The sequence below is a fragment of the Mesorhizobium sp. P2_E6 genome (assembly GCF_056403835.1).
The window spans coordinates 1-115,343 of sequence record NZ_JBFUEQ010000011.1 but is presented as its reverse complement, the minus strand read 5'-3'; the positions used below and the strand labels follow the sequence as shown (position 1 = coordinate 115,343).

87 protein-coding genes and 3 pseudogenes (1 of these 90 running past the window's edge) are annotated in these 115,343 nt (G+C 61.3%); 55 read left to right on the top strand and 35 right to left on the bottom strand.

The window, feature by feature from the left end; genetic code table 11:
• From AC1D08_RS25395 to AC1D08_RS25345, 11 genes are all read left to right on the top strand, one after another.
• On the top strand, positions 1-1,095 hold the 3' portion of the coding sequence (locus AC1D08_RS25395) for an alpha/beta hydrolase family protein (RefSeq protein ID WP_457155044.1). 483 nt of this gene lie to the left of the window's left edge; 1,095 of the gene's 1,578 nt are visible here — the last part of the coding sequence; its start codon lies off the left edge, out of view; its stop codon occupies positions 1,093-1,095.
• Between the two features lie 430 nt (positions 1,096-1,525).
• Positions 1,526-1,936 (top strand): hypothetical protein, encoded by a 411-nt coding sequence (locus AC1D08_RS25390; protein ID WP_477424327.1) that lies wholly within the window; start codon positions 1,526-1,528, stop codon positions 1,934-1,936.
• Between the two features lie 24 nt (positions 1,937-1,960).
• Positions 1,961-6,568: a non-ribosomal peptide synthetase gene (locus AC1D08_RS25385; protein WP_477424325.1), complete on the top strand. Its 4,608-nt coding sequence runs from the start codon at positions 1,961-1,963 to the stop codon at positions 6,566-6,568.
• Positions 6,565-9,801 carry an amino acid adenylation domain-containing protein gene (locus tag AC1D08_RS25380; protein WP_457151203.1) on the top strand — a complete coding sequence of 1,079 codons (3,237 nt, stop codon included), beginning with the start codon at positions 6,565-6,567 and terminating at the stop codon, positions 9,799-9,801. Before AC1D08_RS25385 ends, AC1D08_RS25380 begins: the two co-directional genes overlap by 4 nt.
• Complete coding sequence (locus AC1D08_RS25375; protein WP_457151204.1) at positions 9,798-13,148, top strand: amino acid adenylation domain-containing protein; 3,351 nt, start codon at positions 9,798-9,800, stop codon at positions 13,146-13,148. The genes AC1D08_RS25380 and AC1D08_RS25375 overlap by 4 nt, the downstream gene beginning before the upstream one ends.
• Entirely contained in the window at positions 13,139-14,041 is a 903-nt protein-coding gene (locus AC1D08_RS25370) for a hypothetical protein (RefSeq protein ID WP_457151205.1), read from the top strand. The genes AC1D08_RS25375 and AC1D08_RS25370 overlap by 10 nt, the downstream gene beginning before the upstream one ends.
• Entirely contained in the window at positions 14,041-14,388 is a 348-nt protein-coding gene (locus AC1D08_RS25365; RefSeq protein ID WP_457151206.1) for a hypothetical protein, read from the top strand. Before AC1D08_RS25370 ends, AC1D08_RS25365 begins: the two co-directional genes overlap by 1 nt.
• The gene (locus AC1D08_RS25360; protein ID WP_457151207.1) at positions 14,385-14,807 is read left to right on the top strand and encodes a hypothetical protein; all 423 of its coding nucleotides are present in this window, start codon (positions 14,385-14,387) and stop codon (positions 14,805-14,807) included. The genes AC1D08_RS25365 and AC1D08_RS25360 overlap by 4 nt, the downstream gene beginning before the upstream one ends.
• Entirely contained in the window at positions 14,800-15,495 is a 696-nt protein-coding gene (locus AC1D08_RS25355; RefSeq protein ID WP_457151208.1) for a 4'-phosphopantetheinyl transferase family protein, read from the top strand. Before AC1D08_RS25360 ends, AC1D08_RS25355 begins: the two co-directional genes overlap by 8 nt.
• A 120-nt stretch (positions 15,496-15,615) precedes the next feature.
• Positions 15,616-16,164 (top strand): glutathione peroxidase, encoded by a 549-nt coding sequence (locus AC1D08_RS25350; protein WP_457151209.1) that lies wholly within the window; start codon positions 15,616-15,618, stop codon positions 16,162-16,164.
• Between the two features lie 118 nt (positions 16,165-16,282).
• On the top strand, positions 16,283-17,083 hold the full coding sequence (locus tag AC1D08_RS25345) for an SDR family oxidoreductase (protein ID WP_457151210.1): 801 nt from the start codon (positions 16,283-16,285) through the stop codon (positions 17,081-17,083).
• 41 nt (positions 17,084-17,124) lie between these two features.
• Here AC1D08_RS25345 and AC1D08_RS25340 read toward each other — a convergent pair whose 3' ends face one another.
• The 3 genes from AC1D08_RS25340 to AC1D08_RS25330 form a co-directional block, all read right to left on the bottom strand.
• Positions 17,125-17,820 carry an SDR family NAD(P)-dependent oxidoreductase gene (locus AC1D08_RS25340; RefSeq protein ID WP_457151211.1) on the bottom strand — a complete coding sequence of 232 codons (696 nt, stop codon included), beginning with the start codon at positions 17,818-17,820 and terminating at the stop codon, positions 17,125-17,127.
• 41 nt (positions 17,821-17,861) lie between these two features.
• A complete protein-coding gene (locus AC1D08_RS25335) occupies positions 17,862-18,584 on the bottom strand; it encodes a glutathione binding-like protein (protein ID WP_457151212.1) in 723 nt (240 codons plus the stop codon).
• Between the two features lie 261 nt (positions 18,585-18,845).
• Positions 18,846-19,286 (bottom strand): Lrp/AsnC family transcriptional regulator, encoded by a 441-nt coding sequence (locus tag AC1D08_RS25330; RefSeq protein ID WP_095080404.1) that lies wholly within the window; start codon positions 19,284-19,286, stop codon positions 18,846-18,848.
• A 132-nt stretch (positions 19,287-19,418) separates the two neighbouring features.
• On the opposite strand from AC1D08_RS25330, the gene rocF reads away from it, so the two are divergent.
• The 11 genes from rocF to AC1D08_RS25275 all read left to right on the top strand — a co-directional run bounded on the left by rocF (position 19,419) and on the right by AC1D08_RS25275 (position 43,669).
• Positions 19,419-20,351 carry an arginase gene (rocF, locus tag AC1D08_RS25325; protein WP_457151213.1) on the top strand — a complete coding sequence of 311 codons (933 nt, stop codon included), beginning with the start codon at positions 19,419-19,421 and terminating at the stop codon, positions 20,349-20,351.
• 2 nt (positions 20,352-20,353) lie between these two features.
• Positions 20,354-21,409 (top strand): ornithine cyclodeaminase, encoded by a 1,056-nt coding sequence (locus AC1D08_RS25320; RefSeq protein WP_457151214.1) that lies wholly within the window; start codon positions 20,354-20,356, stop codon positions 21,407-21,409.
• Positions 21,410-21,780: 371 nt separating this feature from the next.
• Entirely contained in the window at positions 21,781-22,911 is a 1,131-nt protein-coding gene (locus AC1D08_RS25315) for a hypothetical protein (RefSeq protein WP_457155036.1), read from the top strand.
• Positions 22,908-24,236 (top strand): hypothetical protein, encoded by a 1,329-nt coding sequence (locus tag AC1D08_RS25310; protein ID WP_477424321.1) that lies wholly within the window; start codon positions 22,908-22,910, stop codon positions 24,234-24,236. The genes AC1D08_RS25315 and AC1D08_RS25310 overlap by 4 nt, the downstream gene beginning before the upstream one ends.
• Entirely contained in the window at positions 24,233-28,081 is a 3,849-nt protein-coding gene (locus tag AC1D08_RS25305) for a coiled-coil domain-containing protein (protein WP_477424319.1), read from the top strand. Before AC1D08_RS25310 ends, AC1D08_RS25305 begins: the two co-directional genes overlap by 4 nt.
• The gene (locus tag AC1D08_RS25300) at positions 28,078-29,418 is read left to right on the top strand and encodes a hypothetical protein (protein WP_457152428.1); all 1,341 of its coding nucleotides are present in this window, start codon (positions 28,078-28,080) and stop codon (positions 29,416-29,418) included. The genes AC1D08_RS25305 and AC1D08_RS25300 overlap by 4 nt, the downstream gene beginning before the upstream one ends.
• A gap of 11 nt (positions 29,419-29,429) precedes the next feature.
• A complete protein-coding gene (locus AC1D08_RS25295) occupies positions 29,430-31,463 on the top strand; it encodes a hypothetical protein (protein WP_457152427.1) in 2,034 nt (677 codons plus the stop codon).
• A gap of 20 nt (positions 31,464-31,483) precedes the next feature.
• The gene (locus AC1D08_RS25290; protein WP_477424316.1) at positions 31,484-33,604 is read left to right on the top strand and encodes an RICIN domain-containing protein; all 2,121 of its coding nucleotides are present in this window, start codon (positions 31,484-31,486) and stop codon (positions 33,602-33,604) included.
• A gap of 64 nt (positions 33,605-33,668) precedes the next feature.
• Positions 33,669-36,503, top strand: a complete 2,835-nt coding sequence (locus AC1D08_RS25285) for a leucine-rich repeat domain-containing protein (RefSeq protein WP_477225644.1) — start codon at positions 33,669-33,671, stop codon at positions 36,501-36,503.
• A 23-nt stretch (positions 36,504-36,526) separates the two neighbouring features.
• Positions 36,527-42,982 (top strand): RHS repeat-associated core domain-containing protein, encoded by a 6,456-nt coding sequence (locus tag AC1D08_RS25280; RefSeq protein ID WP_477225643.1) that lies wholly within the window; start codon positions 36,527-36,529, stop codon positions 42,980-42,982.
• Positions 42,983-43,018: 36 nt separating this feature from the next.
• Positions 43,019-43,669 (top strand): hypothetical protein, encoded by a 651-nt coding sequence (locus AC1D08_RS25275; RefSeq protein WP_457155228.1) that lies wholly within the window; start codon positions 43,019-43,021, stop codon positions 43,667-43,669.
• A gap of 230 nt (positions 43,670-43,899) precedes the next feature.
• Here AC1D08_RS25275 and AC1D08_RS25270 read toward each other — a convergent pair whose 3' ends face one another.
• The 3 genes from AC1D08_RS25270 to AC1D08_RS25260 form a co-directional block, all read right to left on the bottom strand.
• Positions 43,900-44,454: an Lcl domain-containing protein gene (locus AC1D08_RS25270; RefSeq protein ID WP_457155227.1), complete on the bottom strand. Its 555-nt coding sequence runs from the start codon at positions 44,452-44,454 to the stop codon at positions 43,900-43,902.
• Positions 44,455-44,779: 325 nt separating this feature from the next.
• On the bottom strand, positions 44,780-45,940 hold the full coding sequence (locus AC1D08_RS25265; protein WP_477225642.1) for an acyltransferase family protein: 1,161 nt from the start codon (positions 45,938-45,940) through the stop codon (positions 44,780-44,782).
• Positions 45,941-45,951: 11 nt separating this feature from the next.
• Positions 45,952-46,746, bottom strand: coding sequence for a class I SAM-dependent methyltransferase (locus tag AC1D08_RS25260; RefSeq protein ID WP_477424315.1), 795 nt, complete (start codon positions 46,744-46,746; stop codon positions 45,952-45,954).
• Between the two features lie 364 nt (positions 46,747-47,110).
• Between AC1D08_RS25260 and AC1D08_RS25255 the strand changes: the two genes are divergently transcribed.
• The 3 genes from AC1D08_RS25255 to AC1D08_RS25245 are packed head-to-tail and all read left to right on the top strand — an operon-like array spanning position 47,111 to position 52,415.
• The gene (locus AC1D08_RS25255; protein WP_477225640.1) at positions 47,111-48,124 is read left to right on the top strand and encodes an NAD-dependent epimerase/dehydratase family protein; all 1,014 of its coding nucleotides are present in this window, start codon (positions 47,111-47,113) and stop codon (positions 48,122-48,124) included.
• 20 nt (positions 48,125-48,144) lie between these two features.
• Positions 48,145-49,611, top strand: a complete 1,467-nt coding sequence (locus AC1D08_RS25250; RefSeq protein WP_477424313.1) for a class I SAM-dependent methyltransferase — start codon at positions 48,145-48,147, stop codon at positions 49,609-49,611.
• A 17-nt stretch (positions 49,612-49,628) separates the two neighbouring features.
• Positions 49,629-52,415: a rhamnan synthesis F family protein gene (locus AC1D08_RS25245; RefSeq protein WP_477225638.1), complete on the top strand. Its 2,787-nt coding sequence runs from the start codon at positions 49,629-49,631 to the stop codon at positions 52,413-52,415.
• Between the two features lie 14 nt (positions 52,416-52,429).
• On the opposite strand, the gene AC1D08_RS25240 is transcribed toward AC1D08_RS25245, so the two are convergent.
• On the bottom strand, positions 52,430-53,920 hold the full coding sequence (locus AC1D08_RS25240) for an alginate O-acetyltransferase AlgX-related protein (RefSeq protein ID WP_477225637.1): 1,491 nt from the start codon (positions 53,918-53,920) through the stop codon (positions 52,430-52,432).
• Between the two features lie 2 nt (positions 53,921-53,922).
• Complete coding sequence (locus AC1D08_RS25235; protein WP_477225636.1) at positions 53,923-55,359, bottom strand: MBOAT family O-acyltransferase; 1,437 nt, start codon at positions 55,357-55,359, stop codon at positions 53,923-53,925.
• Positions 55,360-55,801: 442 nt separating this feature from the next.
• On the opposite strand from AC1D08_RS25235, the gene AC1D08_RS25230 reads away from it, so the two are divergent.
• Positions 55,802-56,494: a class I SAM-dependent methyltransferase gene (locus AC1D08_RS25230; RefSeq protein ID WP_457155292.1), complete on the top strand. Its 693-nt coding sequence runs from the start codon at positions 55,802-55,804 to the stop codon at positions 56,492-56,494.
• Positions 56,495-56,554: 60 nt separating this feature from the next.
• Here the strand turns inward: AC1D08_RS25230 and AC1D08_RS25225 are convergent, their stop codons facing one another.
• The gene (locus tag AC1D08_RS25225) at positions 56,555-57,346 is read right to left on the bottom strand and encodes a class I SAM-dependent methyltransferase (protein ID WP_477225634.1); all 792 of its coding nucleotides are present in this window, start codon (positions 57,344-57,346) and stop codon (positions 56,555-56,557) included.
• 142 nt (positions 57,347-57,488) lie between these two features.
• On the opposite strand from AC1D08_RS25225, the gene AC1D08_RS25220 reads away from it, so the two are divergent.
• Positions 57,489-58,586 (top strand): hypothetical protein, encoded by a 1,098-nt coding sequence (locus AC1D08_RS25220; protein ID WP_477344985.1) that lies wholly within the window; start codon positions 57,489-57,491, stop codon positions 58,584-58,586.
• Positions 58,587-58,747: 161 nt separating this feature from the next.
• On the opposite strand, the gene AC1D08_RS25215 is transcribed toward AC1D08_RS25220, so the two are convergent.
• Together AC1D08_RS25215 and AC1D08_RS25210 are read right to left on the bottom strand one after the other, a co-directional pair.
• Entirely contained in the window at positions 58,748-59,785 is a 1,038-nt protein-coding gene (locus tag AC1D08_RS25215; protein ID WP_457152414.1) for an alpha/beta fold hydrolase, read from the bottom strand.
• 128 nt (positions 59,786-59,913) lie between these two features.
• A pseudogene (locus AC1D08_RS25210) lies at positions 59,914-60,048 on the bottom strand (short-chain dehydrogenase/reductase); the annotation flags it as partial.
• A 494-nt stretch (positions 60,049-60,542) separates the two neighbouring features.
• Here AC1D08_RS25210 and AC1D08_RS25205 point away from each other — a divergent pair.
• From AC1D08_RS25205 to AC1D08_RS25165, 9 genes are all read left to right on the top strand, one after another.
• Positions 60,543-61,490: an NUDIX hydrolase gene (locus tag AC1D08_RS25205; protein WP_457152406.1), complete on the top strand. Its 948-nt coding sequence runs from the start codon at positions 60,543-60,545 to the stop codon at positions 61,488-61,490.
• Positions 61,491-61,558: 68 nt separating this feature from the next.
• A complete protein-coding gene (gene nadA / locus AC1D08_RS25200) occupies positions 61,559-62,521 on the top strand; it encodes a quinolinate synthase NadA (RefSeq protein ID WP_457152407.1) in 963 nt (320 codons plus the stop codon).
• A complete protein-coding gene (locus AC1D08_RS25195; RefSeq protein WP_457152408.1) occupies positions 62,518-64,059 on the top strand; it encodes an L-aspartate oxidase in 1,542 nt (513 codons plus the stop codon). Before nadA ends, AC1D08_RS25195 begins: the two co-directional genes overlap by 4 nt.
• On the top strand, positions 64,059-64,913 hold the full coding sequence (gene nadC, locus AC1D08_RS25190) for a carboxylating nicotinate-nucleotide diphosphorylase (RefSeq protein WP_457152415.1): 855 nt from the start codon (positions 64,059-64,061) through the stop codon (positions 64,911-64,913). The genes AC1D08_RS25195 and nadC overlap by 1 nt, the downstream gene beginning before the upstream one ends.
• 123 nt (positions 64,914-65,036) lie before the next feature.
• Positions 65,037-66,011 carry a biotin synthase BioB gene (gene bioB, locus AC1D08_RS25185; protein ID WP_457152409.1) on the top strand — a complete coding sequence of 325 codons (975 nt, stop codon included), beginning with the start codon at positions 65,037-65,039 and terminating at the stop codon, positions 66,009-66,011.
• Positions 66,008-67,147 (top strand): 8-amino-7-oxononanoate synthase, encoded by a 1,140-nt coding sequence (locus AC1D08_RS25180; protein ID WP_457152410.1) that lies wholly within the window; start codon positions 66,008-66,010, stop codon positions 67,145-67,147. The genes bioB and AC1D08_RS25180 overlap by 4 nt, the downstream gene beginning before the upstream one ends.
• Positions 67,144-67,779 carry a dethiobiotin synthase gene (gene bioD, locus AC1D08_RS25175; RefSeq protein WP_477424309.1) on the top strand — a complete coding sequence of 212 codons (636 nt, stop codon included), beginning with the start codon at positions 67,144-67,146 and terminating at the stop codon, positions 67,777-67,779. The genes AC1D08_RS25180 and bioD overlap by 4 nt, the downstream gene beginning before the upstream one ends.
• Positions 67,779-69,044, top strand: a complete 1,266-nt coding sequence (locus AC1D08_RS25170; protein WP_477424307.1) for an adenosylmethionine--8-amino-7-oxononanoate transaminase — start codon at positions 67,779-67,781, stop codon at positions 69,042-69,044. The genes bioD and AC1D08_RS25170 overlap by 1 nt, the downstream gene beginning before the upstream one ends.
• Positions 69,041-70,024 (top strand): beta-ketoacyl-ACP synthase III, encoded by a 984-nt coding sequence (locus AC1D08_RS25165; protein ID WP_457152413.1) that lies wholly within the window; start codon positions 69,041-69,043, stop codon positions 70,022-70,024. Before AC1D08_RS25170 ends, AC1D08_RS25165 begins: the two co-directional genes overlap by 4 nt.
• A gap of 154 nt (positions 70,025-70,178) precedes the next feature.
• Here AC1D08_RS25165 and AC1D08_RS25160 read toward each other — a convergent pair whose 3' ends face one another.
• The 8 genes from AC1D08_RS25160 to AC1D08_RS25125 form a co-directional block, all read right to left on the bottom strand.
• Positions 70,179-70,820, bottom strand: coding sequence for a hypothetical protein (locus AC1D08_RS25160; protein ID WP_477424305.1), 642 nt, complete (start codon positions 70,818-70,820; stop codon positions 70,179-70,181).
• A gap of 29 nt (positions 70,821-70,849) precedes the next feature.
• Positions 70,850-71,596 (bottom strand): CbtA family protein, encoded by a 747-nt coding sequence (locus AC1D08_RS25155; RefSeq protein WP_457154030.1) that lies wholly within the window; start codon positions 71,594-71,596, stop codon positions 70,850-70,852.
• Positions 71,597-71,611: 15 nt separating this feature from the next.
• The gene (locus tag AC1D08_RS25150) at positions 71,612-71,821 is read right to left on the bottom strand and encodes a CbtB domain-containing protein (protein ID WP_457154031.1); all 210 of its coding nucleotides are present in this window, start codon (positions 71,819-71,821) and stop codon (positions 71,612-71,614) included.
• A gap of 96 nt (positions 71,822-71,917) precedes the next feature.
• A complete protein-coding gene (locus tag AC1D08_RS25145; RefSeq protein ID WP_457154032.1) occupies positions 71,918-72,373 on the bottom strand; it encodes a nitrile hydratase accessory protein in 456 nt (151 codons plus the stop codon).
• Positions 72,374-72,420: 47 nt separating this feature from the next.
• Positions 72,421-72,774 (bottom strand): SH3-like domain-containing protein, encoded by a 354-nt coding sequence (locus AC1D08_RS25140; RefSeq protein ID WP_477398516.1) that lies wholly within the window; start codon positions 72,772-72,774, stop codon positions 72,421-72,423.
• The gene (locus AC1D08_RS25135; protein WP_269904301.1) at positions 72,771-73,085 is read right to left on the bottom strand and encodes an SH3-like domain-containing protein; all 315 of its coding nucleotides are present in this window, start codon (positions 73,083-73,085) and stop codon (positions 72,771-72,773) included. The genes AC1D08_RS25140 and AC1D08_RS25135 overlap by 4 nt, the downstream gene beginning before the upstream one ends.
• A gap of 22 nt (positions 73,086-73,107) precedes the next feature.
• Positions 73,108-73,722, bottom strand: coding sequence for a nitrile hydratase subunit alpha (gene nthA, locus AC1D08_RS25130; protein ID WP_457154034.1), 615 nt, complete (start codon positions 73,720-73,722; stop codon positions 73,108-73,110).
• Between the two features lie 54 nt (positions 73,723-73,776).
• Positions 73,777-74,307, bottom strand: coding sequence for a DUF1097 domain-containing protein (locus AC1D08_RS25125; RefSeq protein WP_477417611.1), 531 nt, complete (start codon positions 74,305-74,307; stop codon positions 73,777-73,779).
• A gap of 439 nt (positions 74,308-74,746) precedes the next feature.
• On the opposite strand from AC1D08_RS25125, the gene AC1D08_RS25120 reads away from it, so the two are divergent.
• The 4 genes from AC1D08_RS25120 (at position 74,747) to AC1D08_RS25105 (ending at position 78,311) form a co-directional block, all read left to right on the top strand.
• Complete coding sequence (locus AC1D08_RS25120; RefSeq protein ID WP_477424303.1) at positions 74,747-75,940, top strand: transporter substrate-binding domain-containing protein; 1,194 nt, start codon at positions 74,747-74,749, stop codon at positions 75,938-75,940.
• Complete coding sequence (locus tag AC1D08_RS25115; protein ID WP_477303341.1) at positions 75,937-76,551, top strand: ANTAR domain-containing response regulator; 615 nt, start codon at positions 75,937-75,939, stop codon at positions 76,549-76,551. Before AC1D08_RS25120 ends, AC1D08_RS25115 begins: the two co-directional genes overlap by 4 nt.
• A gap of 103 nt (positions 76,552-76,654) precedes the next feature.
• Positions 76,655-77,683 carry an acetamidase/formamidase family protein gene (locus AC1D08_RS25110; protein WP_477225615.1) on the top strand — a complete coding sequence of 343 codons (1,029 nt, stop codon included), beginning with the start codon at positions 76,655-76,657 and terminating at the stop codon, positions 77,681-77,683.
• A gap of 64 nt (positions 77,684-77,747) precedes the next feature.
• The gene (locus AC1D08_RS25105) at positions 77,748-78,311 is read left to right on the top strand and encodes a histidine phosphatase family protein (RefSeq protein ID WP_457153308.1); all 564 of its coding nucleotides are present in this window, start codon (positions 77,748-77,750) and stop codon (positions 78,309-78,311) included.
• A 320-nt stretch (positions 78,312-78,631) separates the two neighbouring features.
• Here the strand turns inward: AC1D08_RS25105 and AC1D08_RS25100 are convergent, their stop codons facing one another.
• On the bottom strand, positions 78,632-80,764 hold the full coding sequence (locus AC1D08_RS25100) for an adenylate/guanylate cyclase domain-containing protein (protein ID WP_457153312.1): 2,133 nt from the start codon (positions 80,762-80,764) through the stop codon (positions 78,632-78,634).
• Between the two features lie 370 nt (positions 80,765-81,134).
• Here AC1D08_RS25100 and AC1D08_RS25095 point away from each other — a divergent pair, with 370 nt between their 5' ends.
• Positions 81,135-82,901, top strand: a complete 1,767-nt coding sequence (locus tag AC1D08_RS25095) for an adenylate/guanylate cyclase domain-containing protein (protein ID WP_457153309.1) — start codon at positions 81,135-81,137, stop codon at positions 82,899-82,901.
• 124 nt (positions 82,902-83,025) lie between these two features.
• On the opposite strand, the gene AC1D08_RS25090 is transcribed toward AC1D08_RS25095, so the two are convergent.
• The 5 genes from AC1D08_RS25090 to AC1D08_RS25070 all read right to left on the bottom strand — a co-directional run bounded on the left by AC1D08_RS25090 (position 83,026) and on the right by AC1D08_RS25070 (position 91,979).
• The gene (locus tag AC1D08_RS25090; RefSeq protein WP_457153310.1) at positions 83,026-83,985 is read right to left on the bottom strand and encodes a DMT family transporter; all 960 of its coding nucleotides are present in this window, start codon (positions 83,983-83,985) and stop codon (positions 83,026-83,028) included.
• Between the two features lie 158 nt (positions 83,986-84,143).
• Complete coding sequence (locus tag AC1D08_RS25085) at positions 84,144-87,737, bottom strand: caspase family protein (RefSeq protein WP_477424301.1); 3,594 nt, start codon at positions 87,735-87,737, stop codon at positions 84,144-84,146.
• 202 nt (positions 87,738-87,939) lie between these two features.
• Entirely contained in the window at positions 87,940-88,689 is a 750-nt protein-coding gene (locus tag AC1D08_RS25080; RefSeq protein ID WP_457155300.1) for a lysozyme, read from the bottom strand.
• A gap of 26 nt (positions 88,690-88,715) precedes the next feature.
• A complete protein-coding gene (locus AC1D08_RS25075; protein ID WP_477424299.1) occupies positions 88,716-90,782 on the bottom strand; it encodes a caspase family protein in 2,067 nt (688 codons plus the stop codon).
• A gap of 54 nt (positions 90,783-90,836) precedes the next feature.
• On the bottom strand, positions 90,837-91,979 hold the full coding sequence (locus AC1D08_RS25070; protein ID WP_477424297.1) for a hypothetical protein: 1,143 nt from the start codon (positions 91,977-91,979) through the stop codon (positions 90,837-90,839).
• A gap of 524 nt (positions 91,980-92,503) precedes the next feature.
• Here AC1D08_RS25070 and AC1D08_RS25065 point away from each other — a divergent pair.
• Positions 92,504-93,409 carry a LysR family transcriptional regulator gene (locus tag AC1D08_RS25065; protein ID WP_457154632.1) on the top strand — a complete coding sequence of 302 codons (906 nt, stop codon included), beginning with the start codon at positions 92,504-92,506 and terminating at the stop codon, positions 93,407-93,409.
• On the opposite strand, the gene AC1D08_RS25060 is transcribed toward AC1D08_RS25065, so the two are convergent.
• From AC1D08_RS25060 to AC1D08_RS25045, 4 genes are all read right to left on the bottom strand, one after another.
• Positions 93,393-94,097 (bottom strand): peroxiredoxin-like family protein, encoded by a 705-nt coding sequence (locus tag AC1D08_RS25060; RefSeq protein WP_457154633.1) that lies wholly within the window; start codon positions 94,095-94,097, stop codon positions 93,393-93,395. The genes AC1D08_RS25065 and AC1D08_RS25060 overlap by 17 nt on opposite strands.
• A gap of 226 nt (positions 94,098-94,323) precedes the next feature.
• Positions 94,324-95,718, bottom strand: coding sequence for an NAD(P)/FAD-dependent oxidoreductase (locus AC1D08_RS25055; RefSeq protein WP_477424295.1), 1,395 nt, complete (start codon positions 95,716-95,718; stop codon positions 94,324-94,326).
• A 34-nt stretch (positions 95,719-95,752) separates the two neighbouring features.
• On the bottom strand, positions 95,753-96,910 hold the full coding sequence (locus AC1D08_RS25050; protein WP_477303319.1) for a patatin-like phospholipase family protein: 1,158 nt from the start codon (positions 96,908-96,910) through the stop codon (positions 95,753-95,755).
• A 26-nt stretch (positions 96,911-96,936) separates the two neighbouring features.
• Positions 96,937-97,719, bottom strand: a complete 783-nt coding sequence (locus tag AC1D08_RS25045; protein WP_457152713.1) for a 3-hydroxybutyrate dehydrogenase — start codon at positions 97,717-97,719, stop codon at positions 96,937-96,939.
• Positions 97,720-97,995: 276 nt separating this feature from the next.
• Between AC1D08_RS25045 and AC1D08_RS25040 the strand changes: the two genes are divergently transcribed.
• Complete coding sequence (locus tag AC1D08_RS25040) at positions 97,996-98,907, top strand: LysR family transcriptional regulator (RefSeq protein WP_095080328.1); 912 nt, start codon at positions 97,996-97,998, stop codon at positions 98,905-98,907.
• A gap of 65 nt (positions 98,908-98,972) precedes the next feature.
• Here AC1D08_RS25040 and AC1D08_RS25035 read toward each other — a convergent pair whose 3' ends face one another.
• From AC1D08_RS25035 to AC1D08_RS25015, 5 genes and pseudogenes are all read right to left on the bottom strand, one after another.
• On the bottom strand, positions 98,973-99,437 hold the full coding sequence (locus tag AC1D08_RS25035; RefSeq protein ID WP_457152712.1) for a DUF302 domain-containing protein: 465 nt from the start codon (positions 99,435-99,437) through the stop codon (positions 98,973-98,975).
• A 100-nt stretch (positions 99,438-99,537) separates the two neighbouring features.
• Positions 99,538-100,740, bottom strand: a complete 1,203-nt coding sequence (locus AC1D08_RS25030; protein ID WP_477303316.1) for an MFS transporter — start codon at positions 100,738-100,740, stop codon at positions 99,538-99,540.
• Between the two features lie 92 nt (positions 100,741-100,832).
• Positions 100,833-101,315: a cupin domain-containing protein gene (locus AC1D08_RS25025; RefSeq protein WP_095080322.1), complete on the bottom strand. Its 483-nt coding sequence runs from the start codon at positions 101,313-101,315 to the stop codon at positions 100,833-100,835.
• Positions 101,316-101,507: 192 nt separating this feature from the next.
• Positions 101,508-102,420: pseudogene (locus tag AC1D08_RS25020) on the bottom strand (LysR family transcriptional regulator).
• A 216-nt stretch (positions 102,421-102,636) separates the two neighbouring features.
• A complete protein-coding gene (locus AC1D08_RS25015; RefSeq protein WP_457152709.1) occupies positions 102,637-103,023 on the bottom strand; it encodes a hypothetical protein in 387 nt (128 codons plus the stop codon).
• 111 nt (positions 103,024-103,134) lie between these two features.
• Between AC1D08_RS25015 and AC1D08_RS25010 the strand changes: the two genes are divergently transcribed.
• The 10 genes from AC1D08_RS25010 to AC1D08_RS24965 all read left to right on the top strand — a co-directional run bounded on the left by AC1D08_RS25010 (position 103,135) and on the right by AC1D08_RS24965 (position 111,811).
• Complete coding sequence (locus AC1D08_RS25010) at positions 103,135-103,977, top strand: patatin-like phospholipase family protein (protein ID WP_457152708.1); 843 nt, start codon at positions 103,135-103,137, stop codon at positions 103,975-103,977.
• 239 nt (positions 103,978-104,216) lie between these two features.
• A complete protein-coding gene (locus AC1D08_RS25005) occupies positions 104,217-104,486 on the top strand; it encodes a BufA1 family periplasmic bufferin-type metallophore (RefSeq protein WP_095081018.1) in 270 nt (89 codons plus the stop codon).
• A gap of 42 nt (positions 104,487-104,528) precedes the next feature.
• Positions 104,529-105,554 (top strand): MNIO family bufferin maturase, encoded by a 1,026-nt coding sequence (gene bufB, locus AC1D08_RS25000; RefSeq protein ID WP_477225597.1) that lies wholly within the window; start codon positions 104,529-104,531, stop codon positions 105,552-105,554.
• Positions 105,541-106,326, top strand: coding sequence for an HvfC/BufC family peptide modification chaperone (locus AC1D08_RS24995; protein ID WP_457154912.1), 786 nt, complete (start codon positions 105,541-105,543; stop codon positions 106,324-106,326). Before bufB ends, AC1D08_RS24995 begins: the two co-directional genes overlap by 14 nt.
• Positions 106,327-106,337: 11 nt before the next feature.
• Positions 106,338-106,814, top strand: coding sequence for a DoxX family protein (locus AC1D08_RS24990; RefSeq protein ID WP_457154911.1), 477 nt, complete (start codon positions 106,338-106,340; stop codon positions 106,812-106,814).
• 27 nt (positions 106,815-106,841) lie between these two features.
• Positions 106,842-107,549: an NAD(P)H-dependent oxidoreductase gene (locus tag AC1D08_RS24985; protein ID WP_477424292.1), complete on the top strand. Its 708-nt coding sequence runs from the start codon at positions 106,842-106,844 to the stop codon at positions 107,547-107,549.
• A gap of 260 nt (positions 107,550-107,809) precedes the next feature.
• Positions 107,810-108,886 carry a class I SAM-dependent methyltransferase gene (locus tag AC1D08_RS24980; protein WP_477225593.1) on the top strand — a complete coding sequence of 359 codons (1,077 nt, stop codon included), beginning with the start codon at positions 107,810-107,812 and terminating at the stop codon, positions 108,884-108,886.
• A gap of 105 nt (positions 108,887-108,991) precedes the next feature.
• Positions 108,992-109,126 carry a hypothetical protein gene (locus AC1D08_RS24975; protein ID WP_457155254.1) on the top strand — a complete coding sequence of 45 codons (135 nt, stop codon included), beginning with the start codon at positions 108,992-108,994 and terminating at the stop codon, positions 109,124-109,126.
• Positions 109,127-109,732: 606 nt separating this feature from the next.
• Complete coding sequence (locus AC1D08_RS24970) at positions 109,733-110,083, top strand: hypothetical protein (RefSeq protein WP_457154508.1); 351 nt, start codon at positions 109,733-109,735, stop codon at positions 110,081-110,083.
• Between the two features lie 1,158 nt (positions 110,084-111,241).
• Positions 111,242-111,811: a helix-turn-helix transcriptional regulator gene (locus tag AC1D08_RS24965; protein WP_457154509.1), complete on the top strand. Its 570-nt coding sequence runs from the start codon at positions 111,242-111,244 to the stop codon at positions 111,809-111,811.
• Between the two features lie 54 nt (positions 111,812-111,865).
• On the opposite strand, the gene AC1D08_RS24960 is transcribed toward AC1D08_RS24965, so the two are convergent.
• Entirely contained in the window at positions 111,866-112,000 is a 135-nt protein-coding gene (locus tag AC1D08_RS24960) for a hypothetical protein (protein WP_457154510.1), read from the bottom strand.
• Positions 112,001-112,035: 35 nt separating this feature from the next.
• Here AC1D08_RS24960 and AC1D08_RS24955 point away from each other — a divergent pair.
• Together AC1D08_RS24955 and AC1D08_RS24950 are read left to right on the top strand one after the other, a co-directional pair.
• Positions 112,036-112,170, top strand: a pseudogene (locus AC1D08_RS24955) (FAD-dependent oxidoreductase); the annotation flags it as partial.
• A gap of 913 nt (positions 112,171-113,083) precedes the next feature.
• The coding region (locus AC1D08_RS24950; protein WP_477424289.1) for a beta strand repeat-containing protein at positions 113,084-115,343 on the top strand (2,260 nt) is incomplete at its 3' end.

Genomic DNA, 115,343 nt, shown 5'->3' with positions numbered 1-115,343 from the left:
ATACGGCTCAACATGAGCGCCAGTGGCGCCCTGGTCTCCGCCGTGGGAATGGACGAGAAGGGAACGCTTATCGGGCGGGCGGGCACGCCGGTGTTCCACGCGGCGCCGATTGAGACCCTTCGCGGCGCCGAGGAAAGCATCGAACCACCACCGCCTCCCCCTGGCATCGACCGCGAAGAAGTTACGATCGAAAGCGAGGATATCACGCTGCACAGCCTGTTCGTGCACGGACGCAAACCCGCCGGGCCTAGTCCGGCCTGCCTGTTCCTGAATGGATCGGGCTCCATCACCCGCTGGGGCGGTGCGCCCGGCATGCGCCTGAAGACACTCGAGACGATGGATGCGCTCGCGCAAGTCGGCGTAGCCAGCCTGGCGATAGATGCGCGCGGAGCAGGCAAAACCGGATTCGGCAAGGCCGACCGCCCCTTGGGCGCGACGCGGCTGGCCGATGCCGCCGCCGCCTGGCGCTGGCTCGCCGCGCGCGCCGACATCGATGCCCTGCATCTTTTCGCAGCCGGTCATAGCCTGGGCGCCCTTGTGATCCTGCAGCTGTTGTCGACCGACCCGGCCCTGGCGCCGGCCGGCCTGATCCTGCTTGCCCCCCCGGGCAGGCCGTTGCGCGATATCCTGATGGAACAGAATGCACGCGAGAGCGCACGCCTGCACGTGTCGGAAGAAGAGGCCGGCAAGCGAGACGCGGCACTACGGCAGTGGCTCGACCGGGAAGCAAGGACAGATGGCGCGGAACTGCGGCTCGGGGGCCTGAGACCGCTCACCGATCCGGCCGTTCTCGAAACCGATCCACGCGCAGCGGTTGGAGCCGTCCGCTGTCCGATGCTGATCTTGCACGGCGACAAAGACATTCAGACATCGGCAGACCGTGATGCCAAAGCGCTGCACCGCGCCGCCCGCAGCCACAATGTCCGCTCCACATACAAGGAAATCCACAACGCCGACCATCTATTCCGGCTCGAGCCCGAAATGTCGACGCCGGAGCGTTACCGCCAGGATCTGCCACCGAACCCGGAGTATCTCGCAGCCGTTGCTGGGTGGATTGCCGGACTTGCTGCCAGTGCACCCAAACCGCGACGTTGACGCCGATTGCGTCACGCTTTGCCAAATACATTCTGGCGATGCGTTCGACGATATATAGCAATTATCGGCACCTGACCTCGGTCATGGCGCTTATAGAAAATTTTTTGCAGTATTTCTTTCTATAACAATTTTATTTTAATAATACAGATTAAAATAAATCTGTTGACGATGGGCGTTGCAAACTTTAAGTTGCTTGTGCGGCGCAGATGCGAGCCGCTAGAGCGTAGTGAAGCCGTCCGATTTGGAGGCCGATCAGGAGTCTGTTTGTCTTGGAAGCGACAGACGAGACCGTTCGGCAACGCTACCTCCGACTAGTTTTTTCGGGAGGGCCGGCATGGTCCGACGTAGAAGTCGCGCGTCCGACGAAGTCGCTTCCAAGCGACGTTCTGCGCCTGAGCCGTCAGAGGGCCCACGATCGCGGGAGCTCGCCATGAGTGCTGAAAATGCCTATTCGAACTACTGCCTGAAAGGGTTTGAGGTGGCGCAGCAATATGCAGCGCGCGCGCAGGAACTCTACGGCCGCAGCCGCCAGCAGCTGGAAGAGGCCGAAGTCCCGGCCCGTGATCAACTCCAACAAATCATGGCCTCGTGGCAGCGGGCGTTGAGCGAGGCAGGCAACGGGGACGACGCGCAACAGCGCGCCGCGTCTGCTTGGCTCGATCACGCGCGCCAGTACGGGCAAGCGATGAGCAAGCATCAGAACAGCGTCGGGCAGACCATGAAGGACTTGGGCGAGCAGTTGGCGTCCGCATACGACGAAGCTCAGCAAAAGGCACGCGCGAATTTTTCGGACTACCTGGCCGACCTGCAGACACTGGCGAGCGGCAAATCCGACGAATGACATTGCTCTGTTTGGGGTCGGCATATGACGGCAATCCCCATATCCGGCAACATAAGTGCCGAACGTCGTTCGCTGCTCGGCAAATTGCTTGGCTCGGCCGGACTGCAGCCCCCCGCGTCAGATGATCCGCTACTGTCGCCCCGCAGTCACCCTGGCCCGGCAGCGCTTTCCTGGGCCCAGCAGCGCCTGTGGTTCATGCAGCGCCTCGCGCCGGCAAGCCCTTTCTACAATGTGCCTCTGAACTTGCCCTTGCGCGGCCCTCTCAACGTGGCGGCGCTCAAGCGCGCCCTTGATCACGTGGTTTCACGCCATGCCGCCCTGCGCACTGTGTTCACTGACATTGCAGGCGAGCCGATGCAGCAGGTGATGCCACCCGGCCCGGTGCCGATGCCGCTGCTCGACCTTATGCATCTTGAGCCGAAGGAGCGCGAGAAGGCTGCGCGCCGCGAGGCCGGCGAACAGGCGCGGCTGACGTTTGATCTGCGGCATGGGCCCATGGTGCACGCGCGTTTGCTGCGACTGTCGATGCACGAACACTGGCTCCTGCTGACCCTGCATCACATCGCCTGTGACGGCTGGTCCATGCAGATCCTGCTGCGCGAACTGGCTGCCGCCTATGGGGCCTTCGTCGCCAACCGGCCCTCCCCGCTGCAACCCCTGGCGATCCAGTATGCCGATTTCGCCGAATGGCAGCGCCAGTACTTCAGCGGCGAACGGCTGGAGACGGAGCTGTCCTATTGGCGCCGGCAGCTCGCCGATCTGCCGCAATTGGCGCTGGTGCCGGACCGACCGCGTCCGGACGAGCCGAGCTTCGAAGGTGATTTCGAGGAGCTGAGCATCGGGGCTCCTGTGCTCGTTTTGTTGAAACGGGTGGCAAGCGAAGAAGGCGCTACCCTGTTCATGGTGCTGTTGGCAGGTCTTGCCGCGTTGCTGCAACGCTACACCGGCGACGAGGACATCGCGATCGGCGCCCCGATCGCCAATCGTACGCGGCCCGAGGTCGAGGCGCTGATCGGTTTTTTCGTCAATACACTCGTGTTTCGCATCGACGTCAGCGGCAGACCGACCTTCCGCGAACTGGTGCGCCGTGTGCGGCAGACCGCGCTCGATGCCTACACACATCAGGACATGCCCTTCGAGAAATTGGTCGAAGCGCTTCAGCCCGAGCGCCAGCCTAATCGCAATCCGTTGTTTCAAATCGGGCTGGTGCTTCAGAACGCATGGAACATCGATAGCGGCAGTGCACTGCCGGCTCAGGATTCGGTGGTCTCCATCGAACGCGGAACCTCCATTTTCGATATCGCATTCCACCTGCATGAGCATGCCGGCGGGATTTCCGGAGGCATGGAATACAGCACCGCGTTATTCGATCCCGAGACGGCCGCGCGCATGGTCGGGCATTTCTGCTTCTTGCTGAACTCGGCGGCGGCAGACCCCGACCAGCCGATCGATACGATCGCGATGCTCGACGGGGACGAGCGGAACCGGTTCCGGCACGCGTCCGAGGGCAAAGCGGTCGCCTTCGACGAGACGCCGCTCTGCAAGCAATTCGAGCGCTTCGCAGCGAACGCACCTGAGCGTATCGCACTTGCCGGCCCCGCGGGCACCTTCACATATGGGGCGCTTGACCAGCAGGCTGAAGAACTCGCCGCCGGACTTGAGGAGGCCGGCGTTCGGCCAGGCGAACCGGTATTGCTGCTGCTCGATCGCTCCCCTGCGGCCGTGGTCGCGATACTCGCCGCGCTGAAGGCAGGCGCGGCGTTCGTGCCTCTCGATATCGATCTCCCGATCGAGCGCTTGCGCTATATTGCCGAGGACACCGGGGCGCGCCACGTCCTCACCGAGCCTGCGGCGTGGGGCCGTGTCGAGGGCGCGCTGTCGTTGCTCGAATGCCGGCCACTCTTCGTCAGCGCGATGGCGCGCGACGGCACCACGGCCCCGCGTTCAACTGAGCGCGCATCAGGTGATGTGGCCTACATCATCTACACATCAGGCTCGACGGGCCAGCCGAAGGGCGTGGTCATCGGGCAGCGTGGACTGGCCAATGTTCTGGCGGCCCAACGACGACTGCTCGATACGACGGCGGAAAGCCGTGTGCTGCAGTTCGCCTCGCTCAGCTTCGATGCCGCCGTATTCGAACTCGGCCTCGCCCTCGGCGTCGGCGCCACGCTGGTGATCCCGGGACCAGAGCAACGCATGCCCGGTCCCGGGCTCGCCCGGCTGATCGACGAGGCGCGCGTCACCCACGCGGTGTTGCCGCCTTCCGCGCTGTTTGCGTTCGATGCATCGGGGTTGCGAACTCTCACCACGCTGATGGTGGCAGGCGAAGCTTGTCCGGCCTCGATAGTGGCACAATGGGCGCCCGGCAGGCACTTCTTCAACCTGTACGGTCCCACGGAAACGACCATCTGGGCGACATGGGAGCGATGCGAGGATTTTTCGCGCGCGCCGACCATCGGCGTGCCGATCGACAATATGCGGGCCTTCGTCCTCGATGCGCACGGAGAGCCGGTGCCGATCGGCGTCCCAGGTGAGCTCTGCCTGGAAGGGATCGGACTGGCTCGGCAATATCTTGGCAGGCCGCAACTGACGGCCGAGCGGTTCGTCGAGCTGCGACTGGGCAATGGCCCTGTCGAACGAATCTATCGTACTGGCGACCGGGTGCGATTGCTTGCCGACGGGCGCATCGACTTCATCGGCCGCATCGATCGCCAGATCAAGCTTCGCGGTCACCGGATCGAACTCGGCGAAGTCGAGGCGGCATTGCAATCGCATCCCGAGATCGCCGAGGCGGCGGTCGCAGTGCGCGAGGTCGGCACTGGAGATGCGCGTCTTGTCGCATATGTGGTGCAGCGCGACGACCCATGCGTACCTGACGCGCAGTTCGAGAGCGCAGCTTCCGGCGAGCAGGTGGAACACTGGCACCGCATCTACGATGAAACCTACGGTACGATCGCGGAAGCTACCGACCCGGCATTCGTCATCGATGGCTGGAACAGCAGCTACACGGGCCTGCCGCTAGACGAGCGGACGATGCGAGAGTGGTTGGCAAGCACGGTTGAACGATTGAATTCGCTCGCAGCCGAGCAAGCCCTCGAAATTGGCTGCGGCACCGGTTTGCTGGCTTTTCGCCTGGCACCCAAGGCCCGGCGCTACGTGGCAACCGACATCTCGCAAGGCGCGCTTGACCATATGGCCAAGCATGCGGCCGGCACCGGGATCAAGGGTATCGAGTTCCGTCGTTGCGCTGCGCACGAGGTCGCGGCCCAATCGATGGATGCGGTGGACCTGGTGATCCTCAATTCGGTCGTGCAGTACTTCCCGAGCGAACGCTACCTGATCGACGTGATAGGCGCCGCGTTGTCAACGCTGGGTACCCGCGGCACCGTATTCATCGGTGATGTGCGGAGCCTGGCGCTGCTGGAGTGTTTCGCAGCCTCTGTGGAGTTGTACCGGGCCGAGTCCGACCTGCCGCTGGCCACCTTGCAGGAACGTGTGGCGCGCCGCCTGGGGTTGGAACAAGAGCTGGCGGTCGATTCCGAATTTTTCCTCGCGCTGGCAGCGGATTTCCCCGGCATCCGGGCCGTTGAAATCCTGGCCAAACCGTGCCGTGCCGATAATGAGCTGACGCTTTTCCGATATGACGTCATGCTCCATGTCGGCTGGTCGCCCGAGGTTGTGGAGGCGGGGGACACCTGTGACTGGGCGAGCGTGGGCAGCGCCGAAGCGCTGCTGCGGACGTTGCGGGCACTTGACGGGAAAACCCTGCTGGTCGCCGACATTCCAGGCCGAACCGTCGCGGCGGAGATGCACGCCGCCGCGGAGGTCATGGGCAGCGATGGATCGCGCTGCGTCGGTGATCTGCGCTCGAACGCAGGACAGTTGACCGTGCAGGGGCTTGACGCGGACCAGTTGCTCGCGTGCGCGACCGAAGCCGGCTGCAAGGTCGAGCTTCATGTTGCGGGACGCCACGCGACCGGTCACATCGACGCCGTGTTCAGTCCGCTCGCAATGAATCGGACGGGCCGCGGGCCAATCCCGAGGCGCACTCTTGGAGGCGGCGCCGCGCATCGCCGGCGCTGGACCAACAACCCGCTGCAATCCGCCTTCGCGCGAAAGATGGTACCGCAGGTCCGCGCCTTCCTTGCCCAGCGTTTGCCGGCCTACATGATCCCGGCGCGCTTCCTGCTGCTTGACGCGCTGCCCATGACGGTTAGCGGCAAGATCGACCGCCACCGCCTGCCGAAGATAGACGGCATGCGGCCTGAACTCGGAGCTGAGTACGTTGCCCCATCGACGGCTGCCGAATTGCGGCTCGCCGCCATCTGGGGCGAAATATTGCGGCTTGAGCAGGTAGGCATCAACGACAATTTCTTTGAGCTCGGCGGTGACTCCATCCTCGGCATCCAGGTCGTCAGCCGCGCGCGTGAGGCGGGGCTGTCGATCGAGCCGAACGACATCTTCGTCCACAAGACACTGGCCCTGCTCGCTCGCGCCGCGAAGCCGACCGAATCCGTTGAAGAGGACGTTGATGAAGAAGAGGACGTTGGGGGGTTCGCCCGTCATATCAAGGCGGAGGACCTGGTCACGTTGATGTCGCGCCTCAACCGTGGGCAGGGGGGCCAAGATTGAATACGAACAGCGTTGACGTTGAAGACTTCTGGCCACTGGCGCCGCTCCAGGCGGCGATGCTGGTCGCCAGTCTGCGTGCGCCGGAAAGCGGCGTCTTCATCCAGCAGGAGGTGATGTCGCTGCCGGAGCCCGTCGATGCGCACGCGTTCCAGGCGGCGTGGCACGAACTGCTTCGGCGCACGCCTGCACTGCGCACATCCTTCCACTGGCAAGACCTTGAGCAGCCGGTGCAAGTTGTTCACCGTCACGTCGCGCTGGCTTTCGAACAGCTCGACTGGCGACATCTCGACGCGGCCGCCTTCGAAGCTCAGCTGGCAGGGTACCTGGGGGACAGCCGCCGGGCGGGCTTCGTGCTCGATCGTCCACCGTTGATGCGGCTGGCGCTGATCCGCGGCCGTGCCGGACAAGTGAGATTTGTCTGGCAGTTTCATCACATCCTGCTCGACGGATGGAGTGCGCAACTGCTGGCAGCGGAGATGATCGAACATTATCGCGCGCTGGTCCGCAACGCGCCCTACCAGCCTCCGGTGCGACGCTCGCTACGCCACTACATCGACTGGCTGGCCACGCGCGACCTCGAAGCAGCGCGCGAATATTGGGCCGACGTGCTTCGTGGCTACGACGAGCCGGTGGAGATCGGCCTGCCGCGGCCCCCTGGCCGAGCGGCTCTTGCAGATGCAGACAACGAGGTCAGCGGCAACCTCGATGCAGGGGAATCGGAGCGGCTCAGGGCGTTCGCACGCCAGCACGGCCTGACGTTGAACACCGTACTGCAGGGTGCGTGGGCTTTGCTGCTCGGCCACTATACGGACCGCGACGATGTGGTTTTCGGTGCCGTCGTTTCCGGGCGACCGCCTGAGGTTCCTGGCATCGAGCAGATGATCGGTCTCTTCATCAACGCGGTCCCGGTGCGGGTGCGCGTGGATCCGCAGGCAGCACTGGTGCCATGGCTCAAGGATTTGCAGAGTGCGCAGGCACGCGGCTCGGCTTTCCACCACCTCGACAGCGCCGAACTGCAACGCTGCTGCGAGATCGCCCCTGATCGACCTCTGTTCGACACGCTGGTGGTGTTCGAGAATTTCCCGCAAGCGGCGGCCAAGCTCGAATCCACGACCGGCGGCGTCGACTTGGCGCGTGCCAATGTGCCGCTCAGCTTGCTCGCTGTTCCGGGTGATCGGCTGCAGCTCAAACTGCGGTTCGACCGTAGCCGTTTCCATGGCGATGACATGGGAGCTCTTATCGAGCATCTGCTCAACCTGCTGCGGGGCATATGCGCTGCGCCCTTTGCAACTCTGGCGACCTTTTCGCCGCTCTCCGATGCTGAACGCCGGCGGCTGATCGAAGAACCAAACGTCGGCGATGCCGATGCATGCGTGGATCTGGACCCGCTCGAATTGTTGCGGGGTCTGGCGCGCGACAAAGGCACGGCTCCGGCCTTCATCGCCGACGATCGTGTGCTCGACTTCGACACGTTGGAGCGCGCGTCGTCGCGGCTCGCACGACGGTTACGCGACCTGGGTGTGGATCGCGGCGTGCCGGTCGCCGTGTCTGCACCCCGATCGTTGGAGCAAGTTGTGGCCTTCTACGCCGTGCTGAAGGCGCACGGCGTCTATCTGCCGCTCGATCCGGGCTATCCCAGGCACCGCCTGGAACAGATGCTGGCGGACGCCAAGCCGGCCGTGCTGCTGGCAACCGGCCCAACGCCGCCGGACGGACCGGCAACCGTGATCGACATCGGCGACGTCCTCGAACCCTGCAGCGACGATGCGGCAAACGACGGACCGGTCTGTTGGCGGCGCGACGACCCCGCCTATATCGTCTTCACATCAGGCTCGACGGGCCGGCCGAAAGGAGTGCTGGTTCAATGGGGCCAGGTGTCGAACCGGCTCGCATGGATGTGGCAGGCCTATCCCTTCGCCGCCAACGAAATGGCCTGTCAGCGTACCGCGATCAACTTTGTCGATTCGCTGTGGGAGCTGTTGGGCGCCACGCTGCAAGGTGTGCCGACCACGATCGTTTCCGAGCAGATCGCAACGGATGCTTCCGCGTTGATCCGCCTGCTGGCATCGCGCGGCGTCACAAGGCTGTGGCTGGTGCCGTCGCTGCTTAAGATGATGCTCGAGGCGCAACCGGACCTCGGGCGGCACTTGCCGCACCTGCTGTTCTGGGTTTGCACCGGCGAGCCGCTCCCGGCAGACCTCTACCACCAGTTCCGACGACACCATGCGGAGGCGACGCTCTACAATCTTTACGGGACTTCGGAAATCTGGGACGCCACTTGGTTCGATCCCGATCAAGAGCCTCCCGTGCTGGGCGTCGTCCCGATCGGTCGACCGATCACCGGCGTGCGTGCCTATGTGCTCGACAGCAAGCTGCGCCCCGTTCCGCTTGATGTGGCGGGCGAGCTGTACATTGGCGGCGCAGGTGTCGCGCTTGGATATCTCGGGCCCACCGAACTGACGCGCGAGCGCTTTGTGGGCGACCCTTTTGCAGGCAGCAAGGCGGCACGAATGTATCGCACCGGGGACCTGGCCCGGGTGCAGCGCGACGGCTTGATTGTCTGCCTCGGCCGGCGCGACCAGCAGATCAAGTTGCGTGGCTTCCGGATCGAACCGGCTGAAGTCGAGGCGGTTCTTCGCCAAGCCCCCGAAGTCAGCGATGCCATGGTTGTGCTGCGGGAGGATCGCCTGGTTGCCTATGTCGCTGCGCCCGCATCAAGCTTCGGTGCCCGGCGATTGTTGGCCGGGTTGCGGGAACGGCTTCCGCACGCGTTCCTGCCGGCAGTCATCGTGCGTTTCGACGCGCTGCCGCTGACGCCCAACGGCAAGCGCGACAGACTGGCGCTGCCGCCGCCGGGAGAGCTGCCGGATACTGGCGATGCCAATCCAGTGCTGCCATTTGAAAAGGAGGTCCAGGCGTGTTTCGCGCAGGTGCTGCAGCTGCATCTGGTGACGCTTGACGCAGACTTCTTCCTCGATCTCGGCGGGCATTCGCTGGCGGCCTTGCGCGTCAGTTCACGACTGTCACGCCAACTCGGAACCGATGTGCCGGCGGGAGCCGTGTTTGACCACCCGTCTGTCCGCCAGCTTGCCGGTTGGATCGCGGAGCGCCAGGCCGCGACACCGGAAGCCAGCGACGACGAGCTGTTGGAGCTGTTGACGTCGCTGCCGGCGGCCGAGCGCGAGGCGCTGCTCGCCTCGCGAGAACCAGCTGAATCGAGAGGGGCGCCTTGAACAGTCTGCAAAACCGTATCACCGCAATGACCCCGGAGCAGAAGCGCTCGCTGCGCGAGCACCTCATTCGGGTTCGGCCGGCGCAGGAAATTCCCGTCCAGCCGCGCGACGGGCGCGACTTCCCGCTTTCACACTCGCAAGATCGCCTGTGGTTCCTCGACCAACTCGTTCCGGGCAATCCATTCTACAATATCTCGATTGCGCAGAGGCTGCCGTTTGTCCCGCTCCAGCGTTACCTGGAAAAGGCACTGTCGACGGTAGTCGCCCGCCATGAGGCGCTGCGCACCGTGTTCCCGCTCGTCCGAGGGCAGCCGGTGCAGCGCATTCTGCCTGCAACGACCATGCGATGCGAGATCGACGACCTCAGCTGCGAGCCGGATCCGGAGGCGCGCGCCGCGCAGATTGCCTCGGCTGCCAGCCAGCAGCCTTTCGACCTTGCCGAAGGCCCGCTTCTGCATTGTCGGCTGTTGGAGCTTTCTGCCGGTGAATCACTGCTGCTGCTCGTGATCCATCACATCGTCGCCGACGGATGGTCGCTGGAGAAATTGCTGGCCGAAATCGGCCAGGTCTATTCCGAGCTGTTGACCGGCCGGCTTCCGTCCCTGCCACCATTGCCGGTGCAGTATGCCGACTTTGCCGTCTGGCAACGCGAGGCAATGTCCGGTGAACGGATGGCTCAGCACCGCAAATACTGGGTGCAGCGGCTGGAGGGCATGCAGCAACTCGAGCTGCCCACGGACCATCCTCGTCCCGCCCGGCCAAGTTATCGCGGGGCGCGCGCACCGATCACCATCGACGCAGCCGCAACCGCGGCCGCCGAAGCACTGGCGCGCCGCCTGCACACCACACGCTTCACCGTGCTGTTTGCCGCTTTTGCCGCGCTGCTGCACCGGCTCGCGGGACAGGACGAGGTGACCATCGGCACTCCGATGGCGGCGCGTCCCTATTCCGAGCTCGAAGACGTCGTCGGCTTTTTTGCCAACACCGTGGTTTTGCGGCTGGATTTCAGCGGCAGCTGCAGCTTCGAGGAAGCGGTGGAGCGTACGCATGCGCGGCTGCGTGAGGCGCAGAACCACCAGGACCTGCCCTTCTCCATGGTGGTGGCGGCCCTTGCGCCCGAACAGGATCTGTCGCGCAACCCGCTGTTTCAAGTTTCGTTCCAGGTGCTCTCTTCCAGCCAGGTGCGCAGGACGATCACGGATGCCGCGCCGGCGTTCAACTTCGCGCGTGGCACTTCTGCCTTCGACCTTACCCTGCAGCTTACCGAAACGGCATCGTGCCTGATCGGCGAACTGGAATACGCTACCGATCTCTTTCAGCAGGCGAGCGCCGAACGACTGGTGGAGCGCTTCCTGCGACTACTTTGCGCGGCACTGGCCGATCCCGAAGCGTCGGTGGCGGATCTGCCGCTGATGGATGCCGCCGAACTGCGTCAGTTGGAAGCCTGGTCGCGAGGCCCTGTGATGCCGTCGGCCGAAACCGACCTGTGCGGGCTGTTCGAAGCACAAGCGCGTCTGAGCCCGGACGCAGTCGCCTGCCAGGCACCCGACGGACGCCTCAGTTATGCGGAGCTCGACGGCGGCGCCAACAGTCTCGCTCATCAACTCATCGCACACGGCGTGGAGCCCGGCGATTGCGTCGGGGTCGCGATCGAGCCGTGCACGTACCTGCCGATGGCACTGCTCGCCGTGCTCAAGGCCGGCGCTGCCTATGTGCCTCTGGGGTCTGAATTGCCAGTTCAGCGCGCCCGCGATATGCTCGTCGATGCAGGGGCGACGGTGCTTCTTGTCTCCAAGGGCACGGAATCCGACTTGCAAACGGGGCTCACCTCGATCGCGGTGGATCGCGAACCACCGCAATCCGGCGTAACGCCCCCGAAGGTGCGGCGCGACGCCGAGAGCCCGGCCTACATATTGTTCACTTCCGGTTCCACCGGACGGCCCAAGGGCGTCTCGGTGCCGCATCGTGCATTGCTCAACTACCTCCGCTGGTGCATGAGCGTCTATCCGGTGAACGATGGCGAAGGGGCACCGCTGTGCACTTCGATCACCGCCGACATGTCGGTCACCACGCTTTTCGTGCCGCTCTTGTGCGGCAAGACCGTGTTCTTGCTGCCAGCCGGGGGCGGCCTCGAAGCGCTCGAGGAAGCGCTTCACTCGGGCCGGCGCTACAGCTTTGTCAAATTGACCCCAAGCCACCTCGAAGGTTTGCGCCAGCTTGCGGCAGGGCGGGCGCCCGCCTGCGCAACCGGCTGTTTCATCGTTGGGGGCGAAGCCTTGCACGGCGAGACGCTGGAGCCCTGGCGCACGCACATGCCGGGATTGCTGATCGTCAATGAGTACGGGCCAACAGAAACCACGGTTGGTTGCTGCGCGCATTTTCTGCGCGCCGGCGACATTCGACCGGGCCCGGTGCCGATTGGCCGTCCAATCGCCCTCACGCGGTTGAATGTGTGTAACGGGTCCGGTGCGCCGGTCCCGGTCGGGGTGGTTGGCGAACTGCGAATTGGCGGCGCCGGCGTTGCGCTGGGCTATGTCGGTCAGGCCGGTCTCACCGCGGAGCGTTTCGTACGCGGACCGGACGGAGCCCTGGTCTACCGTTCAGGAGACCGAGTGCGGCACCGTCGTGATGGCACGCTCGAATACCTCGGCCGCGCCGACAATCAGATCAAGTTGCGTGGCCACCGTGTCGAGCCAGATGAGGTGGAGGCTGCATTGCGCACACACCCGGCGGTGGCCGAAGCGGCCGTGGTGCTGCATCACGCCGGGCCGGGTGATGACCGGCTGCATGCGGCATTGCTGCTTGCGCCGGGGTGCGACCTCGATCAGGCCGACTTGACCGGGACTTTTCGCAACCATCTCCAGGATAAACTGCCGCCGTTCATGATCCCGAGCGCCTTCAAGGTCGTCGAAGAGATCCCGCTCACCGCCAATGGCAAGGCAGACCGCGATCGTATCGCCGGGATGCTTGCCGGCGCCGCCCCGAGGCAGCGGCGGCACGCGACTCCGCAAACCGCCCTTGAAACATTGCTCGTCAGGTGCTTCTGCGACGTGTTGAAGGTCCCGGAAGCCGGCGCGACCGACGATTTCTTTGCCGATCTCGGAGGCCACTCGCTATTGGCTACGCGACTGGTTTCGCAACTGCGAGAGCTGCTGCAGATCGAGATTCCGCTGCGTCGAGTGTTCGAGGCCCGATGCGCACGCGAGCTTGCACGCGCGATTGCCCCTGACGATTCGGCGCGGCAGCGGTTGGAAGCGGCCGCAGCCATCGTGCTCCAGGTGCTTGAAATGAGCGATGCCGATGTACGCCAACAATTGCATGAGCAAGGAGATGGCGCATGCGTGTGATGCTAGATGTGTTCTCCGGTCGTCCCAACCCGACATGGCAGGTGCCGCCGGCTTTGGCCCAACATTTCAGGCAGCTGATGTCGCGCCAGGGAGGGCCGGCTTCTGCCACCCCGATGCCGGCGCTTGGCTATCGCGGCCTGCTTGTCGGGAGTGGTCCGGAAGACGCCGACGCGCCCGCAGCCTTTTATGTCGGCGTGCCACCGCCTGCGACAGTGGAGACCAGGGAGGAGCTCGTCTCCGCACGACGGGCGCCGCTGCCGGATTACGAGCGCGAGGCCGTTTTGGCGCTGTTGGAAAGCGCCCGACCGATCGTTGCGCGTACAGTGATCGATGAAGCAGCGCGCTGCGTCGAATGGCGGGGCGACGGGGTGGCACCACGTGCTGGCCGCAGCGCCGCGCTACGCGCCAGCCACGCGGACGCGGCCACAGCTGCCGAACAGCCGGAGGTCGGCCCGCCCTGTGAGCCGATCCTCGCCGCTTATAGCCCCTGGTTCTGGAACACAGCTTCCGTGCGCCTTCGCAACAATTGCTACAATTATGCCAGCAACTATGTTTCCAATTTCGTGGCGCAGCCCGGACGCAGGGTTGGCCGCCAGTATGACGAGTTCAGCTGCGAGGCGGTTGCGCGAGCTGCAATCGCCGATGGGTTCAGGGCCAACTGCGACGGCCCGGCGCGGCTGGCGGCGCTGGCTGTTTGGCCGGGACACGATTTCCATTGGTACCGCTCGCATGGCGCCTTCTGGGCCCACAAGCTGGGCATCTACAGTGCCCGCAATGTCGACAACCAGGGCCGCGTCATTGCCGGCGCACTGACGCCGGCGACGTGCGACCGCGGCCCCTACACACAATTTTGCAGCTATCTGTTCGTACCGCCGGGAGTGGAGGTCTTGTAGTGCGCGTGGTGTTGGACATGTTCTCTGGAAGGCCGAATCCTACGTTCGGGCTGGCACCCAATGAGGCCGCGGAACTGGCCGCCCGGGCGCGGGCGTTGTCGGTTCCAAGCGTCGCGCCGCCCGGGCCTCAGGCGGGCTGGCGCGGGTTCGTCGTCCTGGGCGACGGCCTGCCCGGTTCTGAACCGATCTTACTGCGGGTCAAGGAGAAGGTGGTCGAGATGCAAGGTGGCGCCTGGCAGGACAGCACCGGTATCGAGGCGTTGCTTGAGACGTCTGCGCGACGTCATGGCTATGGCGCGTTACTGGATGAAGCGCGCAAACGGACCAACTCTGGAGCTGTATCATGAACCCGGAGCAACAATCGCCTTGGCAATGGACCCATGACGGTCCCCAACTCGACTTCGCCCGCGCTTTCGCACGCTTTCGCGGCGTCCTCGAATCCGCCTGGACATCGCCAGAGGATGGCGCGGCCGTTGCCGAGACCTTCGCCCGCTGCGCCGAGGCGATGCAGGAGCCGCTCCAGGCCCCCGAGGCGGCGGAACGCATAGCTCAGTCATTTGCCACCTATCACGAGGCGCTGCGTGCGGCGACACTGACGCCGGAAGCGCGAAGGATGGTGCGGGAGGCACTGCACGAATACGTGGCCGACCTCATCAAGGCTTGGGCTGCGGTCCCGCCTGACAATTTGGCGGCTGCGGATCTTGTGGCGATCGCGCAAAGCATGAGCTGGATCGCCAATGTGGCGGTCGACATCGAAAATGCCTGAGCCGCCGGACGTCGGCAAGGTCGACTTGTGGCTGCTCGACGTGCGGCCGTGCATTGCGGCAGAAGCCGATGCGCTGGAGCTGCTCGACGATGAAGAACGCGGGCGCGCGGTGCGGCTGCGTTGCCCCCGGGCGCGGGCACAATTCGTGCGCACGCGAGCGGGATTGCGTCGCATCCTGGCGAGTTACCTGGCGGTGCAGCCACAGTCCGTCCCCTTTGCGTATGGCGCTCACGGCAAGCCTCGGTTGCCGTGCGAACGGTTGCGCTTCAATGTTTCGCATGCGGGTGGGGCGGCGCTTCTCGCATTTGCATCTGAGTGCGAGGTCGGCGTCGATCTGGAACGCATCGAGACCATCGATGCCGCCGAAATCCTGACGACATGGGCATCGCCACGCGACTATGCCGCCTGGAGAGCCTCCTCCCCCGGCGACCGCCTGGCCGCCCTCTACCGCGGCTGGGTGCGCAAGGAGGCGATACTCAAGGCGTGGGGTTGCGGATTTTCCGTGGCGCCTCAAGAGCTTGACGTACCCATGAGTGCGAGGGCCGGGGAACATATCGTCGTCGGTGCGGCCTTGCACCGTCCCAACTGCCGAGTTCTCGATGTGCCGGTAGGCAGTTCCTGGACTGCGGCGCTCGCAGTCGAAGGCGGGGCACCTTGTACGGCCTCGTTCATGGTCCAGCCTGCGTAAGACCGACCCGGCTGTCTCGAAAGATGCCCAGCAATTTGGTTCTGGAGAACAGCTTTCCTTGACGGGAGCGGCTAAGCGACCAATGTACGGAGGCCTTCTTGTCTGCAGGAACTTTTGCTTATGACCGCCTCGATCTACGATATTCCGTTCAGCCGCGCCGACGGCTCAACAACAAGCCTTCGTGCATATGCCGACAGCGTCCTTTTGATCGTCAACGTCGCCTCCAAATGCGGCTACACCAACCAGTATGATGGGCTGGAGGCGCTCTACGGGTCGTACCACGAGCGTGGCCTGGCGGTGCTCGGCTTTCCGGCCAATGACTTCGCCGGCCAGGAACCGGGCACCGACGCCGAAATCCAGGACTTCTGCCGGCTGACCTATGGTGTCGAATTCCCTGTGTTCGCCAAGATCGTGGTCAAGGGACCACAGAAGCATCCGCTCTATCAAGCGTTGATCGAGGCGCTGCCGAAGGCTGTCTTCCAACCGGGTAGCAAACTGGCTGCCCGGATGGCCGGGAAAGGTGCCGCTCCCGGACCCGACGAGGTGAGTTGGAACTTCGAGAAGTTTCTGGTCGACCGCAAGGGGAACGTTGTCGCCCGCTTTGGCTCCGACATCGAGCCGCAGGACGAGGCGATCGTCGGCCCTCTCCGCAAGCTCCTGGCGGTGTGACGCGAGATACAGCCTGCTGGGTGCGGCCCTTCCATGGCTGCGTGCTGCAAGGTTTTTGGCACCGCTGCGTTGCAGCTTCAGTGGTAATGCCACCCATCTAACGCGAGGAGAGTAGGCCATGGATCTGCAACTGGACGGAAAACGCGCCCTGGTCACCGGCGGCAGCAAGGGAATTGGTCGTGCCATCGCCCGGCAGTTGGCCCTGGAAGGCGTCGATCTCGTCATCGCCGCACGCAACGTTGCCGATGTGGACATTGCCGCGCGCGAACTGGCTGCGGAGACCGGACGCAAGATCGTCGGACTGACCGTCGACACACAGGACGACAGCTCGGTCAGAGCGCTGGTGGCCGCAACGGTCGCGGCGCTCGGCGGCCTCGACATTCTGGTCAACGCCGCGGCCAAACCGGGCGGGCAGGCACCGCCGCCGAAACTGGCCGAGATCACCGACGACCTGTTCTGGGATGACGTGAACGTCAAGGTGATGGGCTATCTTCGCATGGCGCGCGAGGCTGCTCCTCACATGGCTGCCGCAGGCTGGGGCCGAATTATCAACATAAGCGGCCTCGCAGCGCGCCAGACCGGCTCGATCATCGGCTCGATCCGCAATGTTGCCGTCTCTGCCCTGACCAAGAACCTTGCCGACGAATTGGGCCCCAAGGGGATCAACGTGACGGTGGTCCATCCTGGCCTGACCCGCACCGAAAAGACCGCTCCCCTGGTCGCCGCTCGCGCGGCTTCGGCAGGCGTTTCGCCCGAGGAGATCGAACAGCGTCTTGCCGCTGATGTCACGATCGGTCGCCTCGTCGATATGGCCGAGATCGCCAACGTCGTTGCATTCCTCGCTTCGCCGCGAAGCGTTGCCATCAACGGCGACGCGATCGCATGCGGCGGCGGGGTCAAGGGGCCGATACACTATTAGCCGGCAACGGCCGGCGGCTGTTGCAGTCGGCTACTTGTGCATCAAAAATTCTCCACCCAAGGCCGCAATTCAATCTCCCACGTCCAGGCGCTTCGATGCTGCTGATGGATCGCGAGATAGGCTTCGGCGATCGCGTCCGGCGAAAGCCAACGGTCGGGCGGGGTCGAGTCTGGCGACCGCCCCGGGTCACTGGATGCTATGCCGCCATCGATGACGAAATGCGCCACATGGATGTTCTTTGGCGCAAGCTCGCGCGCCATCGACTGCGCCAGCCCACGCAGACCAAACTTCGGCATTGCGAAACCGGCGGAATTGGCAAAGCCCTTGACGCTGGCCGTGGCTCCCGTGAACAGGATCGATCCGGCGCCCGCGGCCTGCAACCGACGTGCTGCTTGCTGACCGAACAGAAAGCCGCCATAGGCACCCACGAGCAGTGCTCTTTTCACCTCCTCCGGATCGAGATCGGCAATGCCGCCGCGCACGCGGCCGGCCGCATTGAAGATCGCAAGCGAGAGCGGGCCGATGCCATCCACCGCACGGAACAGGTTTTCCACCGATGCCGGGTCCGACACGTCGGTTGAGATCACCTCGGCCCCGGTCTCGGTGGCAAGCGCGTCGAGCTTCGCAACATTGCGCGCCGCCAGCACCAGCTTGAATCCTTGGCGGCTGAATACCCTCGCCAACGAGGCGCCAAGGCCGGATCCCACGCCTGCGATAACGGCAACTTTGCTTGTCATGGTTTTCTCCGGGGTTGCGCCTTTGTGATGGGGATAAGCCCTCAGTCAGGCAGATGAATAGCTCGCTGGTTGTAAAGGATCTTGCGGATGTGGGCCTGTTCCTCCGGCGTAAGCTTGCTCTGGTCGGTTGACAGGTCGGCGCCCACCGCCAGGCCACGCTGCACGCCCGGGCGGGCGCCGACCTCCTCGAACCAGCGTTTGAAATGCCTGAACTCATTGATGTCCTGGCCCTGTGCCTGCCAGTTGACGGTCCAAGGATAGCTGATGATATCGGCGATGGTGAAGTCTTCACCTGCAAGGTAGCGGCGATCGCGAAGTCGCATATTGAGGACGCCGTAGAGCCGGTTTGCTTCGTCGGTGAAGCGGCGCACCGCATAGGACTGGTCGCCTTCCCTGTCGCCCAGCCTGCGGAAATGACCCGCTTCGCCCAGCTTCGGCCCCTGGTTGGCCATCTGCCATATCACCCACTGCGCGACATCGTACTTGGTGCGCAGGTCCTGCGGCCAGAGCTTGCCGGTCTTCTCCGCAAGATAGAACAGGATCGCGCCGGACTCGAACACGCCGATGGGCGCGCCGCCGCCTTTCGGTTCGTTATCGACGATGGCCGGCATGCGGTGGTTGGGATTGAGCTTTAGGTATTCAGGCGTGAACTGGTCACCATGTGAGATGTCCACAGGCTTCAGTGCGTAAGGCGTGCCTGTCTCTTCCAGGAAGATCGAGATTTTTTTTCCGTTGGGCGTCGGCCAGTAATAGAGATCGATCATGCTGCGTCCTGCCTGCACTGTTGGGGAAGCGGCATCAGCTTCGCGCCATTCGCTCATGAAGCAAGCTAGACGAAATCGGGTTCCGGTTCACGAAGCGACGATCTACGGATGCACGATTTTGAGGAAAAATTGTCTGTACGAGGACGGAGGCTGAGCAAGCGTCAGGACGCGCTTGACCGTGGCCCGCGGGCAGCTACGGCACCAGCGCCGCCTAAGCTGGAATAAACACCGTCAGCCTGATGCCGGATATGGACAGTTTGCTTACGTTAGCCGTGCTCGCGTGGTGCGCGGCGTGGCCAGGAGCAGGCTCGTTTCGCTGCCCGTTATGCCGGCAATCAATCGGATGCGCCGTAGCACAGCATCGAAATCTGTCAGTGATGCCGTCCCGAGTTCGACCACCAGATCCCACCGGCCATTGGTGGTGTGGATGGTCGAGACTTCCGGGAAGCCGCCCAGCGCCCGGACCACGCGGTCGGCGGCATGGCCCTCGATCTCGATGAGCATGATACCGCGGATGCGCTGATCGACAGCGTCGGCGCGCAGCACCACCGTGTACCCGATGATGTCGCCGGACCGTTCCAGGCGCTCCATACGCGCCCTGACCGTGGCGCGCGAGACGCCCAGATCGACGGCGAGATCCGACACGCTGCGCCGCGCGTCATGCCGCAGCAAGGTTACGAGCCGTTCGTCCAGTGTATCCATCAGCTTACCATTTTGACCAGTTCTGCTGCCAATACGATAAACAATGCATTTCGAATTGCCAATTCTGCCTGTTCATATCGCCGGCTCGCCATGGTTCTCTCGCGGCATTCGAACTTGGCCGTGGGAAAAACAATGCGTTGCAAAATCGTCGGGGCACCGGTGCAGGACGGCGCTGGCAGAATGGGCTGCGAAATGGGGCCGAGCGCCCTGAGGACCGCCGGACTTGTTGAAGTGCTGTCCGGCCTCGGCCACGCTGTCGAGGATATGGGCGCCGTACAGGCGATGCCGGCGAGACGCATTTCGCATGGCAATCTGGCGCTGAAGGCCCTGCCCGAAATATCGGCCTGGACATCCGCCATTGCCGCGGCCGCCTATGCGGCGAGCGAGGACGCCATGCCGATCTTTCTCGGCGGCGACCACTCGATCTCGGCCGGGACCGTGTCGGGTCTCGCCCGCCGCGCCGCTGAGACCGGGCGGCCGCTGTTCGTGCTGTGGCTCGACGCGCACCCGGACTTCCACACGCTCGACACCACCGCCAGCGGCAATCTGCACGGCGTTCCGCTCGCTTACGCCAGCGGCCAGCCGGGTTTCCACGGCTATTTTCCGGATCTACCGGCAGCGGTCGATCCCAAGCGTATCTGCACAATGGGCCTGCGCAGTGTCGACCCGGCCGAGCGCAGCGCGCTCAACCAGGCGGGCGTGACCGTGCACGACATGCGCGCCATAGACGAGCATGGCATCGCGCCGCTGCTGCGCGCCTTCCTGGCGCGGGTGTCCGATGAAAACGGGCTGCTGCATGTCAGTCTCGACGTTGATTTCCTCGACCCGTCGATCGCGCCCGCAGTCGGCACCACGGTTCCCGGAGGCGCGACGTTCCGTGAGGCGCATCTGGTGATGGAGATGCTGTCCGACAGCGGCCTCGTCTCCAGCCTGGACCTGGTCGAGCTGAATCCTTTTCTGGACGAGCGTGGCCGCACCGCAACGCTGATGGTCGACTTGACGGCGAGCCTGATGGGCCGCCGCATCATGGACCGGCCGACCCGCAGCCATTCCGGGAGCTTTTGATCATGACCACGGCAAAGCTGAACATCGTCCCCTTCGTCAGCGTCGACCGCATGATGAAGCTGGTTAATGTCATCGGTGTCGAGCGCTTCCTGACCGAACTCGCTGGCTACATCGAGGAAGACTTCCGTCGCTGGGACCTGTTCGACAAGACGCCGCGCATCGCCTCGCATAGCCATGACGGCGTCATCGAGCTGATGCCGACAAGCGATGGTCGCCTCTATGGCTTCAAATATGTCAACGGCCATCCGAAGAACATGCGCCAGGGTCTGCAGACGGTCACGGCCTTCGGCGTACTCGCCGATGTCGGCAGCGGCTATCCGATGCTGCTCACGGAAATGACCATCCTGACTGCCCTGCGCACCGCCGCCACGTCCGCTGTCGCAGCCAAGTATCTGGCACCGAGCGGCGCGCGCACCATGGCCATCATCGGCAATGGCGCGCAGTCGGAATTCCAGGCGATCGCCTTCAAGGCGCTGACCGGCGTCGACCGGCTGAGGCTCTACGACATCGACCGCTCCGCCTCGCGCAAATGCGCCAAGAACCTGGCTGGCATGGGATTTGACATCACCATCTGCGAAACCGGACAGGAAGCGGTCGAAGGTGCCGGGATCATCACGACCGTTACCGCAGACAAGCAGTGCGCCACCATTCTCACCGACAACATGGTCGGCTCCGGCGTCCACATCAACGCCGTCGGCGGCGACTGCCCCGGCAAGACCGAACTGCACAGGGACATCCTGCTGCGCTCGGACATCTTCGTCGAATTCCCGCCCCAGACACGCATCGAGGGCGAGATCCAGCAGCTGGATCCCGACCATCCGGTGACCGAGCTCTGGCAGGTGATCGCCGCCAAGACCCAAGGCCGCCGAGACGCCAAGCAGATCACCCTGTTCGATTCCGTCGGCTTCGCGATCGAGGATTTTTCCGCGCTACGCTATGTGCGTGACCAGTTGCAGGCGACTGGCCTCTATGAGGAACTCGACCTGCTCGCTGATCCGGATGAACCACGCGACTTGTTCGGCATGCTGCTAAGAGCAGCCATGCAGCCGGCAGCATAAACAAGGCTCATCTCGAGAACAGCAGGTCTCTGCCTTGCCAGCCGAGCCAGATTTCCTTTTACGTTTGAACAGAAGTTTAGACGCTCAGGGAAATGGATCGAAGGTGCGCAAAAGACAGTTCTTTACGATCCGTTAACCGCGTCGATACTTTGGCGCAAATTTCCGTTACGGAAGCCAAAAACCAGGTGCATTGGTCGCCAATCCGTTTTAGTTTACATTCTATAAATGCGTTATTCGGCGAAGTTGACTTTGAGTTAGCCACGCTTTTTATGGCCGTTCCTCGCTGTAACGATCCAATACAAAATTGATCTTGCAAAGATATTGCCTGTAAAGAGCGATGAGGCTGCCCCTTCGGTGGCCGGGGGGCTTTCGTGCATTTTCTTCTGCTCGTCTTGCTGAAGAGATCCGTCTTCAATCCAGCGATCGTCTTGGCAGCCCTCCTTGTCTACGGCGAAGGAATTAACCTTGCCGCAGCTCAGCAAATGTGCGGCCAGGCGCTGTCACAGTGCGACCTGCAGACCGACTCCGCATGCCTCGAGCGCACATATGCGTGCGGCGAATATGATACCGTTATCCAGTCGCTCTTCGTCGAGCGGTTCGAACCGACGCCCGACCAGAAATACTTCGTCGGCGCATCGTTTTACGGCCGCCACATCCGCGAGCGCGCCGCCGGCGTGCAGTGCGAGATGGTGAAGTTCGCGCGCGAATACCTGACCGACTACCTGTCCGGCGTCGAGGCCGAGTTCACCACCAGCGGCTCGTTCGGCACGATGCGACAGATGGATCAAATCTATCATGCCGCGCAGATGTTGACCGACCTCGGCGACGTCACCGGCTGCCCGGAATCGGCGCTGACACGCGCCACCGTCGAGGACATCGCCCGTAGCGAGGCCGTGCGCTATGCACGCTCGGTGTTCCTGCAGCCGCCGCCGGAAGCTCGTTCCTCGTTCGACACACTGCAATTGGCGCTGAGAAGCTTCGTCAGTCGGGCGTCCGATCTCGAAACGGGGATCGCACTGCGCCGCGTCGAGATCAAGTCGGCCGAAACGCACCTGAAGGCGATCCGCGTCATTTTCGCTGATATATTCGGACCGGTGACCGGGGCGGGCGCGACGCTGGTCGCCAACACCTCGATCCTCGACGGCCTGGCCGCGAAGACGACGCAGATGCTGCGCTCCGTCGAAGTGTCGGAGGGAGAATTCAAGCGGGCGCTCGGCAACGTCACGCCGGAGCAATACGCCAATCTCAATCGCAACACGGTCGCCAGCGCGGAGGATTTTCTCAAGGTCTCCGCCTTCCACATCAACATGATCGGGGTGCTACTGCCGACGGATCCGGCAAAGCCCTTCTGGCGGCTGGACGCCGAGGTTCATGCCGACAACGCTGCCCAGGGCGCATTCAACGATCTCGCAAAAATAAAGGCGGACTGGAAGGCGCACGGCGCGGCCACCGGCATCTGCGCCCAGGCGGGCGCTGCCGACAGGGTGTGGTACTGCCGATGACAACCCTCCGAGCCATCGCGTTGTCCCTGATTGTCAGTTGCGTCCTGGCCGGCGCGGCCAGCGCCGCATCGATCCTGGAGCGGGCTTACACATCGGAGAAACTCGACGGTTTCTGGAACGCCACGCTCTCGAACGCAACGCCCGACGCCACCCGGTTCAGCGTGCTCGCCCCCGGTCCCGCCGCCGTCGAACCGAGCCACGAGGCGACGCAGCCCGATTTCGGCTTGCCCTTCACCGGCGAGGTGGTCGGCGAGGCGTCGGGCTCCTCCGGCGGCAGCCGCAGCGTCGGTTTCCCGATCATCCCGCTTTCGGCCGATGACGCCTCGGTGCTGATGCGAAGGCTTGCGTGGTCAGAGATCTACCTCAGCCGCTACCGCTTCTTCGCCCCAATCTCGACCGATAGCGCCGAAGAGCTCGCCGCGCTCGTCGGCCGACAATACGCCGCTGCCGTCGAGGCCTACCTGATTACCGGGCGGCTTTACTTCTCCGGGGCCGACTTGCCGGAGAAATGCCGGTACCTGACGCGGATGAACGAGATCAATGCCGGGCCTTTGTCAGGCGCCAGCCTGGCTTCGCTGCCTGCGGCCTGGCGTCCGCTGTTCCCGATCGTCGAGGCGGTGCGTGCACGGCTTGGTTCAGACGCGCTGGCGAAACTGGTCTGTTCGGTCAAGCCGGTACGCGGGCGCGCCGAGACGACCGGCCTGATCGAGACGCGGGTGCGCGCAAAGATCGTCAAGGCGGTCAGGACGAAGGTCGACGACACGCTCAACCTGATGAACGCCGCTTCGACCGAATACCAGTCACTGGTCAACGAGATGGACGTGTCGATCAAGTCGGCCGAGGTGATGGAGTTGGAGCGTGTGCTCGGCAACGCACAGGCCAACATGGTGCTCGTCAAGGAGGATCAGCTGAAGGCAGCAGAGACGATCGCCACGCTGCAGGCCGTCGACCTCTCCAGCCTCAACCAGCCGGAATCGCTGAAGGAGTTCGAAGACGGCAAGGCAAGGATGACGCAGATCGTCGGGCAGATCGAAGGCGTCATGACGGCTCTCTCCGGCCTCGCGCACGTCGTCGACGATCCGGCGATCACCGCCGAGCTTTCTTCCTGCGCAGGATTGGCCGGAGCGTATTCGAGGCTCGACCTCACGCTCGACACTGGCGCGCTGACCGCGACGATCAACGGCCCTTACGAGGACTGCATCAACCATGCCCGGGCGGTGGTCGGGCGGTTCCAGAATCCATCGCTTTCCAAGGCGCAGATGGCCGAACTCGCCCGGCACGTGCGCCAGATTTCCGAGGTCTTTCTGTCGACGGGGCAACCATGAGACGGTTCTTCCTGCTTTGCGGACTGGTCGCCAGCATCGTTTTCGGCGCTGCGGGAATGGCGCGCGGGCAGGACTGCATGGCGCTCGACGTCGACGCGGCGGCCGGCCATGCCGGCCAACTGACGACGCTGCTCAAGATCGCCAATTTCCGCGCCGACGTGAAATACATGGGTGAAGTCGCCACCGAACTCGAACAGTTCCTGACGACCTGCGGCGACGAGACGACCGGACGACTGGCGATCGTGTGCGATTTCGACTGCCACCTGCAACTTGGACGCTATCGCCTGTTCCTCGCCGCCGACATGCCCTTCCTGTCGTCGGCGAGCGGCGTCAGCCGCAACGATACGCCCGTCTCGCCGCAAGCGGCGCAGGAATTCGGCCGGCAAGGCATCGAGATCGTCGACCGGGGTCTTCGCATTCTGGCCCGACAACAAGGCGGTGACCAGGGCACCGCGGCGGGAGCAGATGCGAGTTACCGCACCTTCGTGCGGCAGCTGACGGCGCTGTCCTCGCTGAAGATCCAGCTGCTGATGAACACCGGCGACGTCTGGTACCAGACCGTCTCGGAGGCACGCGTCAAGGCGCTCGAGTTTCTGGTCAGCGATACGCTGGGCGCTGTCGGAGGCGCTGGCCTCGACAGCCAACCCAACCTCTCCAAGGCCTACACCAATTACGAGGCCGCGATGTGGGTGCTGGTCGAGACGCAGATGGATATTCCGGGCGAGTCCACCTACGACGACCTGCGCGCCGACCTGCTGCTGCAGCAGAGCGACCTCGATGCGCGCATGGACAGCGTGCGCAAGGGCTTCCTGTTCCTCAACATCGACCCGATGCAGTTCACGACGATCCCGTTCGAGGACCTGCAGCAGGCCCTGGCCGAGAGCGAGCTGCGGTTGACCGAGGTCGAGCGCAATGTCGAGGCGCTGGTCGAGCGGTGGTACGCCAACAAGGAAGGCGAAGCGACGCGCGCGCTCGACGAGGAGCGGACGATCCGGAGCCAGGAAGTCAACCTTATCGCCCACAAGATCGGCAAGCTGGAGCACGAGGCGCAGACCTTCGCCACCACTGTCCAGCAAGAGATCAACGCGGTCGACGCCGAGAAGGACACGTTCGGCTATCGCCAGCAGATCAGATCGCTGGAGATCGAGCTCGGCACCAAGATAGCCGAGTTCGAAAACCAGCGCCGCCAGATCAATGACAGGCAGGAACTCGACCTCATCGTCCTCTCCAAGGAGGCCGAGGTCGAGCGACGCAACGAACTGCGCTGGCTGCTGAACTGGGAAATGACCCAGATGAACCTCGATCTGCAGATTTCCTCGCTCGAGAGCCAGATCACCGAATACGCCCGCCAGACGGAGCGCAACGCCAACCAGCTCGAACAGGCGGTTCGCCAGCGGCAGATCCTTCAAACCCAGATCGCCAACAACCAGGGCGCGATCGCCCGCGCCAACGACACAATCACCGAACTGCAACTGCGCCAGACCGACCTCTATCAGCGCCGCCGGGCCGTCGACCGCGAGCAGCTTTGCGGCATCGAGAATCAGCTCGCCCTGATCGGAGATACGGCCGACCATCCGTTCACGCCGCTGCTCGCGGGCGAACAGGCATGCCAAACTGTGACGCCGGCCTTCACGCGCAACCAATACGTTGCCCAGATGTGCGGCCCGGACGGTCAGTCGGGCCTCAGGGCCCAGCTCTTGAACTCGCAGACACAAGCGAAAGCGTTCCTGATGAAGTGCGTCATCGGCAGCGCCGACTTCGCCGATGTCGAGCCGCTGATCGCCGACCAGCAGATGATCACATCGAACATCCCGCTGCCGCAGGAACTTGCGAACGTCGATTGCGGTTCTTTTTCCCAGACAGAAACGGACTTCGCCAAGAAACTCTACGAAGCCGAGAGGGACCTCTATGCGAAGAGGAAGGCGGACCTCGAGGAGGCGCGTGACCAGGTCGACGGCCAGTTGTCGGAAGTGATCGCCTGGTTCGTCGCGTTCAACGGCACCACACAGGCCGCGCAGGTCATCCTGACTTCGGTGCAAGGTGCATACTCGATCGGCGCCGCGGTGCCCGAAATCATCACCTGCGCCTGCGGTTTGGGCAGCGGCGTCGCGACTGTGGTGGACGTCGCCAAACCGATCAGGGCAGCCTTGGAAGCGGCCCAATCCATCCTGTCGACGATCATCACCACCGGCCAGATCACTCAGGCGAATATTAATGAAATCAACGCGCTGAAACAGCGCCTCACGCAGCTCCGCCAGGCGATTGGCCAACTCGATCTCGACAAGGCGCTCAAAGCAAGGGCGCTGGTCGACACGCATTTCCAATTGGCCGGCCGGTTGGCGCAAGGGGCGCAGGAGATCAAGGAACTGACGCTGCAGGGCTCGATGGCGGCGGTTGACTGCCAGAGCCAGGATCTCAGCATCGACGAGCAGGTGGCGCGGCTCAAGTCCGACCACGAACGCATCCTCGCCGGGCTCGATCTTCAGGCGCGCGAAAACGACATGCTGAGTTTCCAGATCACCGACCAGCAGCGCACGATCGACCGGCTGACCAATGAGATCGCGATCCTCAATCTCGAACTCGACAAGCTGTCCCTGTCGGAAGCCCAGCTCAACCAGGACAATGCACGTGTCGCCGAACTGGTCGCGGCAACCAACGGCCGCATCGACCGCGTCCGCGCCGCGCAGACGACAGTGACAGGCCTCGCCGAGGAATCAAATGCCTCGACCAACCTGATCAACGAACTGCGCGACCGGCAGAAGGACAAGATGCTGGCACTGAACGATGCCGAACTCGCCTTCGTCGAGCAGCGCATCACGCAGTCGCGCGGCAACACCGAGGAACTCGTCGCGGGACTGAACCAGGCCAAGGATCTCGGCCTGAAGAGCCGCGCGCTGCAGGACAGCATCCTGAAGTTCCAGAGCAACGTTCAGGCCGAGGTGACAAAGCAGCAGGAGGACATGACCAAGCTCGTCACCCAGATCGACGATCCGGCGACGCGCAAGAATCTGTTCATCGCGAACCAGGACACCATCGCCGACCTGATGAAGGGCATTCCCGAATATCTGGTGACCAAGCGGCGCGTGCTCGAGACCGCCAACCGGCTGATGCACCTGATGCGGCGCCGCTTTGAAGTGGTGCAGGCCTTCACCGGCGACGCGGCGACAGTGCCCGCGGTCTATGTGCGCAACGCAACCCAGCTCCAGGCGATGATCGACGACATCGTTGCCAAGCGCTTCTTCGACGAGCGCCAGATTAACATCGATGTCGCCCAGATCGTCGTGCCCGCCAATTCAGGTTTCGCCCGCAAGCTGGCGCTCGACGAGAATGTCGAGTTCGAGGTTTCCCCTTTCGCGTCGACCGACGCGCTGATGAAGGCAAACGGCTATTTCGCGCTGTGGGCGCCCAACAAATTCCGCGAGCGCAAGAACCTGACCCTGATCGATGTCTTCGCCGGCACCGACTACCAGTGCACGGGGGCGCAGTGGAACCGCTTCGCCCTGCAACACCGCGGCAGCGGCTTCATCTTCAAGCCGCTGACCAAGGGGTCGAGCGAGGTCCGCGCAGACATTTCGGTCGGGCCGGAGCGCGTCGCGTTGCAGACCTTCTTCAACCAGGCCGACAGTGGCGACGAGATCAGCCGGATCATCCGCTACTGGGTGCAGGATCGCTACCAGGCGCGCAAATTCCCGCGCGCGCCCGGACCGTCGAACGACACCAGCCTGATCCTGCCTTATCTCGGCGCGCCGCTGATCGGCTCCTACCGGCTGTCGCTGCAGCCGAGCGACTGCCCGTTCGACGGCGCCGTGTTCACCCTCTATTTCATCTTCGCGAGCGCGCCATGAGAGCCGTCGTCGCCACAGCAGCGCTCGGTCTGGCGCTCAGCGCGACGGGAGCGGCCGCGCGCGACCTCTTCGTCGACAATCTCGCCGGCTATACGATCGAATCGCGCGTTCTCGACGCTCCCAACTGCGAGGGGCCGGCCATTCCGGACGGGACGCTGAAGACCTTCGAGCAAGGCCTCTGCGTCTTCCACCGCCCGGCCCGCAGTCCAAGCGACAGCGAACGTGCGGCCAACCTGATGCGGGAGGCGCAGACACGCGGACTGCCGCCCGTCCACCAGCAACTCGCCGGGCTGATTTCAGGCTTGGCGACCTGCGCCGAGGCTACGCGTCACCTCGACGCCTACCGGGCTTCCGGCAACCAGAACCGGATGGAGCAGACGCTGTTCTGCCGCGACCGGCGGCACAGCCAGGCCGACCTGAACGCGATCGAATGGAACCATGCGCTGTTCGAATATGCCGACGGGCTCGCTTCGAACCGAACGCTTGACCAGAGGCTGGCCGAGATGAGCGCCTGCCAGGCCGGGCCCTTGAGCGCCGATTTCGACGCCCAGTGCGGCCTGATCTCCAATCTGTCCGACACCGAGATCGATGCCTTCGCCGACGGGGCTGCCGGCAAAGTCATCGAGAGCTACTTCGCCAGCGTCGAGAGCCCGATCACCGCGATGTTTTCGCGCAAGCTGAAACGAGCCGAGGGCCTGGTGCAGAGTTCGCGCGCCGGCATCGATGACATTAAGGCGGGCGCCGACACAGTGAACAAGGAATACGCCGCATTGAACCAGGTCTACGAAGCGGCGCGCGACACCAAGATGGGGCCGATCTACAACGCCTACCGCGAGGCGATCCTGAGGGCGACCTCGATCCTCGACGAGTTCGACCGGTGGAAGGGCGGGCTGTTCATAACCTCGGAAAACATCAACCTGATGCCGAAGATCACCGAACGATCGGGCGAGATCGCGGGCGAGAAGACGCGCGTCGACGGCCTCGCCTTCGAGGCCAAGGCGAGCGCGCTGGTCGGCGACATCAAGCGCATCATCAATGCCGACGCCGAGAACCGCGCCTCGGTCGCCGCCTTCTGCCGCATCTATTTCTGCGAACTGACCAACCGCCGCGCGATGGCCGACGTCATCCGGACCTGCCGTCGGCCGGCGCTTGCCAACAACCCGCTGTGCGTCGGCCAGAACGGGCAGATCACCAATGGAACTCTTACGGTCGACTTCCAAGGGCCGCATTCGATCACGGTCCAGGCGCTGTGCCAGTCAGCCGGCCTCGATCCGTTGATGACCGAGGTCAATATGGACCCCGCGCGCGCCGCAAGCTGCTTGAGCGAATTGAGATGAGACAGGCGGTCATGTTGTTGCTCACCCTGGTTCTCGCGGGCACGTCAGTGGCCCGCGCCGAGCCGCAGCTTGCCGCTTTCGTCACCGACCAGAACAACGACGTCTATGTCGCGCTTTTCGACGGCAAGGCGGTGGAACTTGCCGGCTGCTCCAGCCCGGGCCAGGCGAAAAGGTTGCTGCACCTGGCTGACACCGCGCTAGTCTCGGAGGCGACGCTCGCCAAGCTTCAAACTGAAAACAGTTTTGGGATGCAGCCGCGGCTGCCATGCCCCGGGACGGCATTCAATATCGACTGGCCGGCGACGACCGCGATCTGGGCCGATGTCGAAGCATCCGGCAACTACTATCTGCCTTCCCCCTCGGGCACCGGCTATTTCGCCGTGCCCACTGCCTGCGCCGAGATCAAGGCGGCACTTGCCATCCGCGAGCGGCTGCAACTGCCGGGCGTGCTCCAGGGTTTTGCCGCGCCGCCCGACGTCGGGACACCGTTCGTACTCGATTGCGGGCGCGGCGATCTCGGCGGTCCATCGGACATAGCGGCGGCGAGCGTGGCCCGTTGGAGCCTGCACCGGTTCGAAACCTTCCTCAGCGCCGAAAGCATCGGCGACACGGTCTATGTCGTGCGATACACGCCGCCAGGCGAAGGCGCGCAGCCCTCCTACCTGCCGATTGCGCGCCTGGACGGCAAGGCGACGCGCGACGTCATCGCAGATGTGGCCGCAGCGGAAGCGGCGGAGACGAAGCTGCGGGCATTCTTCGGCATCGCCGAGGCCGAGGGGGTAACCCTGCTCGGCGCCGACGCTGTGGCGGCGCTTCGTTCGGCGCCCTTCGTCGACCTGTGTCTGTCGAATTGCGATGGCTATCAGCGCGAGCACGCGGCCTTCGCGCAACCGGGCATCGACCTCGGCCTGTCGCCGCTGTCCGCTGGCCTGTCCATCACCTCACTCGACCCACTCGGCAATACGCGGCTGGACTGGACCTTCGCGGAAGGGCGGACGCTGTCCTTCACGGGTTGCCCGCTTCTAACATCGGCGCTTGGCCTGTCCGCCCCCGGCATTGGCGACTGGATGGGCGAGACAGATCGCGCGCTGACCGCCACTCCGCCGCCGGGTACCGGTTTCGACTGTCGGGGGTCGGCCAGCGATACCTGCGTTCGCCGCGTCAATGATGGCGGCACGCTGACGCTGGCGCAATTCTCATCCGAGGGCGATTGCGCCGGACGGACGAATCTCAGGCTCGAACTGCCCGCATCGGTCAAGGCGCCGCAGACACTTATCCTGAAGGGATTGCCGTTCAAGACGGTGCACATGGCGCCAGCCCCCGGCGTCGCCCGCACGCGGCTCGTCGGCACCGCCAACCGGGTGCCTGCCGGCACGTCCTCATGCATCCTGTCCGCGACCGGGGTGATCATCGTCGCGGACGGGTTGCCTCGGCTCGAACTCGAGCGGATCGACCTGGCGCGGGCGGCCGATCAAACGACCGATGAGGTCGTCGCCGTGATCGCTCAAAACGGCGCGGTCGCGCTCGACGATGTGACCATCGGCACCGTGGCGGACGGACTGTCACCGATGGCGCGCGGCGCGTCGCTGTGCCTGGCCGACCTTTATGCGCGAGGGCTCAGAGTTGAAGCAGACATGCTGGCGATCCAGGGCGTTCGGGCCCGGCTGCTGATCTCGGCCCAGGCGCCGGTCCGCTCCACCCTTGTCCGCGCGCGTTTCGGCGCGGTGCTCACTTCCGACAGCCTGATGCGGATGGACTTCACCGACATCGCCGCAGCCAATCCGCTGGTGTTGCGCGGGGCGGTCGTGGCGGGTCGCTCGGACGGGCTGGCGCCGACGGCAGCCGGCCTTGCGGTCGGCTCCGCTATCCAGCTCGAGCGCGGTTCGTCGGCGAATTTCACCACCTCGACGGTGTCCGGCTTCCGCTGCGCTGTCAGCTTCGCCGACAGCGCCTCCAGCGCCAGTTTCCTGCTGCCGGGCAACGACATCGCACACGACAATACCAGCCGGGCCTGCGGGCCGGGCCGCTTCAGCCTCGTCGAATAGAGCGAAAGGAGGATTGGCAGATGAACCGTATCGCCCGATCGCTGCTCCACCTGCTGGCGCTGCTCGCGGTGATCCATGCCGGTCCGGCCCGGGCCGAGGAACCGAAGGTCGTCCTGTTGGAAGACCCGACGCTGAACGCCACCCGCTTGCACTATCCGCTGCTCATCTCCGAAGGTCGCGGCTACCGCATCCGCTGCAACGACCAGGCAGACGAGGAAGCGGTGATCCGCGGACTGGGCTTCGCCACCGTCCCCTCGCAAGTGCTGACCGTCGTCGACAACGCAGTCATCGCGGCCGACCCAGCCGCCAATCCGCTGTTGTGTCCATCCGGCGAGAACTACCCGATCAAGGTCTTTGCGCATGATGGCGGCAGCGGCATCGTCTACTATCTGCAGTTCCCGACCGATTTCGGTTCGCCATCCCTTTCCGACCAACTCTACATTCCCGGCTGCGGGCCTTTGGTCGAGGGACTGAAGCTCGACCTCAATCAGGCGATCGACGCCGACCCGACCCCATTCTTCGCCGGAAAGGTCCATACCATCGCATGCGTTGCGGGGCCGCCGGTTGTCGGAAGGACGACGACCTTCGCCAGTTGGTGCATCAAGGATGACCTTGATCCGGCCCAGCAGACGACGGTCGAGGAACTGCTCGACCTGACACCCGGCGGCGCCGCGGCCCTTGGCAATCCGGTGGCGTGCGCAAGCGCACAGGATTTTCTCGCGTCGAGCACGACACTCGACCTGGCCGGGCGACGGCTGACAAACCTCGAGCCGCTGGCGACACTTACCCATCTGACGAGCCTGACCTTGTCCGGCAATGAAATTACCGACATACGCGAGCTGGAAAAGCTGACCAAGCTTACGTTCCTCGATCTGTCGCGCAATCGGATCAGCAACATCAGCGTGGCGGCGGCGATGAAGGATCTGGCCGAGGCCGACCTCAGCTCCAACCAGATCGCCGATCTACGGCCGCTCGCCTCGGCACGGGCGCTGACCCGGCTGGTTCTGGCCAGCAACAAGATCGTCGACGTGTCGCCACTACGGTTTCTGCAAGAGCTCACCGCGCTTGACCTGTCGAAGAACCGGATCACGGATGCGCGTCCCTTGATGAGCCTGACCAAACTCGCCGCTCCTAACCTGCGCGCAAACCGCTTGGCCACGGCGCAATCCGTCAGCGCCATCCTGCCATTCAATCCGTCGCTGGACGGCAATCCGGTCTGCATCAGTCGACCGGAGCAATCGACCGTGGCCTCCGGCAAGATTTTTGAAGCCTGCATCACGGCAGTGAAGGAAGGCGACGTGGTGCTGGCAAACATGCAGACCGGCAAGTGCCTGGCTGTGGCCGAGGGGCGCCTCGACAACAACGCCCCGGCCGTCCTGTTCAATTGCGACGGCGACCAGTGGCGTCGCTGGAAACTGGTCGAGACGGATGATGGTTTTCAGCTGCAGAACGTACGGACCGGAAAATGCCTGACGATTGCCGGCGGGGTCAGCACCGATAACAACGTCCCTGCCCTCCAATTCGACTGCGACCGGGACGCATCGCGACATTGGAAGCTGACCGCAACCGGCGACGGCTTCCAGGCTGAAAACGTGCAGACCGGGAAATGCCTGACAATTGCCGGCGGGGAGAGCACCGACGACGACGTCCCTGCCCTCCAGTTCAACTGCGACCGACATCCGTCGCGGTTCTGGAGCATCCGGGCGGCTGACCCCGAGGTGATGCTGGTGAACAGGCAAACCGAAAGGTGCCTGTCGGTCGCGGAAGGAAGAACCGACAACAACGCACCGACGGTGCAATTCGACTGCAACGGCAGTCAATGGCAGCGCTGGAGGCTGGTTGAGACAGGCGACGGCTTCCAGGTGGCGAACGCCCAGACGGGCAAGTGCCTGACGATTGCCGGCGGGATCAGCACCGAAAACAACATCCCGGCCTTGCAGTTCAACTGTGACAGCGACCCTTCGCGCCGCTGGAACCTGGTCGAGACGCGCGACGGTGTTCAGGCGGAAAACGTCCAGACGGGCAAGTGCCTGACCATTGCCGGCGGAGTGAGCAACTTGAACAACATCCCGGCCCTTCAGTTCACCTGCGACCGCGATCCGTCAGGCTACTGGACCATCAAGGCGGCGGACGAGAGGTAGTGCTGCCAGTCGCCCGGGCTGATTGAGCCGCAACGATCAGCCTGAGCTCGAAAGGAGAGATCCGATGAACCGCATCGCCCAATTGCTCCTTGTTGTGGTCGTGCTCGTGGCCGCCGGGCCGGCCCGCGCGGACGAGCCGAAGGTTGTGCTGTTCGAGGATCCGGGGCTGGAGGCGAACCGGCTGCACTATCCGCTGCTTATCTCGGACGGGCGCGGCTACCGCATCCGCTGCAAGGATCAGGCGGACGAGGAAGCGGTGATCCGCGGCCTTGGGTTCGCGACGGTTCCTTCGGAGGTGCTGACCGCCGTCGACAGCGCAATCGTCGCCGCGGATCCCGCCGCCAATCCACTGCTGTGCCCGTCGGGCGACACATATCCGATCAAGGTTTTCGCGCACGATAATGGCAGCGGCCTCGTCTACTACCTGCAATTCCCCTCCGACTTCGGCGCGACGACGTTTTCCGACCGGCTCTACATTCCGAGCTGCGCGCCGCTGGTCACCGAGCTGAAGCTCAATCTCGACCAGGCTCTGAACGCCGACCCAACGCCGTTCTTCGCCGGCAAGATCCACACCATCACGTGCCTCTCCGGCGCGCCGCTGGTCGACAAGCCGACGACCTTCGCAAAGTGGTGCGTCAAGGGTGACCGCACGCCGGCTGAGACGGCGACCGTGATGGCGGTTCTCGATTCAACGCCCGGCGGGGTCTCGGCGCTCGGCGACCCGGCCGCCTGCGCCGCGGCACAGGCCTTTCTGGAATCGATCACAACGCTCAACCTGAACGGCAAGGGCGTGCAGTCGATCGAGCCGATTGCGGTGCTGAAGAACCTCACGAGCCTGTCGATCGCCGACAATTCGATCACCGACCTCGGGCCGCTGACCAAGCTCAAAACGCTGACCTTCCTCGACATTTCCGGCAATCACGTCGGCAACATCAACGCGCTGGCGCCGCTCATCGCGCTGACGCGGGCCGACGTCTCCGACAACGACATCATCGACATCCGCGCCCTGTCGGCGCTGGCGCTGCTCACCAACCTTACGCTCGACAACAACAAGATCGCCAGCCTCGAGCCGCTGCAATTCCTGCAGGCGCTCTCGACACTGTCCATCGCCAACAATGGACTGACAGGCGACATGCTCGATCCGCTCAGCGCCCTCGGCGGCCTGACCAGCCTCAACCTCGCCAACAACAAGATCGAGACCTTCGCCAATCTCGGCAGCTTCCCCTCGACGCTGGCCATCAACCTCAGCGGCAATCCAATCGTCTCGGACGGCGGGCAGAGCTTTGTTGACCTGTGCGTGCTGCATCGCGACGCGGCGACCCCGCTTGGGCAGACCATCCGCGCCATGGTCGAATTGGAGGGCGGCGGCACGTGCGCCGCGGTCGGCAACAACCTGCTGGCGACCACGGCGCTCGACCTTTCGTCGAAGATCGTCAGCGACCTACGTCCGCTCGCGACCTTGCCGCAACTCACCTCGCTCAACCTATCGAGCAATGCTATCACCGACGTCGCGCCGCTTGCCGGCCTGACCAACCTCGGCATACTCAACCTGTCAAAGAATTCGATCGTCAATGTCAGGCCGCTGGCAGCGCTGTCGGGCCTGATCAATCTCGATCTTTCCGACAATCCCGTGCAAGCGACCGACTTCCTGTCGGCATGCTTGATGCGGAACCAGACTGACTTTCTGACACCCGCGCAAGCCACGGAAGTGAATGCGCTGCTGTCGATCTCGGGCAAGGCTGCCTGCGGCAAAGCCTACGACGATCTCAATTCACGCCAGTTCGCCGACGCGAAGAACCGCGGGTTGACCAGCGTGTCGCTCTTCCCGGTGATGGCCAATCTCACCTCCATCGACCTGTCCGACAACCAGTTGTCCGACGTCTCGGCGCTGTCGGCGATACCGGGGCTGACGAAGCTTTGGATCCGCAACAACCAGATCCCCTCGATCCAGGGCGTCCTGCAACTGCGCCGCCTCGAACAACTGAGCATCGACGGCAATCCCGTGTCGAACCTGATCGGCATCGGGATGCTCAACAAGCTGACCAAGCTCTATTTCTCGAATACACACGTGCAATCCGTGACGCCGTTGGCGGACCTGCCGCTGCTCGACGACGCCGGTATGCGCAACCTGCCGCTGCAATACGCCAGCTTCGCCGAATACTGCATCGTCTACCGGTTCGATTCGATCGCGCTCGGCGACGCGCGAGGCTTCATGGCGGCGCTCGACAGCCGCATGCAGGCCGACCACGTCGATAGCGCCGATTGCAGTGCTGCGCAGAACTGGGCGCAGTCACTGACCAGCCTGACGCTGAACAAGAAGTCGATCATCGCCGTCAACCCCGTGGTCCATTTTCGGGCGCTGGGAGAACTTAACCTGTTCGACAATGTGATCACCGACGCGTCCCCGATCGCTTCGCTGACGGGACTCCAGAAACTGAACCTCGCCACCAACCGGCTGTCGGCGATCCCGCGCTTCAGCTCGAGCGGGCTCAAATACATCTACCTGAACGACAATCAGATCACCGACGTCGGCAATCTGTCGAACATGCCGGCGTTGTCGAATGTCGATCTGCGCAACAACCGGGTCTTCAATGCGCTGCCGCTCGGCTCGCTTCCGGCGCTGTCGATCGTCGATCTGCGAGGCAACCGGATCGAGAACTTCGTTCACGTTCATCCGGTGATCGGAAAATCCTATCTCGGCAACAATCCGATCTGCTCGTTCCCGCAGCCGCTCACCCCACAAGTCGCCGAAGCCTGCAAGCGCGAGCCGTCGCGCATCCTGGACGTCAATATTCACGTGTTCGATGAAATTGCCGTCCAGCCTTTGGTCGTCTGTCCGCGTCCCAGCTGCCTGCAGCTCCAGCCCCACGTCATCGTGGGCCCGCTCATTCACCAGTAATGCCTGCACCCGGAGGTAGTCCCATGTTCGCCAAGACCCTTACCGCCCTCGCAGCCCTGACCGCTGGCGCCGCAGTACTCGGCTCCCCGGCTCGCGCCGAAGACAAATCAGCGACCTCGATCGTGCAGTTGCCCGCCGCGGGCGGCACCGTCACGCAGGAGGAAGGCAACTTCTCGCTGAACAACAATACAGGATCGGCGAACTTCACCCTGCCACTGCCGACCCTGCCGACTCGTGGCCAGTTCGGGCCGCAGATGAGCCTCACCTACAGCCAGTTCGCGGGCGATGCCGGCAACGGGCTCGGCATCGGCTGGCGGTTCAATACCCAGGAGATCGCCGTCAACGACGATCTCGGCACGGCCGTGCCCGGCACCAAGCCGGGCGGCGATTTCTTCTCCCGCCTGTCCTACATGGGCACGCGGCTCGTGTTTCTCGGAAACGAGAACGGCGTCTGGGAATACAAGCCCGAATACGCCGAGGACTTCGTCAAGATTCTCTATCACACCGGGGCGTTCGACGTCGTTTCGCTCGACCTGTCAGGCGGCCTGCACACCGACACCATCCCCTCCGGCTTCGATGTGACCAACGCCGACGGAACGCGGCTGATCTTCAGCGGCGACCCCTCCGTAGCGGAGGGCAATTTCGACATAGCCAAGCCCTACGTGACGAAATGGCCGCTGGTGCTGCAGCTCAGCGCCAACCGCGAAGCCGTCCGCTACGACTACCAGCGTTTCGGCGGACGCAGCTACCTGACAAAGGCCAGCTTCGCCGGCGGTCAGAGCAGCTATCAGTTCGACTTGATCGAGACACAATCGACCCTCGTCAGCCACACCAATGGCAGCAAACAGGAGAACGCCCGGCTTTACGGCAAGGTGACGGCGAAATTCAAGGACACCGTCTACGCCCAATGGTGCATGGGATATGTCGGCCGTGACACCAATGACACCTCGAAGTTCGTCGTCAGGGCGCATCCGGACTGCCTGGCGAAGGCTCAGGCCGACCTGACGCCGCTCATCGACACGCAGTCGGTCAATGTGCTCGACCAGTTGCGGGTGCTCTACCGGTATGGCGACACCGGCGGCGGGGCGCTGGCGCAATCGACGCTGAAGTTCCCGGACATCAATTTCGGCTATTCGTCGTGGACAAGCGCCGAACTGGCGTCACGCCCCGTCGTGTTCGAAGCGCCGAAGATGGCGTTCGCCGGCGACATCCCCCCTCAGAATTTCGAATTGGCCGACCTCAACATGGATGCACTGGTCGATATCGTGCAGACCAAGGATGACGGCGCGACCGTGCATCTCGGCAGCGGCGACCTGAACAGCGCCTTCGGCGACACCACCCAACTCGTGCTGTCGCGTCCGACCGAGGCTGGACTGATGCGCCAGATCGCGCCCCGGCTCACCGACAATCGCTTCGCTTTTGCCGACATCCTCGGCGACAGCTTCGTCGATATCGTCGAAATCGAAGATGGGCTGATGCACGTCTATGACGGCAAGGCCGATGGGACCTTCCCTTATCTCGGCCGCTCGATCCCGCTGCCCGGCGTCTCGCCGACGACATTCGCGGGCGGCAACGGCCGCTTCGCCGACGTCAATATGGACAGCATGTCCGACATCGTCACGACGCGCCTCAACGCTGATGGCCGCACCGAATGGCGGATATTTCTCAATCTCACCCGGCGCCAGGCCGATGGCGGTTACAGCGTCAATTTCGGCGCGCTGACCAAGGCGTTCCCATTCAACAGCCAGGACGGCCAGATACTCGGCCGCAACAATGTGCGGATGGTCGACATCAATGGCGACCGGCTGCCCGATCTTGTCGTCATCCGTCCAGCCGACCAGGGCTTTTGCCTCTACGAGAACCAGGGCAACATCTTCTCGACGGACCCGAATGCCCTGCTGTTTGGCGACGCCACGATCAACGACCCCGTCTGCGGTCACGGCACCTTCTCGAAGATTGGCGGCATGCAGCCCGGCGAGAACCTCGCCACGATGTGGTACATCGACGCCAATGGCGACGGCATCATCGATTTCGCGTCGATGGGCGAGCGCACCGACCAGATGCGCATCTGGCTCGGCTTCGGCGACGGGACCTACCTGAAGGATCCGCTCAGCATCGCGCTCAATCTGCGGGTTCAACTCGGCACGTCGACACAGACCTTCGCCTCGCGCGTCGCCGACATCGACGGCGACGGCCAGACCGAAATCATCGTGTTCCAGAAACCGTCCGGTGACGAGGTGAAGCCCGTCGTCATCATCGACTTCAACCGAACCGCAACCATGCAACTCGTCAAGGCGAACCTGTTGACGGTCGTCGACTTCGATTCCGGACGTCGGCACGACATTCGCTATGCGACCTCGATCGACGAGATGCTGCGCGACCGCGCCAACGGCCAGCCGACGCGCAACCTGCATTTCCCCGTTGTCGTCGCCAAGCAGCTCGTCACGTCGCAGGGCATACCCGGCCAGGTTCGCGCCCAGGTGCAGACGGACGAATATTTCTACCACAATCCCTTCTATGACGTGATCAATCGCCGCTTCATCGGCTTCTCGGAGGTCGAGAAGGTCGCTTACGGCGATGAGAACGCGGCCGGCCAGCGCGTCACGCAGCGTTCCCGCCTCGATCGCGAACAGTATTACACCTTCGCGGAGAGGGCGGCCGACCTGAACCTTGCCGGCAAGCTGAAGATCCGCAAGACATACGAAGTAAAGCCCGAGGCGACGCTCGTCGCGAGCGCTGAGGCAACCGAGACGCTCGATCCGTCAGCGGCGGCGCTGCACTCTCTGTCGACCGCTACGCGCAGCCAGAAGCTGCCGACGACCGGCATGATGCTGAAATGCGAATCGTCGGTATGGGAGGCATTTTCGCGTGGCGACGGTTCGTCCTATCTCAGGAAGGTCAAGGACACGCTGACCGAATCCGCAGGTCAGGCCGAGCAGCAGGATCCGGCCGATCCCGAATGCAAGGATCCGGTCAAGACCCAGTCCTATGCCGACTTCGACGCGTTCAACATGGCAGCTTCGGAGACGGTCCGGGTGCGAGACGTCCCTGGCCCGGAGAACCTTACGGTTCCCGGTTTCAGCCGCACGACCCAGACAGACTACGCTCAGTCGCGCACCGATCTCGCGGCGCTCGGCATCGTCAATGCCGCGTCCGAACGGCGTATCCTCGCCGGGACGCGGCTGCTCAGCCGCGAGAGCTTCACCTACCTGCCGAATTCCGGCGGCAGGATGGGATCGCGCTCGCTTGAGGTCCTTTCAGGCCTGGGCGCGCTGCCGCCCGCACTGGAGCAGTTCCGCAGCGCCAGCCGCAAGCTGGCGAAGACGATGGGCTATGATGTTTTCGGCAACAGCATTTCGGTTGCCGACGAAATCGGAACGACCGAGCTTGCGGTCTACGACGCCACCGGCACGCTGCTGCTCAGCCACACCAAGCCGTCCGGTGTTGCAGCAGAACTCGACCAGACGACGAAGATGACCTACGACGGCCCGCGGCAGGGTGCGGTCGCGACAACTACCAGCCCGCTGGGAATGGTCGTCACGACCAGCTACGACGCGCTCGGACGCAAGACCCGGGAAGCGGCCGCAGACGGCGCCGAGAAGTTCTATACCTACAAGATCGGCGAGAATGGACGACCGTCGCTGATCCTGACTGCCCGCCGGCGCTACGCGAGCGCTGCCGAGACACCGGAGGGTGAGAGCGAGTTCATAGCCGATCTCGCCGCCTATGATGCGCGCAGCCAGAAGATCGCCGACCTTGAGAACGTTGCGGAAGGCGGTGTGCGGGTGTTCCATTTCTCACTCTACAACCGCAACGCGAAGCAGGTCTTCCGCTGGACGCCCTTCGTGGTAAAGAGCTTCGGCGGGGTCGACGACTTGAACCTGCAGAAAGTTTTCGATCTTGGCGAAATTCCGCGCCCGGATCACGAAGTCGGCAACGCATACACCTACGACGCAGCCGATCGGATGGTCCGTGAAACCCACCCTTCGGGAAAGACATCCGACATGGATTTCGGTCCGTGGGGCACGCACACCGTCACAACCTACAATGATCAGTTCGACGGCACCGTTCACAGCGGTGAGTACTCCTTGCGCAACGAGAATGGTGTGACTGCCTTCGTCGCCACCGACGGCAATGGTACGACACATATCTCCCGTTTTGTGCGCGATACATTTGGCTATTTGAGCGAGATCTGGCTACCAGGCGAAGCAACGCCTCGGAAGCTTATCTACAACTCGGTCGGCGATCTCGAATTCCAGGCGATCCCCGGGATGGGCGACCGATACGCCTTCTACGACGGGCGCGGCAGGCAGTCGGTGATCGCTCGCGTGGGAACCAATGGCGAAAGCTCGATCCAGACTTACACCTACGACTTCCTCAACCGAAAACTCACCGAAGTGAACGACGGCGTCCTTCACCTCGAATATCAGTACGACAGAGGTGTCCAGGTCGCATCCGCGGCCGGTTTCGACACGCCGATCGATCTTCCGCTCGGAGACACGACGCAGATTACCATTCACGATCCCAACGGCGCGTTCGATGCGATCCAGCGTTACGCGTATGACCGGAACGGCAGGATGGTGACGCACGAAGTGGAGATTAACGGCGCGAAATACGCCGACCATTTCCACCATACGCTCGACGGACGCATCGATTCGTCCGAGGGGCCGCGCGGCCTGGCGTCGAAATTCGCACTGGGGCCCGACAAGAACCTGCGGTCGGTGACGGTCACGCATCCCGATTTTTCGGAGTCCCAAAAAATCATCGAGAATATCACCTACAATGCCGAGTCGCGCATCGAGCGGGTCGATTACCGCCTCGGCGCATTCACGCAGATGTCGTACGACCCGGCGACCCTGTTCCTCACCCACATCGTAACGCAGGCCGGAGACAAGCCGTTGCAGGATCTGACCATGACCTTCAACGGCAATGGATCGATCACCCAGATCGTCGATGGACTGCCGCAAGGCGCGGGCGATCAGGGGCATGTCGACCGGTCTGGAACGTTCCACTACAATTTCAAGAACGAGCTCGTCCGCATCGATCGCTACGGCCAGCCGGCCGAATTCGCCTATTCACCCGCCGGAACGTTCGCGCGCAATGACGAGTTGGAACCTGGCGCGCCAATCGCGCCAGCGACCGGTTCGGCAACAGGGCTCATACCGACTGGAACCGCGGCAAAGCCCTATGCTTTCGACGGTTTCGCGCAGTTGGCAAAATCGCCGACATTGACCGGGACGGTGTTCGACATCAACGGACGGCTGATCCGCGCGCAGACGGCAACGAACGAAGTGCTCTACGGCTACGACCAGACCGGTCGTCGCCTCTACAAGAAGGTGACGCCGACGAATGGGCCGGAACAGCTCTATCTCTACCCGGTCGAGACGTTCGAAATCGGCCCCAAGGGCGAGGAGAGCTACGTCAACATCGCCGACTCCAAGCTTGTGCGGCTGGAACATGGCACAGGCAAGTGGTTCTACTACCTGAAGGATCACATTGAGAGCAGCGACTACGTCATTGCTTCAGACGGCGTCCCGGTCGAGCAGATGCTCTACAAAGCCTACGGCACGGAACATAAGCCCGAGATGCTGTCTCCCGCCTGGGCGACGCATCTGACGGATGTCGCGGCCGACCTGCCGCGTGAAAAGACCCATCATCGTTTCACCGGCAAGTATCTCGATGACGACACAGGCCTCTACTACTATGGTGCCCGATACTACGATCCGGCGCTCGGACGCTTCATCTCGCCCGATCCGCTGTATGTCGGTGATCCAGAGCGATGCACGAGCAACCCAACGTCGTGCAATCTATTCGCCTACGCCAACAACAACCCGATGGCCTTCGTCGACCCAACAGGTCTCAAGGAGATCGTGGCCGACGATGCCGCCTACAAACGCCAGGTGGAGCAAGATCTACAGCGAACCGACCCAACTGCTCGTGTCGACAGCAAGACCGGCGAAGTGTCGCAAAGCTTCCTGCATGGCGTTTGGCTGGACGTGAAGGGCTTCGTTACCGGGTCGAATTCGTTCGACGCGGGCCGCGAGCTCACGCGCCGGGTGATCGACGACCCGCAGACGACCACGATTACGAATGTCGCTGGCCACACTGAAGCCGACGTGAAGGATCCGAAAACCAACCCGGAGACGACCGCCGGGGACGTCGTCATCAGGTATGACCCGGCGACAGCGAGAACTCGAACCTCGGATGAATTCGACAAGTCGACGGGCAAAGTTGTGCTCGATGCGCCGGCAGATCCGGGTATCGTGCTGGCGCACGAACAGATTCACGCCACGCACATGATGGCCGGTAAGGACACCGGCATGGCAGAAGTCCGCTATACCGGTGTCGACGGCAAGCCATACAAAGCCCCTGACGCCGAAGCTCGCACCGTCGGAGTCGGCGGTACGATGCGGACGGACGACATAACAGAGAACCAGTTGCGGGACATGCTCGGTATCAAGCCGCGCAACAACTACTAGTAGTGGCTGGTCGCCATAGAGGAATGGAGGCATGACATGCTCAAGAACCGATGGCTTCCGGCCATTCTCGCCGGGGTCACACTCATGACCGCAGCGACATTTTCGACGCAATCCATGGGCGAGGAAGTTCGACCGCCGGCTGCTGTGCCATTGGACTTCCTGGCCTGGATCGATCGCGATCGGGCCTGGCTGGAGCAGCAGATTCTCGCGATCAGCGGCTCCAGCAGTATCAAGATCGGCGCTACCGCGCTTGAGACCACGGACCTTGACGCGCTGAAGGCGGCCAACCGCATACGGACCTTCGCCTACCTCGCGGCCAAGGGGCTGCGGCCCCCCTATTTCGATCTGCCGGTGGCGGCCGCGGATAGAACGGTCCGGTGCATTACAAAGTATCCGACTAGCATTGCCCCCGACATCGGGCCGATGGACTTCGCGAGGGCGTCGTTTCCGGCGGAGGCCGCCGACCAAACCGAACTGAAATCCTGCACGGTGGCAGGCAAGGGCGGAGACTATGCCGAGCTTAACCGGGCGGCCTTTCGCGATCGCTACTTCAACGCGTCAGGCACATTGAAATCGGAATTCCGGGACTTGCGCGACGATTCTGCTTTCAAGGCCAAGGCGATCGACGAGGGCTTCTTCCTGACGACGGAGGACTATAGCGGCCTGCTGCAGCTGGATCTGCGGTAGGCGGCTTGGACGTAGCAGGCACAATGGCCGCGCCGGCGAAGGCAAGCCGGACGGCCGCTCTGTCCCGCGGCCTGGCTGCTGAGCAGCCAGGCATCGCATCGCGAAAGCTGGGGCCCCGTCATGACTTGACCAGGTGTCGAGCGCCAGTTGCCCGTTCCGTGCGCCGCAGCGGCGATTGTCTGATGCCTGAAGAGACTTGGTTGCCCGAGGGAGACTTGGCGTAAGAGCGTCTACTCCACGCCTGTGGCCGGCACCCCGAAGACGCACCATACCCCGGCCTTCTTGGTCGCTTCAAGCGGATGCACCACAGTCGTGCGTGCGCTGAACGTGACGACCGCGAAGGAGCCTGCCGCCCCCGGCCATTCAGTGCGGGTCCAATAATCAGTTTCGCTGCGCGCGAGCGGCGGCAGCTTGTATTCCGCGAACGCGTCGTGCTGCCTTGGCCAGTCCGCCGAATCGAGACTCGTCAGTTCCGCCATCGTCGGAAGCTGCCAGCCCATGTCACCGTTCGGACCGCCTTGTCCGAGGGTAGCACAGTGCCCCATCGCATCGCTCAGCGTGAGCGGCTGATCAACCCTGTCCAGCCTGGCGACAAGGCATGTGCGCTGGTCGACGAAGGCCTTGCCCTCATGTTCAGCGAGCAGCCAGAAAGTCTGGTCATTCAACGGCTGGCGGGTCAGTTTGTGGACGGTGCCACATGGTTCGGCCTGGGATGGCGGCACTGACACCATGGCGAAAAGGGCAAGCGTGGCGTTGAAAGTCGCAAGAGACGCGATCCGAAACATGCCTTCCTCCTCGCTGGTTTGGCATCATGACGGGCGTTCGATATGGCAACCGGATAAGTATACTTGAAGCGGCGAACAATGGAAAGTCCTATCACTTCCCAATGCGCCAACTTTTCAGGTAGATTTCCGCCCGCGGGCTACTAATTTAAATTAAATCACAACGAACAACGGCGCAGCCACTACCCCAAACCATTTACGAAAAATCAAGAATCTGACCGGCTCGACTTCTCTGCCGATAATCCATCCGCCCTTCAACGTGAAGCGCCAGGGCAGAGTGACGAAGATCTCGTCGGCGTCATGGTCACGATGACAAGACAAACTTACTCTAAGTTTGGCTCTGGTTGATCAAAGAATGGTCGTCGACGGTCACGGCGTTCGTCCTTAGGGTGCGACCGAACAATCCCACAATCATCCTTCTGGCTGGAACCTCGGCCAGATGCAGTGCGGTTGATGCGGCGAGAACCGTAATCAGAAAGACCCCAATCGCCGTCCGCTGCGACACCCCTTCCAAGATCTGTGGGTGCATGACAAAAAACCTGATGACGAGTTGGTGTGTCAGGTAAATGGCGAACGAAATCTCGCCAAGGAACCTCACGGGGCGGCAGGCGAGCACCTTCGCCAACGGCCCGGTGCTCGATGCGAGAATAATGAGCAGCAAGGCCGCCGGAACGACAGGGGAAAGTGTCTGGGCCGTCCAATACTGCATAGCACCAGAGCGCATGAAGGGCTGCAGGATCGCGTTGATCCAGCCAGATCCCCAAATTAGCAGCAGGACGCCGATCAACTCGACCGCCGCCCATGTGCCAAAGCGAAGATGGGCAAGACGGTCGCGGAAGCGCGTCCACAGCAACGCCGCCGTCATGCCGAGGCAGAATTCGAAGACCCTTGCGACCGGGTTGACCATCACGATGCCCTGGATGACAGCATCTTTTCCGTCACTGTAAAAGGGCAGTCCGAGTTGCCAGGCAAGGAGACCCATCGCCGAAGAGGCGACAAAGCATGCGGCGAGTTTCCAAGGCCATGTCGATTCGAAATTGCGGATCAGAAACGGGAAGGCGAGATAAAAAGACATCTCGGTAGAGATGCTCCAGCTGACCGCATTGTAGCTGAAAAAATAGTCGCCGGTTGGAAACCAGCTTTGCAGCAACAAGGCATTTGCGAGGAAATACGGAGCCGCAAATGGCACGCCCAACGCGACTGCCGCCAGCAACGTCACCAGATGAGCCGGAAAAATCCTGGCAATTCTGCCGATATAGAACTGACGTGTTTCGCCCGGCTTATCGAGAGCAGGATAGGAATAGGTCAGTACGAACCCTGACAAAACAAAAAAAACGGTGACGCCATTGGCGAGGTTCCAGCCTTGAAACGCAGTGTGCGGTACACCGAAACTCCCCTGGATGTGATGGAGTACAATGGCAAAAGCGGCGAAGAACCGCAGTCCAGTGAGCGGAAAGATCAACGCCTTCGGATGTATTCGTCCGCCCATACTCGCTCGCATCAACTTGCCTGGCTGGTTCGAACGGACAGCGGCGCGGTCACCGGTCGATTTTGCAGTGCGAGAATATCATGATGGTTATCCCACGCTCGTTCACTCATCAGGACCAGGCGAGTGCCCTCTAGCCGTTCCGCCAGCGAAGTGGCCCAACTTGGCTTCGAGAGCGAGATTCCATATCTGTCCTGACCAGGATAGTCGGCATAGCCATAGCCTTCTGCAAAATACTGCCTCTCGATTTCCTCCCACCCAGAGGCGACGCCATAGTAGTTGAACTGGGGGCCTCGGAAATGAACGAAACGTCCATGCAGGCTGACGATAAGGACGCCGTCTGATCGCAGCCATGAAAGCAGCTTCCTGACCAGACGCTCGGATATGTTCGCGGGCAGGTGCGTCAAAACCGAACCGACCCAGATCAGGTCGTACCGCGAGGGAGCGTCGAGGCCGTCCACATCGGTGCCAGACAGCCACGTCCGCGCACCAAACTCGCGTGCACAGAATTCGAGATCCTCAGCGCGCGTGTCTGTCGCCGAAATCTCGGCGCTGGCGTACGCAGCCCGCAGCCAACGGGTGACGCGTCCAGCACCAGCCCCGAAATCGAGGATTTTTTTTGGCTCTATTCCAGCCAGGCCGACCGCCGCGGCGATAACGTTTAGCGCTGATCCCCCGCAGGTTAGGTAGTGCCGGCCGTTCCCATGAAACATCCCATCGTTCTCATGGAGGTTCAGCGACACCATTTCATGCAGTGTCGCAGCGAAGCCGCTGAAAGCAGCATGGTCCTGTCGGTCCAGGTTTTTCATTTTGGCGCGAAATCGCCGCTCTCCATAACCGCTGACGGCATAGCACGCGAAACATCGAGCATCTACATTTGTTAATTATGAACAAGTAAACTATCAACAACTTTCCCGCGAGGGCGGTACAGGCGATGCACTTAATCCGGCGCTTCCGCCCCGGCGCATGCTCTGGCTGGTAGGCGGCAAAAGTTGTCATCTACGACCCAGCCGAACAAATGCTGAGTGCAATAGCAACACATCCTTCCGTCGACCCGATAAGCTTTGACGCACTCGCGAAGTCAGAGTACGGACCTACTTGGGAATTGCGGTTCGCCATTCTGATTCCCACAACCGCAGTTAACCATATTCGGGAGCGGCTGAGCACATCCGGATGTCATCTAAGGCAGAAAAATCCGAGATCGCCGAACGACATCTGATCCTTGGTGGAAGCGGTTTCATTGGCCGACATGTTGCTGCAATCCTGGTGCAATGCGGGTGTGAGGTCGTTCTAGCCGGGCGCTCGCTTTCGAAGCCGACATTTGCTCCTGCACTTGACGAGCGAGTCGCATGGCGCAGTTTCGACCTTGCCAACGCGCAATGGGATAGCTTGATCGACGGGTTCACCGTCATTCACCATTATGCATGGTCATCCGTCCCTGCCAGCGCCAACAACGATCCCACCCTTGATCTGTCGACCAATGTCGCGCCGACGCTGGGTTTGCTGGATGCGCTTCGCAAAAAAGGGGCGCAGGCGCCAAGGCTGATCTTCGCTTCGTCCGGCGGTACGGTTTATGGCAAATTGCTGCGCGTTCCGGTGCATGAAGATCACCGTTTGAACCCGATTACCGCCTACGGCGCTGGTAAAGCCGCAGTTGAACTGTATCTGGGAACCTATCGTGCTCTCTACGGGCTCGATTGTCGTGTGGCGCGTCTAGCCAATCCTTTTGGAGCAGGGCAGAATTTGGCAAAAGGCCAGGGTGTGGTAACGACGTTCCTGCACCGCGCGTTGTCGCAACGGCCAATAATCGTCTGGGGCGATGGCGAAGTCGTGCGTGATTTCATTCACATCTCCGATGCCGCAGCAGGCCTGGTTACACTGGCACGCGCAGCACCGCTCGACGGCCATCAGGTTTTCAATATCGGCAGCGGCGAGGGAATCAGCCTTAACGGTGTCATTGCCGAACTTGAATCAAAACTCTCCCAAAGACTGGACGTTCGCTATGAGCGCGGTCGGAAATTCGATGTTCCAGTGAGCGTGCTCGATATTTCGCTCATTCGGGAGGCGCTGGGGTGGCGACCTACTCTCTCTTTTTCTGAAGGCTTGAGCCAAACACTCGCTGATCTAGGTGGTAGCGTAATTCATCGTGACAGGTCAGCGGTAGGGCGCGGCAGATTGGACCAGTGAGAGGAATTGGCGACAATCAAATGGGAGAGATATTCGAACGGGTCCTGCCGCGGCAAGCACTTGAGTGGACCGGTGAACGGCTGACAACCGCTACGGCGGGTCAGGTGGAGATCGAGCATCTTCATCGCTATTTTCTTGCCCGGGCTCTTTGCCGCGACCTTGATGTTGTCGATGTCGCCTCAGGCGAGGGCTACGGCTCCGCTCTTCTGGCCCAGGTCGCGCGATCGGTTGTTGGCATCGAGTTGTCCGAGGAGGCGGTAGCGCACGCCCAGGGGAGCTATGTCGCTCCCAACCTTCGCTATCAGCAAGGAGACGCTCGCAAGTTGCCGTTGGGAGATGCGAGTGTCGACGTGGTCGTATCGTTCGAAACGCTCGAGCATTTTTTTGAACATGATCTGTTTATCGCAGAGGTTCAGCGCGTTTTGCGGCCAACCGGTTTTCTCGTCCTTTCGTCTCCTGAACGAGACGTCTATTCCCCACTCGGAAGCCCTGCCAATCCCTATCATGTGCACGAGCTCTCGCGTGTGGAGTTCGGAGCCCTGCTGATGAGGGCATTCCGCAATGTCTTGATACTCCTTCAAAGACCGCTGCTCGGATCAACGCTTATTGCGGACGACGAGGCCGGAATATCGAGAACGCTAACGTTCGAGCGACGAGGAGAGACGCACTACGAGGTCAGTCATGGCTTGCCTCGACCGCCTTACAATATTGCGATTGCGTCCCAATCAGAACTTCCAGCTATTCCCAATTCGTTGTTCATCGAAACAAGCGAGATCGGTGAAATCCTGGCGCGAGCAGAAAGTGCCGCTGCCGCTCACGCGGAGCTTCGCAATCACGTGGAGCAGACGGAATTGCTGGCTTCCGGTCTCCGCCGGGAAATTGAAACGGCTGGTGAAACCATCAAAGCTCAAATCGAACGGGCCGAAAAAGCGGAAGCCGCTTTGGCATTGGCCCAGTCTGGAAGCCATGCCGCCCAGGCTGAGCTTCGCAGTCACATGGAGCAGACGGAATTGCTGGCTTCCGGTTTCCGCCGCGAAATTGAAACGGCTAGTGAAACCATCAAAGCTCAACTCGAACGGGCCCAAAATGCGGAAGCCGCTTTGGCCTTGGTTCAGTCGGGAAACCGTACTGTCATTGACGAACTGCGATCCGAGTTGACGCAAGTAAGCTCCGAGTTGGCCGTTGCAGGCGTGCAGCGGGACGTGCTGAGAACGTCGTTCCGGGGCCACGCCAACCTCCTCACTGAATCGCGTCTTAGACAAGATGCCGAGGCCAAAGAACTGCGACAGCGAAATGCCGAATGCGAAGGCCGGATTGCAGAGTTGGAGCGCAAGGCTGCCGAATGGGAGCAACGCTACTTGGGCCTGCGCAACCGCCTCGAGGCCATTCTGAGACGCTTTGGGATACTTGGCGCGTCGCGGCTCTTTCCTCGCCCCCTCCGCGCCTTTGTCCGTAATCGTGTCCTTGGACCGGGACGCACACCATGAATAGTCGCGAGAGCGTAATGGCTGATGAAATTCGCCGTGAATTCGTCGCTATGCTGGAAATGACGGGGTTCGTAGATGCCGACTATTACCGTTCCTCCCTTAACCGGCCGGAACTGCGGGATCCGGTGGGGCACTATGCCGAAATCGGCTGGCGGATTGGATTGGAGCCAAATGCGCGATTCAACGGCGATTTCTTGCGTCCCTTCTACGAGACGGCAGGGATGTTCAAGCCGCCTGCTTATGTCTGGCTGGAACTTTCGGCTCTGGGGGAACCGCTGCCCGCGAACAAATATGAAGCCGAAGAACTTGCCGCAGCCTTCCGACGGTCGCCGTGTTTCGATGCTGAATTTTACGCCGAGCGTTTGCCCGCCGGTATGGACCCAGCATTACACTATGCAGTGGTCGGCGAGCCAATGGGCTGGCGCGCATCGCCTCTTTTTGATTCGGCTTATTATCGGGAGCGTTATCCAGACGTCACGAGCGTCGGGGTTTCGCCTTTACTGCATTACCAGCACGATGGCAGGCGCGAAGGTCGGCGAGGAGTTTCCGTCGTCGACAGGCTAGAGTTTTCGCCCTTGCCGCAGTCCGAAAAGCCGGTTGTGCTTCTGATTTCGCATGAGGTTTCGAGAACCGGCGCGCCGATGTTGGGCTGGAACCTTGCCCGGGAACTCGCGAAACGGGCAACGGTGGTTTCCCTGATGATGCGCGGTGGAGAACTGGAAAGCGACTTCATCGCCGTTGCCGCCTCGTCGGTCGGTCCGTTGACATGGGAGGACTGGAACCCTGTGGATGCGGCCCGGCTGGCCAAGCGGATCACAGAGGAATTCAGGCCACTTTATGCCATCGCCAACAGCATAGAAACGCAGATCATGGTGCCTGCCTTGGCGTCTTGTGGAGTGCCGAGCGTTGCTTTGGTGCATGAGTTTGCTGCCTACACGCGCCCTGTAGCCAAGATGCGTAACGTTTATGACTGGGCGCAGCATGTCGTATTTCCAGCCGAGATCGTTGCGCAGTCTTCGTACGATGCCTTTCCTGGCCTCGAAAGGCGCCCCGGAATTCATATCATGGCTCAGGGGCGCAGCGATCCGCCGCCAGTGTCCTCCGCCGATGAGCCGGCTGAAAAAAAAGAAGACGAGTTCCTCCTCCGTTTGCGGCCCGAGGGTGAGGAGGCCTCCTTTCTCGTACTCGGCGCCGGCATGGTGCACATTCGCAAAGGCGTTGATCTTTTCATAAGCGCAGCTGCCACAGCGAAACGGCTGCGACCGGATGTTCGCTTTCGATTTGTCTGGATCGGTGATGGTTACGATCCGGAGAATGACAGTGGCTACTCCGCGTATCTCGCCTACCAGATAGCCCAGTCGGATCTGGAAGATAGCCTGGTGATGCTTGATCCGGTATCGGATTTGGAGCCCGCATATGCCGTTGCAGACGCCTTCTTTCTCAGTTCCCGCCTTGATCCGCAGCCAAACGTGGCCATCGATACGGTTGTGCGTGGGATACCGACCGTGTGCTTCCAGGGAGCCTGTGGAACGGCGGAAATCTTAGGGGCTGACGCTGCAACACGTCCTCTCATTGCACCTCACCTCGATACCCATGCCGCAGCCGCCATCTTGTGCGGACTGGCAGACGACCGCGACAAGGCAAAGGCCTTGGGAGCGGAAGTGGCGCGAGTAGGACGTGCGGCCTACAACATGAGTGCCTATGTTCAACAAATCGATGAGTGGGGCAAAACATCTGCGGCAGCACTTCATGACGAGGACCTTGCCACCCTGATGGCGGCCGCTGCTGTCGATCTCGAAATGGTTCTTCCTCCAGGTACCGCGCCAATTGCCGAGTTGGAAGCCGGGCGGCGCACGCTCCAGCAATGGAGCATCATGGGCCTCTCGGGCGATTCGACAGCCAATCCACAGTTCCGCCGTCCTTGTGCAGGCTTCAATCCGCAAAGCTATGCACAAGCCAATCCAGACGAGTGCGGACCGGGAAAAACCCATCCCCTAGCCCACTGGCTCCGCGCCGGGCGCCCCCCCGGCCCCTGGTCGCGGGACGTTTTCAATCCCGTCAACAGCACTTACCGGCCGTCGGAGCAGCGTGTGGCCCTTCATGCCCATTTTTACTATGAAGATCTGGCTGATGATCTGGCCTTCCGGCTCAAGCGTAACCGCACGCGCTGCGATCTGTTCCTGTCCACGGACACCGACGCCAAAGCCAGACATCTTCGAGCCGTGTTTGACGACCACCACGGGTCCGTTGAAATGGCAATCGTTCCCAACAGGGGGCGCGATGTCGGACCGCTTCTTACTGAATTCCTGCCACGGCTGCTTGATGGCCGCTACGACCTGATCGGCCATGTGCACGCCAAGAGGAGCGTGGGCACGGACGCGGCTATGGGTGAGGCATGGCGCCACTTCCTTTGGGAGAACTTGGTTGGTGGCGAACACGCGATGCTCGATCTGGCTGCAGAGGTCTTCGCATCGAAACCGGCGATAGGTCTTTTCATGGCGGAGGATCCACACCTCGTCGGCTGGAACGACAACAGGGAGATCGCTGAAGATTTGGCCAGACGGATGGGCATCGCCATGCCGCTGGCGGACTTTTTCGATTTTCCGCTGGGAACCATGTTCTGGTGCCGTCCAAGCGTGTTGCTTCCGCTACGCGAACTGGGTCTCGATTGGAACGACTACCCATCGGAGCCCGTTCCTTATGACGGCACCGTCCTCCACGCGATCGAGCGCTTGATGCCGTTTGTTGCGCGCAAGGCCGGATTCGATACCGCTGGTTTGCGCGCGCCAGGCACGAGTTGGTAACAGGCGAGGCGTGCTCACATGTTCGATACAGGCGAGAATGAGGGGAGTGCCCCGGTTTGTATTCTGAGGTGGGATAGCGTTCCGGTGGAGTAGATCGGATCAACCCTCAACGTCATGCCGGCAAAATCCTCCGGCAACACAAGCCAGAAGTCGCGCGCTCCCGGCGCGTCAGTGAGCATCAACGAGAACCCTTCGAAGTATGGCCCGTTCTGATTGACCTGGTCTTTGATCGGTAAATAGACATAGGTGTTCTGTCTTACAGCGGTTTCGAACGAGATCCGCACGCAAGGCCTGCCATGCTCTGCCAATCGCACGAGGATCTGGGGATCGACTCCCGCGGTGAAATCGCCCGACGGCTGTTTGCTCAGGTTCTCGAATTTCAGCCCATCTTTCGCAGCGTCCGACATTTTGCACCCGCCAGCGGTCTTTGCGTTGGCGTCCAGGAACGCCTTGCCGAGCACCCCTGTCCAGGACATCTCACCGTGGAGAATTTTGGACAGCATGTTCCGCTCGACGGTGTTCACCAGGACATGCTTGGGCGATTTCGCCAATGCATTGCTGACTTCCAGTTCGATATTCTCGTTCCCGTAGGATACAAAAAGGGGATTCAGGAAGACATGCTTCAACAAATCATAGCTTACGCCATAAAATGAGTCGTGAAGGATAAACGTATCTGCGATCCTTTGATTGCTATCATCAGGAAATGTTCGAGATACGTAGTCGTCATAAGTTTCTTCGGCTTCCTCGTGGTCGATTCTCAGCAGCCTGTTTGGCATGTCGGTGGCGTGCATGACTTGACCGCTTGCGAGGATCGGGCCGTCCACTTTTCTGCCGGTCAACTCGAAGACGAGTTGCCTGACGGCTTTGAGTTTCCCCAGCTCGTTCCAATGGGTATCCGTTCTGAAGTAGAGCAGGTCATCGGTTACGTCATGACCCATCACATCGAAATGGTCTATTATGCTCGATTTGCTGGTCTTTGCGATGCGGCGCCACAAACGCGATGAAAGTATCTTACACCCGGTGGCGGCCGCAGCGGCAGGCCCAAGTTTCTCGGGATACACAACCTCCTTGTCGGGCGAGACCGACATACGAAAGTCTATGCCGATCCCCTTCGCTATCATTCGCAACGCTTCAACATGCCCCAGCATGACGCCAATATCGTGCTCTGACATACATGCGCCGTTCTGGAACCCAGGCTTGTAAAACAGCCATCCATCCGCGCCGGAGATGACTTGGGATGTATTGACGAAGCCGAACACTTTGACATCCAGGGCATTCTTCGCGCGGATGGCGTCCATTCCGACTGGAGAATTGCTGACAAGCCTCCTGGCTACGTCGTTCCGGTACTTCTCGTCATTTGGCGTCAGCAGTTTTGCCGACGTGAGTTCGGTCAAGGTGATCGCTCTTTCGGCGGCCGGGTCGAGTCCCATCGTTACGAGGCTGCCGACGGGCGCTGCGAGAAAGACTGCGAAGGCTCCGATGGTTGCGAGATTCGCCAATTTCATACTCAGAACCTGAAATAGAGGAACGGTGAGAAGGCCTGAGGTACGATGTATATCGCGCAGATGACTGCTGCGACGCTGACGAAGACAAGCCGGGCGAAGCACGCGGCACTGCCCGTCGCTCCGGCTACGACCACACCCAAGGGCCTTACCTGCCCCTGGATGACTATGAGGAGGCAGGCCAACAGCATAGCAACTTTGCCCTGAGGCGAAAGCGCGAGGTCCATCGATCCGGGCAGGCCGAACGCCCCGTCTGCCAGCGGCAACAGCATGGCGCGTGCATGGCTGGCGAAGACCGACAGGTCGTTTGCGCGGAACAGGACCCATCCGAAAATCACGACGGGAAAGAAGTAGATCATCCGAACGACCTGTGATGAAAACGCCCTTCCTCCAAGGATCAGGCGTTCCGCAATAAGAAAAATTCCATGGTATGCGCCCCACAGGACGAACGTCCATGCCGCCCCATGCCATATCCCGGTCGCAAGGAACACGATCATCAGGTTTGCGTAAGTTCGCACCAGGCCCGCCCTGTTTCCGCCCAGAGGGATATAGAGGTAGTCGCGGAACCAGCTCGACAGCGAGATGTGCCAGCGACGCCAAAACTCGGTGATCGTAGACGCGGCGTAGGGATGGTTGAAGTTCTCCTTGAACCGGATTCCGAACATCATGGCGAGGCCGATCGCCATGTCCGAATAGCCCGAAAAGTCGAAATAGATCTGGATCGAATAGGCGATTGCCCCGAGCCAGGCAGCGGCAAAGGTTTGCTCCGCGCCGGCAAGGGCAAAGGATGCGTCCGCGACGCCCGCGACACTGTCCGCGATAATGACCTTTTTGCAAAGGCCGACCATGAACCGACCGGCCCCGGCGGCAAAGATATCCGCGTTAAGATCAGGATGGTGGAAGTCCTTCTCGACGTCCCGATACCGTACGATCGGGCCGGCAATCAGCTGCGGGAAGAAGGCCTTGTAGGCGCCAAACAACACCACGTTGCGCTCAGCCTTTACCTCGCCACGCCACACGTCGATCACATAGGAGATGCCCTGGAACGTGAAAAACGAGATCCCTATCGGGAGAATGATGGTTTGCGCGAAGTGTTGCAGACTCTCGGACCCGAAAAATCCGACAGAGCCAAGAAGGAAGGCCGTATACTTGTAATAACAGAGGACCAACACGTTCAGTGTGACGACGGCGGTGACCACTAGTTTATGATGGTAGCGCTCCACCGCGATCGCGCCCGCGAAATTCAGCACAATGCTGAAGAGCAGCAGCAGAACGTAAAGGCCAGAAGACCAGTAGAAGAAGATCAGGCTTGATAGAAAGATAAACGGCGAGAATAATCTCGTTCGATTAAGGATCGAACCTAGCAAGAGCGTGATCGGCAGGTAAAGGAAGAGAAATGCCTGGTCGGAAAATACCATTGCGCGCCGATCGGTTTCGCCCATTTGTCCTTCCGGATCGCAAATGGATGGATTGAAGTCAATACGCAGGACTTGGCCTGAATTCCTTCCCGAACCAGCGCCGCGCTCCCCTGTGACGACGGGCTATCTGCGAATTGAGTTCGGCAAGTTGGCCGGCGCCGCTTGGGAGTTGCCTCGCGATAACCCGAGCTGGGCGGAATCAGGTCCACCGCAGCAAGAAAATAATTGATTTGCTGGCGCAGTGCATGGCGATTTCGTACCGAAGCACCATTGGATTCGACAGATCGGATGCCGTTACCACCTACACCTATCCCCGCGGCATGAACCACACCTCAGACAATTGGAGAGTTTCGAAACCACGCTGTGCATGATGGCGATAGCCTGGTCCAGCGGCGAACTGCTACTATTATTCGTCTGGCCCTCTGCGCGAATGCCCTGAGTTTGTGCCTTATGGAGGATCCCTTTGTTGGCGTGCACAGTTTGCGGGAATGATGAGTTTCGGGACAGCAAAGTTCTTTGGCCTCGGCTGATCGCCGAGTGGAATTTATCGTCCGCCGAGGTTTCCTATATCGACCGGCAGCAAGGCACGCAATGCACGCATTGCGGCTCAAATCTAAGGGGGATTGCTTTAGCCAACGCAATTCGCGAAGCCGTCTCCACCCCCAACACTTTGGCCGATTTTGTCAATACTAGTGAAGCGCGCCGTCTCCGCATTCTCGATATCAACGGCTCGTCATTGTCTCATACGCTTTCGGTTCTCCCACTGTATCTCCGTGCCGACTATCCCTCGGTCGACATGCAGTCCATGCCCTATGAGGACGATCAGTTTGATCTCGTCGTTCATTCCGATACGCTGGAACACGTGCCATTTCCGATTGAAGCTCTGAGGGAATGCGGGCGCGTTCTCTCAGATGATGGATGCTTATGTTATACTGTCCCAACGATTGTCGGTCGTTTGACCCGCGACAGAGAGGGGCTCCCGCCAAGTTACCATGGGGATTCGAACCAAGGCGGGTATGACTTCATGGTGCACACCGAGTTTGGGGCCGACGCTTGGACATTTCCAATTCGAGCCGGCTTCGCGTCGGTCAACATAAATACGGTTTCATACCCAGACGCCACGGCAATAACTGCTCGCAAAAAACTATTTACTGCGTAGTATTACTTCTAAGTTCGTATAGTCGCTTTCTTCATGCGACATATCGTTCGTACAGCAAGCTTATTGATCGAGCTTGCGGACCACATAAAGGTCTTGGTGCCCCCACCAAAACGCCTGCTGGAAGCGGATCAACTCGACCCCTTCGACGTCGGACACTGCTTTTTGAACATAACCAAGGGAAACGGCGCTTGTTCCATAGTCGCGAGCGTCCAGATCGCGCTGATCGCTTTTCGAGTTCCAATAGAATCCGGTGCCATCAAATTGCGCTGGCAAACCCCCGGCTCTCATATTTCGGAGAGTGACGGCTCCGTGCGTTGTGAAAATCAAGATACCCCCCGGCTTCACCGCCGTGAGAACGCGAGAAAGCCACGGCGCGAAGGTGGCATCTGGCATGTGCGAAAAAAACGATAGGGCGAAGACAACATCAAACTCGTCGTCGATGCTCCAGTCCTCCGGTTTTGTCGACGAGAGGTGTGCCCTGACGCCGATCTTGTTTGATAGGAATTCGACGGCATTTGGGTGAACGTCGCTGGAAACCCATGCTGCGTCCGGCAGAACGTGCATCGCATAACGTGCGACGCGGCCATAACCCGACGCGAACTCAAGGACGCTGGCTGGGCCAGATGAAAGGTGCTCGCGGCACAGGTTGGCGAAGCGTTTGGCGCAATCTTCTCCCCCTGTGAAATAGGCTTCGATCGCTTTTCGGTGATCTGTCGGAAACACGGCCCGGACGAAGAAATCGAGCAGCATGTCATCCTTGCTGATCTCATAGGCGACCTTTTTCGCTTCGGCGATCGACCGGGCGAGTGGTTCATGCTCTGCCAGTATGCCGGCAATATCGATATCTGACATCGATTCTCTCTGAGTCGTCCGCCGCCAACTCACAAGCCGCCTGCCACCAACTTACAATCTGGAGACAATTAAACAATCTGCAGCCTGCCCTTTAGGTCGCGTTTGTGCCGCATGCCTGGCGTGGAGGAGCTCCGACACGAATTTGCGTGGCGGCGAGTTCGGGGCATCCGAGCGCTGCGGAAATCGCTTGTCAGTCAAAACGGAGCGCGAGAACGGACAGGCAGCATCGACCGTTGCTCAAACGGGCCGACTAGGCGTAGGAAGAGTGAACAAGTCCTCCATAGAGCTGGCACTCATGCCCAGGGCAATCCTTCATATCGGCCTCGCCAAGACTGGAACCACGTTCCTGCAGAACTGGCTCCGATACAACAGTGTTGTCCTGCAACCGGCCGGCTTCTACGTCGCTCCTGACATGGCCTCGCATCAAGTCGCCGCAAGCCTGGTCCAGGACGTGTCGCGGCGCGCCTTGGACGACATCAGGGGTCTCGCCAACCTTCCTGACGAGAAGGAGACGCTGTTCTCGTCCGACCCCGATCTGGTGTCGATCATATCGTCAGAATACTTTCATATCTGCGAGCCGCTGCATGTGGCGGAATATTTCAGGCAGGAGAATGTGGACGTCGTCATGATCGTCTGTGTCCTGAGGCGGCAGGACATCCTGTCAGCTAGCGGCTACGCGCAGGACATCAAGTCGCTCGGGCGCAGCGATATTGTAGACGGCGCCGAATATCATCCCCATCTCGACTGGAATTGCCTCTACGAGAGCTGGACCGGCGCATTTCCCGATGCCGCCATGCGGATGATCAACTATAGCCCGCGTTCGCTGCTGAGCGCGTTCAAGGCGCGGCTGGGTATTGGCATCGAAACGATCGATCAGGTGCAGGAAATTCATGCCAACCGGAGCCTTAACGCCGAAATGACCGAGGTTGCGCGAATGCTCAACGAGCGGGGTCTGCCACCGATGTCAGAAGCGCTTTTGGCTCTTCAACGACACCTGCCAGGGCCGCCGTTCGGGTTGCCGGCGTATGTCGTAAAGCAGTTTGAAGACGCCTATCTCGTTTGCAATCGCAGGCTGGCCGACCGGCTGCGGGATCCTGAATTTGAGGAAATGTCACGGCCCGGATGGCATACGGACGGCGTGTGCATGGCCGGACAGATCGACGACGCCAGATTCGCCGAAATCATCAAACTGGCAGAACGGGAAGGCGCCGGCTTTGGGCATCTCGAGACATCGACCTGAAATTCGGTCGAGCTTCTTTGCCTTCCATTGAAACTCGGATTTCTCACAGACAATTGGTGTCAGGCGCTCGCATGCGCATATCGGCGTTCCACGAGAGCTGGGGGGCCAATTGTGCCAGGTTTGAGTCGGCCTCGGACGTCGTCACGCAGGGTGCAAATCACTTATGCGGCGACAGCGACAACAGCGTCGACAAAAGCCTGCGGTGCTTCCTGGGGCAGGTTGTGGCCGATGCCTCCCTTGATTAATCGGTGCTCGTATTTGCCCGAAAACATCTTGGCGTACGCGCTTGGGTCCGGATGAGGCGCCCCATTGGCGTCACCCTCGAGCGTAATCGTGGGGACACCGATCACGGGAGCCGCGGCGAGGCGCTTCTCCAGGTCATCGTATTGTGCTTCGCCCTCTGCCAGCCCAAGCCGCCAACGGTAACTGTGGATCGTGATCGCGACATGATCGGGATTGTCGAAAGCTGTTGCCGACCGCGCGAAAGTGGCGTCGTCGAACTTCCATTGCGGCGAGGCAAGTTCCCAGATCAGGCGCACGAAGTCGAGCGTGTATTTGGCGTAGCCGGCCGCGCCTCGCTCGGTCGCGAAATAGTACTGGTACCACCACTGCAACTCGGCCTTCGGGGGCAGTGGCACCTTGCCGGCTTGCTGGCTGCCGATCAGATAGCCGCTCACAGACACCTGCGCCTTGCAGCGCTCCGGCCAGAGTGCGGCGATAATGTTGGCGGTCCGCGCGCCCCAGTCAAAAGCGCCGAAGACGGCCCTGTCGATTTTCAGCGCGTCCATCAGCGCGATGATGTCGACGGCGAGCGCCGCCGGCTGGCCTTTGCGCGGCGTTTCGGCGGACAGAAAGCGGGTAGGACCGTAGCCGCGCAGATAGGGAACGATCACCCGATAGCCGGCCTTGGCCAGGATCGGAGCCACGTCGACATAGCTGTGAATGTCGTAGGGCCAGCCATGCAGCAAGATCACAACAGGGCCATTTTCAGGGCCATCTTGAGCGTATCCAACATTCAGCACGCCGGCGTCGATCTGCTTTAGCGCTGCGAAGGAAGTATGTGCTCCAGGCTTGACTGTGGAACCCGACTCCGTCTGCTGTGCCGCTGCCGCCGATCCGAGCGTGCCGAGCTGAGCGGCGACGAAGCCTGTCGTGGCGACTGCAAAGAAATCACGACGGCTTGGTGTGACCTGATTCATTTGTTGGTTCCTTCTCTTCGATGGTTCCGGAACGGACTGCGGGGCCCCCATCGGCACTCGGGAATTGTAGGCCCCCAGGATGCGGTTGTCTTCCTCGATGACCTTCGCGACTGCCTTCGCCAACGCTGTCAACCATCGGTCGAGATGCTAACGGACTTCCATGCTTCGACCTCATGCTTAAGACGCTCGACCCTCTCCGACACAAATCCAAGGGCATCGCTGCCGAGCAGGAGCGGTGGTGGAGGGTTTTCGGACTCGACCAAGCCCTATCGAGCGTGAATACGACCCCATAGAGGCATGGATGTGCCTCACCGATTCCCCTGTTTCGATCCAAAAAGCCAGCGTCCCTCAAGCGATCAATCACCCTCTGGACGGCCTGCGCGCTTGCGCTTTGCGCATAGTTGACGACTCGCGTTCCATCGAGACTTTTGTGGATGCTTGCCGAAACCCATCCCGATGTTTCTCGTGCGAATCTGGCTGACTCGCTAAGTGGCTCGATGAGCGGCTGGGTCACGTGTGGATTTCGCGTTTGGCATGCTTGGCCAGTAGCTCGTGAACCATATCCAGTCGGCGGCAGTGTACCGTCCTTCGCTGGGTGCCTGGACCGATGCCTATCCAACCCCGCCTGGTGCCTGGGTTGACACGTTGACTGCCGCCACGGCCCGGTTCACGCTCAGAATCAAACCCTTGGCCGTAGGGCAGACAATTGCTAGCGCACCATGATCGAGGACTACGCAAAAATGAGGCGGGAGATATTGTGAGGCAGTCCGCAGAAAGCGGCCAACGCCATTCTATTGCGGCGGAACTGATTGCGGTGCTGGTCGCGGTGACGATTGGCCAGCCGCGCGTCATGACCATCGAGCGAGGTCAATCCCTGCCTTCCGGCCCATTCGAACTTGGACATCGTTCGCTGCAGTCGGGTCTGAGGGATTGGGTCGAACACCAGACACGCCACCCCTTGGGCTATATCGAGCAGCTCTACACTTTCGCCGATCGCGACAGGACAGCAAACGGGAGCGCGCAACGCGTGGTTTCCATCAGCTACCTGGCGCTGACCCGGGAGGAGCAGGCGGCACCCGCCGACAAAGCCGCCTGGCGCAACTGGTACGACTATTTCCCCTGGGAAGATCACCGTGCAGGTGTTCCCTCTGCATTGCCGGACGTGATCGTTCCGCACCTGAAGGCCTGGGCGGATGGCGCCGACGATCGCCCTACGCACGATGACCGCTGGCAGCGAGCGGCGATCGCCTTCGGTCTTGATGGTAATGGCTGGAATGAGGAACTGGTGCTGCAACGCTACGAGTTGCTCTACGAAGCGGCCCTTGTCGGGGAAGCGCATCGCCGCCAAGGCGAAAACGGCACTCTATCGGCCTTCGGCCTTGCAATGGCGGCCGATCACCGCCGTATCCTGGCCACCGGCATCGCCAGGTTGCGCGCCAAGATCAAATATCGTCCCGTCGTCTTCGAACTCATGCCGTCGGTCTTCACGCTCCTGCAACTCCAGCGCAGCGTCGAGGCGCTCGCCGGTCGGCTCGTCCACAAGCAGAATTTCAGGCGGCTGGTAGAGCAGCAGGAACTTGTCGAAGAGACCGGATCATCAACAACCGACACTGGCGGCCGACCGGCCAAATTGTTTCGCTTCCGGCACGGCGTTCTGGCCGAGCGGGCGGTCGCAGGGACGAAATTGCCACTTTCGCGTGCTTGACATTGCTTATGCTCCATATAAGCATATACCCTATATATACTCAAAACGAGCATATGTGAGGGATAGGAATGACGCTGAGCTCCGCACTCTACGACCGGGTACGGCGAGTCATTCCGCCCATCGAATGGCCGGCATTTGCGGATGATATCGACGCCATTCTCGATCTGAAGCGGCAGCGAAATGCGGTCGTCCTGGCGCACAACTACCAGACGCCGGAGATCTTCCACTGTGTGGCCGACATCGTCGGCGACAGCCTGGCGCTTGCGCGCAAGGCGATGACGGCCGAAGCCGATGTCATCGTGCTGGCAGGCGTGCATTTCATGGCCGAGACGGCGAAGCTGCTCAATCCGCAAAAGACCGTGCTCATTCCCGACCTGCGGGCGGGCTGTTCTCTGGCCGACTCGATTACCGCCGAGGATGTCCGCCTGCTTCGGCAGCGCTATCCCGGTGTGCCGGTCGTCACCTATGTCAACACCTCGGTCGAGGTGAAAGCCGAGTCCGATATCTGCTGTACCTCCGGCAATGCGAAGGCCGTCGTGGAGTCGCTGGGCGTTGCCCGGGTGATCATGCTGCCGGACGAGTATCTGGCCCAGAACATCGCCACCCAGACCGACGTGCAGATCATCGCCTGGAAAGGGCATTGCGAGGTGCATGAGCGCTTCACGCCAGCCGATATCCGGCAGCTGCGCGAGGACCATCCCGGTGTGACGGTACTTGCCCATCCCGAATGTCCGCCCGACGTGGTGGCAGAGGCAGATTTCTCCGGCTCGACCGCTGCCATGTCCGACTATGTCGGGCTGCAAAAACCGCCCCGCGTCGTGCTGATGACGGAATGTTCGATGAGCGACAATGTCGCGGTCGACCATCCCGAGGTCGAGTTCATCCGGCCCTGCAATCTTTGCCCGCACATGAAGCGGATAACGCTCGCCAACATCCGTACGGCGCTCGAGCAGAACCGCCATGTGGTAACCATCGCCCCCGAGATCGCCACGCGCGCGCGTCTGGCCGTCGAGCGGATGCTGGCGGTATGAGCATGGACGTCCGCAATCTCGCCGGCCAGCCGGTCATCATCGGCGGCGGCATAGCCGGATTGATTACCGCGTTGCACATGGCGCCGGAGCCGGTGCTTCTGCTGTCGAGATCGCCGCTTGGCGCGGATGTGTCGAGTGCGTGGGCCCAGGGCGGGTTGGCCGCGAGCCTGGGCGACGATGATGAACCGGCGCTTCATCTTTCCGACACGCTCGCCGCAGGCGACGGCCTTTGCGATTCGGAAGCAGCAAGGCGCATCGTGTACGCGGCGCCGGCCGCGATCGAGGATCTGTCGCGCCTTGGAGTTCGCTTCGATCGGACACCCGAAGGCGCGCTACGTCTCGGGCTGGAGGCCGCGCATGGCCGTCGGCGCATCGTTCATGCCGGGGGTGACGGCAGCGGTCGCGAGATTATGCGCGCCCTTGTCGCCGCCGTGCGGTCCACGCCGTCGATTGTGGTCGTCGAGGGCATCGAAGCGCGCCGGCTGATCGTGGAGGACGGCAGGGTCACCGGAGTGCTGGCGGGTTGTTCTACGGGTCCGGTGTTCGTCGCCACAGGACGGGTCGTTCTCGCCACAGGCGGGATCGGCGGCCTGTTCCACGACACGACAAACCCGCTCGGCAGTTGCGGACAAGGCCTGGCACTCGCCGCACGCGCCGGTGCAATTTTTGCCGACCTCGAATTCATCCAGTTCCACCCGACCGCGCTTGACGGGCCCTGCCGTCCGATGCCGCTGATCAGCGAGGCGGTTCGCGGCGAAGGCGCGACAATCGTTGACGAGACAGGCCGACGTTTCCTCGATGGCGTGCCCGGGGCGGAACTCGCACCGCGCGACATCGTCGCGCGAGCCGTCTGGCGGCATCTTGCCGACGGCCATCGCGTCTTCCTCGATGCGCGCGAAAAGCCGGGCGCGACATTCGCGCGGCATTTTCCAACCATCGCTTCGGCCTGCGGCAAGGCCGGTATCGATGCGGCGCGGGATCTCATCCCTATCCGGCCGGCGCAGCACTATCACATGGGTGGTGTCGCCGTGGATCTGGCCGGGCGCACATCGGTTCCCGGACTTTGGGCTTGCGGAGAGGTTGCCTCGACCGGCCTGCACGGCGCCAACCGGCTTGCCAGCAACTCGCTGACCGAAGCCGTCGTTTGCGCGCGCTGGGCTGCCGAGAGTGTAGCCGCTTCGCCTGAGCACCGCGGAAAGCCAGCGATGGCCTCTGACCTGCCCGCGCCAGATCCAGGGCCTGTGCGCCCCCTCCTGTCACATGCCCTCGGCGTCACGCGGGACGGCAAGGGGTTGAAGCAGGCTGCCCGGACCCTGCTGGCGCTGTCGCAGCGACACGAAACGGCGTCGGATCCCGCCGCCGTCGGGCTGATGATCACAGTTGCCGCCTTGCTGCGCCGGGAAAGCCGCGGCGCTCATTTCCGGACGGACTTCCCCCACGATGCCGCCGTCGCCCGCCGCTCCCAGATTACGCTCGACGCGGCCATTGCCGCAGCGCGGGAATTCGAATCCTCCCCAATGCTGGAAAGCGTCGCGTGATGAACCTCTCTCCACTTCCCGCAATCATGCTCGAACCCCTTGTGCGTGCAGCTCTGCTCGAAGACCTCGGCAGGGCCGGCGACGTGACCACCGATGCCATCGTACCGAAGGACCTTCGGGCAACGACCGTCCTTTCGGCACGCCAGGCTGGAACTGTCGCCGGGCTCGATCTGGCGATGCTCGCCTTCCGGCTTATCGACCAGAATGTCGAAATGACCTTGCATCGTTCAGACGGCAGCGACGTCGCGCAAGGAGAGATCATTGCATCGGTCAGCGGTCCGGCCCGGGCCATTCTCACGGCGGAGCGCACGGCGCTCAATTTCCTGTGCCATTTGAGTGGCATCGCCACGGCGACGGCGTCGGTCGTCGCCGCGGTTCGCGGCCACGGCGCAAAGATCGTCTGCACGCGCAAGACGACCCCCGGCTTGCGGGCTATCGAAAAACATGCCGTGCGCGCCGGTGGCGGCTCCAATCACCGCTTCGGCCTCGACGACGCGATCCTGATCAAGGACAATCATATTGCCATGGCCGGTGGAATTCGTACGGCAATCGAGCGGGCGCGAAGCAGCGCCGGCCATCTCGTCAAGATCGAAGTCGAGGTCGATACGCTGGCCCAACTGGAAGAGGTGCTTGCTCTAGCCCCCGACGCCGTGCTGCTCGACAATATGTCGGTCGACGAGCTTCGCCAGGCGGTAGCCATGGTTGCCGGCCGGGCCACCACCGAGGCGTCGGGCAGGATCACCGCCGCGATTGCGCCAGCCGTTGCCGCAACCGGTATCGATTTGATTTCCATCGGCTGGTTGACTCACAGCGCGCCGATCCTCGATATCGGTCTCGACTATCGTGAGCCTTAACCGTCGGGGCTGACCATCCAGCCTACCCAGCTTCTTTCGACCGTGTCCGCCATTTCAAAGGCGCCTGTGTCGCACAACGCAAGGAACAGCATGGAAATGCATACAGCGATTTCGGAAAAGACCATGCCTGAGGCTCGATCCTTCGACGACGACCGGACGTGGACCCTTGAAGAGGCTCGGGCGCTGCATGATGCCCCTTTCAATGATCTGCTGTTTCAGGCGCAGACCGTTCACCGTCAGAATTTCGATCCGAACAAGGTCCAGCTCAGCCGGCTTCTCAGCATCAAGACAGGCGGATGCCCGGAGGATTGCGGCTATTGCAGTCAGTCGGCGCATCACGAAACCGGCCTGAAGGCGTCGAAGCTGATGGAGGTCAGGCGCGTCATCGCCGAGGCAACCAAGGCGCGCGACGCCGGCGCCACCCGCTATTGCATGGGTGCCGCGTGGCGAAACCCCAAGGCGCGCGACATGGATGCGGTGGTGGCTATGATCGAAGGGGTCAAGGCGCTCGGCATGGAAACCTGCATGACACTCGGCATGCTCGATCTCGAGCAGACAACTCGTCTGAAACAGGCTGGTCTCGACTACTATAACCACAACATCGATACGTCGGAGCGCTACTACAGCGAGATCATCAGCACGCGCAGCTTTGCCGACCGGCTCGATACGCTCGAACAGGTTCGCCAATCCGGCATCAAGGTCTGCTGCGGCGGCATTGTCGGCATGGGCGAAGAGCCGGTGGACCGGATCGACATGCTGGTGACGCTGGCCAATCTGCCGGAACATCCGCAAAGCGTTCCGATCAACATGCTGATCCCGATCGCCGGTACCCCGCTTGCCGACGCCAGGCCGATCGAGCCGATCGAATTCGTGCGCGTGATCGCACTGGCGCGCATAATGATGCCGAAATCGCATGTCCGGCTTTCAGCCGGCCGCACCGCAATGACCGACGAGATGCAGGCGCTGTGCTTCTTTGCCGGCGCCAACTCGATCTTCGTCGGCGACACGCTGCTGACGGCGGACAATCCCGGTGAGGACAAGGACAGCCTTCTATTCCGGCGTCTCGGCATCGAGCCGATGGACCTCGAGACGCAATGAGCGGGGTACCGCTTGCCCGCTTTGACGCGACCTTGCAGGGGCTGGCGCGCAAGGACCGGCTGCGGACGCTGTCGCCACGCGCCGGCCTCGACTTCTCGTCGAACGACTATCTCGGGCTTGCCGCTTCGAGAAGGCTAGGCGACGCGGTTGCGGCGGCGATCGCGCAGGGCACGCCGGTCGGCGCCACCGGGTCGCGGCTGCTGCGCGGCAACGCGCCGGAACACGAGGCTCTGGAGGCGGACGCGGCGGCGTTTTTCGGAGCTGAACGCGCGCTGTTCTTCGGTAGCGGCTACATCGCCAATTTCGCTCTTCTGACCGCGCTGCCGCAGAAGGGCGACCTTTTGGTCCTCGACGAACTCGCTCATGCCAGCATGAATGAGGGTGCCCGCGCTGGCCGCGCTGAGTTCAAGCTCGCCGCGCACAACGACGTCGATGCTGTCGAGGACGCGATCACGCGTTGGCGCGCCGAAGGCGGCACCGGGCGCGTCTGGATCGCGGTCGAAAGCCTTTACAGCATGGATGGCGACCGTGCGCCGATGGAGACCCTGGTCGCGCTTGCCGATCGGCACGAGGCATTCATCGTCGTCGACGAGGCGCATGCCACCGGCGTTTGGGGACCGGAGGGCCGCGGCCTTGCCGCCGGTTTCGAGGGCCGCGACAACATCATCGCACTCCACACTTGCGGCAAGGCGCTCGGAGCGTCGGGCGCGCTTGTCACCACTCCACGAACGCTGTGCGACTATCTCGTCAACCGGTGCCGGCCATTCATCTACGCCACCGCACCGTCGCCGCTGATGGCGGTCGCGGCGCGCGAAGCGCTCGCCATGCTGTCCGATGAGCCGATGCGCCGTCTCCAGTTGCAGGAGCGTGTTGCCTTCGCGGGTCGCCAATTGGCCGAGCGCTGCGGCGTGATACCGAGCGGCTCGCAGATCCAGCCCTTTGTCATCGGCGACGTCAGGCGCACCATGGCGGTGGCGACAGCACTGCAGGCGCGCGGTTTCGACATTCGCGGCATTCGTCCGCCGACGGTTCCCGAGGGCACGTCGCGGCTGCGCATCTCGCTGACGCTCAACGTTGACGAAGCCGACATTTCGGCCATGGTCGAGGCGCTCGTCGAGGTGTTGGCCTCGGCATGACCAAGCGCATCGTCATCACCGGAACGGATACCGGCATCGGTAAGACGGTGTTTTCGGCCGGGCTCGCCGGCCAGCTCGACGGCTTCTATTGGAAGCCGGTGCAATCGGGACTCGACGACGAGACTGACAGTGAGGTCGTTGCCCGGCTTTCCGGTTTGCCGGCCGGGCGCGTCCTGCCGGAAGTTTACCGTCTGAGAACGCCGCTGTCGCCGCATCGTTCAGCGGAAATCGACGGCGTTGCGATCGAGGCGGCAAAGCTCTCGCTTCCAGCCTTGCCGGGTCCGCTTGTCATCGAAGGCGCTGGCGGGCTGATGGTGCCACTCAACCGACAGACAAGGTTCATTGACATATTCGCGCAATGGCGGATGCCGGTTATCCTGTGCGCCCGTACCACGCTCGGCACGATCAACCACACCCTGCTGTCGATCGAGGCGCTCAGGGCCCGTTCCATCTCGCTCATCGGCATTGCCTTCATCGGTGATGAGGTGGCCGATACGCAAAGAACAATCGTGGAGTTCAGCGGCGTACGCCAGCTTGGCAGACTGCCGCACATCGATCTACTGACGAGTGAAACGCTGAGAGATGCAATGGTTGCCGGCTTCGACCTTGCTCTGATCGCCGGAGGCGAGTGATGTCGCAATCTCAAGTCTGGCATCCGTTCACACAGCACGCGCTCGAACCGGCGATCCCTGAAATCGTCCGGACGGACGGCGCCTACCTCCACAAGGCCGACGGCACGCGCATCCTGGATGCCATTTCCTCCTGGTGGGTCGTCACCCACGGCCACCGCCATCCCCATATCATGAAGGCCATCGAAACGACCGCGGCGAGCCTCGACCAGATCATCTTCGCCGGCTTCACCCACGAGCCGGCCGAACGCCTGGCCAGGGCGCTTGTCGGCCTCGCTCCGGCCGGCCTCGACTGGGTGTTCTACTCCGACAGCGGCTCGACCTCCGTCGAGGTCGCGCTGAAGATGGCGCTCGGCTATTTCCGCAACATCGGCGCACCGCGCACGCGCATCGTCGTCATGGAGCACAGCTATCATGGCGACACCATCGGCACGATGAGCGTCGGCGCCCGCGGTGTGTTCAACGCTGCCTACGAGCCGTTGCTGTTCGAGGTCGATACCATCCCCTTCCCGGCCGCCGGGCGAGAGCAGGAGACGCTTGATCGGTTCGAGGCCGTCAGCCGCGACCGGCACGCCGCCGCGCTGATCGTCGAGCCGCTGGTGCTTGGCGCCGGCGGTATGCTGATGTATCCGGCCTCGGTTCTGACCGAACTGAAGAAGATCGCCGAAGCTTCGGGCACGCTGCTGATCGCCGACGAGGTGATGACCGGCTGGGGCCGCACCGGAACCATGTTCGCCTGCGAGCAGGCATCCATCTCTCCGGACATCCTGTGCACCTCGAAGGGCTTGACCGGAGGCGCCATCCCGCTGGCGGCGACGCTTGCCACCGACGCCATCTTCCGGGCCCATTTTTCCGACGACCGCAAGAAGACCTTCTTCCACTCGAGTTCCTACACCGCCAATCCGATTGCCTGCGCGGCCGCACTCGCCAATGTCGAGATCTGGCGCGACGAGCCGGTAGCCGAGCGGGTCGCGGCCCTGAGTGCAAAGCAGGCCGCCGGGCTTCAACGCTTTCGCGATAACCCTCGCTTCACCGACAGCCGGGCGACCGGGACGATCACGGCTCTCGATCTGCGCACCGGCTCCGCCGGCTATCTGGCCGAGATCGGGCCAAAACTGCGGGCTTTCTTCCTCGAGCGCGGCCTGCTCGTGCGTCCGCTTGGCAATGTCCTCTATCTTCTGCCGCCCTATTGCATCACCAGCGAGGAACTGGACGGTCTCTATGACGCCATCGAGGAGGCCAGCGAACGCTTCGGTTCGGGGCCATGAGCCGATCGTCGCGCATTCTCGGGTTCGGCCATCATGCGCCGGCGCGCAAGGTCGAGAATCAGGAGATCGAAGATCGTCTCGGGCTCGAGCCAGGCTGGATCGAGCGGCGCACCGGAATTCATTCGCGCTTCTGGGCGACAGATGAAGACACGCTGTCCGGCCTTGCTGTGCGTGCAGGCGAAATGGCGCTGGCGAACGCCGCTATTGATCGCAGCGACATCGGTCTCCTGTTGCTTGCCACCTCGACGCCCGACCACCTTCTGCCGCCCAGCGCACCCCTCGTCGCGCACAAGCTGGGACTTGGACGAGCAGGTGCGATCGATCTGACCGGCGCCTGCGCCGGCTTCATCTATGCGCTGATGTTCGCGGACGGCTTCACCCGCCTGCATGGTAAATCAGCTTTGGTCATCGCCGCCAACATCCTCAGCCGTCGCATCAATCCGGCCGAGCGCGCAAGCTCGGTCCTTTTCGCCGATGCCGCCGGCGCCGTGGTGATTGGTCCGTGCGAGGATCCCGACCGGGGCATTCTCGGTGCCTCGGTGGATTCGGACGGCTCGCGCTACGGGCTGATCCAGATCCCGGCGGGCGGAAGCAACATCCCGTTCCAAAGTGGCCTGGATCTCGGGCAAACCCGAATGACGATGACCGACGGCCGCGAAGTGTTCGCCAGGGCCGTGGACATGATGACTGCATGTTCAAAGGACGCGCTCGCCGCAGCCCGAACGCAGCCGCAGGACATCGATCGGTTCGTGCCGCACCAGGCCAATGCCCGCATTTTCGATGCGGTCGGGAGGAGCCTCGGCATTGCAGATCACGCAATCGTCAAGACAATCGCCGACTACGGCAACTCTTCCGCTGCGACGATCCCGCTCTCACTGTCGCTCGCTCATCTGACCGAGCCGTTCCGGCCGGGCGAGAAAATTCTCCTTGCGGCAGCGGGTGCGGGTCTCAGCGGCGGTGCACTGGTCGTCGGGATTTAGCTGAGCCACCGACAGCGCGAACCGACTGATCTTGATTGGTGGATAGGACAAAGGCATTTGGGTCGTGGCGAGTGCGAAGCTGACAACACCTCGCGTTGGCCGGCAGCGAGCGCTCGACTGGCTGCCGTGTTATCCACTCTTCAGGTTTCGGTGTTCAGACGTCCCCGGGAATGGGGTGCCGCTCGGTTTTCCCAACCCGTTGCCGCAAGGTGCGAATCGGAAACAGGACACCTGCCATCGTCGCCAAAAAGATGATGCCTACCGCAACCAGGCTGGGCAGGTGCCAGAGGATGTTCCCCCAGTTCGGGATGACCAGCGACGCCGTATTGAAGGTCTCGCCGCTGAACTGACACACGACGAACGACGCGCGGTTCTGCACCATGTCTGCGTCGATCCGTGATATCAGCGCCTCGACGGTCGGTTTATCTGCCGACATCTCGCGCAGATGCGTCAGCGCTGCCTGCATCGCGGACAGATAGGCATGGCTGCATTCATTGAACGGGCTTGTTTCATCTCCAATGCTGCCGGGCATCAGTCCCCAAAGACAGGCGGCATACTGCAGATTGGCGAAATTCAGCAGCCTGCGAAACATTTGATCCGTACGATCTTGGTTGGCCGCCAGATCAAGAATTTCGCTCCGATAGTTGGCGATCACGGCCATTTGGCCGTGAGTTAAAGCTGGGATTTGAAGACCTGATCTGTCCAGGTCTAACTTCTGGCGATGCGCCTGCGCCGATTCCGCAATCATCGAGAGCAGCAAAAGACAGAAACACCATGCCGCGGCGCGCGTGGACACCCGGATGCTCCGCGGCATCCCGGAATGGCCTAGCGGACCGCCACGCTTGCCACCGGTCGACCGTCGCGACGCTCGACCAGCCTGCGCTTGGCGACCACTCCGAAAAGCACGCCGATCGCAGTCCAAAGAACCGTCTGGATACCGAGTGAAGCAAGGCGGAAATTCCACAGTACAGCGGCAGAAAACTGCTCCGGAACTTCATTGATCGGCGGCAGCGCATATTCGGCAAGAGATATCACGAGAAAATAGGCACCCCCCGCCGCTATCCAGGCATTCCAGATTCCGTATTGTGATGCCAAGCGTCTGGCGAGGCCTATCGAGGCCACTGCCGCCAAGATCGACACGGTCAGCAGTACAAAGAAGAGCTGGGTGCGCGCCTGGATCGTTTCGGGATCACCCACGGAAGGTGGGTTGGACGGATATTTGAACTGCGGCACCAGGATGATCGCGACGAATCCGACCAGCGCGATTAGTGCTGCCGTGCCGCGCGGTCCAAAGCCACTGACCCGTCCCTGGACATAGGAGAAGACCAGCGCGAAAAGCCCGCCTATGGACGCGCCATAGACGAGAATGCCTGTGAGCAGGCCGATACCGGCCTGGGTCGAACGACTGACGAGTTCGGGCTCTGGCGCCTCGCCTGCGGCCTGCGCCTGCTGTTCCTCGAAAGCGATCGCGTGATCGACCTGCGGCTCGCCGAACGCACGGGCGAAACCGAAAGCAAATAGGCCGGCTATGATGCCAACTAGCATGCCCCGCACCAAAAGACTCCCAACCATGTCATTGTTCCTTGGCTAGTGGCAGGGAAAGCCGAGCAGATGGCGGCCGTCGTGGACGAATTCGTGGACGTACATGCCACGGATCAGCGACGTCGCGCCCTCTTCGGCACCGATGAAATAGATCGCCAGCATCAGCATCAGCCCGCCAAAGATGGCCCAAGGCAGAAGCTCGCGAACCGGAATGGGTGCCGGCAGGGCAACGGGTTTAAGAGCGATTTCGGACATGGAAGTTCTCCTGAACGGTGTTTGTTGGAATGACTGGGCAACGAAATGTTCGTCCGCCCCCACTCTGCGGTTGCGGCGCTGCTGCCGGCTTGTGGTTCACGCCAGCCGGGTCGCTGGCGCGCGGCAACTGTGATCGTGGTCATGAGAATGATCGTGATGATGATGGTGGTGATGAGAATGACCATGATCATGTCCGTCAAGGCTGAGCGGTTCGCCAAAGCTGCGGTGTTCGTCAGCGTGACGCCATTGTTCCTTGCGCGCCATCAGCTCATCGAAGCTTGACAGCTTCTTGTCGGTCACCAGTTTCTCGAGCGCGGCAAGCCATTGATGATAGTAGATCCCGTTGTGGTTTTCCGGGTCGAGGCCATAGGTCTTGCCGAGTTCGATTTCGGCGCTGATGTAGTTCACCCATTCCCGCCACTGGAAATAGCCGTTGCGGTGAAGCGCGAGAACGATCCCGAACGCGGTGAGTTGCCAAGGCTCGGCAAAGAGCGGTCCGCCTTCATTGCGTGGAAGGCCGGGAAGCTGATCGAGACTGCTATTCTGGTCCATGGAAAAATCCTCTTCATGCCGGAGTGGATGAGAAGCTGGAAAGCGCGCTAGTCCGCGCTCTCGAGGTAATCGTCCCAGGCGTCGACATACATCCGGTCCTGCGGATGGCCGGCGTCGCCCCACAACTCGCGAGCCGTGAAGACCACCGTGTAGACGTGCTGTGGCTTGGGGCCATTCCGGTGGGCGCTGGTGTCCGGGAACACGAACACGCCGTGATCGAAAGTAACGGTTCCGGCCTTGCCCCTGATATAGGCAGGCAGCCGGTTGTGCGCGACCTGGTTCAAATTGACGACCGTTACCCGGTCGCCGGCCTTGAACTTCGGCGGGACGTTTGCATCGACGCGGGCCGGATCGCCTGTGGCCAGAACCGTCGGCACCATATCGGGGGTGAGCATGTTCATGCTGCTTTTCCTTTCATGAGTTGGGCATGGCGGGCATCGACTTCCTCGCGGGTAACGATGCCGGCATCGATGCAGTTCTGTTCGACGGTGCAGAGCCACTTCTCGTAGTAGCTCGACATCAGATAATGGCGCGGATCCATCTTCTCGATCGGATGCCGGAACTGGTCCACGTTGTAGATGCCGGCTGCGAAGCACGCGATCATCATCGATAGCATCCGCCCCTCCCATTCCTCGTGGAAATAGGGTTCGTTCTGTTCAACCAGCACCGGACCGAAGCCGTGCTTGCCGCCAACGTCATGAATTCCATTCATGGTCTGATCCTTTTGCCAGAGCCTAGTGCGAAGGTGATTGCGCTACGCCGGTTCCGATCATGGAATCGCGGGTAACGAGAGCGGCCAATTCCTGTTCGGTCAGGCTTTCAGTGCCTGCTGGACGCATCGGCAGCACCAGGTAGCGGAGCTCGGCCGTGCTGTCCCAGACCCGCACCTCGACATCATCGGCGATATCGAGCCCGAATTCCTTGAGGACGCTTCGCGGTTCGATCACCACCCGTGCCCGGTAGGGCGCCGACTTGAACCAGATGGGAGGCAAGCCGAGCGTCGGCCAGGGATAGCAGGAGCAGAGCGTACAGACGACGACGTTGTGCACCTTTGGCGTGTTCTCAAGGACAACCATGTTCTCGCCCTGCACGCCGATATAACCAAGGCTCTTGATGGCGGCGGTGCCGTCCTCCAGCAGCCAGTTCCTGTATTGCGGATCGGTCCATGCCTTGGCGACGACCTTCGCACCGTTCTTGGGTCCCATCTGCGTCTCGAAGGTTTCGACGATCAGATCGAGGGTCGCAGGATCTATCGCCTTCTTCTCGGCGAGCAGAGATTCCAGCGCTTTGACGCGCAGGCCGACCTCGGGGATCAGCACGTTAGCATGAGTGTGACTGTTGTTCTTCATGACTTACCTCACTGATATTGTTCGAAGATTTCCGTCTGGGATGGCAGCTTGCGGTCAGGCGACGGCCAGCGCCGGCTTGGTCAAGGCGGCGGCGAGCTTGGCCGATGCGAAACCGAACAGGGCGCCGCCGATCATCGATACCGGAACCACCACCAGCGAGTTCTCGAAAGACGCCGAGAGCAGTTTCGCCAAAGCGAGCCGGTCAGGCGTCTGCAGCAGGAACGCGAATGTGCAGGCATAGCCGAACGTCGTGCCCGGCACGGAAGCCAGGGCCGGAACCTGCGATGCCAGGATGTAGATCACAACCGTGATGAACACCACGATGGCAGGCCAGATTTGGGGCCCAACAAAGTTGCCGATAGGCAGGCCGAGGATCATGACAGCGCCTAGCCAGCCCATGAAACAGCCGAAGATATTCGAGACGATCGTGCTCTTGAGCGCGGCTTCGTCGCCGCCCGACTGGAAGAAGCAGGCCCAGGCGACAAAAGCCGCCCAGACCAGAATTGTGCCGATGGAAAGAAACGCCCAGGTGCAGATCGCGCCGAGGACGCCAACGCTCAGAGCCGTTGCTATGACAGGTTTCATTGCCGGGTTCCCCATTGTCTTTTTTCAGAACTAAAAAGGCCCGCCACCGTCACCGGTGAGCGGGCCTCATCGCCATAAGCTCGCATTTTCACGAGCTTTATCTATTCATGCTGCGCCTCTTTTGGGCGCTCGCTTTTTGTTCCTATTTAGCGTCGCTGAGGAATTTTTCTTTGTCAACCGTTATTCATGCGAATTTTGCAAAATCAACAAATCACCTGAGTTTTGTAAAACAAAACAGATACTTATGTGATGCCCGTAGCGCCGTGACAAACCGTCGGAAATAGAATTTGACATTTTTGCCGATCTGACGGACGATTTGATTGGATTTGCCGGCTAGCCGGTTTGAACAAAAATTGAGGGATCAGGACGATCCTTCGCGGCAACGAAGCCCTGACGCCTTCCAAGGCCTCAGGGCTTATTTTTTTGGGGCTGAGCTATTTTGGGCGAAAAAGCGAAAATCCCGGTCGGCGTGCTGTTTTCCACGACCGGGCCATACGCCACGGTCGGCGAGGCGATGCTCAATGGAACGCTGCTCGCCGTCGAGGAAGTCAACAGATCGCCGGACTTCGATTTCGAGCTGGCACCGCTTGTTCGAAATCCTGGAGGCGAAACGGCTGAGTACGCTTCGATCTGCCGGGATCTCATCATCAACTCCGATGTTGCGCACATCGTCGGCTGCTACACCTCTTCCAGCCGCAAGGCGATCGTGCCTGTCGTTGAGAAATACGATGCGCTACTTTGGTATCCCTCGCACTACGAAGGCTTCGAAAGCAGCGGCAATGTCGTCTATCTTGGTGCGTCGCCGAACCAGCACATAGTGCCCCTGGCGCAATATATGGCCTCAAGGTTCGGCGCTCGCGTCTATTGTTGCGGCTCGGACTATATTTGGCCTTGGGAAAGCAATCGCGTCATGCGCGAAATCGCCGAGAATTTTGGCGGCGAGGTGCTCGCTGAGCGCTATCTGGCTGTCGGATCGACCGAGGTTACCGGGCTCGTTGAGGAAATCCGTCTCCTACGGCCCGATTTCGTGTTCAACACGCTTATCGGCGAATCCAGCTACGCATTCTTGCGTGCTTTTCGTGATGCTGGACTAGGAACCCAAGGCGACGTTTCCATTCCCATCGCCAGTTGCACGCTCTCCGAACCGGAACTTCGCACGATCGGCGATCCCGCAGCGCTCGGCCACATTACCTCCAGTGTCTACTTCCAGTCGCTGGACAACCCACAAAATCATGCCTTTGTCGAAAATTACAGAACGCGTTTCGGCCAGCAGAAGGTGACCTCGGCAGATGCCGAAGCTTCGTACAATTCCGTTCACATGCTTGCACTCGCGCTTCGGTCTGCAGCCTCGACGAAAGCATCCGACATACTCGCCGTACTCGGCGACTGTGTTTACGATGCACCGCAAGGACGGATCCGCATCGACACGGAAAACAACCATTGTTACCTGACGCCGCGCATCGGCGTATCGAGCGCCGGCGCGGAATTCACTATCGTCGCGGCCGCGCAAAAGCCTATCAAGCCCGATCCGTTTCTGGCTTCGCTGAAAGGGGCGGCTTTCATGCTGGATTCTCGCGATCAGGATCAGCCGCCCGGTGACCGGCAGCAACTGAAGCTGAGGGTCGTGTCGTGACCAAGCAAGTGATCCCAAACTTCAGCAACAAAACGGCGCTGATCATCCACAGGGCGGATAGCAACGTGGACGCCCTGTTGAGCCAGCTCCGCAGGTTCAACATCGAAGCCATATGCCAATGGCCGCCGCGAGCCAAGGATTTTGGCCCTGTCGATATCGTGTTCTTCGACGTCGACAACGGGTTCGACGGCATGTTCCCGTGGTCGCAGGCGCCGATCCCGCTGATCGCCATCATCGGCTCGGAAACGCCGGGCCGGCTTGCGTGGGCCATTAGCCAGAATCCAAGCGCCTACCTCATTACGCCCATAGGTTCGAAAGGTGTGTTTCAGGCACTGGTCACGGCGTTCCACAACCATAATGACCGTACCGACCTTCAGCGCGAGGTCGCCGACCTGCGCGAACGGCTGCGATGCCGCCCGCTGGTGGTTCACACGATCCTGCGCATCATGAGTGTGTTGGGCATCGATGACGACGCGGCATTTCACCTAATTCGGGACGAGAGTATGCGCCGGCGCATCTCCGTCGAAGCATGCTGCCACGAACTCGAAGCACAAGCAGACAGCTTTCTGTCGACAATTCCCGAAATCAGCAGATCCGCCGCCCGCAAATAGGCGGCAGGGCTGAGCCTCGATATCGAAATTGAATACGCACAGCGCCGTGCGAACGCCAGCGAAATCGGCGCTCGCACGGCTTTGTCTTTTGGAGGAGAAAAAGATGAATACGCAGACCGCAAAGCCAGCCTTGCCATTCACGCATCCATGGGTCGAGGGATCGATCATGGCAACGCGCGGGGTCGGGCGCGGCGAGGCACGAAACACGCACCACCTGACCGAGGAAAAGCAGGGGAAATTTCACTATACGATGGGACCATATTCCGAGCCGGTCCTCAAAATTTCTCCCGGCGACAGGATCGTCGTCGAAACCCGTGACGCCTTCGAGGGTGCCATCCGGCACGAAACCGACAAGCCTTCGCAACTCTTGCGAATGCCGTTTCTCAATCCTCAGAACGGACCGATCATGGTCGAAGGGGCGGAAAAAGGCGACACCGTTGCGGTCTATATAGAGTCGATGGTGCCACGCGGCCAGAACCCACGCGGCACGTGCTGCATGATCGAGGAGTTCGGTGCCCTGACCGGTACGACGTACACGGCCATGCTCAACGAGCCGCTGCCCGAGGTGGTCCGCAAGATCAACCTCGACGAGGAGCATGTTTACTGGAGCGATCGGGTCACGCTCCCTTACAAGCCTCATATCGGGACGCTGAGCTGCTCACCAGAGATCGATTCCATCAACTCGCTGACGCCCGACAACCACGGCGGCAACATGGACCTGCCGGACATGGGGCCTGGCAGCGTGACGTACCTGCCCGTTCGCTCGCCCGGCGCTCGCGTGTTCATAGGTGATGCGCATGCCTGCCAAGGCGACGGCGAGGTTTGCGGCGTGGCGGTCGAGTATTCGGCGACCGTCACCATCCGTGTCGACTTGATCAAGGGCTGGACAATCGATTGGCCTCGGCTCGAGACCGCCGATCTCATTATGGCGATCGGCAGTGCCAGACCCCTTGAGGATGCAACACGCATCGCTTACCGCGAACTGATCCGCTGGATGGTCGCTGAGTTCGGCTTCGACAAGTGGGACGCCTACATGCTGCTGAGCCAATGCGGCATCGTGCGGCTGGGCAATTTTGTCGACCCGAAATATTCCGTCGCGGCGGCTGTAAGGAAAACGATTATTACCTGTTAGGTTGGTTGCTGCAGGCTTTGGCCGCGAAGACAGCTATCATCGAACCGAAACGCGGACGCGCGGTATGAGAGCGACACGCCTGACGCTGGTTTGCAGCGGCATCACGCAGAGAATGCGCAAAGCGGGGTTCCCGCTGTTTGACGAGACACTGGAAAAGCGCTCGGTTGAGCTCGCTCGCGCGCTTGGTCAGCAGCTTTCGAACACGAACCGCGTGTTGGTGGCTCCATCGCTACGCGCCCAGCAAACAGCCCATTTCATGGGGCTCCGCGCAACGGTCCACGACAGCTTGCGAGACCAGAACTACGGCGCCTGGGAGGGCAAGACGCCAGATGAGATTGAAGCCGCGCAGCCCGGTTCGCTTGCCGCATGGCGAGCCGATCCCGCCTATAGTCCCGGAGGCGGTGAAGCGCTGACGGAAGTGGCCACCCGAACTGCAGGGTTCCTCGATTCAATGCTGTCGGCAGGCGGACAACTGATAGCGGTTACTCACCCGGCGGTGGTGCGGACAGCCATGATCCACATATTGGGGGCACCGCTAACTTCATACTGGCGAATCGATACCCCGCCAATTTCCTTGATTGGTCTCTATTCGGACGGTACGCGCTGGGTCCTTCGCACGTGCGGTTGACGCCTCATTTGGGCCGGAACCCGATAATTTGGACTCATCGCTTCATATGTCGTGTTTCGTGGCCAGCGCTCCGTTTGTCTCGTCGAGCAATACAAGGCCCGCGGTCCCCGGCGTCGTATCTGTTCTGAACGATCCGCGAAGGCGGTGCGATATCCGCATCCAGGACATCAGAAGAGCACATAGAGGGCGTCGATCTTTTCGGCCCGATGCGCTTCGTCGAGACCTTCGAACCGCATGAAGGCGGCCAGTCGCGCCCGCGGCGAAATCCATTGACGGCGTATAGGTGGAGGGCAAGCCGGCATCGGAGGTGCCCCCAGCGCCTAAAATCTCAATACCCAGGCTTCCACTTTTCCCTTGCCTTTGACTTCGATAGCGCCGCGCGGCTCGAAGACGAATTGGTCCTTGAGCTGTTCATAGACGGGGCGCGTCACCTGAACAGAGTCGGGAACTCCGGCAGACTCCATGCGGCTCGCCAAGTTCACTGTGTCACCCCATAAATCATAGATGTACTTACTCTTCCCAATGACGCCGGCGACCACTGGCCCGCTGTTGACGCCAACCCTGAGCTTCATAGAGACGTTGTGTTCCATGGCGTGCTCGCGGGTAATGTGGACCATGCGGATGGCCATGCGGACCATGCGCTCGGCGTGGTTGGCTACCGGTACGGGTAGGCCGCACACCGCCATATAGGAGTCGCCCACCGTCTTGATCTTTTCGATGCCGAGATCATTGGCGGCAACGTCGAAGCGCGTGAAGAGTCCGTTGAGAAACATCACGACATCGTGCGGCGGCATTTCCGATGTCAGTGCCGTGAACCCGACCAGGTCTGCGAAGGCGACCGTGACCTCGGCGAAGCCGTCGGCGATCCTCTCCTCGCCAGCGCGCAGCCGATTCGCGATCGGTGCCGGCAGGACGTTGAGCAGCAGCTGCTCGTTCTCGCGGTTCTTGTTCTCTATCACGAGATTCTTCTGGTGCAGATCCTCAACCATGCCATTGAAGGCCGAGCAGAGTTCGCCAATCTCGTCGCGCGTGCGGACCGGCACGCTGGTCGCATAGTCGCCAGCAGAGAAGCGTTTCACCCCGGCAGTGAGATCGCGGAGCGGTCCGAGCAGCGCGCGCGAAAGCCAGGCGGCGATGGCGGCCACCACGAGCAGCGCCAGTCCCCCGACAAACAGCAGATCCCGGCGGAGTTCCGCAATCGGTGCGAAGGCCTCGGCGCTGTCGATCTTTGCGACGAGAGCCCACTTGACACCGGAAATCGCGAGCGGTCCCCATGAAGCGAGCGTCGGGACGCCACGGTATCCGATGATCTCGCCCGTGCCCTCGACACCGGCGAGCGCGGCACGGGTGGCCTTGGTGTCGGCGCGCTGATGCAGCACTGGTGTCCCGTAGCGCTGAATGGCGGCGATCTCCTCGTCCGAAGCGCCGGCGAATTTGAGGTCGGCGAAGTAGTTTTCCCGGTTCTCGTAGAACACCCGCGAGCCTGAGCGCGCCAGATAATCGGGTCCGACGAGATAGGCCTCACCCGTGTCGCCGAACCCTTCCTGCCGCCAGCGGCGGTTACCAGTGACAACGTTGTCGATCTCATCATTCGACAGTTGCGCGACCAGCGCGCCGATGACGACGCCCTGGGCAATCACCGGTGCTGCCATAAAGGCGATCGGTGCGCCGCCAGACGGCGCATAAGAGGAGAAATCTTCGAGGCAGATGGCTGACGGATCTGCGATCTGCGAGCAGCGGGCGACGGCGGCCGCGACGTTGGTGCGACGGTACGGACCCAATTGAAGGGACGTGGTGAAATCCACCTCCTTCTCGACCGTATAGATCAGGCGACCTGATTTGGGATCGGCAATCATGAGATCGAAAAAGCCGACCGTGGTCGCCGCAGCGCGCATCAACGGATGATATATGGCATGCAGCCTGGTGTATTCGCTTCCGTCGCCGGCGTCGTCGAGAAGCTTGCGCCGCTCCGGCGAGTTGGGATTCTCCACAATGTAGTGATACTGCAGATAGTAGGGGGCACCACCGACCGGCAGGTAGTCCGACAGGGCTGGTTCCCTGCCTAGGGTGCGCGTCATTCCGGGGATGAAGTTCTCAGCGTACCAAACGCCGACCTTCTGCCGCAGGTCAGGCGGCGCGCCTGCCCGGTCGAGTTGGTCGACCGCGATCCGGAACTCGCGTGTCGCATCGACCACCATCTTGGAAGTGGCAAGCAGGCGCAGCTCCGCCTGGATTGTGCGGAAGTAGGTTTCAACCTGGCGCGCCTTGGTCTGACGGGCGGCCGTGAGTTGGTCGAAGACTGCTTTTTCGAGGGCGTCGCGGGCGCGGAAGTAACCGAGAACCCCGGTCACCAGGACCGCGGTCGCGCCAAGAAGGACGAGGGTTGTAAACAGCTTTGCGGCCAAGCCCCAGCCCGCGGGGCGGGATGAGCCGGTCACATCTTGAGAAGACATGAGATCTGACATTGCTTTTGCATCACGCCTTCGGGAACAGGAGCGTCGGCGTCGAGTCGGACGGCAGGCCAAGAATATGTTTCATCTGTTACCCTCTCCCTCGCGTATGCATACCAACTTTACTGCGAGACGTGGAATGCGTTGTCGATTTGCCCGTGGGACCGCACTGCGCAGAAACGTCGCGGTCGCACCGACACCGTCCCCTCGTTCTATCGCTGGGTTTAGCAACTATACTCACCAACTGCATAGCGCCGCTCCGTGCGCCGTGCCACCCCGGCGAGTAAACGGTCACGCGGACCATCCGACCAATGGCGCGGGCTATCTTCCTTTGGCTCGGCAGTAGTGCCAGACTGGATGGAGGGAGCACGACATGAGTGAGGCCCGCAAAATTGCAGCGATCCTGGTCTCGGATGTGGTCGGCTACAGCCGGTTAGCCGGCGCAGATGAAGATCGCATCTTGGCACGGTTGCGGGCGCTGCGCAGCGATCTCATCGATCCCACCATCGCTGTTCATCGTGGTCGCGTCGTCAAGCGCACAGGCGACGGGAGCCTCGTCGAGTTCAGCAGCGTGGTGGAAGCAGTGCGCTGCGCGATCGAAGTGCAGAACGCCATGCTTGAGCGCAATGCCGGGGTGCCGGATGATCGCCGCATCGAGTTCCGGATCGGCATTCACTTGGGCGACGTCGTGCAAGAACGCGATGGCGACCTGATGGGCGATGGCGTCAATATCGCCGCGCGCCTTGAAGGCATATGCGAACCCGGCAATATCTGTCTTTCCGAGCAAGCCTATTGGCAGGTAAAGTCAAGGCTCGATATCGCAATCTACGATCGCGGCGCGGTTCAGTTGAAGAACATCGCCGAGCCGATCCGGGTCTATTCGCTGCAGGTCGGAGTTCCCGCCAAGGCCAAGCCCGCGGCACCGGCTGACGCTCTCGTGCCGGAGAAATCTTCGCACCCGCTCGCGCTGCCCGACAAGCCTTCGATTGCCGTGCTGCCCTTCGTCAACATGAGTGGCGACGCCGAACAGGAATTCTTCACCGACGGGCTGACGGAGGACATCATCACCGATTTGTCGAATGTGTCCGGCTTCTTCGTCATCGCCCGCAACTCCACCTTCGCCTACAAGGGCAAGCCCACCGACGTCCGTCAGATCGCTCGCGATCTGGGCGTCAAATATATTCTTGAGGGCAGCGCACGGCGATCCAACAAGCGGTTGCGTGTCAATGTGCAGCTAATCAATGCGACCGAAGGCGGCAATCACGTGTGGGCCGAGCGCTTCGACCGCGATATCGCCGACATCTTCGACGTTCAGGACGAGGTCACGCGACGCGTCGTTGAAGCGATTTCTGGCAAGCTTGGTGACAAGAATATTGTTGCCCATTCCCGACCGTCAAATCTGGAAGCCTATGATCTTTGTGTCAGGTCGCGAGGCAAATGGAATGTTTCGCGATCAGACACCAGTGAGGCCTGTGACGATTTGAAACGTGCCGTACAGATCGATCCGAACTACTGCGAAGGGCACAGCAATCTTGCCCTATCATTGCTATTTAGTTGGTTTATCTGGGGAGGCCCGCAGACGCCTCGTCGCGCAGAGGCTCTAATGCACGCGCAACGAGCGGTGGAAATCGATCCCGGCGATTCTCACGCACGCATGGTTGTGGGCTGCGTTCATCTCCACGAGCGGAATTGGGATGAGGCGAAATTTCAGTTCGATGCTGCCATTCGGATAAATCCCAACAATGCAGATGCAGTGGCATGGAGCGGTGAGCTTCAGACCTATTTAGGCGAACCGCAAGCAGCGCTGAAGGCGTGCGCAGAGGCGCTGCGCTTAAATCCTCGCGCTCCCGGTTGGTATTTCTGGATTATTGGAGCGGCTCAGATCTCCGCCGGTTACTATGAAGAAGCTATTGCATCCTTAAGCCGGGAAGAAACCTATGGGACCGGTTCGAGAGAGCACCTGATTGTCGCACTTGCCCTTGCCGGCCGCGTTTCGGAGGCACAGGAGGAGGCACGGATATTCCTTGCGGGAAATCCAAATTGGAGGTTCGCTGATTTCTCTGCGAACTCCCCCTTCAAGAGCCGGAGCTCTGCGCAGCCGTTTGTTGATGGCTGGCGTCTGGCGGGCCTGCCAGATTAGGCATGGCAAGGGGCCGTTTTCCAAGGGACCTGGCAATTAAATCTATGCCGAAAGGCTCGAACAGTCGCGACTCTTCCCCTTCCACAAGCTCCAGGCCAGTTCCTCGCCGTCACGCGCAAGATTTCTACGCCACGCGTGGTTGAGCCGGCCGGGGTTTGACCACGGTGGCGAGTACGATGCCGGCGACGATGAAGGCCGCACCGACCAGATCGTAATCGTGCAAGTCCTCGCCGAGCAGCAGATAGGCGAGTATGGCGACGAACACCGTCTGCAGATAGAGCAACATGCTCGCCCGGCTCGCGCCGAGCGTTTCCACGCTTTTGTTGTAGAGATAGTACATCAAGGCGCCGCCGGGACCTGCCAGATAGGCGAGCGCGAGAATGCTGTGGACGTCCATGGCGGAGCGTTCGTCGTTGAACAATTCCCACAAATGGAAAGGCAATGCGACCAGCGCACCGGCGCCGAGCAGCAGCACGACCATCGGCAGGAGTTCGATGCCGAATTTGGCACGGCGCAAAAGCACGGTGTACAGGCCCCAGCTGAACGCGCTGCCGACGATCCACAGCTCGCCGGCGTTGAACTTGAGTTGCAGCAGCGCCGTCAGGTTCCCGTGGGCAACGATGAAAATCATCCCGGCGAGCGCAACCAGCGCGCCAAGCGACTTCCACAGGCCGAGCGGCTCGCCAAGCACGAAACGGGCGAGCACCATGGTCATGACAGGCGACAGCGCCATGATGATGCCGGCCGTGGTGGCGTCGGTGTCGTTGAGGCCATGGTAGATCATACCCTGGCACAGCGTGAGGCCGATCGCCCCCACGGCGACGACCTCCACGGCGCGAGTTCGCAAAAGCCCTATCATCGCGTCGTGATGATGGTGCACAATCGGCAGCAGGATTGCGCAAGCGAGCGTCAGCCGCCAGAAGCAGAGGCCCCAGGGCGGCATTTCAGGCGCCACCCATTTGGCCGCGATATAGACCCCAGCCGAAAGCAGCCAGCACAGGACGGCGGTCGGATAGCCGGTCAAGGAGGATACGGGCCCGACCACGGGTTGCGCGGCTTGATGCGCTATCGGCATTGCCTGCATGTCATGCCCTCCCCCTTCGATGACGTTGGCCCGTGGGGCAATATAACCTGCGTCGTTGGGTCGTGCATTCGTTTTGAAATGATGGGGTCGAAAAGGAATCTGCTCTCGGCCGCCATGTGTCTTTCGAGGGAGCGAATAGGCTCTTTCCCGCGCCATCCTCAGCGGGCTGCAATCACAGGGTCTTGCGCGGTCGCTCTCACGAAATCAAACAGTGCCGGCGTCTGGGCGTGTCGGGTGGTGTCTTCGAGAAGATTGGCATCGGGGCTGGAGTCCCTGGTCTTCTCGATCTTGCCGGCGAGCACATCCTGGTAGAGGCCGGGCACCCGGGTTTCGGCATAGGTCAGCCATTCCTTCATGGTGACCGTGCCATCGCCGTCTGTGTCGGCAAGCTTGTGCGTGCTGGTTCCGGTCGTCAACCCCTCCTTGAGCGCATAGGTCAGCAGCCCCTGGCCGAGTGAACCGCTCTCCAGGGCAACGTCGTCGGCCTGGGTGGCCGCAAGGATGCGCATGCCCTTGTCATAGGCCAGTTGACCAAGCCCGTGATCGCCCATCGGACCAGGCTTGAAGCCTTCCGGCACCCCCGCCGCGGAGTGACAGGCGTCGACGATCATCACCATCTCGCCGGCATCGACATCGCGCAGCCACGCCGTCAGTTCCTCGCTCGAGATCATTCTGTCCAGCTTCGTCAGGTCGTTGCCCGAATCCGACGGCAGGATGTAGAAGCGGCCCTGCTCGTTGTGGCCATGACCGGAGAAGGCAAGGATCACAACATCGTCCGGCGTCGCCTTCGCCAGATGGTCGATGACCGGGCCGATCTCCTGCCGCAGCCGCGACCGTTCCACCTCCCCCTTGCCCGCCAGAAGATACAGCACCGCCTGGATGTCGGCCTTGCTGGCGTGGTCGACCGCGGGGATCTGTTTATCCCCTTCCGTGCGCGCGTAGTCGGTGGTCAGCAGCACCGGCACCACGTCGTAGCCCTTGATTCCCCGCAGCGCCGTCTCGATCGCCCTGGCGTCGGCCACAGCGAAGTTCAGCCGCAGTGCTTCGTTCTCGTACTCGTTCACTCCGACCGTCACCACATAGGCCCGCGGCTTCGCCGGAACGGCTATGCCCTGCGGCACCGTGTAGCTGTCGTCGGTGGCTGTCGCGCTCTTCACCCGGTCCTCGTTGAACCCATAGGCCGTGAACGTCACCTTCTTGCCCTTGTCACCGCCTGCAAGCCGGACCGGGAAGACGTGCCTCGCCAGGATCTTTCCCGGCGTCATCGCCACGCGCGAAGCGCTGCGCCACGCACCAAGATCTTCGCCGACCACCGCCGCATTGTCCTTCGGCTCGGGCCACTGGCCCACCAGTTGCCCTTCACGGAACAGCCGTACGTCGTAAATCCCGGTGCTCGTCTTGCCATTCGGCTGTGAGGCATCTTCCTTGCCCGATGCCTCAACCTCCACCAGGGCAACACCAGGTGTCGGCCCCGCCTTCACACTCACAATCCGTACATCCGGCTGGATCCGATTCAGCGAGGCCAGCGGCCGTACCGGCTTGAACGCGTCGGCGCACGCGTTCGCATTCTTTCCGCTCACCTCAGCCCCATGGCACGCCAGCAGCCGGCCAAGCAGGTTCGGCTCGTAATAATCCCGCATGAATATCTCGGGCAGAAGGGCCTTGAAGGGATCATCGCTGACCACCCAGCTGACCAGCGGCATGGACTCCAGGGCCGATGAATCAAATCGCCCGTCAGCGTCAAAGCTCATCCAACAAGATGTCGGGACCGAACGATCCGCCTGCCCATTGCCTGCGTGGCTGCCCTCCACGTCGCTCCGGCAGGTACCCTCACGGCCAAAGACGATCGTCTGCATCAGCTTGCCGCTTGGAATGTCCCATATTTTCGCGGAGCCATCGTCACTTGCCGAAACCAGCAGCGTTCCGTCGCCGGACACGTTCAGCGAAGAAATCCTCGCGACGTGGCCAAAGAAGGATCGCTCGACCTTGCCGGCGACATAGTCGAAAATTGCGATCTCGCCGTCATCCTTGCCGAATGCAAGTCGCCTGCCGTCCGGCAGAAACGTCAATCCCAGCAACGGGATATCCACGCTCTTGAGCTTCTCCCCCGTGCGTATGTCCAACAGGCTGAAACCTTCTGCAGGACTGACCACCGCAATCTTCGAACCATCCGGTGAAAACGCCACGCCTCCGATGTTGGTCGACAAGCCAGCGAGATTTCTGATCCGCTTTCGGTTTCCTGCATCCCAGAGCGAAATCGTTGCCTTGGTTTCGTCCGAGACTGCGATCATGGCTCCGTCGGTGGAGACGGCGATACAACGGCGTCTGTCGGCGGCACTCTCGTCCAGCATAAGCCGAGCACGAGAGTCCAGATCCCATATCAACACGTGCCCCGCGCCGTCGGTCGTCACCAGTTGATGGGTCTTGGGAAGGAACACTTGAGCCCCGTTGCATCCACCGTGATGGTCCAGATTGCCTTTTTGAAGGCGTGAACCAATTTTTGAGTCGACGCTCCAGAGACGCGTATCGCTTTTTGAATCGACAACCAGGAGTTGACCGTCCGAGGACAAGGCGATGGATCCCGAATATATCGGCCCATTGCCCAGGTTCTCGAACACGCCTCGGCCATCGTCGTCGCGCCATAGCGCAACCGGGCCTGCCACGGGAGCGAGTATCAGGTGGTTTCTGGAGGGCCGGAACGCCGCAGACCCAATTGGATCGATCGATGCGCCGACGATCTCGTCGCCCTTGTCGGAACCGGCGCTCAGCAAAAAAATCGGAGAGCCGTTCGACCGCAGGCCGACCGCCAGAAGCGATGGTTGCGCAGGCGAGAAATTGAGTGAATCGAGGTCGCCGTCGACGGAAACGGTGCGCAGAAGCCTAAGCGTGCCCGCGTCCAGGAATTCAACAAGGCCCATGCGGTATCCGAGGGCCACGTAGTGCCCATCGGAAGACATTGCGGATTCCGTCGGCACGTTCTTTCGAACCGGAACTCTGGCCAGGACGTGGTTGCTCTGGTCCCTGATCGACACGTCCTGGGACGTGGTTACCAGTATCTTGCCGACACTGTCCGAGAACGACACGCTGGTGGTGTCATCCCCCAGATCAACCTCTGTGTCGTTGCCGAGCCTGGGGTCAAGGAACAGGACCCTGCCGGGGCTCCATGATATGGCCGCCCATCCAGTTCCATGGCGTTCGATCTTGCCGTAACTTATGTCGGGCGTCTTGCGGTAAAAGATCGGCTTTGCGACCGCAATGTCAAATATCTCAATGCCGCCCTCCTCGACGAGGGCCACCTCTTTTCCATCAGTCGAGATCGCAATCGAATAGATCGCCTGGTGTTGCGTCGCGTATTCCTGCAGCACTCGACCGCCCTTCAGGTCCCACAACAGAAGCCGCCCCTCATCGTCTCCTGTCACTGCGGTCAGCCCGTCGTCGGAGAAGCCAAAAGCACTGACGTGCACTCCGATCGAAGCGCTGCTGTTGCTGCCGTCAATAACGCGCAAAAAACGTCCGGTGTCCGCGTCCCAGAGCCTTGCTGCCGGCTCACCATACCCGCCACCTGTGGCCAGCAGCTTGCCATTGGGTGAGAACGTCACGAACGAAGCCTCCTGCGGCCGCAGGTTGGGCACCAGGGCAGCGAAATTGTCTGGGCCGCGACTACCAATGTCCTGTGCAAAGGCGACGCCGCACAACACCGAACAAATCAGGAAAAAGTACAGGACCTCGAAAATTACCCGGTGTGGTCTCATGCGCAGCCCTCATTGAAAGCTGTCGCGGCTTGCCGCGAACTCTCTTTGCAACTGGGTCGGTGACAGTCGTCGCTTGCCTTCGAAGATCGACACGCCCTACGCCGCGCGACGCGTCGCAGCGTAGGGGCGCCGACGATGCTCTCGCTATAACCCGTTGCGCGCTACTGCCTCCAGAATCGGCACGGATGTGGCATGATGCATCCTAGTTTGCCGTCTTTTCGGCAACAACATCGATATTGAGAGGCGACAGATCCTCACCCGGTATGGGCGCCGGCTTCGGAACCGGCTTTCCGTCAAAGAACACCTTGATCTCGTCTTTGCGGCGGTTCTTCAATCCTACCAGTTCGACACCTGCCGCACGTGTCCATCTGAGGAGCTGTTCGGGGACACGATCAAACTGCTTTTTCTTGACGACCGCGAGAAGGGTCGAGGTCTTGAAGTTGTTGCCGCCAACATTGAACGTAAAATCGACAAGCGCGGCATAGGCGCCGTCGTCGATATCTTTTGGCACGGCCAGCTGCACAGTGATCTGGGCCTTCGACATGTCCTCGATAAGCAGCTCTTCACCGCGCTTTTTCGAGATACCTTTCAGGAACTCCACTTCGTTACCCGTACCGTCGCAGTTCTTTTTCTTCAGGAGATGGCCGTAGCCGACGGTGCAGTAGCCAACGGCATCATTATAGCGCTTGGGGACCCACCCTTCCCATTTCTTGGTCAATTCAATGCCGGGCCGGTATACCTTGCGCAATTCCACACCCTGCGGCAGTACATCCTTGGTGTCTTCCAGGAGGATGCCCGGCGCATGCTTGTCCTTGAGGGTTTTCACCGCCTGACCGGCTTGGACGTGCGCGATCGAGACTGTTGTCACGCATAACGCCAGAAGAACAGCCTGCGACCAAGGCTTACGCTTGAACCCTTGCCTGTCCGATTGTGCTTTCTTGAAAACTGTCATTGTCTGTCCTTCTCCGACTTGCCGAGTTAAGGTTGAATTTCAATATCCATCCGCATGGTTGCCCAGGAATTCAGATCAAAATCCGGAACCTGGGCGGAGTCCCTGAAACCAGGATTAGAGAGCCCAGCGAGAAGCCAGCCAAGCGGGCCGGCATCTCTGGGATCTATGCCCTGCTGCTCGAGGAAATGGACGTTGACTGGCGAAGTCGTCGCAAGCACCAGGTAGGATTCAAGGCCGGCGGGCGGCCCGACCTTCAGTGGCGGTTTTGTGCTGATCGTGACGCCAGCCTGCAATTTGTCCCCTGATCCGCCATCTCCCAAGACATACACAGATCCGCTGCTCCCCAATCCGATAATTGAATAGTAGAGATCTTGTGATCCTGTATTTGTGAGGCTGAAGCGAAAATATTCTCCCTGCTTCATCGGCTCTATGCCCGATGACACCACCGGAGCCTCGCCCTCCACGCTTGTCTTGCCGTTCTCGGTCTTAACTGTCACACGGACAAGAGAAACCGTGACCGCACCTGCCAGCGGGGAAACGCTGTTCGTCAGCGCGCGCAGGTTTTCCTGTCGGGCTATCTTCTCGAGCGCGCCCGTAATGCCATCGACAGCGGCACCGTCGTCCTTTGCCGAAACCGTGTAGCCATGCATGGCCCCAACCTGGTCTCGCGGCGTGATGTAGTAGACCTTGTCGCAGCCGGGGCTGAGCGTTTTGCGTTCCTCCATCGGAACAAGCTTGCCACCGTTCAGGCACCCCATGGCGATCACCATCGTCGCCTGGCCTAGATCCTGCACCGGCCGCACCAGCGCATTGTCGCGTAGTCGATCAGCGAGCGCTGCCTTTATCGGCAGGACCGCCGCAGCGATGCCCAGCTCTGGAGGTGGATCGGCAATAGCCACCGCAACCTTTTGCTCAACGGAATAGGGCGAGACGATTCGAACTTTCGACGCAGTGGTCACAGGCTCGTTCGGGGCTTTGACCAGTTTGGCAACCGAAGTCGCGACGTCGGACGAAATTACGACCGCGTTCGCGATCTTGCCGTCCTCACCGACCAGCTTGGTTGCCTTGCTGGAATACACGGCCAGGATTGCTCCTGGTTGAATCCCCTGCGCCTGGCCAACTGCGACCGAAATCTGGTCCTGCGTCACACTTGTGACCGAAATGAAGGGGGGCTGGCGGGTTCCTATTCCGCCCAAAACCACCCTGTCGAAGTCTCCTTCCGCCTGTGGATGCTGGGATGGCGCGCGTTTTTGGACATACCTCTCGGCTTGCATCACTGCTTCGCGATAGGTCAGCTGTGGAGATCGCTTGAGCGTCTGGACCAGATAGTAGGTCAGCAGCCCATGATACTGCGAACCCGATGCGGTAGCGACAAGATCCTCGTTGGACACTTCATCGGCCCGGGACCCTTCGATGATCGAGTATGAGCGGCCTGAATCCGCGATCGACGCATCCTTGCCGTGACGCTCAGCAGGCGCATCCTTCAGCAGCCTACCGTCCAGCGGCGCCATGCGGGCAGCAAGCGTGGGCTCTTTTGAAATCGTGCCTGAGTGGCAGCTGTCAAAGATCAGCACGATGTTATGGGAGTATTGCTTGAGCTGGGTCAGCCAGGCCTCGATTTCATCGTCGCGTATGTCGGTGCCACCCGGACCACGGCTGTCCTGTGCAACGATGGTCTCATCATAGCCATCGCCCTCGTCGCCATTGTCATCGATGGCCAGGGAGCCGTGACCGCTGAAGTAAAACAGGAACGTCGCATCCGGATGCGCTTTTGCCTTCTCGATCAATTGCTCCGCAAATGCCTCTCGAATGCCGGCGTGGGTCGCCTGGGCGTCCAGCAAAACCCGGTAATGATCGCCGTCGTCGGGAACCCCGTAGGTGCCGGTCAGCAGGTCCTTAACGAGGGCAACGTCGTTTGCGGTTCCATGAAGGTCCGATGCGTTGTAGGCGGAGCCTGGCGTCTTTGCGTAGCTGTTTATGCCAACAAGGAGCGCGAACACGCCCGGCTCCTCGGCGAATACGACGCGAGGACACACCAAGAGAAGCAAAGCCACCAAAAGCGCCCGGCAATGCCGCTTGCTTACTGTGAACATCGTTTCGCTCCAGAGACCACAAAGACCTGGGCAAGGCAGCCCGTTATTCGAAGCCTATTGTGCCGGCCAGTCACTTGCGCTGAGCGGCAAATTCAGTGCGCTCAGGTCTTCAACCAAATCGCCCCTGCCGCAGCTGACGCCATCCTTGTATTGCACCAGCGCCGCATGGAAGCTTCGAAGGAAGGACCAGTACACCAATGCCGCATCCCTTGAGGTGACAAATTTGTTGAGTTTGTTCTTGAGGGCGACGCAACTGTCGTGGATTTCCGTTTCGGATACGGGCTTGGGGGATCCAAGCGGCGCGCCGTCCGTGATCGCCTTGACAAATCCGGCAACCTTGTCGGCTCCTGCCGATATCAGATCGATCACCGGTGCCCGTGCTGCCCCAACACCGCTCTTCACCTCGGTCAGCGGCAGGCCGAAATTGGAGATCTTGAACCCTTCAGGCGAAAAGTTCGTCGGCAGTTGCGAGTTCAGCGTCTTCAGGTAGATGTTAACCTTGAAGTTGGTCCCGTTATACCGCAGCTGATTGGGAAATCCGTCATCCAGCAACGTGAACGCGCCCGTTGTGTTGTCGACGATCGAGACGTCGGTGTATTTGCTCAGGAGCTTGCTGAGGATGGTCGCGAACGGAGCATAGGCATCCGAAACCGCCTGAACACCAGGCGACAAACCGGCCAGAGAGGCGGTTCTAGACAGTTGCGACAGCTCGGTCAGCAACGACATGTCCACCGACGTATTGGAACTATATCTGACCTTCATCGAGAACGAGATTGTATTTGTCTCAGAATCCACGACGATGTCGTCGATGAGGATACCGTTCCTGTTGATGACGATGTTCGACTTCTCGGATGTCGTGACGAAGAGGAATTTGCTCTCTTCCCACGTTGCCGACATGATCGGTTCGGTGGCAATGATCTTGTCGCCAATCGCCACATCGAGACTTACGATGTAGTTTCCCGACTTGTTTTGGAACCTCGACTTTATCAACGATTGCAGGAACGCCGAAGCCGATTGACTTCTTGCAGCGCCGTCCTTTCCAGTAAACGCAAAATCGTAGGTGATCAGCCCATAAACCAGCCGCGGCTCTACGGCTGCGAAGCTCGGGTGCGCTACGGCGGTAAACTCATCGGCCAGTACGCCAAAAGGGTGGGAAAGTACTAGAACAAGAGCTGCAATCAGTTGCCTGAAGCGCATTTCACCCCCCCGGATGGCTTCTTAAACCGTACTCTCCATTTCTATAATTAGGAAGGGGAACGCATACTAGATGAAGCGATTTCTGTTTGCCTATCCGCACTAAGGATCGGCGGGTTGCCGTCGAAATCTGCGTTCCAAAAGGTGAATGGCGAAGCCGCGCCGTCCATGTATCGCTATGTGAAATTGAGCCCCTACCACGAAACGCACTGACGGACGTGCAGGCATCCATGCCTGCGAGGTCAAGGCATTGGTGCCGAAAAAATCTGAGGCGCCGCTTGAAGTGATCCTTTTTCATGGAACTGCGCTTGTGCCCAATCGGATCTGTTAGGCCAAAGGCTGGATGTGGGAGACGAGGACGATCGCGATCATCGACTTGATCCGGCCCAAAGCAAACATTGACTAAGCCATACTGCATAGCGTCCCGCCTAGCGACGTTGCCACACTTTGCCGGAACGGCTGCAATGCGCTAGCCTGCAAACATGCGCAGTCGCTGATAGATCATTTCGCTGAGGGGGCGAAGATTCATGGAGATGCAGCAAGTCCGCTATTTCCTAGCCCTGTCCAGCACGCTTAATTTCACTAGAGCAGCCGAAGAGTGCAACGTTACCCAACCTGCGCTGACACGAGCGATCAAGACGCTCGAGGAGGAGTTGGGGGGTGAACTCCTTCGGCGCGAGCGCCAGCACTCTCACCTGACCGAACTCGGCAGGCGTATGCTGCCTCTGTTGCAACAGTGCTACGACGCTGCCACTTCCGCAAAATCACTCGCCAAGGCTGTGCAAAGCAGCGACGTGGCGCCTCTTAACGTCACCATTTCCAACAGCGTCAACATTGCGCTGCTGGTATCGCCGTTTACGGAGCTTTTTCGCGCCTATCCCGGAGTCCATCTCAAGATCAACCGGGGCTCGCCGAGCGCTGTCGTTGAGGCTCTCAAGAACGGTGAGGTTGAGCTAGCCGTTGCCGGTCCGTTGGGGCAGGCCTGGGATCGGCTCGACACCTGGCCGCTCTTCCAGGAGGGCATAGAGCTCGTCGTGAACTCCGATCACCCACTTGCCCGCCGCAACGAGGCCGATGTCGCGCTGAGCCAACTGGCGGCGGAACCTGTGCTCAGCCGGATCGATTGGGAAACCAGCGAGGAACTGTCCCGCTGCCTTTCCGCGAAAGGCCTGACGCCTCGCACCGCGCATGAAGTCGAGACCGACCACGACCTGCTGGCATTGCTGGAGGCCAACGCCGGGGTGGGCTTTGTCTCCGTGACGGCACCACGGACGCCGAATATCCGCAGGCTCAAGCTGCGAGACGTCGATATCTCCCGGGTCGTCGCCGTTTACGCGGTTGCCGGCCGACATCGCTCACCCGTGGCCACGACGCTGCTCAACCTGTTGCGGTCGACCGACTGGTCATCTTTTGGCGTCAGCGAGCCCGCCTGAGCGCCGCGATCAGATCGTCGATGTCCATCCGCCGACGGTAGTCGGGATCGACGAAGCGATCGGTGATGATCCCGTCGGTTCCAATGATGAAGGTTGCAGGGATTGGCAGGAACCAGCTGCTGTTGCCCTGATAGTTGGGGAGATCGAGGCCTAGCCCCATCAGCCGCTCCATCTCCGCCCCGACCCAGATCGCAAGATTGAGAGACAGGGCGTAGCCATTGTCCATGTCGGTCAGGAAGGGAAACGTCGCGCCGACGGCAGTCTTCATCGCCTTCGCGAATTTGCGCCGCTCGGGCATGATCACCACGATCTGGCCGCCCAGGGTGGCAATCTCAGGCTGGGCTTCGACGATGCCAATCGCGTTCAAACGGCAATAGGGGCACCAATGCCCGCGCTGAAAGGTGATCACCGCTGGCCCCCTTTGCAGCACGTCGGCCAGACTGACCAGCTTGCCATCGTCGTCAGGAAGCAGGAACGCCGGCATGATATCGCCTGGCATCGGCGCCACTGCGCCTGCCCCTTGTTTCTCCAGGCGCTCCACCAAGCGATCCACCGCATCGGCGAAATTCGCGTCCAGGCGGCGCACCGCGGCGGCAATCACCGCCAGCCGCTCGTTCAGGGATGCATCAAGTTCTATGGCAGCCTGGACGGACTGTTCAAATGTCATTGCCTGGTCGTCGTCGGCCATTTCTGCACTTTCATGGATTGCGTGCACCCTATCATTGGAGCTCGTCGGGCGGGGTCATGCTTTCCTTGCATCGTTTCGATGCCCAAGATGCATCGAGGCAAGTTGGGTTCGCATTCTGTTCGTGGCTCGTCCTCAATTCGTTACAGTATGACATCGTGTTCCTGGTATCCGACGAGAAGGCCGGGATCACGACCACCATACTTTTCCAGTCGCCACCTGCACGTGTTCAATGGAGCTTGATGCGAGGCCGGGTGCGCCTCGCAAACATCTCGCTAATCGAGTCGAGGGCGGTCTTCACAAGGCCATGCACCGCCTGGAGATGCAGCTTGTGGAGAGAGCGATACATCAGCCGGGCGAGCAGACCTTCGATCCTCAGCCCGCCAATCAGGCTACCGAACGAACCGTAATCGGCGAGCGAAACGAGGGAGCCGTAGTCACGGTAGTGGAATGCCGGCGCAGCCCGCCCCGCAAGGCGCGCTGAAACGACTTTCACCAAATGATCTGCCTGCTGGTGCGCTGTCTGGGCTCGTGGCGGCAGGGCATTGCCGTCGCCTGGCAGGACGCAGTTCGCGCAATCTCCGATCGCGAAAACGTTCTCGTCCCCTCTGGCTCGCAGTGTCTCATCCACGACCAGCCGGTTGATGCTGTCCGTTTCGAGGCCATCAAGCTCGCTCAGGAAATCCGGAGCCTTGATCCCAGCCGACCAGACGACGAGTTCGGCCGGCACAAACAATTTCTCGCCAAGCTTGATGCCGTCCTCCGTCACTTCGGTAACTTTGATCCCGCACCGTATCTGGACGCCCAGATCAACAAGCAGACGTGCTGAAGCGCGCGCTAGGCGTTCGGGCAAAGCTGGCAAGATACGCGGCCCGGCTTCGACGATGGTGATGCGGATCAATCTCTCGAAATCGATGTTGTCGAGATTGTGCGATGCAATCTCCCGCATCGACTTGTGCAGTTCCGCGGCCAGTTCCACGCCGGTGGCCCCGGCGCCGACGATGACACAATGAAGCTGACCGGGCGAAAGCTGCTCGTATTGCGCGTTGGCGCGCAGGCACGCGTCTATCATGCGCTTGTTGAAACGGGCAGCCTGCTCCGCCGTATCCAGCGAAATGGCGTGACGCGCGGCGCCCGGCGTGCCGAAATCGTTGCTGACGCTGCCGACGGCCAGCACCAGCGTGTCATAGCCCAGAAGACGCGGCGGGATGATCTGCCTGCCATCGTCATCAAAGCTGGGAGCGACAAAGACCTGGCGTTTGGCACGGTCGATGCCAACGACCTCGCCGATGCGATATCGGTAGCCGTGCCGGCTGGCATGGGCGATGTATTCGACAGCATCGTGCGACGCGTTCAGCGCGCCGGATGCCACTTCATGCAGCAGGGGCTTCCAGATATGGGTGCGGTTGCGGTCGACCAGCGTGACGGAAAGCCGCCGCTTGCCGAACTTGCGACCAAGACGCGTCGCCAGCTCCAGTCCGCCCGCACCGCCGCCGACGATAACCACGCGATGCAGCGACGTATCCGCATGGGAAGGCGTCTCCGGAATGGTACGGAAAAGGGCGGCATTGTTGGCAAGCACCGCCTCGGGGATCAGCCGCATGCCGGGGGTGATGATCTGCATCGGTATTCTCCATCGGTTCCGAGGCGCTGGTCCGTCATTCCTGCGATTCGTGGATCACGATGCCCTGCAGCATGTCGACCTCGCATTCCCAAGGCTTTTCCGAGAGGACGCGCTGGCCATGTTCGTATCCCGCCTGCCAGCGCGTGTGGATTCCTGTGCGCGTGAAGTCGATGTCCTTGGTGTGGTCCTCGCCGTCGAGGCGCGGCGAAAGCAGCCGAACGAGATGCATCACCGAAGGGCAGCCATAGGAGGCCAGTTCCTTGAACATCGGATCGTCGCGCCGCTCCTCGGGTACCAGCTTTCCCATTTCGCGCACGACGTGGCGCAGACGATGCAGTTGCTCCTGACGGGCAACGTGGCTTCTGCCGCGGCTGGCGTATTGGAGATCCTTCTGCCGTCCCATGACCTGCCAGATCGATTTCGGCTCCGTCGCGCGCGGCTGCCACATGTTGACGGCGAAGATCAGCGCGTCGCGCCGCGGACGCTCGTCCAGCACGACTTCGATTGGCGTGTTCGAATAGATGCCGCCATCCCAATAGGGCTCGCCGTCGATGCAGACTGCCGGAAAGGCCGGCGGCAGGGCGCCCGACGCCATGATGTGCGCCACCGACAACGGCATCAGACTGCTATCGAAATACTTGAGCTCGCTGGTGTTGACGTTGACCGCGCCGACTGTCAGCCGCGTATGGCGGCGGTTGAGGCATTCGAAGTCGATCAGGCTATCCAGCGTCTGCTTGAGTGGATCGGTGGTGTAGTAGGAAGCATTCTCCACCCCCACTTCGCGATTGACCCCGAACATGGCGCTTGGGTTCGGTTCGAAAAACCCCGGTATGCCGCGCATCACCGTGCCCATATTGGCAAAGATGTTGCTCGGAACCATCATCCGGAAGAACTCGTCGAGCGGGCTGCTGCGGCTGACGCCGTCCCAGAACTCGCGCAGCCTAGGCAGGCGGTCCTGCGGCTCGTTTCCGGCGATCAGCGCCGCATTGATGGCGCCGATCGAGGTGCCTATGACCCAATCGGGTTCGACCCCGCCCTCGACGAGCGCCTGGTAGACGCCGGCCTGATAGGCGCCGAGAGCGCCGCCGCCCTGCAGCACCAATACGGTCTGTCGCTTGACCGAACCGTCAGCCATACGAACGGCCTCCGGCACGGGTTCCGACGTTGAGGGGTTCCGGGTGATCTTGTTCATGGGCTTTGCGCTCCTCGTTGCCGGTTTCAGTGGGCGGTCCAGCCGCCTTCGATCGGCAAGATCGCGCCGGTGATCGAGGCCGCATCGTCGGAGGCCAAGAAAAGACAGAGCGACGCAACCTGCTCGACCGTTACGAACTGCTTGGTCGGCTGTGCGGCCAAAAGCACATCCTTGATGACTTGCTGTTCGGTGATCCCGCGCGCCTTGGCCGTGTCCGGTATCTGCTTTTCGACCAGTGGCGTGAGCACGTAGCCGGGGCAAACCGCATTGACCGTGATGCCCTGCTCGGCCACTTCCAGCGCTACCGTCTTGGTCAGGCCGGCGACGCCGTGTTTGGCGGCGACATAGGCGGATTTGTATGGCGAAGCGACAAGCGCATGGGCGGACGCAACGTTGATGATGCGACCCCATTTGCGCTCCTTCATCGCCTGCAGGGCGCGCCGGATTGTGTAGAATGACGACATCAGATCGATCGCCACGACCGCCTCCCATTTCTCGATCGGGAAGTCGTCGATCGGCGCCACATGCTGGATGCCGGCATTGTTGACCAGGATGTCGATCGCCCCGAACTCCGCGATGGCCTTGTCCATCATGGCGGTGATTGCGCCCCCCTTGCTCATGTCCGCATTGTCGTAACGAACGGTGACCTCGTAGTCGGCGGCCAGCTTCGCCCGCAAGCGTTCGATCTCATCCGCATCGCCGAAGCCATTGAGAACGATGTTGCAGCCCTTTGCCGCGAAGGCTTCGGCAATGCCTTGGCCGATGCCGCTGGTCGAGCCTGTTATCAGCGCCGTCTTTCCTTTGAGCATCGTCGTTTCCTTCTGTTGGAGCCGCAGCAAAACCATCGAGCAATGGCTGCGGGCAACGGGCCTGCACGCGCCCCGGTTTGAAATTCTGGATCAAGTATGGCCAGCAGCCGAAGGCGACGGAAATGCCGTTGAGACATGGATTCGATAGCCGACGGTCTGATCGCTGCCGCGACGATGTAGATCTCCAGGCCGGGTTGTTTGACGTAGGGGCAGCTAGTAAGATCGCGCCGCAACACGGGTCGTGCGGTATATGCCCGCCCGCCGAGGGGAGTTGCCGTGGAGATCAGCCAGGTCAGATATTTCTTGGCCGTTGCCAAGGAGCTGAATTTCACCAGGGCTGCCGAGCAGTGCAACGTCACGCAGCCGGCGCTGTCGCGCGCAATCAAGCTGCTCGAGGATGAATTCGGCGGGGCGCTTTTCCACCGCGAGCGCCGCTTCACCCATCTCACCGAGCTCGGTCGCATGGTGGAGACCTATCTCGAGGGTGTCTTCGAGAACTCCCGCCAGGCAAAGCAGATTGCCGAGCAATATGTGCATCTGAAGAAGACGCCGCTCAAGGTCGGCATCATGAGCACGATTGCGCCAGACGAAATCATTGAGCTCATCGCTGCCGTCCGGTCGCATCACCCCGGCGTCGAGCTTCACCTTTGCGATTCAGACGCCAAGAGCTTGCGGCGACGGCTGCTCGAAGGCGATCTCGAGGCCGCCATCTACGCCTTGCCTTCGAACGTGCCCGACGAGGACGTGCACTCGCTACCACTCTTTCAGGAGCAGATGGTGATGGCCGTCCATCTGAACCATCGCCTCGCCAACCAGCGAAGCGTGCGGGTGAAGGATATGAGCAATGAAAGCTATATCCACCGCAACAATTGCGAGTTTGCTGGCTATGCCGATGCCATTCTCTCCGAACAGGGCGTCACCGTCAGCCCTGTCTACTGGAGCGATCGTGACGATTGGACACTGGCAATGATCGCTGCCGGGCTTGGCTTCGGTTTCATGCCCGAACACACCGCCAAGCACCCGGGCGTGGTGCCCTTGCCGATCACCGAGCCGGAATTCTGGCGCGAGGTCAATCTCGTCACCGTGCGTGGCCGCAGGCATTCGCCGGCAGTTGGCGCGCTGGTGCGCGAGGCCACGCAGAAGCGGTGGTTCGGCGAGCGGGCAAAGGCGTTGTCCGCCGCTGAATAACCTCGTCGCGAGCAGCAGGCTGCGTCGCATGCACCGGCAGCGGATCTACGGCACATCATCCGTACTCAGTTCTTCTTGATCGTCGAGGTCACGGACTGGATGACTTCGGTCGCCATCTTGAACTGCGCCTCGCGGTCGGTGATGCCATGCCGCTTGGCGATCCAGTCGAAATCGCTGTAGGCGGCGTAAACCGTTCCGTCCGCGGTCTGGTAGACCAGGACGCGAACGGGCCAGTCGAGACCGGCCTCGGGATTGGAGGTGATGAAGGTCGTGCCGAGAGCCGGATTGCCGAACATCACCAGCCGCGACGGCTTGACGTCGTTGCCGGCATTCTTGCCAAGCCTTGCCTGGTCGATGACGCCGAAGAACTTGATGCCCTTCTTGAGAACGTCCTTCTTGATGCGGGCGACGGTTTCGGCGACGGAATAGTCGCTCTTCACGGTGACGACACCGTCCGAGGCGGCGACCGGGAGAATGAGCGCCATCAGCATGGCGCCCCCGGCAATCATGGTTTTCAGGTAGTTGGTCATGTCAGTCTCCTTTGTTTTCCAGGTTGCATGAATCTTGGCTACTACGTTGATATCTTTGTCCAATATCTGAGAGCGCTTCGCGATCGACGACTTGCGATCGTCAGCCGGTTGGCGTCTTCAATGCTCGCGCGACCGCAATTGCCCCGGCGAGGACCGCGGCAAGCACGGCCACACAGGCGGTCCAGCCGACGCGGTCGTAGACCTGTCCGATGACGAAGCTGCCAGCGAGCCCGCCCGCATAGTAGGAGGCTAGGTAGATGCCGCTCGCGGCGGCGCGGTCGCGCGACGCGGTCCGGCTGACATGCCCGGTGGCGATAGCCTGCGCCAGGAAGGTGCCTATGGCGACCAGCGCCATTCCCGCAAGCACCACCGGCAGGCTGCTCACCAGAAGTAGAAGCAATCCCAGGATGGCCAATGCAAGCGTTGCGCCGATCCCGATCCCTGGCCCGAGCCCGGCAGCAACCCGCCCTGCGAGTGGTGTCGTCAGCATCGAGGGCAGGAAGACGAAATAAACCAGCCCCAGCGCCATGGGCGACAGCGACAGCGGCGCGGCGACGAGCTGGAAGTTCACATAGGTGAAGGTGCCTATGAAGACGAAGAGGATCAGGAAGCCGATGGTGAAGCAGGCACGCAACTCGACGTTCATCAACGGGCCCTTCCATGCGGTGCGGGCAGGCTCGTTCTTGGCGTCAGCGCGCATCATTGCCGATGTCTTCTGCAGGGTGAGCCAGACAAGGGCCGCGCCAATCAGATTGAGCGCGGCGAACGTGAGGAAGTTGGTGGAGATGCCAAACGTGTCGGCCACGGCGGCCGACATCAGCCGTCCGAAAAAATTGCTGGCGACATTGCCGGTCACATAGGCAGCAAGAGCACTGGTCGTTTGCCTCGATGAAAAGTGTTCGGCGAGATAGGCCATCGTCAGCGTGAACGCGGTCGACATGCACAATCCCTGGACGACACGCAGCGTGGCGAAGACCACGATGCTGTCGGTCTGCGAAAGCAACGTCGTCGGGATTGCCAGCACCGCAAGGCTGATCCAGATTCCGTTGCGCCGATCGAGGTTTCTGCCGAAAAGCGCCACGGCGATCCCGGCCACAGCCATGCCGAACGTGCTGGCGTTGACGGCAAAACCCATTGTCGCGCGGCTGACGCCGAATTTTATCACCAGCGAAGGCAGGATGGCCTGAGTGGCGAACAGATCGACAAGCGTGAGAAACGCGATCAGGGCAATCAGGCCGAAGCGCCAGCTGTCTGCGGCAACCATGCGGAGCCGCGTCGGTTCGGTGTGTTCAGTGGTAGTCATGACAGGACTCCGTGGCCGCACGTCCCCGGGCGGACCCCCTGAGGACGCGCTTCCGTCGCTGATTCCGGGATCTGTTCACCGCGATGGGCGGCTCACATCATGTGGTCGTCGTGCATCGCAGGAGGCAAGACGTCGGCGGAATAGAGCACTGCGGGAACCTTGCCGTTGTTCTTCCACCAATGGGCGAGCTGGCCGAATTCGGCTGTCACGTCGCCAGCCGGATGTTCGATGCCGACCTTGCAGGTGCTGCGATATTCGGTGATCGAGCCTTCGACGATCAGAATGTTGGCGGGGCGGACATTGTGCTCATGCCACGGCACGACACCGCCCGGCTGAACGACGAGCTTGCGCAGGCGCAGCATATTGCCTTTCCACGCTTCGCCCTTGCTGCTGAGATCGATCGCCGAGAGAACCGTGTCGGTCACGCCGACCGGTTTGCTGGGGTGTTCCTGGATGTCGGTCGTGGCGGCCTGGCCGGCAGGGCAGTCCCCGGCGAAGGCCGGCGCAGCGGAAAATGCAGCGGCTGCGGACAGCAAGCCGATTGCCAACGCAAAGTTGAGTTTCTTGGTAGCCATCTAGTATTTCTCCTTTGTCGGTGCCCAAACGCGGGAGGCGGGGCATGGAATGGAGAGTGATGGGTGCGGCGAACAAAGAGAAATGCTGACTGGCTCTCAATTCGATACCCGAAAACTATGGTCGGACATCACGACGCACGAAAGGCGCACGACAGGTCCTGTCGTGCGGCGCTGGAATTTATTTGATTTGCGTCAGGCAGCGGTGCGGATCGCCTGAGCGAGGGCGCTCTCAGGCCAGCCATGCGCCTTGACGCTGTTGACGAAGGCAGATGCCGCCGGCGAAAACCTGCGCCCCGCCACGACCACCAAAGACACTTCCCGCCAGACCTCGGGGTCGATGACCGGCCTGACCTGCAAGCCAGGGATCACCGCGCTGAACTCCGGAATGAAGCAGATCCCGAGGCCGCCTGAAACCATGTTCTGGATCCAGTCCTCGCGCTCACTCGCATAGGAAATCCTGAGTTTCACGCCACGGTCATTGCACAGGCCGGCGAGGTGATCGCGATACTCGCAGTTCAGTCGCCGCAGATAATTCTCGCCGTCGAGTTCGGAGATGGCGACATTGTCGTTGCGGGCCAACCGATGGCCGTTTGGAAAAGCCAGGACGAAGCGCTCGCGATAAAGCGGCGTGACATCGAACCGTTCCGGAAAACTGTTGCTGGACGCCATGATGGCGACGTCGATTTCGCCGGACTCGAGCAGTTGTGAAAGCGAGGTCGGCACACCTTCCACCAGCTGCAGCTGAATGCCCTGCTGACGCCTGTTGAAATCGGCCAGCAGGCCGGTGAAGCGGCGCGGTCCGAATGGTGCACATGACGCCAACCTTGAGGTTGGCATTTTCCAGGCACAAGAATCTCGACGCCTCCTGTCGCACTCCCGTCAGTTCGTCGAGGATCTGTTGAAACCGGGGTCGCAGCAGCGCGCCCAGGTCGGTCAGGTGAGTGAGGTTTCGCTCGCGGCGGAACAGAAGGCCGCCGACCTCGTCTTCCAGCTGCTGGATGGCGCGCGACAACGCTGGCTGGGTAACGTTGCACTTTTCGCCGGCCCGTGTGAAATTTCGTGTCTCGCACACGGCGAGGAAATAGCGGATGTGATGAATGTCCATGCCGATTGTCCCCGTTGCGTATGGTCCTTTTTTGCTAAACCGAACCTTGCCGCAAACGACATCCTCGTTCCAATGCACCGCCGCTATGAAGTTCATAGCATATCGTCATGGGCTGACGCAGGTTGGCGCCTTTGTAGCTTTGCTGGGACATAGGAGACCATGGCGAACAACTTGAACGCCGTCGCGCTCGGGTCTGATCTGGAAGCGGCGTGACGTTCAGCTGTTGCCGCCGAGCAGATGCATCTTCACGCAGAATTCTGCATGAGGCTTGCTCGGCGCTGCGTCGTTGCATTCCTTCTTCATGGCGCCCTGCTTGTCCGTCGACATAGCGTCCCAGGCTGCTTTGAAGTCGGCATCCGATTTCATCATCTTCATCGCGGCGTCTGTGTAGAAGGCGGCCGACAGGTCGCCGAAGGCGTCAGCCGAAGTCGCTCCGGCAATCGGAGCGAGGGCAATCGCCCCAGGCACGCGATTCGTATTCTCATGACTTGCTCCTTGTGTGCTGAACGCTGTCCGGCGGCCGTCTCGATGCTGGTCCAGGGCAAAATCCCGGAATCTTCGCTTGCCGACTAAATGTTGCGACGCGAGCGGGATGGCAACCAATGCAATCTGCCTATGGAGTTCATGCCACCTTGGCATTTCGCAAGCGGAAGGAGTTGCGACAGTCTTTGCATCAAACGCCCAGTCTGGCGTTTTGGGGATGGAGACTGACACATGCATATCCAGACCGGAACCGAAACCGACCAAGCCGTCATTGCAAGACCTGCAGTCGATGACCGGGGGGTCGTGGACATTGTCCTGGCAAGCGACGCGCACGGCGCCTTCGTTTGGGGCGTCCTCGACCGCTTGCTTGACGACCCCAGCCTTTCCTTCGGCAACATCACCGCGTCCGGCTTCGGTGCAATGGAGGCCGCCGTTCTGGCCTATGGCCTGGCCTTGGGCGGCCGGCGCGGCGCGCGGACGGCGCTCACCAACTTCTGGCGACGCGTCAGCCACGCATCGATTTTTGCCGCCGATGCCGCAAGCCCCCTGAGATCGATCCTGGAACAATCGATCGATATTGCGGTAATCCGCAACAAGGACCGCCCGCTGCAGTTGAGCATCCTGGCCTCCAATGCCCGCACCGATACGGTGAAGATTTTCGCCGGCGATCAGTTGTCGATCGACGCGATCCTGGCGGCCGCCACGATCCCGTTCCTCTTCCCGGCCGTCGAGATCGACGGCGACACCTATTGGGGCGACGGTGGCCTTTCGGCTTCGCCGGCCCTGCCGTTAGATACCGGCCATCTGCTGGTGGTCACCGGCAGGCCGGCACTGTTCATGACGCCGTGCGCGGGTCGCCGCCTCGCCGCCAGCCATTGTGCGATGAAGCCCGCCGCAACCCACGTCATCTTCGACAGCCAATACCGCGCCGGCGCAGCACTGTTCACAAGGCCCTGGACCGACTGGGGTGAACTGACCGACATGCGTGACCGAGGACGCGAACGTGCCGGGGACTGGCTTTTGGCCGATCTTTCCGTGGCGGAGGACCACCCGGCCTTCGACCGCGGAACCTAATAGATCTAGGCGCCTCCCTCCCGCCTGGCCGCGCCTGTTTCGGCCGCTCCCGAATGCAGGTGCCAAGCCCTCCGGTGCCCCCGCCGGAGGGCTTTTTGCGTGCGGCCCCTCAACATAGTGGTCGCGTATCAAATCCATGCCGAGACAGCATTTCAGCTCAGCGGCCTGATCGGGGACACTGCTTGCAGACAGGCCGCAAGGCCAGTCTTTCCCTCGAAACGCAACCAGGAGACACGACTGTGATCAACACCAAGACCCTCATCGGATCGGCCCTCGCTGCCGCCACTTCGCTCGCCGCGACGGCGGCCTATAGCGGCCCCGCTGCCAAGCCCGGCTTCGCCTTTGAGAAATGCTACGGCGTCGTCAAGGCCGGCCAGAACGACTGTCAGACCGCGACGCATTCCTGCGCCGGCACGGCCACCGCCGACAACCAGCCGGATTCATGGCTCTACGTGCCCGCCGGCAGCTGCGCCAAGATTGCCGGCGGCAGCGACAAGCCGAAAGCCTGAACCATCCAGACTCCAAGCCAACCTCTTGAAAGGAGCAGACCGATGTCACGTGTGTTTCAAGCTCTCGCGATCCCCGCAACCGCGGGCATCGGTCTTCGTTCCCCTCATATCGGCGAGATGCTGACCCGAAGGCCTTCCGCAGGCTGGCTCGAGGTTCATGCCGAGAATTACATGGGAGACGGCGCCGGCGTCGAGGAGCTGGAACGACTGCGCCAGACCTATCCGCTGTCGGTGCACGGCGTCGGCCTGTCGCTGGGTAGCGCGCGAGGAGTGGACCCGGATCATCTCGAGCGGTTGCGCAAGGTGTGCGAGCGCTTCCAGCCCGATCTTGTTTCCGAGCACCTCGCCTGGAGTGTCGCCGACGGCGCCTATCTCAACGATCTGCTGCCGCTGCGCTATGATGAAGAGGCGCTGGCGATCGTGGCGCGCAATGTCGCGACCGTCCAGGATACGCTGAAGCGTCAGGTGCTGATCGAAAATCTGTCCGCCTATGTCGCCTTTGCCGACTCTTCGATGAACGAGGCTGAATTCCTGGCCGAACTCGTGGCGCGGACCGGTTGCGGTCTGCTGCTGGACATCAACAACGTCCAGGTCTCGGCACACAATTTGCAATATGACGCCAAAGCCTTCATCGATGCGCTGCCGGCTGAAGCGATCGGCGAAATCCATCTTGCCGGCCATGCGACCAATCAGGTCGGAGCCGACACAGTGCTCATCGACGATCACGGCTCGCGGGTCCCGCCGGTCGTCTGGTCTCTCTATCAGCACGCCATTAGCTGGCTCGGACCCCGCCCCACCCTGATCGAATGGGATACCGATGTCCCGGTTCTCGACGTGTTGCTTGGCGAAGCCATGTGGGCCGACATGCTCACCGCTTCGATCATGTTCAACCGCAAGCAGGCTGCGAGACACGCTGAAACAGCCAAACCCCGACCGATGTCCCTCACGCGCTTCGAAACCGGGGGGACCAGCATGCCAGTGCTGGCAGCATTCGCTGCCGCAAAAGCCGGAGCAACCATACCGGTAGCGTTGACGCCAATGGAAGGAGGATACGATGTTGCCGCTTGAAAACCTGCAGACCACCATGGCACGCTCGGTGCTTGCCATCGAACCAATGGTCTCCGCGAAAATGCTGACCGCCGGCAAGGCCGATCCATTGGCCCGCCTGCGCATCTACCAGAACAACACGCGCAGTTCGCTCACTGCGGTGTTGATGGCGGTCTTTCCCGTCACCGTGCGCCTGGTCGACGAACGCTTCTTCCGTTTCGTGGCGAGCGAATTCATCCGACGCCATCCGCCGGAGGATACGCGGCTGTCGCGCTACGGCGTCGGCTTCCCGCGCTTCCTGAAGACGATCGACACGCTGTCCGACATGCCGATCGTCGCCGAAACGGCGCGGCTCGAATGGGCCATCGCCGAGGCACTCGATACGGCTTCGCTGCCAGCCCGCAGCCTTGCGGACTATGACAAAATCGACCTGGGACCTTCACCCGATATCCTGCTGCAGCCATCGCTCAGGCTGATCGTTTCACACTGGTCGATTCTGTCGGTGTGGACGGCGCACCAGCAGGGCACAACAGTCGATCGGCATTGCACCTGGGCGAGACGTCCCGAACGCGTGGCGTTGTGGCGGACCGGGAACAGCGTCCGCCTAATTCTCCTCGACCGAGCAGACTTCGCCTTCCGGCATTCTCTCAAGCACGGCCTCGGCCTCGAACATGGTGCAAGCCGCGCGCTTGCGCTCGAACCGAACTTCCAACTCGTGTCCGCGCTCGTGCGTCTGTTCGCTGACGGGCTTGTCACAAACGTGCGCATCACCGTGCATTCCCTCTCAAACTGATGGAGACAGTCATGACCGCAATTTCAGATCATCCCTCGACCAGCCCGAGCGGCTTGGTCGGCCTCTGCCGGCGCATCATCAAGCTGCCCGAACGCATTCCATTTTCGCTGATCCAGCTTGCGGCCCGTGTCGCGGTCGGACATGTCTTCTGGCAATCCGCGCAGTCGAAACTGGCATCCTGGCCGGTCACGCTGCAACTGTTTGCCAATGAATACAATCTGCCGTTCATCGATCCGTCGATCGCGGCGCCGCTCGCGACGGCCGCAGAACTCACGGGCTCGGTGTTGATTTTCCTGGGGCTGTTTTCGCGCCTTACGGCGCTGATGCTGCTCGGCGTCGTGTCTGTCATCCAGATCTTCGTTTATCCGGAAAACTGGGCAGAGCACCTGCTGTGGGCGTCGCTGCTGCTGCTTGTGCTGACGCGCGGGGCTGGCGTCTTCTCGCTTGACCATATCGCCGAGCGGACCTTTTCGGCATCGAGAAAATGAACATTTCGATCGAGTGGGAACAGCACGGTGCGCATCTTCATCGTTCACGCCCACCCCGAGCCCAACAGCTTCAATGGCGCCCTGACCAGCGCGGCGCAGGGGGCGTTGTCTGCGGCGGGACACGAGGTCGTTGTTTCCGATCTCTACGCCATGGGCTTCAATCCAGTATCAGATCGCCGCAACTTCACGACCGTGCGCGACGCGACCTACTACCGCCAGCAGGCTGAGGAGGCGAATGCGGCCGCCCACGACGGATTTGCTCCAGACATCCAGGCGGAGATGGACAAGCTTTTCTGGTGCGACGTCTTGATCCTGCAGTTTCCGCTCTGGTGGTTCGGGCTGCCGGCGATCCTCAAGGGCTGGGTTGACCGAGTGTTCGCGTCGGGTGGCAAGATCTATGGTGGCGGCAAATGGTATGATCGCGGCGTCTTCGCGGGAAAGCGCGCGATGTGTTCCGTCACAATCGGCGGACCGCCGCCGATCTATTCGAGCCGAGGACTGAACGGCCCGATCGACGCAATCCTGTTCCCGATCAACCACGGCATGCTCTACTTTGTCGGCTTCACGGTGATCGAGCCGTGCCTTGTGCACACACCAGCGCGCGTCAGCGACGGCGAACGCCGTGCCTGCCTCGATCGTTACCGTGAACGCGTCCTCAGCCTCGCGCATGCCCCCACTATCGCTTATCCGAAGCTCGCGGACTTCGACGAAGCCCATGTCTTGAAATCGGCGTGAGAGAAGCACTGTTCAGCTTACTGGTCCGGACGCCACACGCCGACCGCGGTTCCTGAGCTAGCAGGTTTGCTCTGATGCACCGACGATTTGAGGTCCTGCTCTCGCTGAGAATTTTCAGGCAGCGATCACGTTGCTGTGAAGTTGTAACAGTCGGCCGCCACGGGACGAACAATGGACTGTTACGGCGAGGCCATCCTGGTGACGGGAGCAGGCTTGTCGCCCGTGGCGAGTGTTGGGGATCGAGCTGGAGGAGAAAGCCGATGCTGGAGCGCAACAAGGACAATCAGCCCAATCAGGAAAAACTGGAAGCGCTGCTGGGAAAGATGGTCGGCGATCTCGGCGCCATCACCACAGGAGCGGCGGTACTGCTGGGAGACAGGCTTGGCCTGTTCTCGGCCATGAGCGAGGGCGGCACGATGACAGCCGGCCAGCTCGCCAAAAGGACCGGCACGCAGGAACGGCTGGTCCGCGAATGGCTCTCGGCGCAGGCGGCAGCCGGCTATGTCGAATATGACGAAGCCGGCGACAGCTTCTACCTCAGCCCCGAGCAGGAGCAGGTCTTCGTCAACGAGGACAGCCCGGCCTTCATGGCCGGCGCGTTCGAGGTGGTCTCGACGCTGTGGCTGGATGAGGAGAAGGTCAGGCAGGCCTTCCGCTCCGGCAAGGGGCTCGGCTGGCACGATCACAGCGCTTGCCTGTTCCGCGGCACCGAACGTTTCTTCCGGCCGGGCTACAACGCCAATCTGATCGGCTCCTGGCTGCCGGCGCTCGACGGTGTCGTCGAGAAGCTGGAGCGCGGCATTGACGTCGCCGATGTCGGATGCGGCCACGGCGCCTCGACCGTGCTGATGGCCAAGGCCTTCCCGAACTCGCGCTTCACCGGCTTCGACTATCACGCCCCGTCGATCGAGCGCGCCCGGGCCGCGGCGAAGGAGGCCGGTGTTGCCGGCAACACCAGCTTCGAGGTGGCGCCGGCCAAGGATTTCCCCGGCACCTATGATCTTGTCGCCTTCTTCGACTGCCTGCACGACATGGGCGATCCGGAAGGCGCGGCCAAACATGTGCACAAGGCACTGAAGCCGGACGGCACCTGGATGATCGTCGAGCCCTTCGCCAACGACCAGCTTTCGGCGAACCTCAATCCGGTCGGCCGCATCTACTACGCCGCCTCGACCTTCATCTGCACGCCTGCCTCGCTGTCGCAGGAGGTTGGGCTGGGGCTCGGCGCACAGGCCGGCGAGGCAAGGCTGCGCAAGGTCGTATCCGGCGGCGGGTTCAAGCGGTTCCGCCGCGCCACCGAGACACCGTTCAATATGGTCCTCGAGGCACGCCGTTAAGGTGATGCGCACAAGAAGGCGACCCTCGACGTCAAGGGCTTTTGCAAGGGCGCACTCGTCAAGACCGGAGACCGGACCTTCTGCGTCGTCGGTGAATGGAACGACATGGACAGCCTAGCGGCGGCACGACCGCAGATGATCGGTTTGCTGGATACGATGCGCGGCATGCTGGAGGATCTCGGCGGCGACCTCGGCGTGACCGATCCCGTCTCGGGAACCGTCGTTGCCGACATCGGGTGAAGCGGCGGAGCCAAAAACCGAACGCCGCCGCAACCGAACGTCCGGCAATGCGCCTCGATCTCGGCACACGCAATGTCTACTTTAAGTTAGCGGGCAAGTCGGCCGTCGCAACCGGCCTGAGGCGCGAAGCAGACCCGCCTTTGCGCACGCCGTTCTACGCTGTAGCCTCTCCCTTTTTGAAAACTCTTCACTTCATAGGGCATATGGGCGCAGATCGGACTTGCCAGATCGGAGATGGAGAATGCCAGTTCAGCTGAAGTGAGATACGGACACGAAAACAATTTTCGGCAGCGAAAGTCGCCACCGAAACTACGCTAACGCCGCCGTTTGTATCCCCTACTCCCACTCAATTGTTTTTGACCCAGCTAGGTCATTGATCTAGCTGGGCTTTTTCTTTTTTGCCGCGCCGAAAACCGACGCATGGTCCGTCAAAAAGTCACGCTTTTGATTTTAAAGGGGAATTCGCCGCCAAAAATATTTTGAGGTTTCAGCATCAATCGGAGTCAATCGCGCTTTTCGGTCGACTTCAGGTGCCGATATGTCCTCGCCGCCAGAAACTGAAAAGTACCGTCACGCCTTTGTTGGAGAATCCGTCGATTGCCTCACTTGGCCGCCGACAACACAACATTACAGACAATGCCCTCGAGAGATTTTAGGCTTCACGCTTTCCTCACGATGCAATTTGCAATGGGGAAATTCAAGTCCGCAAGTCTACAAGAGAGCGATGTCATGAGGGGGCACTCGGCCACCACTCGTCCGGTCACGGTGGACCGGATCGGGCGGGCACTTGACCGTGTTGCAGAGATCATCGTTGCGCGCGGTGACCAAGGCGAGGCATGGCTTCCGCTCTATGATTACCTGGAACGGGCGATGCGGGATCTTCAGGCGAAGGAGGAACGCCTCGCCGAAGTGCGCGAGCTTGTCAAACGATTGCGGGCTAAAGCACGCACTTCATAGGTTCTTCTCACCACATCGCCACGATCCCGCGGATCGTCTATGTTCACCAACGCAATAGACATGAAGACCTTCTAGTGATTCATGTTGGCTGGGATCGATCCGCCCTATAAGCTATTGTTTTAATTACCTTTTTTTCGCTCAAAAACCAAATTTGTATCACAATAGGTATCGCAATATGTAGCACATTCTCGGCGAACTAATAGACCGCAGACGAGAGTCGAAGCCAGGACACCATCCTCGCACGATATCGACACCTCGGCGTCCTGCCACCATTCCCCTGCTGGGCTGAACGCACTTCACCCTATACGAAATTGGTGGGTCCGGGAGGATGTATTTAGATCGTTGATTTTATTGAGTTTTTCGTTGGATAAGAATCAGAAGTCTTCCCGTATCGTTCCGTAAGTTCCGCCAGGGTCTCGAATGATCCCGCCTTCCGAAGCGGTTATTTGTCGGACCGCGCGGTCCCGTAGCTCAGTCAAATACTACGACAGGCCCCTAATCTGTATGCCACAGTTTCGATTCCTGCCCGGATCAGCACCGACAGCTCTGCCCCACCTGTCTATTTCCAATAGCCTCATCGCCCACGCCTTCGATGCCATGATGGCGAGCGCCTTCGAGTGTTGAGCCTTCGGTCGAAGTCAGAACCCCGCGTCTGCAGTACTCCATACAGTCGGACGACTTATAGGAATCATCCGGCAGGACTGCGACGCTGACAGCCAGACTGTCATCCGGAGGCAGAGGATCTCGCTCGCAGCAACTAAATTTTCAAGCCGTCCACAACATAGATCCAGATTACCTGAAATTGTACGCGGATTACTATGCCAGATTAAATCCGTGGATACCGTTGTGGCAGGCTGTGGAAAGTGGAACGGTTCTGATCGCCGAGGAAGACTGTCCGGCACGTACGTTCGCGGATACGGAATTCTACAATGACTGGCTCCGTCCGCAGAAAGACATCGAGGCAGCGGTCGGCATAAAAATAGATGGCGGGCCACGGGAAGTCATTCATCTCCCAATGCACTATCCGCTTTCCAAGGCCAGCTCTTACGACCGAGCTGCGGCCGAAGTTCTCACGCGGATACGAAGCAATCTGCGAAGGTCGGTCGATCTTGGACATTTACTCAGGCAAAGAACCGAGGACGCTATGGCGGGGCCGCCTTGGTCGAACGCGCCTGCTGCGCGGCATTCGTCATAGATAGCGACAGACATCTCCGCGATGCGAACCAGCAGGCTGTTGACATGTTTTCCGCAGGTTCCGTGGCTGTACTCCGCCACGGCGGCGTGTGCCTCTCCAATGCTCGCGCCGACAACCTGTTCCGCAATGGGATTGTCGCGCTCTCCAAAGGATCGCTCCCGGACTTGTACCAAATTCCTTTCTGCATCGAAGGACGCAACTGGCAAGTTTCGTTTGCGCCGCTTCCGGCCATGTTGGCTTCCAGCGTCCTAACCCTTTTTTTCACTAGATCGATGGTTCTTGTCCTTATCCGCGATCTGGACGCGCGCCTCCGCCGCCATGGTGATTTGTCGGCATTTGCCCTGCAGTACGGCCTGACCAGAGCCGAAATCATGTTTTGCGAGCGGTTGGCCCAAGGGGATTCGCTTGCCCAGACCGCCGGCGTTCTCGGGATCAAGGTTGAAACCGCACGCGACAGGGTCAAATCGATATTCCACAAGACTGGAACGCATCGACAAGGCCAGCTTGTGGCGATGCTTGGCGTCTCAGTCTAATGCGCCGTGGAGGCTCACAAGCTCGGCGCCTGTGCCAGTTCCACTTGGCACCGTCTACGCAGGCATCGGCGCGGTGGGCTCACTGTTGGCGGGCATGGTCTTGCTGGAGAAAGCAACGACCCCGTTCGGCTTATGCTCGCGGCCGTCACGATCGTCGGTGTCGTTGGACTGAATGTCAGGAACGGTCATGCGTTCCGTTCAGCAGGGCGCTGCGCGGCGATCGGTTGCGCCGCCGGGCCGTGCAAGCCGCGACGGTCATCATCGGCGGCGGCATAGCCGGGCTGATGACCGCGCTGCACTTGGCGCCCGAACCGGTGCTTCTTCTGTCCAGGACGCCCTTGGGTGCTGACGCCTCGAATCGTGCTGCCACTTTCCCGCGCGAGCGCCGGCTCCCCTGCTGATGCTTTTGGCTGTTAACTGTACCTCTTTTTGGATGTTGACGCTTACTCTTCGTTAGCGTTAAGAATGCGCTAATATAAGCGTCGCCTAACACAAGACCTGACCGGGCAATCAGGAAATGGCGACGCCGTAAGGGCTAAAGGGGAACGCAGCGCGGCCAGAATAGTCGTCGCAGCTACCATTGTTTGGCCAAGATCTGTCTGTGGACCGCCATGTTGATAACTGGCCGTTCGAGGACTTATGCGCTGACAATAGACGTCCGTTAGAAACAGTATATCGACCGTTCAACACGTTTAAATGGAGATTAGATAGCCGTCGGATGCGGCACACAAATAGATGATTGGGCATCTGTTTTGTGCTGATGTAGAGTAAAAAGGGGGTGGGGTTTAATGGCTTCTTGTCGGAGCACAGATGCCAACGCAACTGCGACATCGTTTACAAATACTCCGCTAACCGGAGACGGACCCTGCGGTCTTGCCGAAAATACGACCATCTTCATTTCCACGCCGCAGGCCGCTGTTTCTCTCGATCCGTTGAGCAATGATTTCACCGGGATCGGACCTTGCCCTATCGATGATTGGTTTCCAGCCTCGGCCGACACAAAGAGACCCGGGGGCGCCGATTGTAAGGTTTCAGCCGACATCAGGTATTCGGCGGGCTCGCCAGCGTGGGCCTTTGGTGTCGGTACAAATGTCATTGCTTTGAACGCGAACTCATTGGTCCTGGCGCTCGCGCCCGGGATCAACCCGTTTGTTGGCGAAGGCGAACTTGCTTGCACAGCTTCACAATTTTTGAGCGACCCCGCCACAAGCGGCAGGTCGACGTCGGCAGTTCTTGACCGACAAGAACAACGAGCGAAATAGGGGTTAGGACATGGCAACGACCATTGGCACGATCGGCAACGACAATCTGGTCGGCGGTAGCGGAGACGACGTGCTTTTGGGGGGCGCTGGAAGCGATCGCCTGAATGGCGGGTCAGGCGCCGATACACTCGATGGAGGCAGTGGTTTCGATACGGTCTTGGGCGGATCCGGAGCGGACACGCTTATCTATCGAGCGTGGGAAAATCAGTACAAGATTGGCAGCCAATTCTACGGGACCGGGATAACGGCCGGACAAACAGCCTTTTCCGGCTACGACGTCTACGACGGCGGCAACGGCAATGCTGCCAAAGGCACCGCCGAGATCGATACGCTCGTTATCTATCTAAGCAATGACCAACTCGCCAATGCGTCGTTTATGGCGGCGTTTAACGGTGAAATTGCTCAGTTTCGTGCCTTTATTGCCGCAAACTCGAACTCGAATACCGGCCAGGCAGGTCAAGCAGAATTTACATTCACTTCGATCAATCTCAAGGTCTCCGCGATCGAGCAGGTTTCAGTCGGTCTCGATCCAACTTCGCCCGTCGGCTTCAACGATACCAACGCTGCCGACCAGGTGCGCGAGGCCGGCGTTGGCCCAGCGAATGCACTCCTTGGGGGTGACTCCTCGGCGGCAGGTAATGTGCTGACCAACGACACCGATTCCGACGACGGCCAGGCGTCGCTGGTCGTGTCGGCGGTCCGGACAGGTACGGAATCCGGATCAGGAAGTGTTGGCACGGTCGGATCTGCATTGGTGGGCACCTATGGCTCACTGACCTTGAATGCCAACGGCACCTATACCTACGCCCTCAATAATAGCGACGTGGACACCAATGCGCTGGCGAACGGGGTCACCGTCACTGAGGTGTTTACATACACCGTCCGTGACCCGCACGGGCTTACGGATACTGCGCAGCTGACCATCACCGTCACCGGGACCAACGACGGCCCGATCGCCGTCGCCGACACCAATGTTGGCGATGCGGTCACCGAGGCCGGCGTCAACCCCGGCAACACGCCGTTCGCAGACGACGCCTCCGCCATCGGCAACGTCCTGACCAACGACACCGACGTCGACGTTGGCGACAGCAAGACGGTTTCGGCCGTCAACGGCGGCGCCGGCAATGTCGGCTTGGCAGTGGTTGGGACCTACGGCTCGGTCACAATCGGGTCGGATGGCAGCTACACCTATACGCTCAACAATGCCGATGCCGATACCAATGCGCTGGCCCAGGGCGCCACGGCGACGGATCAGTTTACCTACACGGTCAAGGATGCCAATGGGGCCACCTCTTCGACCACGCTCACCATCACCATCACCGGCACCAACGACGGCCCGATCGCCGTCGCCGACACCAATGTTGGCGATGCGGTCACCGAGGCCGGCGTCAACCCCGGCAACACGCCGTTCGCAGGCGACGCCTCCGCCATCGGCAACGTGCTGACCAACGACACCGACGTCGACAGTGGCGACAGCAAGACGGTTTCGGCCGTCAACGGCGGCGCCGGCAATGTCGGCTTGGCAGTGGTTGGGACCTACGGCTCGGTCACCATCGGGTCGAATGGCAGCTACACCTATACGCTCAACAATGCCGATGCCGACACCAATGCACTGGCCCAGGGCGCCACGGCGACGGATCAGTTTACCTACACGGTCAAGGATGCCAATGGGGCTACCTCCTCGACCACGCTCACCATCACCATCACCGGCACCAACGACAGCCCGGTGATCACGACGGCGGTCGGCCAGGATGCCGGCACGGTTGTCGAGGCCGGCAACCTGGACAACGGCACGGTTGTCGCCGGGACGCCGTCGGCGTCGGGCACGCTGACCTCCTCGGATGTCGATCACCTGGCGACGGCGACCTGGAGCGGCGACGCGACGGGCACCTATGGCGCGTTTGCGATCAACCCGACGACGGGCGCCTGGAGCTTCGCGCTCAATCAGGGCGCGGCCGATCATCTGGCCGAGGGCGAGAGCGACACCCAGACGTTCACCGCCACGGTCACCGACGACAAGGGCGCGACGGCAACGCAAACCGTCACCATCACCATCACCGGCACCAACGACAGCCCGGTGATCACGACGGCGGTCGGCCAGGATGCCGGCACGGTTGTCGAGGCCGGCAATCTGGACAACGGCACGGTTGTCGCCGGGACGCCGTCGGCGTCCGGCACGCTGACCTCCTCGGATGTCGACCACGGCGCGACGGCGACCTGGAGCGGCGACGCGACGGGCACCTATGGCGCGTTTGCGATCAACCCGACGA

Bases quoted from the DNA above. Each gene is read 5' to 3' on its own strand.
- bioB (WP_457152409.1), top strand. From the start codon at position 65,037: ATGCCTGAGGCTCGATCCTTCGACGACGACCGGACGTGGACCCTTGAA.
- AC1D08_RS25055 (WP_477424295.1), bottom strand. From the start codon at position 95,718: ATGCAGATCATCACCCCCGGCATGCGGCTGATCCCCGAGGCGGTGCTT.
- AC1D08_RS25140 (WP_477398516.1), bottom strand. From the start codon at position 72,774: ATGAACATGCTCACCCCCGATATGGTGCCGACGGTTCTGGCCACAGGC.
- AC1D08_RS25150 (WP_457154031.1), bottom strand. From the start codon at position 71,821: ATGTCCGAAATCGCTCTTAAACCCGTTGCCCTGCCGGCACCCATTCCG.
- AC1D08_RS25080 (WP_457155300.1), bottom strand. From the start codon at position 88,689: ATGACAGTTTTCAAGAAAGCACAATCGGACAGGCAAGGGTTCAAGCGT.
- AC1D08_RS25355 (WP_457151208.1), top strand. From the start codon at position 14,800: ATGCCTGAGCCGCCGGACGTCGGCAAGGTCGACTTGTGGCTGCTCGAC.
- AC1D08_RS25090 (WP_457153310.1), bottom strand. From the start codon at position 83,985: ATGCAGGCAATGCCGATAGCGCATCAAGCCGCGCAACCCGTGGTCGGG.
- AC1D08_RS25075 (WP_477424299.1), bottom strand. From the start codon at position 90,782: ATGTTCACAGTAAGCAAGCGGCATTGCCGGGCGCTTTTGGTGGCTTTG.
- AC1D08_RS25335 (WP_457151212.1), bottom strand. From the start codon at position 18,584: ATGATCGATCTCTATTACTGGCCGACGCCCAACGGAAAAAAAATCTCG.
- AC1D08_RS25275 (WP_457155228.1), top strand. From the start codon at position 43,019: ATGCTCAAGAACCGATGGCTTCCGGCCATTCTCGCCGGGGTCACACTC.
- nthA (WP_457154034.1), bottom strand. From the start codon at position 73,722: ATGAAGAACAACAGTCACACTCATGCTAACGTGCTGATCCCCGAGGTC.
- AC1D08_RS25265 (WP_477225642.1), bottom strand. From the start codon at position 45,940: ATGGGCGGACGAATACATCCGAAGGCGTTGATCTTTCCGCTCACTGGA.
- AC1D08_RS25035 (WP_457152712.1), bottom strand. From the start codon at position 99,437: ATGACCAACTACCTGAAAACCATGATTGCCGGGGGCGCCATGCTGATG.
- AC1D08_RS25280 (WP_477225643.1), top strand. From the start codon at position 36,527: ATGTTCGCCAAGACCCTTACCGCCCTCGCAGCCCTGACCGCTGGCGCC.
- AC1D08_RS25135 (WP_269904301.1), bottom strand. From the start codon at position 73,085: ATGAATGGAATTCATGACGTTGGCGGCAAGCACGGCTTCGGTCCGGTG.
- AC1D08_RS25180 (WP_457152410.1), top strand. From the start codon at position 66,008: ATGAGCGGGGTACCGCTTGCCCGCTTTGACGCGACCTTGCAGGGGCTG.
- AC1D08_RS25025 (WP_095080322.1), bottom strand. From the start codon at position 101,315: ATGGCTACCAAGAAACTCAACTTTGCGTTGGCAATCGGCTTGCTGTCC.
- AC1D08_RS25295 (WP_457152427.1), top strand. From the start codon at position 29,430: ATGTTGTTGCTCACCCTGGTTCTCGCGGGCACGTCAGTGGCCCGCGCC.
- AC1D08_RS25060 (WP_457154633.1), bottom strand. From the start codon at position 94,097: ATGGCCGACGACGACCAGGCAATGACATTTGAACAGTCCGTCCAGGCT.
- AC1D08_RS24975 (WP_457155254.1), top strand. From the start codon at position 108,992: ATGGACAGCCTAGCGGCGGCACGACCGCAGATGATCGGTTTGCTGGAT.
- bufB (WP_477225597.1), top strand. From the start codon at position 104,529: ATGTCACGTGTGTTTCAAGCTCTCGCGATCCCCGCAACCGCGGGCATC.
- AC1D08_RS25360 (WP_457151207.1), top strand. From the start codon at position 14,385: ATGAACCCGGAGCAACAATCGCCTTGGCAATGGACCCATGACGGTCCC.
- AC1D08_RS25390 (WP_477424327.1), top strand. From the start codon at position 1,526: ATGAGTGCTGAAAATGCCTATTCGAACTACTGCCTGAAAGGGTTTGAG.
- AC1D08_RS24980 (WP_477225593.1), top strand. From the start codon at position 107,810: ATGCTGGAGCGCAACAAGGACAATCAGCCCAATCAGGAAAAACTGGAA.
- AC1D08_RS25235 (WP_477225636.1), bottom strand. From the start codon at position 55,359: ATGGGCGAAACCGATCGGCGCGCAATGGTATTTTCCGACCAGGCATTT.
- AC1D08_RS25300 (WP_457152428.1), top strand. From the start codon at position 28,078: ATGAGAGCCGTCGTCGCCACAGCAGCGCTCGGTCTGGCGCTCAGCGCG.
- AC1D08_RS25305 (WP_477424319.1), top strand. From the start codon at position 24,233: ATGAGACGGTTCTTCCTGCTTTGCGGACTGGTCGCCAGCATCGTTTTC.
- rocF (WP_457151213.1), top strand. From the start codon at position 19,419: ATGCGTTGCAAAATCGTCGGGGCACCGGTGCAGGACGGCGCTGGCAGA.
- AC1D08_RS25155 (WP_457154030.1), bottom strand. From the start codon at position 71,596: ATGGTTGGGAGTCTTTTGGTGCGGGGCATGCTAGTTGGCATCATAGCC.
- AC1D08_RS25310 (WP_477424321.1), top strand. From the start codon at position 22,908: ATGACAACCCTCCGAGCCATCGCGTTGTCCCTGATTGTCAGTTGCGTC.
- AC1D08_RS25010 (WP_457152708.1), top strand. From the start codon at position 103,135: ATGCATATCCAGACCGGAACCGAAACCGACCAAGCCGTCATTGCAAGA.
- AC1D08_RS25245 (WP_477225638.1), top strand. From the start codon at position 49,629: ATGGCTGATGAAATTCGCCGTGAATTCGTCGCTATGCTGGAAATGACG.
- AC1D08_RS25085 (WP_477424301.1), bottom strand. From the start codon at position 87,737: ATGAGACCACACCGGGTAATTTTCGAGGTCCTGTACTTTTTCCTGATT.
- AC1D08_RS25270 (WP_457155227.1), bottom strand. From the start codon at position 44,454: ATGTTTCGGATCGCGTCTCTTGCGACTTTCAACGCCACGCTTGCCCTT.
- AC1D08_RS25250 (WP_477424313.1), top strand. From the start codon at position 48,145: ATGGGAGAGATATTCGAACGGGTCCTGCCGCGGCAAGCACTTGAGTGG.
- nadA (WP_457152407.1), top strand. From the start codon at position 61,559: ATGACGCTGAGCTCCGCACTCTACGACCGGGTACGGCGAGTCATTCCG.
- AC1D08_RS25290 (WP_477424316.1), top strand. From the start codon at position 31,484: ATGAACCGTATCGCCCGATCGCTGCTCCACCTGCTGGCGCTGCTCGCG.
- AC1D08_RS25070 (WP_477424297.1), bottom strand. From the start codon at position 91,979: ATGCGCTTCAGGCAACTGATTGCAGCTCTTGTTCTAGTACTTTCCCAC.
- AC1D08_RS24990 (WP_457154911.1), top strand. From the start codon at position 106,338: ATGACCGCAATTTCAGATCATCCCTCGACCAGCCCGAGCGGCTTGGTC.
- AC1D08_RS25065 (WP_457154632.1), top strand. From the start codon at position 92,504: ATGGAGATGCAGCAAGTCCGCTATTTCCTAGCCCTGTCCAGCACGCTT.
- AC1D08_RS25385 (WP_477424325.1), top strand. From the start codon at position 1,961: ATGACGGCAATCCCCATATCCGGCAACATAAGTGCCGAACGTCGTTCG.
- AC1D08_RS25105 (WP_457153308.1), top strand. From the start codon at position 77,748: ATGAGAGCGACACGCCTGACGCTGGTTTGCAGCGGCATCACGCAGAGA.
- AC1D08_RS25340 (WP_457151211.1), bottom strand. From the start codon at position 17,820: ATGACAAGCAAAGTTGCCGTTATCGCAGGCGTGGGATCCGGCCTTGGC.
- nadC (WP_457152415.1), top strand. From the start codon at position 64,059: ATGAACCTCTCTCCACTTCCCGCAATCATGCTCGAACCCCTTGTGCGT.
- AC1D08_RS25125 (WP_477417611.1), bottom strand. From the start codon at position 74,307: ATGAAACCTGTCATAGCAACGGCTCTGAGCGTTGGCGTCCTCGGCGCG.
- AC1D08_RS25225 (WP_477225634.1), bottom strand. From the start codon at position 57,346: ATGTCAGATATCGATATTGCCGGCATACTGGCAGAGCATGAACCACTC.
- AC1D08_RS25050 (WP_477303319.1), bottom strand. From the start codon at position 96,910: ATGAACAAGATCACCCGGAACCCCTCAACGTCGGAACCCGTGCCGGAG.
- AC1D08_RS25145 (WP_457154032.1), bottom strand. From the start codon at position 72,373: ATGGACCAGAATAGCAGTCTCGATCAGCTTCCCGGCCTTCCACGCAAT.
- AC1D08_RS25165 (WP_457152413.1), top strand. From the start codon at position 69,041: ATGAGCCGATCGTCGCGCATTCTCGGGTTCGGCCATCATGCGCCGGCG.
- AC1D08_RS25240 (WP_477225637.1), bottom strand. From the start codon at position 53,920: ATGAAATTGGCGAATCTCGCAACCATCGGAGCCTTCGCAGTCTTTCTC.
- AC1D08_RS25045 (WP_457152713.1), bottom strand. From the start codon at position 97,719: ATGCTCAAAGGAAAGACGGCGCTGATAACAGGCTCGACCAGCGGCATC.
- AC1D08_RS25345 (WP_457151210.1), top strand. From the start codon at position 16,283: ATGGATCTGCAACTGGACGGAAAACGCGCCCTGGTCACCGGCGGCAGC.
- AC1D08_RS24960 (WP_457154510.1), bottom strand. From the start codon at position 112,000: ATGACCGTTCCTGACATTCAGTCCAACGACACCGACGATCGTGACGGC.
- AC1D08_RS25370 (WP_457151205.1), top strand. From the start codon at position 13,139: ATGCGTGTGATGCTAGATGTGTTCTCCGGTCGTCCCAACCCGACATGG.
- AC1D08_RS25285 (WP_477225644.1), top strand. From the start codon at position 33,669: ATGAACCGCATCGCCCAATTGCTCCTTGTTGTGGTCGTGCTCGTGGCC.
- AC1D08_RS25320 (WP_457151214.1), top strand. From the start codon at position 20,354: ATGACCACGGCAAAGCTGAACATCGTCCCCTTCGTCAGCGTCGACCGC.
- bioD (WP_477424309.1), top strand. From the start codon at position 67,144: ATGACCAAGCGCATCGTCATCACCGGAACGGATACCGGCATCGGTAAG.
- AC1D08_RS25330 (WP_095080404.1), bottom strand. From the start codon at position 19,286: ATGGATACACTGGACGAACGGCTCGTAACCTTGCTGCGGCATGACGCG.
- AC1D08_RS25215 (WP_457152414.1), bottom strand. From the start codon at position 59,785: ATGAATCAGGTCACACCAAGCCGTCGTGATTTCTTTGCAGTCGCCACG.
- AC1D08_RS25095 (WP_457153309.1), top strand. From the start codon at position 81,135: ATGAGTGAGGCCCGCAAAATTGCAGCGATCCTGGTCTCGGATGTGGTC.
- AC1D08_RS25030 (WP_477303316.1), bottom strand. From the start codon at position 100,740: ATGACTACCACTGAACACACCGAACCGACGCGGCTCCGCATGGTTGCC.
- AC1D08_RS25100 (WP_457153312.1), bottom strand. From the start codon at position 80,764: ATGTCTTCTCAAGATGTGACCGGCTCATCCCGCCCCGCGGGCTGGGGC.
- AC1D08_RS25260 (WP_477424315.1), bottom strand. From the start codon at position 46,746: ATGAAAAACCTGGACCGACAGGACCATGCTGCTTTCAGCGGCTTCGCT.
- AC1D08_RS25170 (WP_477424307.1), top strand. From the start codon at position 67,779: ATGTCGCAATCTCAAGTCTGGCATCCGTTCACACAGCACGCGCTCGAA.
- AC1D08_RS25195 (WP_457152408.1), top strand. From the start codon at position 62,518: ATGAGCATGGACGTCCGCAATCTCGCCGGCCAGCCGGTCATCATCGGC.
- AC1D08_RS25110 (WP_477225615.1), top strand. From the start codon at position 76,655: ATGAATACGCAGACCGCAAAGCCAGCCTTGCCATTCACGCATCCATGG.
- AC1D08_RS24995 (WP_457154912.1), top strand. From the start codon at position 105,541: ATGTTGCCGCTTGAAAACCTGCAGACCACCATGGCACGCTCGGTGCTT.
- AC1D08_RS25350 (WP_457151209.1), top strand. From the start codon at position 15,616: ATGACCGCCTCGATCTACGATATTCCGTTCAGCCGCGCCGACGGCTCA.
- AC1D08_RS25255 (WP_477225640.1), top strand. From the start codon at position 47,111: ATGTCATCTAAGGCAGAAAAATCCGAGATCGCCGAACGACATCTGATC.